The 115,343-nt window shown below is 63.7% G+C and carries 88 protein-coding genes and 1 pseudogene (1 of these 89 cut by a window edge); 36 read left to right on the top strand and 53 right to left on the bottom strand.

What is annotated here, in order from left to right:
• From C4K39_RS13770 to C4K39_RS13730, 9 genes are all read right to left on the bottom strand, one after another.
• Window positions 1–6,957: the 5' portion of a non-ribosomal peptide synthetase gene (locus tag C4K39_RS13770; protein ID WP_124346691.1), read on the bottom strand. It extends 5,919 nt beyond the left edge of the window; 6,957 of the gene's 12,876 nt are visible here — the first part of the coding sequence; its start codon is at window positions 6,955–6,957; its stop codon lies off the left edge, out of view.
• A 2-nt stretch (window positions 6,958–6,959) separates the two neighbouring features.
• Complete coding sequence (locus C4K39_RS13765) at window positions 6,960–9,263, bottom strand: condensation domain-containing protein (protein WP_124346690.1); 2,304 nt, start codon at window positions 9,261–9,263, stop codon at window positions 6,960–6,962.
• Entirely contained in the window at window positions 9,260–10,792 is a 1,533-nt protein-coding gene (locus C4K39_RS13760) for an HAL/PAL/TAL family ammonia-lyase (protein WP_124346689.1), read from the bottom strand. The genes C4K39_RS13765 and C4K39_RS13760 overlap by 4 nt, the downstream gene beginning before the upstream one ends.
• Window positions 10,792–15,891, bottom strand: a complete 5,100-nt coding sequence (locus tag C4K39_RS13755) for an AMP-binding protein (RefSeq protein ID WP_124346688.1) — start codon at window positions 15,889–15,891, stop codon at window positions 10,792–10,794. Before C4K39_RS13755 ends, C4K39_RS13760 begins: the two co-directional genes overlap by 1 nt.
• Before the next feature lie 221 nt (window positions 15,892–16,112).
• Window positions 16,113–17,039 carry a pentapeptide repeat-containing protein gene (locus tag C4K39_RS13750; protein WP_124346687.1) on the bottom strand — a complete coding sequence of 309 codons (927 nt, stop codon included), beginning with the start codon at window positions 17,037–17,039 and terminating at the stop codon, window positions 16,113–16,115.
• 715 nt (window positions 17,040–17,754) lie between these two features.
• Complete coding sequence (locus tag C4K39_RS13745) at window positions 17,755–18,660, bottom strand: pentapeptide repeat-containing protein (protein WP_124346686.1); 906 nt, start codon at window positions 18,658–18,660, stop codon at window positions 17,755–17,757.
• A 258-nt stretch (window positions 18,661–18,918) separates the two neighbouring features.
• Complete coding sequence (asnB, locus tag C4K39_RS13740; RefSeq protein WP_124346685.1) at window positions 18,919–20,781, bottom strand: asparagine synthase (glutamine-hydrolyzing); 1,863 nt, start codon at window positions 20,779–20,781, stop codon at window positions 18,919–18,921.
• Window positions 20,782–20,814: 33 nt separating this feature from the next.
• A complete protein-coding gene (locus C4K39_RS13735; protein WP_124346684.1) occupies window positions 20,815–22,311 on the bottom strand; it encodes a condensation domain-containing protein in 1,497 nt (498 codons plus the stop codon).
• Entirely contained in the window at window positions 22,308–26,807 is a 4,500-nt protein-coding gene (locus C4K39_RS13730; protein ID WP_124346683.1) for a non-ribosomal peptide synthetase, read from the bottom strand. Before C4K39_RS13730 ends, C4K39_RS13735 begins: the two co-directional genes overlap by 4 nt.
• Window positions 26,808–27,180: 373 nt before the next feature.
• On the opposite strand from C4K39_RS13730, the gene C4K39_RS13725 reads away from it, so the two are divergent.
• The 3 genes from C4K39_RS13725 to C4K39_RS13715 are packed head-to-tail and all read left to right on the top strand — an operon-like array spanning window position 27,181 to window position 33,532.
• Window positions 27,181–29,364: a penicillin acylase family protein gene (locus C4K39_RS13725; RefSeq protein ID WP_164487282.1), complete on the top strand. Its 2,184-nt coding sequence runs from the start codon at window positions 27,181–27,183 to the stop codon at window positions 29,362–29,364.
• Window positions 29,365–29,372: 8 nt separating this feature from the next.
• Window positions 29,373–31,202 (top strand): non-ribosomal peptide synthetase, encoded by a 1,830-nt coding sequence (locus C4K39_RS13720; RefSeq protein WP_124346681.1) that lies wholly within the window; start codon window positions 29,373–29,375, stop codon window positions 31,200–31,202.
• The gene (locus C4K39_RS13715) at window positions 31,199–33,532 is read left to right on the top strand and encodes a 7-cyano-7-deazaguanine synthase (protein WP_124346680.1); all 2,334 of its coding nucleotides are present in this window, start codon (window positions 31,199–31,201) and stop codon (window positions 33,530–33,532) included. The genes C4K39_RS13720 and C4K39_RS13715 overlap by 4 nt, the downstream gene beginning before the upstream one ends.
• On the opposite strand, the gene C4K39_RS13710 is transcribed toward C4K39_RS13715, so the two are convergent.
• A complete protein-coding gene (locus C4K39_RS13710; protein WP_124346679.1) occupies window positions 33,529–34,479 on the bottom strand; it encodes a pentapeptide repeat-containing protein in 951 nt (316 codons plus the stop codon). The two genes, C4K39_RS13715 and C4K39_RS13710, sit on opposite strands and share 4 nt — an antisense overlap.
• A 69-nt stretch (window positions 34,480–34,548) precedes the next feature.
• On the opposite strand from C4K39_RS13710, the gene C4K39_RS13705 reads away from it, so the two are divergent.
• Window positions 34,549–36,339: an ABC transporter ATP-binding protein gene (locus C4K39_RS13705; RefSeq protein WP_124346678.1), complete on the top strand. Its 1,791-nt coding sequence runs from the start codon at window positions 34,549–34,551 to the stop codon at window positions 36,337–36,339.
• A gap of 83 nt (window positions 36,340–36,422) precedes the next feature.
• Here the strand turns inward: C4K39_RS13705 and C4K39_RS13700 are convergent, their stop codons facing one another.
• The 3 genes from C4K39_RS13700 to C4K39_RS13690 form a co-directional block, all read right to left on the bottom strand.
• Window positions 36,423–37,058, bottom strand: coding sequence for an MBL fold metallo-hydrolase (locus C4K39_RS13700; protein ID WP_124346677.1), 636 nt, complete (start codon window positions 37,056–37,058; stop codon window positions 36,423–36,425).
• A 286-nt stretch (window positions 37,059–37,344) separates the two neighbouring features.
• Window positions 37,345–37,791, bottom strand: coding sequence for a ribonuclease HI (gene rnhA / locus C4K39_RS13695; RefSeq protein ID WP_124346676.1), 447 nt, complete (start codon window positions 37,789–37,791; stop codon window positions 37,345–37,347).
• A 106-nt stretch (window positions 37,792–37,897) separates the two neighbouring features.
• Window positions 37,898–38,656, bottom strand: coding sequence for a class I SAM-dependent methyltransferase (locus C4K39_RS13690; RefSeq protein ID WP_068589008.1), 759 nt, complete (start codon window positions 38,654–38,656; stop codon window positions 37,898–37,900).
• A 65-nt stretch (window positions 38,657–38,721) separates the two neighbouring features.
• Between C4K39_RS13690 and gloB the strand changes: the two genes are divergently transcribed.
• The 8 genes from gloB to C4K39_RS13650 all read left to right on the top strand — a co-directional run bounded on the left by gloB (window position 38,722) and on the right by C4K39_RS13650 (window position 49,159).
• The gene (gene gloB / locus C4K39_RS13685; protein WP_124346675.1) at window positions 38,722–39,489 is read left to right on the top strand and encodes a hydroxyacylglutathione hydrolase; all 768 of its coding nucleotides are present in this window, start codon (window positions 38,722–38,724) and stop codon (window positions 39,487–39,489) included.
• Between the two features lie 99 nt (window positions 39,490–39,588).
• The gene (locus tag C4K39_RS13680) at window positions 39,589–41,016 is read left to right on the top strand and encodes a LysM peptidoglycan-binding domain-containing protein (RefSeq protein WP_124346674.1); all 1,428 of its coding nucleotides are present in this window, start codon (window positions 39,589–39,591) and stop codon (window positions 41,014–41,016) included.
• A 213-nt stretch (window positions 41,017–41,229) separates the two neighbouring features.
• Entirely contained in the window at window positions 41,230–43,059 is a 1,830-nt protein-coding gene (locus tag C4K39_RS13675) for an extracellular solute-binding protein (protein WP_124346673.1), read from the top strand.
• The gene (locus C4K39_RS13670; protein WP_124346672.1) at window positions 43,056–44,906 is read left to right on the top strand and encodes an extracellular solute-binding protein; all 1,851 of its coding nucleotides are present in this window, start codon (window positions 43,056–43,058) and stop codon (window positions 44,904–44,906) included. The genes C4K39_RS13675 and C4K39_RS13670 overlap by 4 nt, the downstream gene beginning before the upstream one ends.
• Before the next feature lies 1 nt (window position 44,907).
• On the top strand, window positions 44,908–45,981 hold the full coding sequence (locus C4K39_RS13665; protein WP_124346671.1) for a microcin C ABC transporter permease YejB: 1,074 nt from the start codon (window positions 44,908–44,910) through the stop codon (window positions 45,979–45,981).
• A gap of 1 nt (window position 45,982) precedes the next feature.
• Window positions 45,983–47,002, top strand: a complete 1,020-nt coding sequence (locus tag C4K39_RS13660) for an ABC transporter permease (RefSeq protein WP_124346670.1) — start codon at window positions 45,983–45,985, stop codon at window positions 47,000–47,002.
• 1 nt (window position 47,003) lies between these two features.
• Complete coding sequence (locus C4K39_RS13655) at window positions 47,004–48,614, top strand: ABC transporter ATP-binding protein (RefSeq protein WP_124346669.1); 1,611 nt, start codon at window positions 47,004–47,006, stop codon at window positions 48,612–48,614.
• Window positions 48,615–48,670: 56 nt separating this feature from the next.
• Complete coding sequence (locus C4K39_RS13650) at window positions 48,671–49,159, top strand: XAC2610-related protein (protein ID WP_124346668.1); 489 nt, start codon at window positions 48,671–48,673, stop codon at window positions 49,157–49,159.
• On the opposite strand, the gene C4K39_RS13645 is transcribed toward C4K39_RS13650, so the two are convergent.
• Window positions 49,150–50,124: a sensor domain-containing diguanylate cyclase gene (locus C4K39_RS13645; protein WP_068586755.1), complete on the bottom strand. Its 975-nt coding sequence runs from the start codon at window positions 50,122–50,124 to the stop codon at window positions 49,150–49,152. The genes C4K39_RS13650 and C4K39_RS13645 overlap by 10 nt on opposite strands.
• A 90-nt stretch (window positions 50,125–50,214) precedes the next feature.
• Window positions 50,215–52,290, bottom strand: coding sequence for an EAL domain-containing protein (locus C4K39_RS13640; RefSeq protein ID WP_124346667.1), 2,076 nt, complete (start codon window positions 52,288–52,290; stop codon window positions 50,215–50,217).
• Between the two features lie 216 nt (window positions 52,291–52,506).
• Here C4K39_RS13640 and C4K39_RS13635 point away from each other — a divergent pair, with 216 nt between their 5' ends.
• Window positions 52,507–53,010 carry a VOC family protein gene (locus C4K39_RS13635; RefSeq protein WP_068586751.1) on the top strand — a complete coding sequence of 168 codons (504 nt, stop codon included), beginning with the start codon at window positions 52,507–52,509 and terminating at the stop codon, window positions 53,008–53,010.
• A gap of 47 nt (window positions 53,011–53,057) precedes the next feature.
• Complete coding sequence (locus tag C4K39_RS13630; protein WP_068586748.1) at window positions 53,058–53,894, top strand: AraC family transcriptional regulator; 837 nt, start codon at window positions 53,058–53,060, stop codon at window positions 53,892–53,894.
• On the opposite strand, the gene C4K39_RS13625 is transcribed toward C4K39_RS13630, so the two are convergent.
• The 3 genes and pseudogenes from C4K39_RS13625 to C4K39_RS32230 form a co-directional block, all read right to left on the bottom strand.
• Window positions 53,887–54,471: a LysE family translocator gene (locus C4K39_RS13625; RefSeq protein ID WP_068586745.1), complete on the bottom strand. Its 585-nt coding sequence runs from the start codon at window positions 54,469–54,471 to the stop codon at window positions 53,887–53,889. The two genes, C4K39_RS13630 and C4K39_RS13625, sit on opposite strands and share 8 nt — an antisense overlap.
• A 93-nt stretch (window positions 54,472–54,564) precedes the next feature.
• Window positions 54,565–55,713 (bottom strand): methyl-accepting chemotaxis protein, encoded by a 1,149-nt coding sequence (locus C4K39_RS13620; protein WP_437179385.1) that lies wholly within the window; start codon window positions 55,711–55,713, stop codon window positions 54,565–54,567.
• A 96-nt stretch (window positions 55,714–55,809) separates the two neighbouring features.
• Window positions 55,810–56,112 (bottom strand): annotated as a pseudogene (locus C4K39_RS32230) (PAS domain-containing protein); the annotation flags it as partial.
• A gap of 617 nt (window positions 56,113–56,729) precedes the next feature.
• Between C4K39_RS32230 and dapA the strand changes: the two are divergent.
• Entirely contained in the window at window positions 56,730–57,590 is an 861-nt protein-coding gene (gene dapA, locus C4K39_RS13615) for a 4-hydroxy-tetrahydrodipicolinate synthase (RefSeq protein WP_124346665.1), read from the top strand.
• A 45-nt stretch (window positions 57,591–57,635) separates the two neighbouring features.
• Here the strand turns inward: dapA and C4K39_RS13610 are convergent, their stop codons facing one another.
• The 7 genes from C4K39_RS13610 to C4K39_RS13580 all read right to left on the bottom strand — a co-directional run bounded on the left by C4K39_RS13610 (window position 57,636) and on the right by C4K39_RS13580 (window position 65,176).
• The gene (locus C4K39_RS13610) at window positions 57,636–58,292 is read right to left on the bottom strand and encodes a ribonuclease T2 family protein (protein WP_068586737.1); all 657 of its coding nucleotides are present in this window, start codon (window positions 58,290–58,292) and stop codon (window positions 57,636–57,638) included.
• A 375-nt stretch (window positions 58,293–58,667) separates the two neighbouring features.
• A complete protein-coding gene (locus C4K39_RS13605; RefSeq protein WP_124346664.1) occupies window positions 58,668–61,238 on the bottom strand; it encodes a bifunctional diguanylate cyclase/phosphodiesterase in 2,571 nt (856 codons plus the stop codon).
• Window positions 61,239–61,458: 220 nt separating this feature from the next.
• Window positions 61,459–62,415, bottom strand: a complete 957-nt coding sequence (gene nudK, locus C4K39_RS13600) for a GDP-mannose pyrophosphatase NudK (protein WP_124346663.1) — start codon at window positions 62,413–62,415, stop codon at window positions 61,459–61,461.
• A complete protein-coding gene (locus C4K39_RS13595) occupies window positions 62,412–63,398 on the bottom strand; it encodes an SMI1/KNR4 family protein (RefSeq protein ID WP_068586728.1) in 987 nt (328 codons plus the stop codon). Before C4K39_RS13595 ends, nudK begins: the two co-directional genes overlap by 4 nt.
• 67 nt (window positions 63,399–63,465) lie before the next feature.
• The gene (locus tag C4K39_RS13590; RefSeq protein ID WP_164485051.1) at window positions 63,466–63,777 is read right to left on the bottom strand and encodes an AzlD domain-containing protein; all 312 of its coding nucleotides are present in this window, start codon (window positions 63,775–63,777) and stop codon (window positions 63,466–63,468) included.
• Window positions 63,777–64,475 carry an AzlC family ABC transporter permease gene (locus C4K39_RS13585; RefSeq protein WP_022644076.1) on the bottom strand — a complete coding sequence of 233 codons (699 nt, stop codon included), beginning with the start codon at window positions 64,473–64,475 and terminating at the stop codon, window positions 63,777–63,779. The genes C4K39_RS13590 and C4K39_RS13585 overlap by 1 nt, the downstream gene beginning before the upstream one ends.
• Window positions 64,476–64,558: 83 nt before the next feature.
• Window positions 64,559–65,176 carry a TetR/AcrR family transcriptional regulator gene (locus C4K39_RS13580; protein WP_124346662.1) on the bottom strand — a complete coding sequence of 206 codons (618 nt, stop codon included), beginning with the start codon at window positions 65,174–65,176 and terminating at the stop codon, window positions 64,559–64,561.
• A gap of 308 nt (window positions 65,177–65,484) precedes the next feature.
• Here C4K39_RS13580 and C4K39_RS13575 point away from each other — a divergent pair, with 308 nt between their 5' ends.
• The gene (locus C4K39_RS13575; RefSeq protein WP_068586723.1) at window positions 65,485–65,925 is read left to right on the top strand and encodes a hotdog fold domain-containing protein; all 441 of its coding nucleotides are present in this window, start codon (window positions 65,485–65,487) and stop codon (window positions 65,923–65,925) included.
• 58 nt (window positions 65,926–65,983) lie between these two features.
• Here C4K39_RS13575 and fabV read toward each other — a convergent pair whose 3' ends face one another.
• Both fabV and C4K39_RS13565 read right to left on the bottom strand, forming a co-directional pair.
• Window positions 65,984–67,180 (bottom strand): enoyl-ACP reductase FabV, encoded by a 1,197-nt coding sequence (fabV, locus tag C4K39_RS13570; protein ID WP_124346661.1) that lies wholly within the window; start codon window positions 67,178–67,180, stop codon window positions 65,984–65,986.
• A gap of 210 nt (window positions 67,181–67,390) precedes the next feature.
• Complete coding sequence (locus tag C4K39_RS13565) at window positions 67,391–68,422, bottom strand: lysozyme inhibitor LprI family protein (protein ID WP_124346660.1); 1,032 nt, start codon at window positions 68,420–68,422, stop codon at window positions 67,391–67,393.
• 186 nt (window positions 68,423–68,608) lie between these two features.
• Between C4K39_RS13565 and C4K39_RS13560 the strand changes: the two genes are divergently transcribed.
• The 3 genes from C4K39_RS13560 to C4K39_RS13550 are packed head-to-tail and all read left to right on the top strand — an operon-like array spanning window position 68,609 to window position 70,239.
• Complete coding sequence (locus C4K39_RS13560) at window positions 68,609–69,346, top strand: substrate-binding periplasmic protein (protein WP_178083962.1); 738 nt, start codon at window positions 68,609–68,611, stop codon at window positions 69,344–69,346.
• 7 nt (window positions 69,347–69,353) lie between these two features.
• Window positions 69,354–69,947, top strand: coding sequence for a hypothetical protein (locus tag C4K39_RS13555; protein WP_068586717.1), 594 nt, complete (start codon window positions 69,354–69,356; stop codon window positions 69,945–69,947).
• 22 nt (window positions 69,948–69,969) lie between these two features.
• Window positions 69,970–70,239 carry a zinc ribbon-containing protein gene (locus C4K39_RS13550; RefSeq protein ID WP_022644069.1) on the top strand — a complete coding sequence of 90 codons (270 nt, stop codon included), beginning with the start codon at window positions 69,970–69,972 and terminating at the stop codon, window positions 70,237–70,239.
• Window positions 70,240–70,253: 14 nt separating this feature from the next.
• On the opposite strand, the gene otnI is transcribed toward C4K39_RS13550, so the two are convergent.
• Window positions 70,254–71,036 (bottom strand): 2-oxo-tetronate isomerase, encoded by a 783-nt coding sequence (gene otnI / locus C4K39_RS13545; RefSeq protein WP_068586712.1) that lies wholly within the window; start codon window positions 71,034–71,036, stop codon window positions 70,254–70,256.
• Between the two features lie 348 nt (window positions 71,037–71,384).
• On the opposite strand from otnI, the gene C4K39_RS13540 reads away from it, so the two are divergent.
• The 7 genes from C4K39_RS13540 to C4K39_RS13510 all read left to right on the top strand — a co-directional run bounded on the left by C4K39_RS13540 (window position 71,385) and on the right by C4K39_RS13510 (window position 78,685).
• Window positions 71,385–71,735 carry a hypothetical protein gene (locus C4K39_RS13540; protein ID WP_068586709.1) on the top strand — a complete coding sequence of 117 codons (351 nt, stop codon included), beginning with the start codon at window positions 71,385–71,387 and terminating at the stop codon, window positions 71,733–71,735.
• Between the two features lie 411 nt (window positions 71,736–72,146).
• Window positions 72,147–72,431, top strand: coding sequence for a hypothetical protein (locus C4K39_RS13535; protein ID WP_031321607.1), 285 nt, complete (start codon window positions 72,147–72,149; stop codon window positions 72,429–72,431).
• Window positions 72,432–72,721: 290 nt separating this feature from the next.
• Complete coding sequence (mgtA, locus tag C4K39_RS13530; protein ID WP_124346659.1) at window positions 72,722–75,433, top strand: magnesium-translocating P-type ATPase; 2,712 nt, start codon at window positions 72,722–72,724, stop codon at window positions 75,431–75,433.
• Between the two features lie 125 nt (window positions 75,434–75,558).
• Complete coding sequence (locus tag C4K39_RS13525) at window positions 75,559–75,759, top strand: hypothetical protein (RefSeq protein ID WP_068586701.1); 201 nt, start codon at window positions 75,559–75,561, stop codon at window positions 75,757–75,759.
• A gap of 27 nt (window positions 75,760–75,786) precedes the next feature.
• A complete protein-coding gene (locus tag C4K39_RS13520) occupies window positions 75,787–77,496 on the top strand; it encodes a Na/Pi cotransporter family protein (RefSeq protein ID WP_068586698.1) in 1,710 nt (569 codons plus the stop codon).
• Window positions 77,484–77,831 (top strand): DUF2493 domain-containing protein, encoded by a 348-nt coding sequence (locus tag C4K39_RS13515; RefSeq protein ID WP_022644062.1) that lies wholly within the window; start codon window positions 77,484–77,486, stop codon window positions 77,829–77,831. The genes C4K39_RS13520 and C4K39_RS13515 overlap by 13 nt, the downstream gene beginning before the upstream one ends.
• Before the next feature lie 68 nt (window positions 77,832–77,899).
• Window positions 77,900–78,685, top strand: a complete 786-nt coding sequence (locus C4K39_RS13510; protein ID WP_124346658.1) for a PA4824 family protein — start codon at window positions 77,900–77,902, stop codon at window positions 78,683–78,685.
• Between the two features lie 150 nt (window positions 78,686–78,835).
• Here the strand turns inward: C4K39_RS13510 and C4K39_RS13505 are convergent, their stop codons facing one another.
• Window positions 78,836–79,540 carry an NAD(P)H-dependent oxidoreductase gene (locus C4K39_RS13505; protein WP_068586689.1) on the bottom strand — a complete coding sequence of 235 codons (705 nt, stop codon included), beginning with the start codon at window positions 79,538–79,540 and terminating at the stop codon, window positions 78,836–78,838.
• 131 nt (window positions 79,541–79,671) lie between these two features.
• Between C4K39_RS13505 and C4K39_RS13500 the strand changes: the two genes are divergently transcribed.
• Window positions 79,672–80,109 (top strand): RrF2 family transcriptional regulator, encoded by a 438-nt coding sequence (locus C4K39_RS13500; protein WP_022644059.1) that lies wholly within the window; start codon window positions 79,672–79,674, stop codon window positions 80,107–80,109.
• A 118-nt stretch (window positions 80,110–80,227) separates the two neighbouring features.
• Here C4K39_RS13500 and C4K39_RS13495 read toward each other — a convergent pair whose 3' ends face one another.
• From C4K39_RS13495 to C4K39_RS13440, 12 genes are all read right to left on the bottom strand, one after another.
• Complete coding sequence (locus tag C4K39_RS13495; RefSeq protein ID WP_068595681.1) at window positions 80,228–81,403, bottom strand: pyridoxal phosphate-dependent aminotransferase; 1,176 nt, start codon at window positions 81,401–81,403, stop codon at window positions 80,228–80,230.
• A gap of 28 nt (window positions 81,404–81,431) precedes the next feature.
• Window positions 81,432–83,042 (bottom strand): 5-guanidino-2-oxopentanoate decarboxylase, encoded by a 1,611-nt coding sequence (locus C4K39_RS13490; RefSeq protein ID WP_068587061.1) that lies wholly within the window; start codon window positions 83,040–83,042, stop codon window positions 81,432–81,434.
• Window positions 83,043–83,052: 10 nt separating this feature from the next.
• On the bottom strand, window positions 83,053–85,152 hold the full coding sequence (locus tag C4K39_RS13485) for an acetate--CoA ligase family protein (RefSeq protein ID WP_124346657.1): 2,100 nt from the start codon (window positions 85,150–85,152) through the stop codon (window positions 83,053–83,055).
• 21 nt (window positions 85,153–85,173) lie between these two features.
• On the bottom strand, window positions 85,174–86,334 hold the full coding sequence (locus C4K39_RS13480; protein ID WP_022644056.1) for an acyl-CoA dehydrogenase family protein: 1,161 nt from the start codon (window positions 86,332–86,334) through the stop codon (window positions 85,174–85,176).
• A gap of 52 nt (window positions 86,335–86,386) precedes the next feature.
• Complete coding sequence (locus C4K39_RS13475; protein ID WP_124346656.1) at window positions 86,387–87,178, bottom strand: enoyl-CoA hydratase/isomerase family protein; 792 nt, start codon at window positions 87,176–87,178, stop codon at window positions 86,387–86,389.
• 330 nt (window positions 87,179–87,508) lie between these two features.
• Window positions 87,509–88,849: an amino acid permease gene (locus C4K39_RS13470; RefSeq protein ID WP_164485052.1), complete on the bottom strand. Its 1,341-nt coding sequence runs from the start codon at window positions 88,847–88,849 to the stop codon at window positions 87,509–87,511.
• Window positions 88,850–89,123: 274 nt separating this feature from the next.
• Window positions 89,124–91,394 carry an ATP-binding protein gene (locus C4K39_RS13465; RefSeq protein WP_124346655.1) on the bottom strand — a complete coding sequence of 757 codons (2,271 nt, stop codon included), beginning with the start codon at window positions 91,392–91,394 and terminating at the stop codon, window positions 89,124–89,126.
• Window positions 91,391–92,176, bottom strand: coding sequence for a substrate-binding periplasmic protein (locus C4K39_RS13460; RefSeq protein WP_068587069.1), 786 nt, complete (start codon window positions 92,174–92,176; stop codon window positions 91,391–91,393). The genes C4K39_RS13465 and C4K39_RS13460 overlap by 4 nt, the downstream gene beginning before the upstream one ends.
• A 1-nt stretch (window position 92,177) precedes the next feature.
• Window positions 92,178–92,894, bottom strand: a complete 717-nt coding sequence (locus tag C4K39_RS13455) for a response regulator (RefSeq protein ID WP_022644050.1) — start codon at window positions 92,892–92,894, stop codon at window positions 92,178–92,180.
• An 83-nt stretch (window positions 92,895–92,977) separates the two neighbouring features.
• The gene (locus tag C4K39_RS13450; RefSeq protein ID WP_022644049.1) at window positions 92,978–93,616 is read right to left on the bottom strand and encodes a TetR family transcriptional regulator C-terminal domain-containing protein; all 639 of its coding nucleotides are present in this window, start codon (window positions 93,614–93,616) and stop codon (window positions 92,978–92,980) included.
• A 284-nt stretch (window positions 93,617–93,900) separates the two neighbouring features.
• Complete coding sequence (locus tag C4K39_RS13445; protein WP_124346654.1) at window positions 93,901–94,695, bottom strand: class II aldolase/adducin family protein; 795 nt, start codon at window positions 94,693–94,695, stop codon at window positions 93,901–93,903.
• A 73-nt stretch (window positions 94,696–94,768) separates the two neighbouring features.
• Complete coding sequence (locus tag C4K39_RS13440; protein ID WP_053130509.1) at window positions 94,769–95,824, bottom strand: ABC transporter substrate-binding protein; 1,056 nt, start codon at window positions 95,822–95,824, stop codon at window positions 94,769–94,771.
• 214 nt (window positions 95,825–96,038) lie between these two features.
• Here C4K39_RS13440 and C4K39_RS13435 point away from each other — a divergent pair, with 214 nt between their 5' ends.
• A complete protein-coding gene (locus C4K39_RS13435) occupies window positions 96,039–97,991 on the top strand; it encodes an oxidoreductase (RefSeq protein WP_124346653.1) in 1,953 nt (650 codons plus the stop codon).
• 73 nt (window positions 97,992–98,064) lie between these two features.
• On the top strand, window positions 98,065–98,691 hold the full coding sequence (locus C4K39_RS13430; RefSeq protein WP_068583919.1) for a helix-turn-helix domain-containing protein: 627 nt from the start codon (window positions 98,065–98,067) through the stop codon (window positions 98,689–98,691).
• A 232-nt stretch (window positions 98,692–98,923) separates the two neighbouring features.
• Here C4K39_RS13430 and C4K39_RS13425 read toward each other — a convergent pair whose 3' ends face one another.
• The 5 genes from C4K39_RS13425 to C4K39_RS13405 all read right to left on the bottom strand — a co-directional run bounded on the left by C4K39_RS13425 (window position 98,924) and on the right by C4K39_RS13405 (window position 103,991).
• Window positions 98,924–100,003: an alpha/beta hydrolase family protein gene (locus C4K39_RS13425; RefSeq protein ID WP_124346652.1), complete on the bottom strand. Its 1,080-nt coding sequence runs from the start codon at window positions 100,001–100,003 to the stop codon at window positions 98,924–98,926.
• A complete protein-coding gene (mhpA, locus tag C4K39_RS13420) occupies window positions 100,000–101,661 on the bottom strand; it encodes a bifunctional 3-(3-hydroxy-phenyl)propionate/3-hydroxycinnamic acid hydroxylase MhpA (protein ID WP_124346651.1) in 1,662 nt (553 codons plus the stop codon). Before mhpA ends, C4K39_RS13425 begins: the two co-directional genes overlap by 4 nt.
• A 61-nt stretch (window positions 101,662–101,722) precedes the next feature.
• On the bottom strand, window positions 101,723–102,787 hold the full coding sequence (locus C4K39_RS13415) for a maleylacetate reductase (protein WP_124346650.1): 1,065 nt from the start codon (window positions 102,785–102,787) through the stop codon (window positions 101,723–101,725).
• Between the two features lie 14 nt (window positions 102,788–102,801).
• Window positions 102,802–103,104 (bottom strand): Dabb family protein, encoded by a 303-nt coding sequence (locus tag C4K39_RS13410; protein WP_217884178.1) that lies wholly within the window; start codon window positions 103,102–103,104, stop codon window positions 102,802–102,804.
• The gene (locus C4K39_RS13405; protein WP_124346649.1) at window positions 103,101–103,991 is read right to left on the bottom strand and encodes an intradiol ring-cleavage dioxygenase; all 891 of its coding nucleotides are present in this window, start codon (window positions 103,989–103,991) and stop codon (window positions 103,101–103,103) included. Before C4K39_RS13405 ends, C4K39_RS13410 begins: the two co-directional genes overlap by 4 nt.
• A gap of 119 nt (window positions 103,992–104,110) precedes the next feature.
• Here C4K39_RS13405 and C4K39_RS13400 point away from each other — a divergent pair, with 119 nt between their 5' ends.
• The gene (locus tag C4K39_RS13400; protein ID WP_124346648.1) at window positions 104,111–105,025 is read left to right on the top strand and encodes a LysR family transcriptional regulator; all 915 of its coding nucleotides are present in this window, start codon (window positions 104,111–104,113) and stop codon (window positions 105,023–105,025) included.
• Between the two features lie 339 nt (window positions 105,026–105,364).
• On the opposite strand, the gene C4K39_RS13395 is transcribed toward C4K39_RS13400, so the two are convergent.
• The 4 genes from C4K39_RS13395 to C4K39_RS13380 form a co-directional block, all read right to left on the bottom strand.
• Window positions 105,365–106,540, bottom strand: coding sequence for a JmjC domain-containing protein (locus C4K39_RS13395; RefSeq protein WP_124346647.1), 1,176 nt, complete (start codon window positions 106,538–106,540; stop codon window positions 105,365–105,367).
• Window positions 106,541–106,559: 19 nt separating this feature from the next.
• Window positions 106,560–106,763, bottom strand: a complete 204-nt coding sequence (locus tag C4K39_RS13390) for a hypothetical protein (RefSeq protein ID WP_124346646.1) — start codon at window positions 106,761–106,763, stop codon at window positions 106,560–106,562.
• Between the two features lie 14 nt (window positions 106,764–106,777).
• Window positions 106,778–108,247 (bottom strand): radical SAM/SPASM domain-containing protein, encoded by a 1,470-nt coding sequence (locus tag C4K39_RS13385; RefSeq protein WP_124346645.1) that lies wholly within the window; start codon window positions 108,245–108,247, stop codon window positions 106,778–106,780.
• Window positions 108,248–108,741: 494 nt separating this feature from the next.
• Window positions 108,742–109,035, bottom strand: coding sequence for a DUF3077 domain-containing protein (locus C4K39_RS13380; protein WP_124346644.1), 294 nt, complete (start codon window positions 109,033–109,035; stop codon window positions 108,742–108,744).
• A gap of 289 nt (window positions 109,036–109,324) precedes the next feature.
• Between C4K39_RS13380 and C4K39_RS13375 the strand changes: the two genes are divergently transcribed.
• Window positions 109,325–109,993 (top strand): phytanoyl-CoA dioxygenase family protein, encoded by a 669-nt coding sequence (locus C4K39_RS13375; protein ID WP_124346643.1) that lies wholly within the window; start codon window positions 109,325–109,327, stop codon window positions 109,991–109,993.
• A gap of 218 nt (window positions 109,994–110,211) precedes the next feature.
• On the opposite strand, the gene C4K39_RS13370 is transcribed toward C4K39_RS13375, so the two are convergent.
• Window positions 110,212–110,475 carry a hypothetical protein gene (locus C4K39_RS13370; protein ID WP_124346642.1) on the bottom strand — a complete coding sequence of 88 codons (264 nt, stop codon included), beginning with the start codon at window positions 110,473–110,475 and terminating at the stop codon, window positions 110,212–110,214.
• A gap of 20 nt (window positions 110,476–110,495) precedes the next feature.
• Window positions 110,496–111,452: a helix-turn-helix transcriptional regulator gene (locus C4K39_RS13365; protein WP_053130521.1), complete on the bottom strand. Its 957-nt coding sequence runs from the start codon at window positions 111,450–111,452 to the stop codon at window positions 110,496–110,498.
• A gap of 180 nt (window positions 111,453–111,632) precedes the next feature.
• Between C4K39_RS13365 and C4K39_RS13360 the strand changes: the two genes are divergently transcribed.
• The 5 genes from C4K39_RS13360 to C4K39_RS13340 all read left to right on the top strand — a co-directional run bounded on the left by C4K39_RS13360 (window position 111,633) and on the right by C4K39_RS13340 (window position 114,725).
• Entirely contained in the window at window positions 111,633–112,070 is a 438-nt protein-coding gene (locus tag C4K39_RS13360) for a hypothetical protein (protein WP_124346641.1), read from the top strand.
• A gap of 66 nt (window positions 112,071–112,136) precedes the next feature.
• Window positions 112,137–112,781, top strand: a complete 645-nt coding sequence (locus C4K39_RS13355) for a hypothetical protein (RefSeq protein WP_053130527.1) — start codon at window positions 112,137–112,139, stop codon at window positions 112,779–112,781.
• Window positions 112,759–113,427, top strand: coding sequence for a hypothetical protein (locus tag C4K39_RS13350; protein ID WP_178083961.1), 669 nt, complete (start codon window positions 112,759–112,761; stop codon window positions 113,425–113,427). The genes C4K39_RS13355 and C4K39_RS13350 overlap by 23 nt, the downstream gene beginning before the upstream one ends.
• Window positions 113,428–113,733: 306 nt before the next feature.
• Window positions 113,734–114,048: a DUF2388 domain-containing protein gene (locus C4K39_RS13345; RefSeq protein ID WP_124346639.1), complete on the top strand. Its 315-nt coding sequence runs from the start codon at window positions 113,734–113,736 to the stop codon at window positions 114,046–114,048.
• An 11-nt stretch (window positions 114,049–114,059) separates the two neighbouring features.
• Window positions 114,060–114,725 (top strand): TIGR02466 family protein, encoded by a 666-nt coding sequence (locus C4K39_RS13340; RefSeq protein ID WP_124346638.1) that lies wholly within the window; start codon window positions 114,060–114,062, stop codon window positions 114,723–114,725.
• A gap of 46 nt (window positions 114,726–114,771) precedes the next feature.
• Here C4K39_RS13340 and C4K39_RS13335 read toward each other — a convergent pair whose 3' ends face one another.
• Entirely contained in the window at window positions 114,772–115,221 is a 450-nt protein-coding gene (locus tag C4K39_RS13335; protein ID WP_124346637.1) for a hypothetical protein, read from the bottom strand.
• Window positions 115,222–115,343 lie beyond the last annotated feature (122 nt).

Raw genomic sequence — 115,343 nt, 5'->3', positions numbered from 1 at the left:
CCAGATCCGCGCAATGCGCTGTGCATGGGTGTCGGCAATCGCCGTCGCGTGCGCCACAAACGGCTCCTGCGGCGCTCGTTCCTGCGCGCGCGCACCGCAGGCCAGGGCGATCAGGGCAGCACTGTCGAGCTTGCCATTGGGATTTCTCGGCAACGCGCCGATCCCCAGGGCCAAGGGTTGCATGCTGCTGGTCAGGGTTTGTTGCAGGTGCGCGCGGATCTTCGCGACATCGACATCGCCCCCCGGATACACCGTCGCCAGGGCAGCAATCGCACCGCTGTCGTCGATAGCACAAGCCGCATCGGCCACCCCCTGGACGGAACGAATCTGTTCCTCGATCTCTGCCAACTCGATCCGCTGTCCACCCACTTTGACCTGGCGGTCCTGGCGTCCAAGAAACTCCAGTTGTCCGTTCTCGTCCCAGCGTCCCAGATCGCCCGTGCGATAGAGCCGTATGGGAGCCTCCCCTTCGTGCAGCGATAGCCGGCAAAAGGCCGAACCGGTCTGAGCTTCGCGCCGCCAGTAGCCTTCAGCCAGTCCCTGGCCACCGATGCAGATTTCCCCTGGTTGCCCTTCGACAGCCGGCCGGCCGTTGGCGTCCAGCAGGTAAATGGCGCCATTGCCTAACGCCGTACCAATACGCACCGCGCCTGGCACTAGCTGCCAGGCCGACGACCAGATGGTGGTTTCGGTAGGTCCATAGACATTGAAAACCCGGCCGCGCGCAGCTTGCAGCAAGTCATCGGCGACATGCTGGGGCAGCGCTTCGCCGCCTACCAGCAACGTGTCCAGGCTGGCGATGGCGGCACGGCTGCGCGTGTCGCTAAGCAACTCGCGCAGGATCGTGGGCGTGCATTGCAGGTGGGTCACGCCATGACGAGCGCAGAGCCCGGCCACCGACAGGTCCGCCCAGGCCGGTGCCGGTGGCTGCAGCTCGCGACGTACCTGGTCAAGCCGCTCCAGGCCGTGCAGGACTTGCGCGTCAGCGATGCCGAAATCGATGAGGCAGGCGAATTCGTTGACACCTATCTGCACCAGCTCCCGCGCACGCTCGACGCAGTCCTGCACACTGCCGATCAGGCTGGCGCTGTGCATGTAGCGCTCAAGGCCACGGTCCACCAGATAATCCAGGTCTTCCTCGCGAGCGGAGTCGACCATCGGGCCGAAGACCGAGCGGGCCAGGTCCACCGACGACATCAGGTAGCGCTTGAGTGGTCCGCGGGCCACTTGCTCCGCTTCATCCCGGGTTGCCGCGACAAAGCTATGCAGCATCAGGCTGACCGTACCCGAGCCTGCCGCGGCCTGGCGATAACGCTGGATATTGTCACGCAACGCGCCAGTGTCCTGGGCCAGCAAGTGAGTCAGCACTCCCGCCCCCATATGCCCGGCCGCCTCGAAGGTCTGCGCGGCACTTGAGGCCGATAGCCACAGGGGAATCGTCCCCCGCACAGGCAGCGGAAAGGTCGAGACCGTCTGCTCGCCGGCACCACGATCCAGCGTCAGCGCTTGCCCACGCCACAAGGCACGCAAGGTATCGACGGCCGCCACGGTTCGTTCGCGACGCTGGGCAAAGCTCTGCGGCCCTCCATGGGCCAATAGAAAGTCGTTCTGGTCCCAACCCGAGGCAATGGCGATACCGGCGCGCCCGTTGGACAGCACATCGACCATTGCCCAGTCCTCCGCTACCCGCAAAGGATCGTGCAACGGCAGTACCAGGGAACCGGCCCGGATCTGCAAGTGCTCGGTGGCCACCGCCAGGGCCGCGCCACTGACAGCGGGATTGGGGAACGGGCCGCCAAAAGGATGGAAATGCCGCTCCGGCGTCCAGATGGCATGGAAACCGAGCCGATCGGCCCGGCGAGCGGCCTCCAGCATCAACCCATAAGCCTGGGGTCCGGGCTGGCTGGCAAAGAAGAACAGGCTGAACTGCACCGCAGGCAAACTGGGCGGCTGGGTGCAAGCAAGCAGGGCCTGGGCGCCTTCATGAATCACGATGCTCGCGGCTGCGGTCAGGGGATAGAGCAGTTCCAGCAGGGAAATGTCGAAACCGGCCGACGTCAGCGACAACCAGGTACTGCCCTGGATCGACCCCAGGCGCTGGGTCATGGCATCAAACAGGCTTGCCAGGGCCTTGTGGGACACCAGGACACCTTTGGGACTGCCAGTCGAACCCGAGGTATACAGCAGATAGGCCGGATCGTCCGGAGCTGGACCCGGTAGCGCCTGCGTCGGCATGGCCGTAGGCGCCAGCAACTCATCTAGGGTCAGATGCGGCCAACCCGGCACGGCCGCCGGGTCGTCGGTGATGATCAAGCCCGGCTGCGCATCCCGCAAAATGGCCTGGTGCCGCCCCGCTGGGTGTGCCGGGTCCAATGGCACATAGATCGCCCCCGCTTCCAGGGTACCCAGGAGCGCTGCGATATAGCGTTCCGACCGAGGCGCGAGTACCGCGACCCGGCCGCCTGACCCTACCTGCTGGCGAATACGCGCACGGGCCCACGCCGCCCGTTTTCCCAGCTCCGCATAATCGAGCACCTGCTCGCCACAGATCACGGCCTTGCTGGTGGGCACGCGGGCGATCACTTGGCGGATGCTCTCGATCACCGTCTGCATGGCAGGTGCCGGCTGGTCGCTGGCAGCGGTAGCCTCGCCCTGCCAAGGCACATCGGGAGCCGTCTGGGCAGTCTCGGTCAAGTCCGCCAATGCCGCGGCATACAGGGCAGCCATTCGCTCGCGCTCAGGCTCGGACAAGGCATCGCCCTTGGTCGCCAAGGTCAGCTTGATGCTGTCGTCAAAGGGATCGACCGAGAAGTTGGCCACCCACTTGAAGCTGGAAGCCTCATGCGCTCGCAGGGCCTGCAGCTTGACCCCCAGACTCTCCAGGTCCGAGGCAATGTGGTAATGGGTGAAGTAGAACAAGGTGTCGGACAACCGGTGCCCGGCGTTGAGCTCCTGAATCCGGGCCAGTGGCAACCGACGGTGTGGCATCACCTCGCCTTCGGCCTGCAACGCCAACCGTCCGAGCTCTAACCAGGAAGCGCGGCCCACTTGGGCCTTGATCGGCACGCTGTTGATGAACAGGCCGACGAGCTTTTCACCATCGGCCTGCTCGGGGCGTCCCGTCATGACCATGGATGTCAGGCAATCGGCCTGGCCACTGAACTGGCTGAGAACCTTCAGATGCACGGCGAACAACAGGCTCTTGAGCGGCAGCGAATGAGCCGCACTGATGGCCCGCAAGCGCTGCGCCTGATCGGCGCCGATAGCGACCGCATGCACCTGCACCGCGCTGGCGCCACCGGGAACGCGCGTCGAGGAGCCCAGCACGCCTGACGGCGCATCCTCCAGGTAGCGCTGCCAGAACGCCCTGGTCTCGGCACTGGCGAGCGCTTGTTGCTCAAGCACCATGTAGTCGGCATAACGCGTCACCGGAGCTGCCGGCAGGGGCTCTTGCTCCAGCAACGCGCGATACAGCCCGAACAGTTCCATCAACAGGCTGACATCACTCCAGCCATCGATGACAGCATGATGAAAACTCATCGTCAGTTGCACGGTGTCGCGGTCCAGGCACTGCACCCGCAGGCGCATCAGCGGCAGTTCGTCGATCTCGAAGGCACGCTCCTTCTCTTCATTGAAGGCTCGATCGATCAGGACCTGCCGGGCCTCTTCGTCATGGCGGCTCAGGTCCTCGATGACCAGGATGTCCGCACCCTGTCGATGGACCAGTTGCAGCGGTTCGCTGTAGCCGGTAAACGCAAAGGTGGTGCGCAGGGCTTCATGCCGCGCCACCAGCAAGCGCGCGGCCTCGCGCAAGGTGTCAAGCTGAGGGGAAAACGCCAGCCGATAGCTGAAGACATCGAGATAGACCGCGTTGTCTCGCTCCAGCTCGTAGTGGAAGATCATTGCCGCCTGCAACTGGCTGATCGGGTAGGCGTCGACAACCGTGGCGGGCAACGCCTGGCGATCGCAGGCCTGCAACAGCGCAAAGGGCTCGACTCCCGCAACGCTGTCGCTGGCGATCCCGACCACTGCGGCCAAGGCGCGGATCGAACGCAGTTCGAATACTTGGGCGACACTCAATGACAGGCCTTCACGGGCAGCCAGGCCGACAATGGAAATCGAACGGATGGAGTCCAGGCCATTGTCGAACAGATCATCGGTCACGCCGATCCGCACGCCACCGAGCACCTGCATGACAATGTCCAGCAGCCTCTGCTCCAGGGGCGAGGCAGCAGGTTCAAGGGAGCAAGGCAGTGGCGACGCCGGCTGTTGGCTCGCCTTCAAGGCCAGGGCCTGTCGATCGATCTTGCCATTGCCGGTCAGTGGCAAGGAGGCCAGCACGGCCATGCGTGCCGGCACCAGCGCCGCTGGCAGCAGGTTCCGGGCATGTTCACGCAAGGCCTGCAGTTCAAGCGTGCCCTCGTCCTCGACGCTGACGAACGCCGTGAGCGACTCGACACCCTCGGCACTACAGGACTTGACTACCGCCGCGGACTTGACGCCCGGCGCCAACTCCAGGCAGCGCTCGATCTCTCCCGGCTCGATGCGCATGCCATTGAGCTTGAACTGGTCATCCAGGCGCCCGAGATAATCCAGGGTACCGTCAGAGCGCATCCGGCCACGATCACCTGTGCGGTACAAACGCCCAGGGTCCCCTGGGATGGCAACAAAGTGCTGCGCACTCTCCTGCGCCCTCCCGCGATAACCAAGTCCCACACCTCGCCCGGCGATACAGATTTCACCGATGGCCCCCACCGGCAATGCCCGGCACTGTCGATCGCGCACACTCATCTGTACGTTATCGATGGCGCCGCCGATAGGTGCCGGCGCACCGTCCGGCCAGGGCCCGTCGATCAGCGCCCAGGCACAGCCGACCACCGTCTCGGTCGGTCCATATTCATTGAACACCCGGGCTGGCTGGGAGCCTCGGAGCCAGGGCTCGATCACCGGGTAAGGCAGCGCTTCGCCGCCGACCACCAGGACCCGGGTGGCGCCCGACAGCACTTCGGGCGGCAACAGCGTATTGAGCAAACGCAAGTAGGACGGCGTGGCCTTGAGCAGCGTGATGTCCCCTCGACGCAATTGCGCGCACACCTGCTCGACTTCCGCGCCCGCACCATGGCCCTGCGAGCCTTCGTCCACCAGCAACAAGCGCTGGCCCACGATCAGCGGCCCCAGCAATGCCGTCAGGGTCAGATCGAAGGTGACCGGCGACTGCACCAGGGCGCCGCGACCTTCTGCCAGGGCGTACTGCCGGGCAGCGTATTGCAGGTAGTTCGATAGGCCACCGTGGGTCAGCTCCACCGGTTTGGGCAAGCCGCTGGAACCGGAAGTGTGCAGGATATAGGCGATGTCCTGCGGATCGACCGCCTCCGCCGTGGCAAGCCACGGCTGATCGCCAACCTGCCGGATATCGAGCCATTCACAGCACAGGTCGCAGGCCAAGGCCTCGACCGAGCCCACTGCCATTGCCGCTCCAGCGCCCGCCAGCAAGGCCTGCAAACGCGAGGTGGGCAGCGAAGGCGCTATCGGCATGAAGACGGCGGCACATTTGAGGACCCCAAGGATCGCCGCGACGCAATCGACGCTGCGGGGCAGCACCACGCCCACGACATCCCCGCGCTGCACGCCCCTGTGCTTCAGATCATGGGCGATGCACCTGGCATAGTGATCGAGCTGCTGATAGGTGAGCATTCGCTCGCCACCCACCGACTCGATGGCGATAGCTGAAGGCTGCCGTGCAACCTGCTCCTCGAACAGGCTGAGGAACGGTCGTTGCCAGCCCGGTACATCAGGACCGGTCGAGATCGCAGCCAACGCATCCACGGCGCTCAGAGGCAAGTCCTCGAGCGGGCAATCGGAAGAGTGCCGCAGGCTCTGCAAGGCACAATGGAACGCCTGCTGCAACGCTTGTGCGGTCGCGCCATCCACCACTTGGGGGTCGTGGTAAAGCTGGACCTGCAACCGGTCGCCCAGGCGATGACAGGTCAATCCCACGGGAACGGCACCGGCCATCCAGTCAATGCCCTTCACGCTCAGCGGCCCCATCGTCGCCTGGGGTGTGTCGATCCAGACCAGGCCAGCATCCGCCGGCCGGGCCGGCGCATCGAAGTCCAGCGGTTGGGCCAGGGCCGGTTCTTCACCCAGGGCCGTCATCAGCTGCGCCACGGACATCGTCGGTTCCACGCCGATGTTTACTGGCACCGCGATACGGTAGGCGCCGACACCCGCCTGATCCCCCACGATCGACCTGATGGAGCGGGAGAAGTCCAACGCCGGTGCACCAGCGACACGAAACCGCAAGAGCACCGACAGAAACGCCGCCACGCACTCCAGAGGGCCAAGGCCCACTCCATCCTGGACCTGCGTGCGAGGGGCCGGGGCCTGGGCGGCCCCCATCCAGGCACTGGTCTCGGGCGCCGGATACACCGCAGGCCGGCACTGGGTCTCCAACCAACCGGCGACCTCGCTGAAGTCCAGTCGGGAAGCAGGCGCCAAGCCTTGCAGTTCGCCAGCCAGTTCCTCACAGAGCAACAGCCAGCTTTCCGGATCGACCAGGACGGCCCTGTGGCGCCAGGCCAACAAGGTCGGCCCATCGGCGCAAGGCACCAGCAACGCATCGCCCAGCCAGTCGGCCGTGACCTGGGGCATTTGCATCAAGCCCGCTTGCAGCGCCTGCGCCGCGGCCTCGGGGTCGCCCGCCTGGGGTAGAGTCCGGATCAAGGGTGTCGCCGCGTCGTCCCGTTCCAGAACGGGCTGGCGCCGGGTCGCCGGGACCCGCAAGCGGCTGCGCAGGGCCTCATGGCGCTGCCAGACAGTGCCGAGGGCGAGCTGCAGTTGCTCAAGCCCGATGCTGGCATCGACGGCCAGTCGGCAGACACCCACGCGGGTGCCGGCGACACTTTCACCCATCCACTCAACGACCTGATGAGGAGCTGCAGCGGTATGCTCATGCATCTTTAAAACTCCTTGGGCAATGATTCGTGTCGCTGCTCTTGTGTCATCGCCACGAGTATTCGACGTGGTGCGGTAAAGGGCTCTCGCCCATGAGCAGTCAAGCGGTTGTCCACCATCAACACATCCCCCTGCTGCCACTCAAAGGAGAACGAGGCCTCGCGGTAGGCACTGCGGATCTGCTGTATCCATTGGCTCGGAATCGGCTCGCCATTGCCGAGGCAGGTCTGGACCGCCTGCAACTGCGCGACATCCAGGCCGGCCGCCACCTCGCCCAAGGCCTCGGACAACGCTGCCGGGTGAAACAGGGCGGCGTGATTGAACCAGACCTCCTCACCGGTATCGGGGTGGACGACGGTGGCGGGCACCACCCAGTCCGCCACCAGCTCATCCGCCCCGCCTGGCGAGAAGCGGTAACCCAGCGGCTCGTAGCGCCGGTAAAGGGTATCGAGGTTTTCCACCGCGAAAGCCTGCTGCCAGCTCAGGCCCAGCCCGGGCCGGAAGCGTCGGCGGTACATCACGCCATGCTGTCGAAAAGCAGCGCGGATCGACTCGGGCAAACACTCCAGCACCCTCCGGCAGTCGGCCAGGGGCGTACGCCCACCCTCGTGCGGCGGGGTGTGGCAGAAAAAGAACAAGCGCGCCGGCCAGCTGGTGGCATAGGCATTCTCATTGTGGAAAAAAATCCATTGGTCCGACGGGTACTCGGTGGAGGTATAGACCCCCGCTGCCACTTCGGTCCTGGGCGTGGATCGTTGCAGGTAGGGCAACGGCTCGCCGCCCAGCTGTTGCACCACCTCGGCGAACATTTCGCTGTCCGCCAGGTTGAAGCCACGAAACAGCACGGCTCCATCACGCACCAGATGCGCTTCAAGCACCTGGCGCTGACTGTCTGCCCAGCGTCCCAGATGCACATCCCGGGATCGGCACTGCACCCGTGTCGGCTCGGGCGCAGCCTGGGCAGGCATGATGCTGACCAGATCAGCGGCGATATCGACCCGGCGCCGGCTAGGAACGAACGCCGGAGCCCCGCCTTTTGGCCGCCCCGGCTCCAGAGGCGCATCGGGGGAAAAAAGCAGCGCATCCAGCCGGGAACGGAAACACTCGGCCAAGGCCTGCGCCGTCAGCTGGCTGCGACTGGGATCGATGATCACGCTCCCCCTGAGCCCCTCGCCTTGCTCCCACAACTCAAGCAGGACCGGAAACTTCGGCTCAAGCCCCGGAATACCCGTCACTTCGACCTCCAGTCCCTCCAGTTGCAAGGGCTGGCGCGGCATGTTGTGGAGCACGAATTTGCCTTCGAACAGTTGTCCGCCCGGTTGCCGGCTGGCCTCCACAATCGACGGGTACGGCAGATGGGCATGGGCCAATGCGTCGAGCCCCAGGCGGTGGGCCTGCTGTATTGCACCGGCACCGGTCAAGCCCTGTCCGGCCCGCCAGCGCAGCGGGATCTGGTTGACGAACATGCCGATGACCGGCTCATAGGCTGGATCGGTTCGTCCACCGAAATCGGTTGCCAGCACCAGGTCATCGCGCCCCAGCAGGCTGGCCATCGAGGTGGCGAAGGCACTGAAGCCCAGCGCGAACGGCGAGACTTTCCGGGCTCGCGCGGCCGCCAGCAAGGCGCGTGTGGTGGCGCCGTCCAAGTGCAGGTCCTGGCTCGATGCCGTGCAGCCGCTCTGGCTGGCGATCTGTCGGCTATGCGCCAGATGCTGCTCCCAGAAGCGCTGTGCCTGCCCCCAGGCCGGCGTACCTGCCCGAGCTCTTTCAGCCCGGGCGTGACTGATGGGCGAAGCGTCCAGCCCGGGCAGGCAGGCGGCAGCGCCCGCGGCGTAGAAGCCGGCCAGGTCGCGCTCGAACACACCCAGCGACCAGCCGTCGACGATCAGGTGATGAGCCACTACCACCAGTACATGGTGATCCACCGCCAACCGCGCCAGGTGCAGGCGAAACAACGGTGCCGCGGACAAATCGAATGGCCATTGCTGCTGGCGTTGCATCCACTGGGACAATTGCTCGATGGCAACCTGCTCCACCGGCAACTCGACTGCGACTTCGGCCAGCACTTCCTGTTCCAGGCCCTGGGCACCGACGACGAAACGCGTACGCAAGCCGGGGTGGCGTCGTACCAATAACGCCAATGCCTGCTGCAGGCGCACGGTGTCCAATCGGCCACGCAGGTCCAAGGCCAGCGCTTCCTGATAGGCACTGCCGGCACGACCAAGCGATTGCGTGACCCAAAGCCCCTCCTGGACTCGGCTGGCCGGGCCCCGGTTCTCGACGACCGGTGCCCCACAGGTATCGTTCATTGGTCCTGTATCTCGGCCAACTGCCGGGCAATCACCGGCGATTCATGGCACAACGCCTGGGCACGGCCGATCAGGTCCGCCATGAGCTGGTCTTCGCGCACAAAGGGAATCTCCTCACGGACTGCGGCATGAACCTTTCGCCCGCGCTCGGACAACTGCAAGCCCGGATTCATGTCGATGGCCTGGCAGGCCGTCAGCAGCTCGATGGCCAGGATGGTTTCGCAATTGTCGAGCACGGTCTCAAGCTTGTAGGCCGAGGTTCCCCCCATGCTCACGTGGTCCTCCTGCAAATGGCAGGTCGGTACCGTGTCGACCGAGGCCGGATTGGACAGCACCTTGTTTTCATTGAGTAAGGCGGCGCTGGTGTACTGCGCGATCATGAACCCGGAGTTCAAGCCCGGCTTGGCCACCAGGAATCCTGGCAGGCCATTCTGGCCGGAAAGCAACTGGTAGGTACGGCGCTCGGAGATGTTCGACAGGTCGCTGATGCCGATCGCCGCGAAATCCAGGGCGAATGCGGTGGACTGACCGTGCAGGTTGCCGCAGGTGAGAATCTGGCGAGTGTCTGGAAAGACCAATGGATTATCGGACACGCTGTTGCACTCGTTGCCGATGATGTTTTCCAGATAGCCGACCACCTGGCGCGCCGCCCCATGCACTTGTGGCGCACAGCGGAAGGAGTACGGGTCCTCCATCGCCGGATTGCAATGGGGCAGGTCCGCATGGTTGCTGCCCTGGGTCAGCAGCCGCAGGTGCCGTGCCACCTGGGAGCGCTCCGGGTGCAGGCAGGTCTGGTGGATCTGCGGATCGACAAAGCTGCGCGCCGCGCTGAAGCCCATCATGCTCATGGCCGCGCACAGATCCGCCAGGGCCACCAGGCGCTTGGCGCGAACCGTGGCCAATGCGCCCAGTGCATTGAGGTACTGGACACCATTGGTCAGGCACAGGCCATCCTTGGGCTGCAAGGTCAACGGAGCCAGGCCCAGTTCCTGCAGGACCTGTGCCGAGGGGCGTAGCACCCCTCGATGCCAGACCTCGCCCAGGCCGATCAGGGGCAAGAACAGATGAGCCAGGGGCGCCAGGTCGCCACTGGCTCCCACCGTGCCTTTCTTGGCAATGGCGCCTACGACACCGTGGTTCCACAAATCGACGATGCGCGTGACCGTCGACAGGCTGACACCGCTGTTTCCGGAGCGAAACGTCAATAACTTGATCAAAGTGACCAGGCGACTGATCTCCTCCGTCACCGGTGCGCCTACTCCACAGGCATGAGACTTGAGCAGGTTGTGTTGCAGGGTGGACAGGTCGGCCGGATCGATATGGGTCGTGCATAACGAACCGAAACCGGTATTGATCCCATAGTGCAAGGCATCGGAACCGGCTATCTCCAGGACAAAGCGATGGGCTCGGTCGATGTTATCGACCACGCCTGGGTCCAGTCTCAGGCTACAACCACTACGGGCGGCAGCCACCAGGTCCTCAGGGCTGAAAAAACGGGCATCGATGATGATCGGGATTGCAGCTGACATCAGTGGACCTCAACGCAAGGGGTGGGTGTTAGTTGGCTATGGACAAGGCTGGCCAGGGCGGCAACCGTTGGTTCAGCAAGAAACTGCGCCAGCCCGATGGCAATGCCCGTCCGGGTCTTGAGGAGGTTGAGCAATTGCATGGCATGGATCGAATGCCCGCCGGCAGCGAAAAAATCGCTGTTCGCCGCTGGAACACCTTCGTGGGGCAATACCTCTTGCCACAGCAAGGCAATGGCCTGCTGCAGGCGTAGCAACTCGGGCAACGGCGCGGCCGGGGCGCACGCCAGGTCCACGGTCGGCAGCGCCAGGGCGGCCACTGCCCGCCGGTCAAGCTTGCCGTTACGGGTGCGTGGCAGCTCGGCAACGGTCACGATCAATGAGGGCACGGCCGTCAACGGCAGGCGTTCGAGCGCGAAGCGCCGCAACGCCTGCGGTGTCACGGCGTCCTGCACCTCGACATGGGCAATCAGTTGCGGGCCTGCCTCCAACGGGCGCAGGCTGGCGATGGCCGCATGGACACCGGGATAAAGGCACAGGACGCTCTCCACTTCCTCCAACTCGATACGCACACCGTTCAACTTGACCTGGTTGTCCCGACGCCCGATGACTTCAAGCAGCCCATCGGTGTTCCAGCGGCCCATATCCCCGGTCCGATACAACCCACGGCCATCCGTCGATTGCGAGGCCAGCAAGACGAAGCCGCCCTCTTGCGCCGCGCCGTCATAACCATCGCTCATGTCGGCCGTACGCAAGTAGATTTCGCCCAGGCTCCCGATAGGCACAGGCAGCCCATCCGCATCGCGGATCTCGACCGTGCGCCCGCAAATCGGCTGCCCCACCGGAATCCGCACGCGCTCAAGATCGGCCAAGGTCACTCGATGCCAACAGGCCGCCACGGTTTCCGTCGGGCCATAGAGGTTGATCAGTTGCAAATCCGTGCCCCCACGACGCAGCAACTCGGTCGCCAGGGAGGCTGGTAACGGCTCGCCAACCGTGGCCAGCACCTGTAGTCGGCGTGGCCATATGGCGCTGCAACGCAGGGCCTCGGCGAGCAGGCTCGGAGTGATCTGCAGACTGGTCACCGCAGTCTCATCGAGCCATTGCAGCAGCCGGTCCGGAGCCAGGTCGGCGGTCCGGTCCGGCAGCACCAGCGATGCGCCATGGCACAACCCGCCAAAGATTTCGCATAAGGCTACGTCGAACCCTGGCGCGGCGATCTGTGCCACCCGGGCACCGGGCCCCATGCCAAGCGCGCTGACCTGCCACTGCAGATAGTGGCTGAAGGCCTGATGCGATTGCCTGACTCCCTTGGGCTGCCCGCTGGAGCCCGAGGTAAAGACCAGGTAGGCGCTGTCCCGAGGCGCTGCCTTGGGCAACAGTCGCGGCGTGGTGACGAGCGTCGCAGACACCTGGCACCCCAGGCGGGCGTCCTTCGCAACGGGCAACCACAGCGCCTCGTCGGCCAGGCTTTCGAGCAGCAAGTCGCTGCCACTGGTTGCCAGCAGGGCCTCTTGGCGCTTGCTGGGCAGGCGGGCATCGAGCGGCATGATGGCGGCTCCCGTTTTCAGCCCCGCCAGGAGCCCTACCAGCCAGGGAATGGGATCGCCACTGCGCACCGCGACCAGGGTCGGACTCCACTGCTGCAGAATCTGTCGGGCCAGTCGGTCGCTACGCTCTTCGAGCTGCCGGTAGGTCAAGGTTTGCTGCGCGCTCTGGATCGCCACTGAATCAGGACGGGCCAGCGCCCATGCGCTGATCAGCGCCGGCAACGTAGCCGGGGCATGATCGAGCCGGGGCGTGGTTTGCCAGCCGCGCTCGGCAGCCTGGTCGACCAGCGCCTGCAACGATTGCTCCGGCCCCTGCGCCGCCGCGCAGATCATCCGCTCCAGCCTCAAGCCGATCTGGCGCGCTGTCGCGTTGCTGAAGGCGCTGGCGTCGACCCGCACCACCCCCTCCACGCCATTGGCTGTTTCACAACTGACAATCTCGATCGGTTGTTCAAGGGCCTCTGGGCCCAGCCCGCTGGAACTGAGCGTGAGATCACCGACCACTACCTGGCTGCGCTCATCGCGCAAGATCAGCCGCTGCCATTGATCCGGCACCTGTGACACCGCGGCCACATGCACCGCTGCGACCTCGAACAAAGGGGCGGTATCGGAACGCACCTGACGCAATTGACTGCCAATCTGTTCCAGGGACGCACTGGCGTGGACAAAGCAGCGCCCCAGCTTGAAACCGATGTGGCGGGCGGCCTTGACGAAGGACTGGTCGGCTGCGAGCTCGGCCCGAACCGGCGCCACCCGGGTGCCATAGCCCGGCCGTTCGCCAAGGTCATCGTTGATGGGCACACCGATAACCCGGTCCCAGTGGCCACTCAGGCGCCCCAGCACGGCGAACACGCACGTCAGCAGCGTCACGAAGGGCGTCTGCCCGCTGGCTTGCAGTAAACGCTCGAACGCCGCGTGGTCCAGGGAGAAAGGTATGCAATGGGGTGGCTGTGGCCGGTCGCTCCTGAAATCCTTCGGCAATACCGTGGGCTGGAACGATGCCAGCTCGGTGCGCCAGTACCCCAGGTCGGCTTCGCTTGCAGCACGCGGTGCCAATGGCTGCGACCTGGGTTTGCCCGAGGCCGGCAACAGCAGATACCGGGCGATCCAGAGCATGCTCCAGAAATCGACCGCAGCGTGATGCACCTGCACCAGCAAGGTCTCGCCCGGGTCATCCTTGGAGCTGGCCCGTACCAGGCGCAAAGGGCCTTTGGCCAGTTCGAAAGGCTCGCTACAGCATGAACGCAACAGCGCGAAACGAGCCTGCACGGGGCTGTCCAGCCGAGCGACCGCAGCAGGCGAATGCGCCTGGGCAAACACCACCTCGGGCCCAGTGGCGGTCGTCAAGACCCGCATCCCCAGCGCTGGCAAGCGGTTAGGCAAATCCGCCGCCCGTGCGACCAGCCGATCGATGGCTGACACCGTCCCCGTCACCGCCAGTGCCAGGCTGTAGGCTCCATCGCCCCGCTCTACCCGGCGTTGCAAAATCGAGCGTTGCCCGGCCCGCAACGTCGGTTCGGGCACGGAGCTGGGTAAACGCGATGGCGGCATTGCCGACTGGTCACGCAACCAGCGTCCCAGTTCGGCCAGGGTCCAGCCGTCATACAAAATGGCCAGCGGAACATGAATGGCCGTGATGTGCGAGATCCGCGCAAACAGCTCGGTAGCGGCCAGTGAATTCAAGCCCAGCGCCAACAGCGAGGTCTCCACCGCGGGGGCCTGCGGCAGATTGGCTGCCAAGGCCGCTACCTGCGCCAGGGCTGCACCGATCGCAACGGCTGTGCCTCGTGCGCCGAGCGTTCCGGCCAAGCAGGCCAGGGCTGCATCCAAGCCATCGCCCAGCGTCGGTGAAAGCCATACGCCCCGGACCTTATAGTCATTTGCCAAGAGCTTGCGCCGGGCTTCGGCACGCTGGATCTTGCCGCTGGTGGTCATGCTGATCTGAGCCCTGGCCACCCAGACTATCGCCGCCAACGGGTGTTCGCAGGCTCGAGCGATCGCCTGGGCCAGCTCGATCGTCGAGCGTGCTGGCGCCAGCGTGGGCAACTCGACCAGCAACACCAGTTGTTCGCTATCCCATGATTCGCAGGAGCGCAGCCCCAGCGCCTGGTCGAACTGTTCGCCGGTCAGGGCCAGCGCCACCATGCGCGCCTCGCTTAGCAGCGGGTCGGCACCACGCGCGGTCTCCTCGATGTCATCCGGATAGATGTTACGCCCAGCGACAATCAGCAGGTCATTGAGCCGGCCCGTGACATAGAGCTCATTCCCGAGGAAGAAGCCCAGGTCTGCGGTACGCAGGTAATCAGTTGACGAGTCCCCGGCCAGGCGCACCCCGAACCTACCGTCTGCACGCCCCCAGTAGCGACTCGCAACGTGTTCGCCCGCCACCCAGATCTCACCGATACGCCCCTCGGGCAGCGGGTTCAGGCTGTTGGGATCGACGATGCGTATATCGGCCCCGGGCGCCACCGTACCACTGCTGACCAGGACCCTGGCCGGTTGTCCGGCCAGCGCCAGTTGCGCGTGCCCGGTGGCCAACGCCTGGGGACACAGACTTGTGCCCACCGCGGGTGAACGCTGGCGGTGCCCGGCACTGAGCAAAGTGGTTTCCGCAAGGCCATAGCAGGGTAGCCAGGCGGCCGGGTCGAAACGGCAGGCTTGCATGGCCGCGGCAAAACGCTCCAGTGTCGCCGCCTTCACCGGTTCTGCCCCGTTATAGGCCACGCGCCAACTGGACAGGTCGATCCCATGCAGCCGATGCGGATCGTCGATAGAGGCACATATCCGATAGGCGAAGTCCGGGGCGCCGCTGGTGTGGGCCCGATAATCCGAGATCATCCTCAACCACCGCTCAGGACACTCCTGAAAGGCCTCGGTGGGCATCAGTACCGCCTCGGCCCCGATCAACAACGGGTGCAGAGCCGCGCCCACCAGCCCCATGTCATGGAACAGCGGCAACCAGCTGGCGAACCGGGTGTGGCTGTCGTGGGAAAAGACCGTCGCGATCATCCGTGAGTTGGCAGCCAGTTGCCCATGCGTCACCACCACCCCTTTGGGAGCGCTGGTGGAACCTGAGGTGTATTGGATAAAACAGGTGTCTTGCGCATCGGCGGCAAAGGGTGCGATGGACTCCCCGAAGACCTCATCCACTGCAATCAGTCGTGTTGCAGGGACGCTATCGCAGAAACGGGCCAAGGCAGGTGTCTCGCTGCCAAGCACCAGGGCAAAGGGCTGGCAGTCGGCCAGGACATGCTCCAGGCGCCCGCGCCGCCGGCCATTGAGCGGCACGGGTACGGCCACGGCGCCAGCATGCACGATGGCCAGGAAGCCACGGATGAATTGCGCGGGGCTGTTGCAACCCAGGACGATCGGCTGGCCCGGCAGTACGCCCCGGGCCCGCAGCCCACCGGCCATCCCGGCAACCTGGCGGGCCAGCTCCCCATAGGTAGGGCTATCGACCTCTGTACCTTGTGTATCCAAAAAGCGAAACGCCACCTGGTCGGGCTTCGAATCAGCGTGACAAGCCAGGACCTGCGCGAGACTGATGGGCAATGTTCGCTCCTTGAACTGTCGAATTCCGTATTACCTATCCAAGGCGGTCGCCGCGACGGCCGGCAACGTGATCCGCATCAGGCACGGGCCTCGGCAAAGCCCCTTTCAGACGCGGTGCATCACACCCTTGGATCACTGCTTGCTGCTACGGCTCACTCCAGGTGTCGCCCAGCTTCATCCGAAGCCGGGCGACACCCAGGCGTTAAACCGACAAGCGCCTATCAGGCGTTGCCACCGCCACCGCCACCACCCTTACCGGCCACAACAACGTGATTGAAGATGCCCATCACGCTTGCAGCATCACCCTCGATCACCCCCAGGGTCAGATGCCGGGCCAGCGCCTCATCGAGCTGAGCCTCTTTCACCCCCGTACCGGCAAATGTCGCACCGCTCCATTGCACGCCACGCAGATCGGCTCCATCCAGGCAAGCCTCGGTGAGCATGGCATCACGCAGGTCGGCACCACACAGATCAGCACCACGCAAGTTGGCAAAACGCAGGTCGGCCCCTCGCAGGTCCGCCCCACGCAAATCGGCACCGATCAGCACCGCCTGACCCAGGTAGGCCTGGCTCAGATTGGCACTGCGCAGGGTCGCCCCTTCCAGGTTGGTGCGGCACAGATTGGCGTCCACCAGCCAAGCGTGGCTCAGGTCCGAGCCCGCCAGCGAGGCATCGGAAAAATCAGCCCCGCAAAGCTCTGCATGAGTCAGCTCACTGCCTGCGATCGAGGACCGACGGAAGGACGCCTGGCGTGCACTCACACTGGCCATCAGCGCGGCATTGAGCCGGACATCCTCAAGGACTGCACCGCCGAGCAGAGCGCCCGACAGCGTCGCACCTTCGCAGTTGCTGCCACGCAGTACGGCTTTCGACAGGTCGGCCCCGGTGAGGTCGGCCTTGGCGAAAACACTCTGCTCGAAACGCCCTTGCGACAGGTTGGCCTGCGCCAGGTTGCTGCCGCTCAGATCACTGGAACGCAGACGCAGACGGCTAAGATCCGCCGCGCTGAAATCCTGTCCCGATAGATCATGCCCTTCACTCTGGCGAGCCGCCTGCTGACGCAGGCAAGCGGCACGATAAGCAACGGGGGAGCTTGAAGTTTCCGAGGTACTCTTCTCTTGCACTTGTATGACTGATTTCAAAGGCATAGTTGTCTCTCCTCAATGGTTTGAGACTGCGTTGAAACAAAAGTTATATACAGAGCAAGCCTGGTCCAAGTAATTCTGTACAAAATTCACTGCAGGACATGAGGCCAAATACAGCGTGCGGGACGTCTCGCCTGCTAGGGTGTAGTCGAGGGTCCCAATTCTGTCAAATGCCTTAAACGTGAATTTTTTGCGACGTTAAAAAAAACCAGCTGAAAACAAAAACATCCTTATTTCAATGGCCTGGCTGGCATCTCAAGCAAAAACACAACCTTTGCCAGCCATGCCATTTGGGAATGAATACGGTAACTCGAAGAAATTCGACTCAAGCAAACGTGCCCTGGCAAAAGTACCAGGGTGTTGATCGGATATTGAAAAATTAGATATCAGGAATATTAATAACCCGTACTTCATGCCAGGCCTATTACAACTACTCCAAACACTTCACAGAGACAGGAAGTGTGTATGAAATTCAACGTTCAAGCGCCGGACAAATCAACTCGATTAACACCGGACAGATCTTACAAGCGCTAATTGAACCAAAGAATACAGAATACTTTCTTATATCAGTGCCCACCGAAACAGTCGGCAACCTGCACTCAAGGACTGCAGGGTTGAAGCTTGCGTTCGATGAAGAGCATCGCCAGGTGGGTGAACGGCCCACCTGGCGAGCAGGTATCAACGCATCATCGAGCGGCGGCAAGCGCCCTTGGCTGCCCTACACCGACCCTTTACTGGCCATTACCGAGTCGTTGTAGATCCCCATCACACCGGCCGACTGACGGCCCTGGATGCCCGTCTCCAGGTGAGAAGCCAAAGCGCCATCGAGCTGGGCCTCTTTTACAGAGGCGCCGGCGAATGTCGCACCCGCCCACTGCGCGCCCCGCAGATCGGCGCCCTCAAGGCAGGCCTCGGTGAGCATGGCCTCACGCAGATCCGCATCGCGCAGATCGGCACCACGCAAATTGGCAAAGCGCAGGTCGGCGCCTCGCAAGTCGGCGCCTGACAAATTGATATCGATCATCACCGCCTGGCCCAGGTAGGCCTGGCGCAGATCAGCGCCATGCAGGTCGGAAGATTCAAGATTGGTGCGGCAGAGATTGCCATTGACCAGGGAAACATGACTCAGGTCGGCCTTGCCCAGCGAAGCATCCGAAAGATCGGCGCCACCCAGGTCGGCGTGCGACCACTGGCTAGCGTCCGCCGAGCAGCGGCGCAGGCAGGCCTGCCGAGCGCTTGCCCGAAGCATACGGGCACCGCTGAGTCGAGCATCTTCAAGGACCGCGCCATCGAGCTTGGCACCCACTAGCGAAGCCCCGGCCAGACTGCAACCACGTAGCACGGCTCGGGAAAGATCGGCGGCATCGAGGTCGGCGTTGACGAACGCGCTCAACTCGAAACGCCCTTCGGACAAATCGGCCGCTGTCAGCTTGCAGCCGGTCAGATCACTGGAACGCAACCGCAGCCGGGAAAGATCCGCAGCGCTGAAATCCTGCCCGCCAAGCTCATGTCCGGCACCGTGCCGGGCAACCCGTTGCCGCAGGCATGCCGCACGGTGAGCGACGGGAGGGTGAAGCACTGCCGAGGTATTCTCTTGCGTTTGAACAATCGACTTCAAAGGCATGGACGTCTCTCCTTGACCGGCTGATTCCAGACCGACCTCAAGCAAAAAAGAAGTTCGGGCTTCGAGCCTCGGGTATCAGGTGACACCAGAAACCCTACAAGAAATATATGGAAATATTCTTGCGTTGTATTTTTTTAGACACAGTCCTCGGGCCTGTCAAATTAGAGAACGTAAATTATTGTCATCTGGCTAAAGGCCACTTAGCCAGCGCTGCGCCCTTCGCGCCTGCCCTGCTGCGAGATGCCCGGCGACAGAAACCTAAAGCCCTTTGATGGAAAATTTCTCCAGCAAAATGGAAAAGCTCAGTGCAAACAGCAAGATGTCGTCGTCAGCATGGGGGTTGGCGCCGGCCGAGCTGTTTTCGTGCCGTCGCAATTCAGCGCTGATGGCCTTGGCATCGAAAAAACCCTCCCGGGCGACACGCTCCGGAGCCAGCATGTCGTGAATCCACTCTCTGTTCTGCGCCAGCAGGAAACTTGAACCCGGAGCCCGGAACCCGAACTTTTCACGCTGGATGATGGCCTTGGGCACCCTGGCGATGGCGGCTTGCTTGAGCAGGTATTTCTCGTCCATGCCATTGAGCTTCAGATGAGGCGGCACGCGGCGCAGGAATTCCACCACCTCGGGGTCCAGGAACGGAAAGCGCCCTTCGATCGAGGACACCATGTTCATGCGATCGCCATGGTCGCCCAGCAGATGGTCGGCGAGCCGCAGCTTCAGATCCAGGTAGGATCGCTGATCGATCGGATGGCGCCCCTGCACCTTGGCGACGTCGATCACCGGCCGCGACAGGCTGTCTTCGGCTAGCAACAGGTGCTCCACATCCGCTGACAGAAAGCGCCGGCGAAACGCCCGGTAATCGCCATAATGCCGCTCATAACGCACGTTGGCGTTGCCCCACAGTTGCTCCCGGGCAAAGGCCTCCTCCTGGCTCAACGCCTCGCTGCCGCGTTGGCGACTGAACGCGTCGAAACGGTACCCCGGATACCCCGCCAGCAGTTCGTCCGCGCCCTCCCCACCCAGCACCACAGGCACCCCATGGGCCCTCGCAGCGGCCGCCATGGCCATGGTGCAGGTGTTGTAGGTCTCCGTCACCGGGCATTCGCTGTGCCAGACCATGTCAGGCAGGACTTTCGCGATGCGTTCCTGTTCGAAAGCGATTTCAATGTGCCGACTGCCCAACTGACGAGCCATCAACAGTTGATAGACCCGTTCATTGATTGCGCGGTTTTCGGGAAAGACCACCGAGAACGTGGTCAGTGGGTAATCAGGAGCCACGGCCTTCACCGAGGCGGCCACAAAAGAGGAGTCCAGCCCCCCACTCAGATACAGCCCCACAGGTACATCTGCACGCAGTCGCCGCGCGACGGCGGCATCGAACACGCCCAAAAACTGCTCGATGACTTCCCGCTCATCAGCGACCTGCAGCTGCGCACCCTGCACGGGATAATCCATGTCCCAAAAGACGTCCTCGGTGATCTGCCCGCCCTCGACCAGCAAGCGGTGCCCCGCTGGCAGGCTGCACACGCCCTTGAACATGGTTCGTGGACTCACCAGCCCGGGAAAACACAGCACCTGGTCAAGACCGATGGGGTCGATCGCCCGATAGGCGGCAGGGTGCTGCAAGATCGCCTTGATTTCCGAAGCGAACACCAGGGTGTTGCCGAAGACGGCATAGTGCAGTGGGGTAATGCCCATCTGATCGCGAAACAGCCACAAGCGTCCGCTACGTCGATCCAGGAGCGCCAGGGAGAATTGACCGTTGAGATGGTCGGTCAGGTCCGCACCGTATTCCTCATACAGGTGCAGGATCACTTCCATGTCCCCGTTGCTGCGAAATACATGTCCCCGGGCCCGCAGTTGCTCCCGTAATTCGACATAGTTGTAGATCTCGCCGTTACCCACCAGGGCCAGGCTGCGATCCTCGTTGTACAGCGGCTGCTCACTGCCAGTCGGATCGATGATCGACAGACGCCGCATGCCAATGGCCCACCCTTTCTCCACCAGCATCCCCTGCGCATCGGGTCCACGATGAACCAGGGTCTGCAGCATTGCCTCCAGCACCTTGGGATCAGCGCTTCCCTGCCCGGATAAATCCATGAATCCAGCGATTCCACACATCAGGCGATAACCCCCAAAGCGAATGACTGCAACCTAGAACTCAGCGTCCAGATCATCATTGAATGTCGTGACGACCGGCTCGGCTTCCATCGCCAGTTCAGAAACGAGTTGATCGGGATCGGCGATGATCGAGACGAGCAGGCGCTGGTAGTGATCGGCCAGGCGCTTGCAGGTACGTGCGTCGAACAGGTCGCGGCGGTAGCCGAGCCAACCGGTGATCCCCTCGGGCGACTCATAGAACTCGATGAGCATGTCGAACTTGACCGACAGGCTGCCAGCCGCGAACGGCTCGATGACCAGGCCCGGCAGGTGGAGGGGCGGCTTTTGGGTGTTCTGCAGGATGAACATCACCTGGAACAGCGGGCTACGGGCGGCATCCCGATCGGGGCGCAGGGTTTCAACCAGTTTCTCGAAGGGCATCTCATCATGGTTGAAAGCCCCCAGAGCCGATTCACGAACGGCATGGGCGACCTCACGAAAGCTCATTTGCGGCTGCACCGCCGATGTGATCAGCAGCGTGTTGGCGAAAAACCCGATCAGGTCCTCGGTCTCCGCACGTACCCTGCCGGCCGTGGGCGAACCCACCGTGATGCTGCTTTGCAATGATTGCCGGTGCATGACCACGCAAAATGCCGCCAGCAACATCATGTACAAGGTCACCGAGCACTCCCTGGCACATGCATTGATGCCATCGGCCAGGGCTCGGTCAAAGAGCATGTACTCGAAGCCGCCCTGCTCGGTGGTGGATGGGCTCGGCAACCGGTCGAACGGCAGTACCAGATCCTCTACCAGCTTCAGTCGCGGCTGCCAGTAGGCCATTTGCCGTGCCATGGCCGGACCGTCCAGGCGGTCTATCTGCCACTCGACAAAGTCTCCGAACCCCACCTCCAGTGGCGGCAAGTCGGGTTGCTTGTCCAGCATCCTCGCCGCCACGCAGGCCGAGAAGTCGCGGGCGAAGACCCCCATGGACCAACCATCGCTGACGATGTGGTGCATGTTGATCAGCAGGAAATGGTGATCCGCGGCCAGCCTCACCAAACTCAGGCGGACCACCGGGCCATGGTGCAAGTCGAAGGGCCGGTCGGAGATCTCGAACAGCAGCTCACGGGCCCTGGCCTCCAGGGCATCGCTGTCGGGCTCCGAGAGCTCGATCAGCTCGATCGTGCAATCGTTATTTTCCCTGACGACCTGCACCGGCCCTTGCGCAGTGTTGTGGAAGGTCACCCGCAGGCTCTCGTGCCGGGCGACCACGTCCTTGAATGCCTGTTGAAACACCTCGAGATTCAACGGCCCATGCAAGCGCACGCATTCAGGCATGTTGTACATGGTACTGGCGGGGTTCAACTGATAGATGTACCAGAGACGCCGCTGGGAAAATGACAGGCTGAATCGTTCATTGTTCTTGCGCCGTGGAATTTTCACTCGCTGGGCCTTGAGACGCTCGCCCACGGCCTCGAGGAAAAGCTGTCTTTGTGCAGGGCTCAGGGCCCGTAATTTGTCTTGCAGCAACTCTTGGCGATCCATGCTCATGGCGTCTCCGCGGCAAAGGCCCGGCGCATGGATTCCGCCTCGCCAGGTTCCAACAGGCTGATATCCCCTACCTGGGCCAGGGGGTTGTCGGCGATCTGCAGCAGCGTTCGCTCCAGGCGCGCGGCGAACTCCCCCATCCGGCCCGCCTCGAAGCGCTCGCTGTCGTACACCAGGCGCACGCCATAACCGTGATCGGAGGCAAAGATCTCGACCAGCAGGTCGAACTCGGACACACCGCTGTCGACCGCGACAGGCCGGGCCGGCAGCCCGCCAAAGGTAGTGGCGCCGCCCATCATGTTCTGCATGACGATCAGGATGTTGAACAGCGGATTGCGCCCACGCTCTGCGACCATGTCCAGTTCCCTGACCATCTCGTCCAGAGGCGCGCTGGCATGGATCGAGGCCTCGAGCAATGTTGCTTGCAGTCGGCGCATCAGGCCTTCCAGAGGCTCGCCTTCATCTATCTGCAAGCGAACGGGCAAGGCACGGGCGAACAGGCCCACGACGCGTTCCATTTCCGGCTGGGTGCGCCCCGCGTCCATGACGCCAAGACAGATGTCATCCCCTACCCCGTAACGTTGCAGAACGATGTAGAAACCCGCCAGCAAGGCAACGAAAGGGGTCATTGCCCGGGCCGCCGCCACCCGCTCCAGGTGGCCTCGCAGGCTCGCATCGAGCTCAAGGCGCAAGTGCCCGCCGCGAAACCCCGGGCTCGCCTGGCAATGACGGTCCGCGCTCAGGCGGGTCGGGCGAAGCTGGCGCAATTGCCCGAGCCAGTAGTCCAGGTCGGCGCGCCGCTGAGGCGTACCCGCTTGTTCGATCTCATCGGCGACATAATCCAGGAAATCCAGCCTAGCTTGAGGCTGGGGCACGACCTCGGTGCCGGACTCCAGAGCGCTGTAGAGCGCACTCAAGTCCTCCACCAGGATGCCAAGCGACCACTCATCCACCAGCAAGTGATGAACGACCAGGGCACAAACCGAACTCAAGGCCGACTCGCGCAGCAGGACGAAACGCAGCGGCGGCCCCTGGTCCAGGGCCAGGGGCTCTCGTGCCAGTTGCGCCAGGGCCGGTTCGATCTCTGCCACCGCCCAGGTCTCCAGCTCACGCTGAGGGCCAGGCAGGACCCGCTGCTGCGGTGCCCCGGCAGACTCGCGAAAGAGGGTGCGCAGGGCACCATGCTGCTGTTGCAGGAGATCGACCGCGCGGCTGAGCAACTGCACATCCAGCGGTCCATCTATCTGCAACGCGCACGTCAGCTGGAACGCTCGCCGGGCCTTATCGGCGTGACTGATGAACCAGAGCTGGCGCTGGGACGAGGAAAGCCCGCGCCACACCGTGCGGTCGACCACCGAGGGGGCCGGTCGCAGGCCTCCGGCATGCTCGCTGACAAGCTGCTCGACCCTGGCGGCATAAGCCCTGAGGGTCGGCGCACGGAACAACTCCACCAAGGCAATCGAGGTACCAAACTGCCGATTGAGCAAGGAAGTGACCGCCACGACTTTCAGGGAATGCCCACCCAAAGCGAAAAAGTCATCGTCCTGGGCGACGCCACGCACCCCCAGCACCTTGTTCCAGGTGGCCTCGACCACTTCGCTGAGCGCCGAGCGGTGAGGACGCCCGCTCGACGCCCGCGCACCGTGAACGGGGCTCGGCAGCAGCTTGCGCTCGACCTTGCCGGCCGGCGAAAGCGGCAGGCGGTCCATCACCACGATATGCGCCGGAGCCGTTCCAGGTGGCAGAACACCTGCCGCCACGGCGCGTATAGCCTCCTGTTCAACCGGGCTGGAACACACCACGTAGCCGACCAGGTCATGGCCACCCTCGCCGTCCGGCCAGAGTTTCGCGGCAGCGGCGAGCACCGCCGGGTGCCGGTACAGGGCCGCTTCAATCTCCGCCAGTTCCATGCGGATGCCACGCAGCTTGAACTGGCCGTCGCTGCGTCCCAGGTAACGCAAGTGCCCCTGTGCGGTGACCTGCACCGTATCCCCGGTGTTGTACATCAACTCGCCCGTTCCGGCGGCAAAGGGATCGGCCACAAAAGCCGCCTCGGTAGCCGCCTGGCGCCGGTGATAACCCAGGGCCAACCCTCGTCCGGCGAGAAACAGCCGGCCTCGCCCTCCCAGCGGAACATGCCGGCCGCGGGTATCCAGGACATAAGCGCGCATGTTATTGACCGGCGTTCCCAAGTAGATCTCCGGGTCCTGGGCCCCGATCCGCTGGACCAGGGCCCAGATGGTGGTTTCCGTCGGCCCATAGACATTCCACAGCTGGGCGACACGAGCGAGCAGCAACTGCGCCAGGCTGCGATCCAGTGCCTCGCCTCCGCACCAGGCACGCAGATGCTCGGCCCCTGCCCAGCCAGCCTGGAGCAACAGCCGCCACAGGGCCGGAGTGGCCTGCATCACGGTCGGTTCCGTGCGGGCGATCAGCTGTGCCAGTCGTTGCGGATCTCGCCCCACCTCGCTCGGTGCAAGCAACAACAATGCCCCACTCCACAACGGCCCAAGGACTTCCAGCAGGGAGATATCGAACGACAGGGTCGTCAGGGCGAGAAAGCGGTCCCGGGCAGTCAGTCCCGGTACCTGGGTGAAACTGATCAGCAGGTTTTCCAGGGCCTCGACCGGAACCACGACGCCCTTGGGTTGCCCGGTGGACCCGGAGGTATACATCAGGTAAGCCGCGCGCTCATCGAGCAGTACGCTGCTGACCGCCAGGGCCGGTGCAGCGATCAACCGGCCCCATGCATCGAGTTCCAGGCGCTGCGCCTCACAGTCCGGCAAGCGGTCATCAGCGGGGCCAATGATCAATCCGGCGCCACTGTCCGCCAGCAGGTAATGCTTGCGCTCCAGTGGCAGGCAACGATCGATCGCCAAGAACGGGCATCCGACCTCAAGCAGCGCTAACAACGCAACCACCTGGCTAGCATCGCGTTCCAGGTGCGTGGCCACCAGATGGCCCGGTTTCAGGCCCAGTACCCGCAACTGGTCGGCCAACGCCCTGCTGCTGCGTACCAATTGATCGGCTTGCAGGCCGGCATCGGTCCCCCAGTGCAGGGCCATCGACGCTCCGCGTGCGGCCAATCGCTCCAGCAACTGCGCACCCAGGCTGCGGGGCCCCAGGACCTGCGGCGGGCCTTCCCAACAAACCGCTGCCTGCGACTCCAGCAGTTCGCCGATCGGGCGCTGCGCATGGATCGCCAGGGCCAGTGCATAGGCCTCCATTCTCTCCAGCAGCGCGGCTACCGTACCCTCCTCGACCTGAGCGGCGTTGTAGGCTATTTCCAGCTTCAGGCACGAGTGGGGAGCCACCATCAGGCTGATGGGATAGCTGGTGCGCCAGAATGCCCGGCGATCCTGCACGCTGATGCCGTGTGCGCCACCTTCCTGCAGCGGCGGCAGGTTCTCGAACACCACAACGGTCTCGAACAGGGCCTCGCCCGCAGACAGGCCGGCTATGTCGTGGATTTCGGTCAAAGGCAACCGCCCGTTATCCCAGGCCAGGGTGGAAGAGGCCTGGACTTGCTGGAGGAACCGGTCGGCGGTGGTGTCCGGATCGCAGGGCAACCGGACAGGCACGGTGTTGACCATCAGCCCGACCATGTTGTCGACCCCTTGCAGATCGGCCGAACGGTCAGCGACGACCCACCCGAACGTCACATCCTCGCACAGGCTGAAGTCGCGCAATGTCAAGGCCCAGGCCCCCTGGATCAACGTCGCCAGGGTCAGGCGACGCGCTGCGACGGCCTCGCTCAATCGCCGGGTATCCGCCTCTGACAGCAGGCGCTGGAGCCGACGTGGCTGGCGTTCGACGGCTAACGCCTGGGGCTGCAGGAACGGAGGGCTGGAGAGCGGCGCCGGCTCGGCAAAGACCGTCCTCCAGAACTCCCGCGCCTGCTGGGTGTTGCGCTTCTGGACCCAACCTACATAAGCCTTGAACGGTTTGGCGGGCACGGGTTTGCCAGTGAGATAGGCATCCATGACCCAGCCCAGGAGAATGGTGGCCGACCAGGCATCGAGAATCAGATGGTGGTAGGTCCAGACGAAACGCAGTCCACCGTTCCCGAGCAAGAACACCGCCATCCTGTGCAAGGGAGGACGTGAAAGGTTGAAACGGCTGGCCCGATCGCGTTCAAGATAGGCCTCGAACACGCACTCCTGTTCCGCGTGCTCCTGATGGCTGCAGTCGACCACCGTCCATTGCAATGCGACATCGCGCGTCACGATCTGCATGGGCGGAGAGACATTACGCCACGCAAAGGCCGTTTTCAGCACATCGACACCCGCCACAACCCGCTCCCAGGCCTCGCGCCAGCGCTGGGCGTCGACACCATCCAAGCGACAGGACACCTGCACCAGGTAATCACACTCGGCACCGTCCTGAAGCGAGTGAAACAGCAGGCCCTCCTGCAAGAAGGTCAGCGGATAGATGTCTGCCGCTTGCACTTTCGCCGACGAAGACTGGGGATTAACCGTGGGGTTGAGCTGGTCGGACATTGCTTTCACTGCTCCTTGTGGTCCGGGTGCATCGTCCAAAGAGCTAGGCGGCCGTTGAACGTCTTTCCACACAACCCAGGCAATAACGGTCAGAACACAGTTACCAAGCAGGAAAAGTAGTCCAGTTTTAAAAAAAGAAAATTTTTATCCGTCCGTCCCCCACTACTGCCGGTGGCAAAGGCGTCACTTGAACCTCGAACCGCAAAGCCTCCCTCCCTCGTTGGCGCGATTGAAAATCATGTACTAGCATCGTTCAACTCCCGCAGCCAGGCCTCGGGCCTGGCTTGAAGCGCCCCTGTCATGCGCTCAGGTCGCGATGGGCCGGCGGGTCATGGATGGATCTGGCAATGAGTGTCACAGGGAGGTGCGATTGATGGGTCCATTCAACAGCCTGCTCGCCGCAGTTTGCCTGCTCCTGTTATTTTCCCCCTTCGCACATGCCAGCCCTGCCCAAGACCCGATCCCGATCACCTGGGACATCTGGGGCGTTCCCCATATAGAAGCCCGCACCGAGGAGCAACTGGCCTATGCCGTGGGCTGGGCGCAAATGCGCGCCAACGCCAATACAGTGCTCAGCCTCATGGCCCGCGCACGTGGGCGCCTGGCCGAAACCCCCGGAACACTGGGCGTCGAAAAGGCCCTGGCGCAAGACATCTGGGTACGGCAGATGGGGGTCGCACAAACCGCCAGCCTTTGGCTGACACAACAGCGGGACACAGAACGCGCGGTCCTGGAGTCTTTTGCCAGGGGCATCAACGATTTTGCAGCCAATCATCCTGAGCAAATCGACGCACCGTTACGCAGCGTGCTGCCGATCCGGGCCGTTGACGTCCTGGCACGCCTGGCCCATGTGCTGTTATACGAATTTGCCACCTCCCCGGGCATGATCGCTGCCGATACCCAGGCATGGGCCAGTGGTGCTGTACCGGCTGTGGCCGAGGTGCAGAACCGCGGTTCCAACGCCATAGCCATTGCGCCAGGCAAATCCGCCGGGAAGGCCCTGTTGTTGAGCAACCCGCACCTGCCCTGGTCCGAACTGGTGCGCTGGTTCGAATACGAATCCATCACCCCTGACAATCGCTTCTACGGGGTGAGTTTTCTTGGCCTGCCCATGCATGTGATAGGTTTCAGCCAGGCGCTGGGCTGGACCCACACCGTCAACCCCATGCACAGCTACTACCTCTATGAACTCGCGCTGCAAGGCGATGGCTACCTGCTCGATGGCAAGCGCACCGCCTTCTCGACCCGCGTCGAAACCGTGCGCGTACGCCTGCCCTCCGGGCAGTTCGAAGAAAAACGCATAGAGGTCCGCGACAGCCTTTTCGGCCCGGTGATCGCCCGGGACAAGCAACGCGCGCTGGCACTCTGGGTAACTGGGAAAGACGCTGCACATACCGTGTCCCAGTACCGAGAGATGGCACGCGCGCAGAACCTCGACGAGTTCAACCAATCGCTGGCGCAGCAGCAGATTGCGGTCTTTTCCATCATCTATGCCGATCGCAATGGGCAGATCGCCTATTACTTCGGTGGCCGCAACCCTTCTGCCCAGTACCCGATCCCCAGGGCATCGCTCTTGCTGGATGGGCGAAAAAGCAACCAGCTGTGGACCGCAGTCCTGCCCCTGGACAAGCTGCCGCAGATCACCACCCCCCAAAGCGGATGGCTGCAGAACGCCAACGACCCACCCTGGACGGCCACCCTGCCCAATACCCTGGTTCCAAGCCATTACCCGAAGGGGTTGGTCAACAGCCAGTTCGTCAACCTGCGGGCACAACGCATCATCGAGTACCTCAAGCCTGCACGATCGACTGACTTCAACGCCTTGGTGAACCTCAAGCTCGATACCGGCTCCGAGCTGGCCACACGCACCCTCGATGACCTGATTGCAGCAGGACGGCGTTCCACGGACTCCGAGAGCCAGGTAGGCGCGCAGATCCTCGCTCGCTGGGACCGCGCGATGAATGCCGGCAGCCGTGGCGCGCCGCTGTTTCAGCAATGGGTGAAAATGATGCCGGGCGATGACAGCATATTTACCGTGCCCTTCAATCCTCAGGACCCTCTGGCCGGCCCTCGCGGCCTGGCCGAACCGGCAAAAGCCGCAGCGACACTCGCCGATGCCGTCCGCCAGCTGCGCAAGACCGGGGCCTCCCCGGACATTGCCTGGGGCGAACTCTACAAGTTACCTGGCGCTCGACTGCGACCCGGCAACGGCGGGCCCGATCCGCTGGGACTGATCCGGGCCACCTATTTCGACGACTCCCCTTCCCCCCTCGAACACATTGCCAACGGTGGCGATGGCTTCACCGCCATCGTGCAATTCGATACCCCGCCCCATGCCCGAGGGCTGCTGGCTTATGGCAACTTCACCGAGCCCTCGCCGCAAGGAGTGCGCAACCAGATGCAACTCTATGCCGACAAGCATCTGCGAACGCTATTGCAACTGCCGCTGTCACGCGACGACATCACGCTCAGCGAAAGACTCCCATACTCGCCAGCCCGCCTAGTGCGTGGCGCGGACCTCACGAATCCCCCTGTGCCGACCACGACTGAGAGGTAACCTCGCTCATGACGATCAACGCTGCGAAAATCTTTTCCGCACTTGCCAAACAGCATCCTGAGCGCGTTGCCCTGTCGAGCGTGACAAGCGACCTGAGCTATGGCGCCCTGGATCAATGGTCCGATAGCCTGGCAGTGGAGTTGCGAGACCGCCTGGGCCCGGCGAGCGGTACCGTGGTCATCCTGTCCTCGGAGCCCGCGCAGGTGATCGCGGCACTCATAGCGACGATGAAAGAGACCCTGGTCTTCGTCCCCCTGGACCCACAGACACAACCGGCCCGGCTCTACACGGCCATCGACAACGCAGACCCCCTCGCCATTATGTGCGACGCCGCTGGCGCGGCCCTTATCCAGCAGTTGGGTATCCACGAGTCCGTCGCGCTCATCGACATCGGGGTTCCTCGTAGCGCCGATACCCCGCGCCAGGACACGCTCGAGGAGGACCCCGAGGGCCCCTGCTACATCTACTTCACCTCCGGCTCCACCGGTGAACCCAAAGGCATCCTGGGGCGCTTGAAAAGCATCGCGCACTTTGCCAGATGGGAAGCCCGGGCATTCGACCTGGATGCATCCGTGCGCTGCACCCAGTTCACCACGCCCGCGTTCGATGCCTTCTTGCGTGACATCTTCACGCCGTTGAACATCGGCGGAACGGTCTGCCTGCCACCGGACCGCAACCTGATGGCCGACGCAGAGCGACTGATCAACTGGCTGGACAGCGCCGCAGTGACGCTGGTGCATACCACTCCTGCGATCTTGCGCATCCTGCTCAATGCCTTGCAGAACCGTGCGTGGCGCCCTGAGACACTGAAGCGGATCTGTGTCGCAGGCGACGTATTGCTGCCTATCGATGTCAAGCGGTTCTTCGACGCCTTCGGTACTGAGGTCGAGCTGATCAATTTCTATGGCCCATCCGAAACCACGATGATCAAGCTGTTTCATCGTGTTGAACGCAAAGACGCAGAGCGGGCCAGTGTTCCGGTGGGCAAGCCGATCGACGGTTGCCGGGTGCTGGTCCTCGACAGCCGGCAAAAACCCTGTGGGGTCGGCATGATCGGCGAGATCTACATTCGCACGCCGTTCAAGAGCCTGGGTTACTACCAGCGACCCGACCTGACATCGGAAGTCTTCGTCAGCAACCCGGTGAGCGGCGATGCCGACGACCTGGTCTATCGCACCGGGGACCTGGGACGGATGCTCGACGATGGCGAACTCGAATTCATTGGCCGTCGCGACCGGCAGATCAAGATCAATGGGGTTCGCGTCGAACTGGGAGAAATCGAGAACGCCTTCCGCCAGCACTCCAGCGTCAGGGACGTTGCCATCGTCGAGCGCAAGCTGAACGAGGGCGGCAACGAACTCATCGCCTATCTGGTCACCAGCCCGGAGGTACCCGAAGCCGAGCTGCGCCGCTTCCTGAGCGAGCGCTTGCCGATCGCGATGATCGCCAGGCACTTCAGTTTTCTTCCGGTACTGCCGCGCACCGTGACCGGCAAGATCAACTACAGCGCCTTGCCCGAGATCACTGCACAGGTCATGGACAGCGCCCAATACGTAGCGCCACAGACCCCGGTTGAAGTCACGCTGGCGTCGATCTGGCGCGAGCTGATGCAGATCGATACGCCAAGCGCCACCGCCAACTTCTTTTCCGTGGGTGGGCACTCGCTTCTCGCCATGCAAGTGCTGTCGCGGGTAGAGGCCGCCTTCGCCATCAACATTGCACTACGCGACTTCCTCGACGACCCGACCATCAAGGGCCTGGCCGCCAGGATCGAAGCCGACATCCTCACGGCGACGGCCGACGATGACGAACTGTTGCAACTGTTGGAGCAACTATGAAAGGTCCAGCCCAAGATCCGGCGCAACAGGCGCTCAGCCAGGCCGAGCTGAATACTCTGGAACAGCTTGTCCTGTCCTGCGGATTGGTGAGCGACGTGGCGATGGCCCACTCGCCGCGCTCCGTGACCGCCAGTCGTTGCAGCCGTTGCGCCATCTCGACGCAAGTCACGGGAATCCGCCTGGACCATGAGGGTGTCTGTAGCGAGTGCCGTCGTTACGACCGCTATAAAGAGCGCCTGGACCTGTACTTCAGCGACCGTGCCACGCTACAGGGGATCGTCGACGCCAATCGCCCGCACAAGCGTTCCGATATCGACTGCATGCTGCTGTTCAGTGGCGGCAAGGACTCGACTTATGTTCTCCACCAGCTGGTGGACATGCAGCTCAAGGTGATGACCTACACCTTCGACAACGGCTTCATCTCGCGCCAGGCGTTCGACAATATCGCCCGCATTACCAGCGACCTGAACATCGAGCATGTCACCGGCACTCATGCGCAGATGCGCGAAGTGTTCCGCGAAAGCCTGCAACGCCATAGCACCGTCTGCAAAGGCTGCTTCAAGGCGCTTCTGGATCACAGCCTGGTGCTGGCCGACCAGCGTGGCATCAACCTCATCTTCACCGGGATGTCCCGTGGCCAGATCGTCGAGGAGCGCCTCAGGTTCTTCCATGACCGGAATATCTTCGACCCGCAAGTCATCGACGCCAAGCTCGCCGAGGGTCGCAAGATCTACCACCAGGTCGAACGCTATGCCGGTCTCGACGGCAGGGCCTTCTATGACGACTCGATTTTCCAACGAACCCAGCTGATCGACTTCTATCGCTACAGCGATGCGCAAAAAAAGGACATCTACGATTACCTGAGGAACAGCCAGGCTGGATGGCAAGAGCCGACGGATACCGGGTTCTGCTCATCCAACTGCTTGATAAATGATGTCGGGGTTGCCGTCCACGGGCTGGAAAAAGGCTTCTCGAACTACGAGATACCCACTGCCTGGGAAGTGCGCCTTGGCCACCTGGACCGAGAGAGCGCGATAGCCGAGCTGGCCGGCGTCTCCGATGATGAACGGGTCACGAAGATCCTGAAGTCCATCGACTACCTGCCGACCCCGGCGCAGGACGCCCCCGCCGAGGTCGAGGTGTTCGCCGTACTGAACAAGGGCGCCAGCATGGCGGACCTGGATCGCGCCGTCAGGGCCCGGTGGCCACGCCAGGATGTGCAACCCAAGCTGATCAGGGTTGCCCTCATCCAGCGTGACGACCAAGGCAGGCCCATTGCCGAGGCGCTGGCGCCACAGATGCTCCCCATCGAGATACTCCCGACCAAGCGTCAATGCGAACTCTCCCCAGCCCAACGGCAGTTGCTGCAAACCGCGGGCGACCCGCGTGAAGGCTGGCTGACACGAGTGATCTGCAGCCGCGAACCCCTGGATCAGAACCTGTTTCGCAGGGCACTGTTCCAAGTGTTGACACTGCATCCCTCGCTGCGCCTGCAGTTAAGTCGAACCGACACCGGCATCGAGGGCCATGTCGCGCCCATCCCCAGCAACCTGCCGTTGATCTGGGCCGACCTGTCGAGCAAATCCCGGGAACAACGCCAAGCGCTGCAGGCCCGGTTGCCAGAGGCCTTGCTGTCGAAGGTAGGCGACGGGCTCGATCAGCCATTGCTGCTGTTCGCCGTAGCCTCCCCCAACGCCCAGGGACACAGCACGATCGCCATCGCCATGCAGCGCCTGGTCATGGATGAAGCCTCCTGGTCGATCCTGCTCCATCACCTGGAATGGTTCTATCGCCTGATCGCCACCGATACCCAGCCCAGGTTGCCAATGCCACGCTCCACCGATTTGCCCGAACCCGAGTTGCCCCCATGGGCAGGTCTCGGGGCAGGATCCGCTGCGCGGCCCACCCGGCAACTACTGCACGTCGACGAGAGCGATGGCCTGGCCCTGGCCCAGGCGATAGCCAAGGCCCTGGCCCCCAGTCCCGTCAGCCTCTTGCGCTCACTGCGCCAGGGCGACGATCAACGCATCGGCCACGTGACTGGCCAGGAGCAGCGTTGGCGAGGCGACGACCCGCAGGTGGTCATCGTGCTCGAAGAGCAAGTGCTCGGCACCGACACATTGTTCCAGGAGCAACGCCAGATGTCCGGCCTGGCCATCGCGGGCGACAGGAGCTGGTTGTCGATCCGCCGCACGAGCAGTGGCTTGCACCTGTGCTGGAGCATGGACGATAGCCATCCGCAGGATGTCTTGCTCAATGATGTCATCCAGGCTCTATGCTCCCCGGAACCTGAGTCCCGGGGAGACATTGAACAGGCTATGAGGGGCTAGATGAGTCTCAGGGCGAGGGTTTTCGAGCTGCCAGCCTGCAACTGGTCCACGGCATCGAGGCCCGACGCGAGCTTGAACGAGTCATCGAGTTTGGCACCGGAGAAATTGGCTCCGGCCACCTGGGTTTTTTCAAGGCTGGCACCCAGCAGGTCTGCACCTTGCAGGTTGGCGCCAATCAGTTGCGCGCCATCGAGCTTGGCACCGGCAAGGTTGCAGCCCTGCAGGTTGGCGTTGCTCAGGTTGACCCCGGACAGGTCGGCACCCGACAAATCAGCGTGGCCAAGGAAGGCGTTGCTCAGGTCGGCGCCGGCCAGGACCACTTCGGTGAACCGGGTCTTCTCGAAGTTCGCACCCACCGCCTTGATGCTGGACAGGTTGACGCCATGGAATAGCGAGTTGGTGAAAATGCCGTCCGAGAAATCGGCTCCCGAGAAATCCGTCGAGTCGAATCGCGATTCACGAGCCACGGCCCCTACCAGGGTCGAGGAACGGAAAGAACCACCGGCGACCTTCGAAGTGAACAGGCTGGCCTTGCTCAGATTCAGCCTGTCGCCCTTGCACCCTGACAACAGGGTGTTGGTGATGGTCGCGCCGCTCAGGTCGGCATCAGACAGGTCGCTTTCGTTCAGTCCGGTGTCGACAAAACTTGAGCTGGTGAACACCCCTTTCGCCAGGTTCGCCTTCGTCAGGTTGGCCGAGTCAAAGAAGCAGCCGTCCCAGCGAGCAGCACTCAGGGAGGCGCCGGACAAGTCACTCTTTTTCAAGTTGGAATACGACACTCGGGTGCCGGACAGATCAAGACCCGCTAGTTTGACACCTCCAAGTTCGAATCGGAGTTGCCCAGAGCTGCTCTTACTGCGCAGTTCGCCTGCAATATCAGCGACTGCTCCCAGATTAGAAACCAACGACTGCTGCAAGTTTTTCGGATCAGGAAAGTTGTTGTTCATGGTTATCCCTACCTATGAGTGTCAAGTTTTTTCCAACTAATACTTTTTACGCCCAAGGAGTAATAGCATATGACCTCTTACCCGCCACTCGCGCGCACACCGCTCGTCTACTTACGGCAGATGCTGAGTGAAAGCGGGGCATTGCGCATTGGCTTGATGGCTGCATTCACAGCCTTGGGTACCCTGCTGGAGAGTTCCACTCCCTTGGCGTTCGAGCACGTGATCAATGGCCTGGCGGGAACCGACGAAGCCGCACGCGCCACTGCCATTCAATGGTTCATCGGGCTGATCGCCTTGAGTGGCGGGGCCATGGTGTTCTTCAGGCTCTATCAATGGGTCGACATCAGGGCGAGCGCAGACCTGCGCGCGCACGTCCAGAAACGACAAATCGCCTATTTGCTGAATCGCTCTCCCGCCTCGCTGCAACAGCGTCAGAGCGGTGCCTTGGTGGAGGCGATAAAACGCTCAAGTTACAACTGCGTTACATTGATTCAGCTGCTGACTTTCGATGTCGTCAACATGTTAGTGGTGATACTTAATCTCAGCCTGATCCTTTATATAGCCGATAGCACTTATGCCTTGATGATTGCAGCCTGGCTTGTTATCTACATGCTCGGCACGACCTTCTTTGCCTTTCATTGTTTAAATCTGGGCCGCCAGCAATTCATCGCTTCGGGCCACTCCGCGGGACAGATTGGCGATGTATTGAGAAACTTTGAAACCGTGTTCTCCTATGGCGCGATTAGCCGTGAAAACGCTTTCCTGGCGACCGGGCTGGACGAGGAGCGGCACAGGACCCGCCTGCTACGGCGCTACGTCCTGCTGATGCGCATATTCTCCAGCGTCGCGGTCTTCAGCCTGTTCGCCGGAATGACCGCCCTGGCACTTGGCGATGTGCTGAGCGGCGAACGCAACGTGGGAGCCTTCGCCCTGGTCTTCACCGCCACCAACATACTGGTGATGACCGTTTTCGACCTGTCACGCAACTTGATCACCTTCTACGAAAACCTGGGGTCGCTCGACGGTGCGCTCGAGTTCATTCTCCAGGACGATCTGGCACCTGCCTCCCTGGTCGGGAACAGCGCACCGCCCCCCCAATACCCGCCGGTATCCGGCCGGATCGAGTTGAGCAAGGTCTGCTTCAACTATCCCGGAGAGCCACCCTTGTTCGAGAACCTGGACCTGGTCATCGATAAAGGGCAGAGAATTGGCCTGGTCGGTCCTTCCGGGGCAGGCAAGACCACCCTGATTCGCTTGATACTCGGCCAACTGTCTCCCAACAGCGGCAAGATCTTGATCGATGGTGTCGAGTTGGGCGCGCTTGATCGACAAGCCCTCAGTGAAAAATTCGCGGTGGTCAGCCAACACGTCGGCCTATTCAATCGCAGCGTGCGGGACAACATTACCTACGGGGCGCCAGAAGCCGATGACGAAGCCGTGCTGCGCGCGGCCCGAATGGCATCGGCAGACACCTTCATCGCGCGTCGGGCCCTGGGGCTCGATACGCCGGCCGGGGAAAACGGCGACGAGTTTTCCGGAGGCGAACGCCAGCGCCTGAGCCTGGCCCGCGCCCTGTTGAGACCTGGCAATCCGGTGCTGATCCTGGACGAGGCCACCAGTGCCCTGGACACCGCGTCGGAACAGGATATCCAGGCCGCCATCGCCAATGCCATGAGCAACCGTACCGTCATCGCGATCGCTCATCGGATCTCCACCGTCAGCGACATGGATCGGATCATCTACCTGGCAGGAGGCCGTATCGTGGAACAGGGAAGCCATGCCGAGCTGCTGGCCGACCAGGGCTGCTATGCGGACATCTGGAGCAGGCAGAGCCGATACTCCATGCGTATCGACGCCTGAAACACGGCGGGGGCCAAGGCCGGCTAATGGCGGCCTTGGCCACGGGCCCGGAGGGCCCGGACACAATCAACAGGTCGATTGCATCAGCCTTTGAGCAAGCTACTGATGGCTTGATCCAGCAGGGCATTCCTGTCTGCCGCACCTACTTTCCTGCACGGATTGCCCGTACAGGCAAAGGAGTTCGAGACGATATGGTCGAACGCGATGTCCTTGAGCAAGCGCAGTGATTCTGCGAGCTTTTTCCGGCTCGGCGGCGAAACCCAGTACTGCCACCCCTGGTCCACCGGCACCAGGGTGTCGCCGATGAACAGGATTTTCTGTCCTTCATTACTCCAGAGATAGGCAAACGCGCCCTGGGTATGACCTGGTAAAGGAATGATCTGAAGGTCTTCAGTCAATGACTGGGCCGTGAACGGCAACGGGTTGCCAATCTCGAACCCCTTGGCCTGCAGGACCTTGGCCTCCACACGGCTACAGGTCAGCGGCACATTGAAATGCCTGGCCAGCACGACCGTGTCGGCGCTGACATGGTGCCGGTCACCTAACAGGATGGCCGAGACGCCCCCTTGTTTTTCGATCTCGGAAAAAAAACCGCTGATATCGGCCTTGGTGGCAAACAGCAGATTGCCTGTTGGCCGCCTGGCCAGGAAGGTAAAGGGGGTCGGCTTGGCGACGGCTTCATGCCTGAGCAAATAAAGGTTTGGCAGTACCTGCTTCATTCCATTTCTCGAACCGTTGCAGTCCTCGGGGCACAGCCATCGCAACGATGGATTGGAACGGGCGCGATGGCGGCGAGCTGCATTGTGTATAGCAGGCCTTGGCATGCTGTCAATGCAGCTGCGCCCTATGGGGCAGGGCTCGGATCAACGCAGAAAAAACCTGCAAACAGGGTCGTCAGCAGAGCAAGAAAGGCAAGGCCTGATACGCCACAACCAGGCCAGCGGCGCCTTGACGCCGCAAGGCAAGGCCCCCTGGAGCCGCTTTGCCCGGCACAAAGGATCACATCTACTTTTGGCTTCGAACGTCATCCACGCCACGGTTGGCCAACTGATCGGCACGTTCATTGCCATGATGCCCCGTGTGGCCACGCACCCACTTCCAGGTGACGTTATGCCGGCTCACCTGTTCATCGAGCTGTTGCCACAGGTCGGCGTTCTTCACCGGCTCCTTGGCGGCGGTCTTCCAGCCGCGCTTCTTCCAGTTGACCATCCACTCGGTGATGCCCTTCATCACGTATTGCGAGTCGGTGATCAGTTGCACGTCGCACTGACGCTTGAGCTCCTGCAACCCTCGGATTGCCGCCATGAGTTCCATGCGGTTGTTGGTGGTGTTGGCTTCGCCACCCCAGAGTTCCTTCTCGACGCCCTTGCACACCAGCAGCGCGCCCCAGCCACCCGGGCCAGGATTGCCCTTGCAGGCACCGTCGGTAAAGATTTCTACGCTATCGCTCATCCACGCCTTCCATCAAAAATTGCCATTGGCCCGCCGGCGACCACCGACGGCACCCAGGCCGGGTGAGCCCGGCCCATCTATATAAAGAGAGGTTTGCTACAGGTGCTCAAGGTTCAACATTGCGACGATTGACCTTGGCCAGGGGCATTGGCACCAGCTTGCCCATCGGCTCGCGGCGCACTTGGCGCACGGGGCGCAAGCCCACCGCGATCTTGCGCGCCACCAGCAGGTAGAAGCCGCCTCCGGACAGTTGCCAACGCCCTGCCCTGCGTTCCCAGCCCGCCAGCCGCGCCTGCCATGCAGGCGAAGCAAGCGGCGGACGATAGCACCCGAAGCGGCGTTTCTCCAGCGCGAAGCCCAGCAGGTTGAGCCAGTCGCCAACCCGCGAAGGCGCGATGCAACGGGCCCGGCGCAAGCCGTCATGGGCGAACGCCCGGCGCAGGCCCCAGGTGCTCCAGGGGTTGATGCCAATAATCAGCAGGTGGCCACCCGGACGTACGCTGCTGGCCGCCTCGCGCAACAGGCCATGGGGCGACAGGGAGAAATCCAGGCCATGCTGCAGCACCACCACGTCGGCGGCATGCTCGCTCAGGGGCCAGGCCTGTTCCTCGCAGACGATCTCGACCCCGGGCAACGGAGCCCCCAGGCGAACGTTGCGCTGGACTTGGGGCGCCGTCGGCGGAGGCTGGGCCGACGGCCCGTAGTGCACCAGGTAGCCGCCGAAAAAGCGCCCCAGTTCCTCCTCGAGCATGCGCCGCTCTTCGTCCAGCAGGAATTGCCCAAGGGGCCCGGACAGCCAGTCCCGGGCGGCACCGATCAGGGCCAGCCAGTCAGGATCTGCCTGAGCGAAGGCTTTATCGGTCATTGCATTCTCCAACACGCCAGGAAGTTCTAAGATGCGCCATTGTTTTCCGCTTGGCGAATCCGAAGATGATACAGATCAGTGCCCTGCCCGCCTTCACCGACAACTACATCTGGTTGTTACAAGATCATCGCAACCACTGCTGCGCCGTCGTCGACCCGGGCGATGCATCGCCCGTACTGGCTTGGCTGGAGCAACACCCCGGGTGGCGCCTGAGCGACATCCTGATCACCCACCATCATCACGATCACGTCGGTGGCGTCGAACGCTTGAAACAGCATAGCGGTGCCACGGTCCACGGCCCCGCACGGGAAAAGATCCCCGCTCGCGACAATGCCCTGGACGACAACGACCAGCTCCAGATCCTGGGCTGGGACTTCACCGTGCTCGCCGTGCCCGGCCATACCCTGGGGCATATCGCCTACTACCATCGCGGCCTGCTGTTCTGTGGCGACACCCTGTTCGCCGCCGGTTGCGGCCGGCTGTTCGAAGGCACCCCCGAACAAATGCACCATTCCCTGAGCCGCCTGGCGGCCCTGCCGGACGACACCCTGGTCTACTGCACCCACGAATACACCCTGGGCAACCTGCGCTTCGCCCAGGCGGTGGAGCCGGATAACCCGGACATCGCCCAGCGCCTGGAGAAGGTGGTGCAAATGCGTGAGCAAGGCGTCATGACCCTGCCATCGACCCTGGCCCTGGAGAAGCTGACCAACCCATTCCTGCGTACGGGTGAAACATCTGTTAAACAAAAAGCAGACGAACGGAACGGCCAGGATAACCCGTCCCAGAGTGCGGTCTTTGCGGCGTTGAGAGCCTGGAAAGATAAATTCTAAGAGGCCCCGGCATTGGCATAGAAATTCTGAATGGTTGACCGCACTCCGGGTGCTTTCTAGAATCGCCCGACATTTTTGCCCGGAACTTACTTCCAGCCAATGTCGTCATTTATTCGTTACTCCATCAGTTCAGACGCATTGACGCGCTTGGCCCAGGCCATCGCGGTAGCTGTGTCAGCGACTCTTGCGGGCTGCCAAAGCACCGGCCATGTCCCGCAGAGCGACGCGACACACACTCCGAATCTCAACGCCCGCATCAAGCAAAAACCCATCTGGCTCGGCAAACAGCCCAGCCCGCAAGTACCCCAGGACGTCTGGGAGCGCATGCGCCAGGGCTTCCAGTTGCAAGAAGGCTTGGGCGTCAACCCGCGTATCGAACAACAACGCCTCTGGTTCGCCAGCAACCCCTCCTTCCTGGAGAACGCCGGCGAGCGCGGCAGCCTTTATATCCACTACATCGTCGAGCGCCTCGAAGAACGCAACATGCCGCTGGAGCTGGCTCTATTGCCAGTGATCGAAAGCGCCTACAACCCACTGGCCTATTCCCGGGCCGATGCCGTGGGTCTGTGGCAATTCGTCCCGGCCACAGGTCGTTCGTTCAACCTGCGCCAGACCCGCTTCTACGATGGTCGGCGCGACATCACCGCCTCGACCACCGCGGCCATGGACTACCTGACCCGCCTGCACGACATGTTCAACGGCGACTGGCTACTGGCCCTGGCGGCCTACAACGCCGGTGAAGGCACCGTGAGCCGGGCCATCGAGCGCAACGAGAAGCTTGGCCTGCCCACCGACTACTGGAACCTGCCACTGCCATCGGAAACCCAGGCCTACGTACCCAAGCTACTGGCCCTGTCCCAGGTGGTCATGACCCCCGAGGCCTATGGCGTCAACCTCAATCCCATCGCCAACGAACCCTACTTCCAGGTGGTGGAGATCAACCAGCGCATGGACCTGTCCAAGGTCGCGGCGGTGGCCAACATCGACGAGGACGAGCTGTTCCAGCTCAACCCGGCGTTCAAGCAGCGCATGACCGTCGATGGCCCGCAGCATCTCCTGGTGCCCACCTCCAAGGCACAGCTGCTGACCACCAGCCTGTCGACCATGCGTCCCGAAGAGCTGATCAGCAAACGCTCGCTCAAGTCGGTCTTCGCCAGCGATGAAGGCCGCGACTCGTTGCGCAAGCGTGCCTACCGGGTCAAGCGCGGCGACAACCTGGCGTCGATCGCCAAGGCCAACCGGGTCAGCGTCCAGGAACTGCAACGCTGGAACAAGCTCAACGGCAAGAATCTCAAGGTCGGCCAGACCCTGGTCATGCAGGACACCCGCAAGGCCGTCGGCAAGAAGACCGCCGTGGCCAGCGTCGAGAAAAAGAAATCGACCCAGTACAAGGTCAAGCAAGGCGACTCGCTGTACATGGTGGCCAAGCGCTTCAACGTCGAGATGCAACACTTGAAGCGCTGGAACCCCCGCGCCGGCCAGGCCCTGAAGCCAGGCCAGGTGCTCACCGTCTACCTGTCTCACTGAGCGACAGGCCCGACACCCGACACCAGCAGTCAAGCCCTGCGACACTGACTGCCCGACACGTTGCGACGCCCCGATCCAGGGGCGTCCAACGCTCACCGGAGACAGGCTCCGGCATCCGGCAGGCCCCCGCCAGAACAAGCTTTTTCCAACCGATACAAGCTGTTACTGTACCGAGCACAAAGCCCAAGCCGTCTGGATCGGATCTCTGACTCGATGCGTCCCCTGCTTCTGCTCTTCATCAGCCTGGCCTTGAGCTTTCCCGCAAGCGCGACGATCACTGAAAGTCATGGTTATGCGCAATTCGGCACGCTCAAGTATCCGTCCAGGTTCACCCACTTCGACTGGGTCAATCCCGCTGCGCCCAAAGGCGGCACCCTGCGGGTCATGGCCTTTGGCACTTTCGACACCCTCAATCCCTACACCTTCAAGGGCACCAGCCCTGTAGCCACGCCGAACTTCCTGCAGTACGGAGTCAACGAGCTCAACGAGCCCCTGATGGTGGGCACGGGCCTCTATGCTCCCTCCGGCGACGAGCCCACCTCCAGCTACGGCCTGATCGCCCGCTCGGTGGAGTACAGCGAAGACCGCAGCTGGGTGGTGTTCAACCTGCGGCCCGAGGCCCGCTTCCACGACGGCATGCCGATCACCGCCCGGGACGTGGCGTTCTCCTACCGCCTGCTGCTCAAGGAAGGCCATCCGCAATACCGCACCAACCTGCAGGAAGTGCAGCGGGTCGACATCCTCGGCCCACAGCGCATCCGCTTCGTGTTCAAGCGCGCCGGCAACCCGCTGCTGATCCTACGCCTGGGGGAAATGCCGGTACTGCCCCAGCATTACTGGAAGGACCGCGACTTCAAGGCCACCACCTTCACCCCGCCCCTGGGCAGCGGCCCCTATCGCATCACCCAGGTGCAGCCCGGGCGGCAGCTGGTGTTCGAGCGGGTCAAGGATTACTGGGGCAAGGACCTTGCGGTCAACCGCGGGTTCGCCAACTTCGATCGGGTCGAGGTGGAGTTCTACCGCGACAGCGACGTGGCGTTCGAGGCCTTCAAGGCCGGTGAATTCGATATCTACATCGAACACCAGGCCAAGAACTGGGCCAGTGGCTACGACTTCCCGGCGGTACGCCGTGGCGAGGTGATCAAGGCCCAGGTAGCGCACCAGATCCCCACCCAGACCCAGGGCCTGTTCATGAACACCCGGCGCGCGACCTTCGCCGATGTGCGGGTACGTGAAGCCCTGGGCATGATGTTCGACTTCCAGTGGACCAACCGCACGCTGTTCAGCGGCGCCTACCAGCGCGCCCTGAGCTACTACCCCAACAGCGAGTTCTCCGCCACGGGCATCCCCCAGGGCCGCGAATGGCTGCTGCTTTCACCCTATCGAGAGCAGTTGCCAGCCAGCCTCTTCACCCAGCCCTTCAGCTTGCCGAGCACCGACGGCCGCGGCATCCCGCGCCAGACCCTGCGCCGGGCCCTGGGGCTGCTGGGCGAGGCGGGCTGGAAGCTCAACGGCCAGCGCCTGCAGAACAGTGCCGGGCAACCGCTGCGGTTCGAGCTGATGCTGGTCAATCCCAACCTGGAACGCATCCTCCAGCCCTACGTGGAGAACCTGGCCAGCATCGGCATCGACGCGCGCCTGCGCACCGTCGATCGCGCGCAATACAAGCAGCGCCTGGACCAGTTCGACTACGACATGATCCTCATGACCCTCAACCAGACCCTGAGCCCGGGCCTGGAGCAATGGCAGTACTTCCACTCAAGCCAGGTCGCGGTCAAGGGCAGCAAGAACTATGCAGGCATCAACAACCCCATCGTCGACCACCTGCTGGAGCAGCTCCTGGCGGCCCAGAGCCGTGACGACCAGCTGGCCGCCGGCCGGGCCCTGGATCGGGTGCTACTGTGGCAGCACTACATGATTCCCAACTGGTACCTCAACTATCACCGCCTGGCCTACCGTAACCGGTTCGCCTTCGTCACCACGCCGCCCTATACCCTGGGGCTGAGTGCCTGGTGGCTGAAGCCTATGGAGAAAGCGCAATGAAACCTTCTCGCGCGCTGCGGCAATTGTGCCTCGTGTTCATGGGTGGCCTTGCCTGCTGGGCAAATGCGGCACCGCAGCATGGCCTGACGCTGTATGACGAACAGCCCAAGTACCCGGCAGACTTCCAGCACTTCGACTATGTCAACCCTAACGCCCCCAAGGGCGGAACCTTCCGAGAAGCCGCCTCGGGCAGTTTCGACAGCCTCAACCCCTTTCTCATCAAGGGTGTACCGGCCAACAACCTCAGCCTGATCTACGACACCCTGGCCCGTGAAAGCCTGGACGAGCCCGTCGCGGAATACGGACTGATCGCCGAAAAGATCGAGAAGGCCCCGGATAACAGTTGGGTGCGCTTCTACCTGCGTGAGCAGGCCCACTTCCACGACGGTCATCCCATTCGCGCCGAGGACGTCGCCTTCAGTTTTCGCACCCTGATGAAAGACGGCTCGCCCAAGTACCGCACCTACTACTCCGACGTGGCGGACGTGATCGTCGAGAGCCCCTTGCGAGTCCGCTTCCAGTTCAAGCACACCAGCAACCGTGAATTACCCTTCATTCTGGGCCAGTTGCCGGTGCTGCCCATGCATTGGTGGGCCACGCGCGATTTCTCAAAAGGCAATCTGGAAGTGCCCCTGGGCAGCGGCCCGTACAAGATTCTCGACGTCAAGCCCGGACGCTCGATCCGTTATGAACGGGTCAAGGACTACTGGGGCGCCGATTTGCCGATCAACCGCGGGTTCTACAATTTCGACTATATGGTTTCCGACTACTACCGGGACAACAGCGTAGCCCTGGAAGCCCTCAAGGCCGGACAGCTTGATTACTGGCTGGAGATCAGCGCAAAGAACTGGGCATCCGCCTACAACATCCCAGCCGTGGCCCAAGGGCGACTGATCAAGGAGCAGATTGCCAACGGCAACCCCACCGGCATGCAGGGTTTCATCTTCAACCTGCGCAAGCCGATGTTCCAGGACATCCGCGTACGCCAGGCCATCAGCCTGTTGCTCGACTTCGAATGGACCAACAAGCAGTTGTTCAACAGTGCCTACACGCGTACGCGCAGTTACTTCGAGAACTCGGAAATGGCCGCCACCGGCCTGCCCGGTCCAGAGGAGCTGCGCATCCTCGAACCCTTTCGCGGCGCACTCCCAGCACAGGTCTTCGAGCAGTCGTTCCAGCCTCCCGTCACCGATGCCAGTGGCATGATCCGCGCGCAACAGCGCCAGGCCTACCAACTGCTGCAAGAGGCCGGCTGGCGCATCGTCGATGACAAGATGGTCGACCCCCAAGGCAACCCTCTGTCCATCGAGTTCCTCTTGGCCCAAAGTGAATTTGAACGCATTCTGCTGCCGTTCAAGCGCAACCTCGCGGACCTGGGCATTGACCTGGTGATTCGCCGGGTCGACGTCTCCCAGTACATCAACCGCCTGCGCTCGCGGGACTTCGACATGCTCGTTGGCAGTTTCCCGCAGTCCATTTCTCCCGGTAATGAACAACGCGAGTACTGGATGTCCTCCAGCGCCGACAACCCTGGCAGTCGCAACCTGATCGGGCTGAAAGACCCGATCATCGACGACCTGGTGGAAGGCCTGATCAACGCCGACTCCCGAGCCAGCCTGGTGGCCCATGCCAAGGCCCTGGACCGGGTCCTGCAATGGGGCTACTACGTGATCCCCAACTGGCACATCAAGACCTGGCGCGTGGCCTACTGGGACCACGTGAGCCATCCACAGGTCGCGCCCAAGTACGACATCGGCGTCAGCACCTGGTGGATCAAGCCCGATGCCAAGCCCGCCGTGGAACCGGCACCAGACCACCAGGCGGCCGCGGCCGAAGCGGTGCAATAAGATGCTGGCCTATATCGTTCGCCGCCTGCTGCTGATCATCCCGACCCTGCTGGGCATCCTCCTGATCAACTTCATGATCATCCAGGCCGCCCCCGGCGGGCCGGTGGAACAGATGATCGCCAAGCTCGAAGGCTTCGACGGCGCCACCAGCCGCATCGCCGGCGGTGGCGCCGAGGTCTCGGTGGCCGGTTCCAGCTACCGCGGCGCCCAGGGCCTGGACCCGGCGCTGATCAAGGAAATCGAGCACATGTACGGCTTCGACAAGTCGGCGCCGGAACGCCTGTGGATCATGATCAAGAACTACGCCACCCTGGACTTCGGCGAGAGTTTCTTCCGCGATGCCAAGGTGGTGGACCTGATAAAGGAAAAGATGCCGGTCTCGATCTCCCTCGGGTTGTGGAGCACCCTGATCATGTACCTGGTGTCGATCCCCCTGGGGATCGCCAAGGCCACCCGCCACGGCAGCCATTTCGACGTCTGGACCAGCTCGGCGATCATCATCGGCTACGCAATCCCGGCGTTCCTGTTCGCCATCCTGCTGATCGTGGTGTTCGCCGGCGGCAGCTACCTCAACTGGTTCCCCCTGCGCGGCCTGACCTCCAGCGACTTCGAGCAACTGAGCCTGGGGCGCAAGGTCCTCGACTACTTCTGGCACCTGGCGCTGCCGGTCACGGCCCTGGTGATCGGCCACTTCGCCACCATGACCCTGCTGACCAAGAACAGCTTCCTCGACGAGATCAACAAGCAATACGTGATCACCGCCAAGGCCAAGGGCCTGACCCAGCGCCGGGTGCTCTACGGCCATGTGTTCCGCAACGCCATGCTGCTGGTGATCGCCGGCTTCCCGTCGGCCTTCATCGGCATTTTCTTCACCGGGTCCTTGCTGGTGGAAGTGATCTTCTCCCTGGACGGCCTGGGCCTGATGAGCTTCGAGGCCGCGATCAACCGCGACTACCCGGTGGTGTTCGGCACCCTGTTCATCTTCACCCTGCTGGGCCTGGTGGTGAAACTGATCGGTGACCTGACCTACACCCTGGTCGACCCACGCATCGACTTCGACAGCCGGGAGCATTGAGATGAACCTGTCCCCCCTCAATCGCCGGCGCTTCGAGCGCTTCAAGGCCAACAAGCGTGGCTGGTGGTCGCTGTGGCTGTTCCTGGTGCTGTTCGTCCTGAGCCTGGGCGCCGAGTTGATCGCCAACGACAAGCCCCTGGTGGTGCACTACGACGATGGCTGGTATTTCCCGGCGCTCAAGCGCTACCCGGAAACCACCTTCGGCGGCGAATTTCCCCTGGAAGCCAACTACAAGAGCCCGTACATCCGCGAACTGCTGGCCCAGAAGGATGCCGGGGTGCTCTGGGCGCCGATCCCCTTCAGCTACCAGAGCATCAACTACGACCTGCGGGTGCCAGCTCCGGCGCCGCCCTCCAGCGACAACCTGCTGGGCACCGACGATCAGGGCCGCGACGTCCTGGCGCGGATCATCTATGGCTTCCGGGTGTCGGTGCTGTTCGCCCTGACCCTGACCATCCTCAGCTCGATCATCGGCGTCACCGCCGGCGCCCTCCAGGGCTTCTACGGTGGCTGGGTGGACCTGGCCGGGCAGCGCTTCCTGGAAATGTGGTCCGGGCTGCCGGTGCTTTACCTGCTGATCATCCTCGCCAGCTTCGTGCAGCCCAACTTCTGGTGGCTGCTGGGTATCATGCTGCTGTTCTCCTGGATGAGCCTGGTGGACGTGGTGCGCGCCGAGTTCCTGCGCGGGCGCAACCTGGAATACGTGCGCGCGGCCCGGGCCCTGGGGATGCAGAACGGCGCCATCATGTTCCGCCACATCCTGCCCAACGCCATGGTCTCGACCATGACCTTCATGCCGTTCATCCTCACCGGCGCCATCGGCACCCTCACCGCCCTGGACTTCCTCGGCTTCGGCCTGCCTCCCGGCGCGCCGTCCCTGGGCGAGCTGGTGGCCCAGGGCAAATCCAACCTGCAGGCGCCCTGGCTGGGCATGAGTGCCTTCGCCGTGCTGGCCCTGATGCTGAGCCTGCTGGTGTTCATCGGCGAATCCGCCCGCGATGCCTTCGACCCGAGGAAATGACATGACCCAGGACAACCTGATCGAAGTGCGCGAGCTGGCCGTCGAATTCGTCGCCGGCGAGCAGCGCCAGCGGGTGGTCGAAGGCATCAGCTTCGACATCAAGCGTGGCGAGACCCTGGCCCTGGTGGGTGAAAGCGGTTCGGGCAAGTCGGTCACTGCCCACTCCATCCTGCGCCTGCTGCCCTACCCCCTGGCCCAGCACCCGTCGGGCAGCATCAACTACTCCGGGCACGATCTGCTGACCCTGAAGGAAAAGAGCATCCGGCACATTCGTGGCAACCGCATCGCCATGATCTTCCAGGAGCCCATGACCTCGCTGAACCCGCTGCACAACATCGAGAAGCAGATCAACGAGGTGCTGGCGATCCACAAGGGCCTGACCGGCAAGGTCGCCACCCAGCGCACCCTGGAACTGCTGGAACTGGTGGGCATCCCCGAGCCACGCAAGCGCCTCAAGGCCCTGCCCCACGAGCTGTCCGGCGGCCAGCGCCAACGGGTGATGATCGCCATGGCCCTGGCCTGCGAGCCGGAACTGCTGATCGCCGACGAACCCACCACTGCGCTGGACGTCACCGTGCAGTTGAAGATCCTGCAGTTGCTCAAGGAACTGCAGGCGCGCCTGGGCATGGCCCTGCTGCTGATCAGCCACGACCTCAACCTGGTGCGGCGCATCGCCCACCGGGTCTGCGTCATGCAAAAGGGCCGGATCGTCGAACAGGCGCCGTGCGAAGAGCTGTTCCGGGCCCCACAGCATCCCTATACCCGGGAACTGCTAGCCGCCGAGCCCAGTGGCCTGCCGGTCGCCAGCCAGATCGGCGCACCACTGCTGGAAGTCAATGACCTCAAGGTCTGGTTCCCGATCAAGAAGGGCCTGCTGCGCCGCACCGTGGACCACGTCAAGGCGGTGGATGGCATCCACTTCAGCCTGCCCCAGGGCCAGACCCTGGGCATCGTCGGCGAGAGCGGTTCGGGCAAGTCGACCCTGGGCCTGGCGATCCTGCGCCTGATCGCCAGCAAAGGCGCCATTCGCTTCGAGGACCAGCAGCTGGAGCGCCTCTCGCAGCAACAGGTGCGGCCACTGCGCCGGGAAATGCAGGTGGTGTTCCAGGACCCCTTCGGCAGCCTCAGCCCGCGCATGAGCGTGAGCCAGATCGTTGGCGAGGGCTTGCGCATCCACAGGATCGGCACCCTGCAGGAGCAAGAACAGGCGATCATCGAGGCACTCCAGGAAGTGGGCCTGGACCCGCAGACCCGCCACCGCTACCCCCATGAGTTTTCCGGCGGCCAACGCCAGCGCATCGCCATCGCCCGGGCGTTGGTGCTCAAGCCCCGGCTGATCCTCCTGGACGAACCGACCTCGGCCCTGGATCGCACCGTCCAGCGCCAAGTGGTGGAGCTGCTGCGCAGGCTGCAAGGCAAGTACAACCTGACCTACCTGTTCATCAGCCATGACCTGGCGGTGGTCAAGGCCCTGAGCCACCAACTGATGGTGATCAAGCACGGCCAGGTGGTGGAACAAGGAGACGCCAGGGCCATCTTCGACGCCCCACAACACCCTTACACCCGGCAGTTGCTGGAAGCCGCGTTCCTAGTACCGGCAAACGCCGGATAACCCCTGACAGGAGACCGGTGACGAGGCCCTGCCTCATCACCGGGAATGCCAAATCCATGCATGACAAACAATGGGCCATGATGGCCCTGAGCGGTCTTTTCGCAATGAGCGTCCAGGCCCAACCGACGACTTTCCAGCCGGACAAGCACAGCACCGTCACGCTTGCCCTGCATGGCCAGCAGGTCAGCCTGGAAATACAACGCAACGGTCACACCCAATCCAGAGAACTGCTGGTGCAGGCCGAGAAGCCGCTGCACATCGAGCTCGACGATTTCAACTTCGATGGGGCCGGCGACTTCGCCATCTGGCATGTCGATGATGGGATGGGTACTTACACGATCCACCGGGTGTTCATCTACAACCCGACGCAGGGCGAGTTCGTCGAGCGCTTTCCCAGCTGCGGTGATGAATTCCTCAACCTCAAGGTCAACAAGCCCGGGAAACTCCTGGTCAGTACCTACTATCAGGGCAACATCCCAAGACGCTGCCTGACGCGGCTGAACCAGGCTCCGGGGCCTGAGCCATTGTCTGCCGATCAGTCTTGACGCTGGCGCTTGCTGGCCTGCTTTTGCAGGTACATGGCCTTGTCGGCATCGGCCAACAGCGCCTCCACGTCCGGATGGCGCTCGGCGTTGTATTCGATCTGGCCGACGCTGAAGCGAATGTCGTAGCCACGCTTCAACGTAGCGTTGCGTTCATCGAGGATCTCGCGCAATCGGGCCATGATGTTCGAGGTTTCTACATGATCGGCGGCGGTCAACAACGCCACGAACTCGTCGCCGCCCAAGCGCCCGATCACATCGCTCTCGCGAAAGGCAATACGCAGCACGTCGGCGAAGGTCTTCAATGCCCCGTCGCCCTCGGCATGGCCATAGGTGTCGTTGATCTGCTTGAAATCATTGAGATCGAAGAACAGCAGCGTCGCCGGTTTCTCCAGGCGCTTGCAGACGCCCAGCGCGTGCCGGGCCAGGGCCTCGAACCCACGGCGGTTGGACAGCAGGGTCAGCTCATCCATGCTGGCCATCTGCACGGCCGCCAGCTCCTGCTCGGCCATGCGTGCCAGATCCCGCAGCAGCGCCCGCTCCTCGTCATCCAGGTCCCGGGGCTTGACGTCGATCAGGCACAAGGTGCCCAGCTTGCTGCCATTGCCCACCGTCAGTGGGCAACCGGCGTAGAAGCGGATCCCGGGGTCGCCCACCACCAATGGGTTGTCATGGAAACGCACGTCCTGTTCGGCATCGCAAACCGTGAGGATCTGGTCGCCAAGAATCGCGTGCCCGCAAAACGAGATATCCCGTGGCGTCTCGCTGGCATCCAGGCCCATGCAGGATTTGAACCACTGGCGATCGCCATCCACCAGGCTGACCAGGGCGATGGGTACGTTGAACAGGCGCTTGGCCAGGCGGGTCAGGCGGTCGAACCGCTCCTCCGGCGGGGTATCGAGGACATTGAGCGCCCGCAGGGTCTGGATTCGCAGGGCCTCATTGTTCGGTTTGCTTGGGTACAACATCGCTGACTCCATTCGCGGCTAAGACGGCAAGCGTAGTCCAAAATGGCCAATGCCTGGGCCAGAGCTGTCGCCAGGCGATAAAGCGCCCGCTCAAGCACCGCGGTCCTGGGCCCGCTGCCTGACGAATTCAGGGAGCTGGCGGGCAGGCAGCGACTTGCTGTAGTACCAGCCCTGGATCACCAGCTCCGCACTCGATTGCAGGAACGCCAGTTGCTCGCCCGTCTCCACACCTTCCACCACCACCTTGAGGTCCAGGGTCTCGCAAAAACGCAGCAGGCCATTGAGTACCAGGGCACCCTTGGGATCGGATTGGGCAAGAACGAAACTGCGATCGATCTTGATCCCATCCACCGGGAACTGGTGCAAATAGCTCAAGGCGGAAAAACCGGTACCGAAGTCATCGATGTAGATCCGCGCCCCCAGCGCATGCAGTTGCCCGATCCAGCGCTGGGTCAGCAACGCATCGCCCACCAGGGCATCCTCGGTGATCTCCACCGACACCTGGCCACCGGCTCGGGCAAGGATATCCAGCAAGCGCCGGCCGTGCTCCACCGACGCCAGGGTGGCACTGGAGATATTGATGGTGATCGGCAGCTCGAAGCCCTCGCGACGCCAGGCCTGATACTGGCGTACCGCCTGGGAGGCGACCCAGAAATCCACCTCGGGCATCAACCTGGCCTGCCCCAGCCACTGCAGCAATTCCCAGGGCGAGCGCACCTGGCCGTCGCGGTCCCGGGCGCGGATCAACGCCTCGCACCCGGTGCAACGGCCACTGCCCTTGGCCACCTGGGGCTGGTACTCCAGGTGGAAGTCGTACTCGCTCAACTGCTGGATTCGCGCCAGCTGCAAGGACTGCCGGGCCGCTTGCTGATAGGAGGCCACCATCGGGTCCAGCTCGAACAGGCGGCCCCGTTCTTCCAGGCCATGAAAGGTGGTGTCGAAGGTCTTCAGGTAGACCTGCTCGGCGCCCTCGCCCTGGTACTGGATACTGCGGATGTAGGGGATATAGATCAGCGTACCGATCCCCAGCAGCACCAGTTGCAACAACACCGCGCCCCAATCGCCCTGGGTACTGAGGTAGGCATTGAGCAATACCGGCGAGGTAAAGGGCACCTCCACCAGTGCCGGGCGCACCCACCCCTGCTGGACCACCAGCAACGCCAGGCTGACGTTGGCCATGGGCACCAGCATAAACGGCACCAGCAACCTCGGGTTGAGGATGATCGGCAGGCCGAACAACAGCAGCTCATTGATGTTGAACAGCGACAACCCCAGGCTGGCCAGGGCCAGCAGGCGCATCGAGCGGTTGCGGGAAAACCCCAGGATCGCCAGGACCAACGCCAGGGAACCGCCAGAGCCACCGATGAAGGCAAAACAACCCAGCAAGCCACTGTTGAGTACGTAACGCACAGGACGCCCAACCGCCTGGTCCAGCGCATTGAGCGACACCGCCTGGTCCATCACGTCCATGAATGGCTGCATGGCGTGGCTGCCGTGGATCCCGAAGAACCACAGCAACGAATTGCTGGCCGTCAGCAGTATCCCACTCAGGTAGGGACTGCCCAGCTCATCGAGGTCCAGCGGCCGCTGGACATAGGCGAACTCCTGGACCTGCAGCAACAGTTGCAGCACCAGCACCAGCAACAGCGAAGTGACGATCCCCGGCAGCACCATGTTGATGGTGCTCTGCAGGTTGTACCCCACCAGGTCCTCGGCGATCAGCCGGGTCCAGCGCCGACGGTGCAGCCAGCCGATGATCGGAACATTGACCAGTGGCGAGGCAATGGCGATGAACAGCACGAACGTCGCCGCCGCCAGCGGGTAGTCGCGCAACACGTAGGTGGCGATCACCACATGGGACAGGCAGAGAAAGGCCACGGGAAGCTGCGGCAGGCGATGCTGGATCGCCAGCATGTAACCGATGGAAGCCGCGACCAGCAAGGGAATGATCGAGCTGATGCGGTCGTGCAGCCCCGTCAGCAGCTCCACCACCGCCCTCGGCGCTCCCAGGGCCTGGACACACTGGGCGAGGATCAGCAGCACGGCCGAAACCAGCAGGCATGGCAATAGCCAAAGCAGGCCTTCACGGATCGAACGCAGGGATTCGGCACCCGCCAGGAGCGCCAGACGGTGGGTGAAAAACAGCTTGAATCGCGGCTGGCGCATCAGCTTCTCCCCCCTTGCAGTCACTGCCTGCCTGATACCAGCAGGCATTTCAGGTAGCGCTTCACCCCAGTGCTGCGGCGTTCTACGGCCACTCGAGGCTGATAGCGAAGATACCATTGAAGAAACCCATGTCAGCAAGCATTCAATCGCCCGTACCCGGCCAGGGCTTGGCTACGCTTGTTCAAGGGGGGTAGCAGTCGACAGAGGGTCGCCAGCATGCAACGCATCCAAACCATCACCCCGTGCCTGTGGTTCGACCACCAGGCCCAGGAGGCTGCGCAGTTCTACTGCTCGATCTTCGAGCGCTCGCGCATCACCCACGTCAGCCACTACGGCAAGGCCGGCTTCGAGTTCCATGGCCGCCCCGAGGGATCGGTGATGAGCGTGGTGTTCGAGCTCGACGGCCAGGCCTTCACCGCGCTCAACGGCGGCCCGGCATTCACCTTCAACGAAGCCATTTCCTTGCAGGTGCATTGCCGCAGCCAGGCCGAGCTGGACCACTACTGGAATGCCCTGGGCTTTGGCGGGCCGCCCGAGGCCCAGCGCTGCGGTTGGCTCAAGGACCGCTTCGGCCTGTCCTGGCAGATCGTGCCGCAGGCCCTGGCGCAGATGATGTGCGACCCCGATCCGAGCCGTTCGCAACGGGTGATGCAGGCCCTGCTGGGCATGAGGAAACTGGATATCCAGCGCCTGCAGCGGGCGTTCGATGGCAAATCCTGAGCCATCCCCTCTACAATCGCCGGCACCCTGGACAATGGACAGCCCTGATGAAGAGCGCCCTGCACACTGACATCGCCCCGCGCTTCTGGCGCGACCCAGCCCTGCCCTTCATCGAGGCCCGGTCCATCGCCGATGGACACAAGGTCTGCTACAACCGCCATGCCCATGAGCAGTTCTCCATCGGTTGCATCACCGCGGGCCAGAGCACCTACCTCAGTGAAGGCGAACAGTGGCGGGTCGGCGCCGGCACCGTGGTGTTGATGAACCCCGGCGTGGTGCATGCCTGCAACCCCATCGACGACCAGCCCTGGTCTTATCGCATGCTCTACGTCGACACCCCCTGGCTGACCGCCTTGCAGCATGAGCTGGGCTTCGATGCGGCGTCGGGCTTTCGTCCTTTCAGCGCCACCCACAGCGACGATCCGCAATTGTTTGCCGAGCTCCAGACGCTGTACCAGGTCCTGGTGGACGAACGCGGCGATACCCTGCACAAGCACAGCTGCGCGGTGGCGTTCTTCAGCGACCTGCACCAGCGCCTGAACCCGGCCGACAGCCTTCCCCGGGACAGCAACGAAAAGCTCGAACGGGCTGCCCGTTACATCCGCCAGCACTGCACCGAGCCCCTGGTCCTGGAAGATATCTGCCAGGCCGCCCAACTCTCGGCCTCCTACCTGACCCGCGCCTTTGGCCAGCGGTTCGGCATGCCGCCCCATGCCTACCTGGTCAACCAGCGGGTGCAGTTCGCCCAGGCCCGCCTGCGCAGCGGCGCATCGATCGCCGAGGTGGCCCTGGAGGCCGGCTTTGCCGACCAGGCGCACTTTCAGCGGGCGTTCAAGCAGCACTTGGCCGCGACACCCGGGCAGTACCAGCAAGGCCTCAGGTAAACAGGTACGCCGCGCTGACCGCCAGCAGCGCGGCCATGCTGCGATTGAACAGGCGCATGCCCGCAGGATTGTCCAGGTAGTGGCGCAGGAAACTGCCGGCATAGGCCCAGCAGGCAATCGACAGGTAGCAGATAACCAGATACACCGCGGCGAACAGCCAGACCAGGCGCGTATCGCCGTCGGCGGCAAACGCCCCGATGCCGGCCACGCAGGCCAGCCAAGCCTTGGGATTGAGCCACTGCATCAGGGCGCCGTACCAGGCCGAAGGTGCACGGACCTGGCCGTCGGCAGTCACTCGACCATCATCCCGGACCAGCTTCCAGGCCATGTACAGCAGGAACGCCACGCCAAACAGGCGGATGCCCTGGGTCAGCACCGGCCACTGGCGCAACAGTTCGTTCAACCCCAGGCCCGTCAGTACCAGCAGCAAGGTAAAGCCCAGGGTCGCGCCAGCGACGTGGCTCAGGCTGGCCTTGAAACCGAAACGGGCCCCGCTGCCCAGGGCCAGGATATTCACCGGCCCCGGGGTAATGGATGCGGCCAGGGCAAAGGCCGCCATGGAAAACACTACGCTCATCTCTCGCCTCTCTTGTCCGGGTCGAATCGACCGCCCACAGATTACGAAGCGAGCAACATCACGTATTGAAGAAAACAACCCTTGAATCGTCGTTCAGCTATTGAAACGCGTGACCAGGGCATTGAGCTCATGGGCCGTGGACTCAAGGTCGCCGCCGATGCTGCAGGAGTGCACGGCGATATCGGCGTTCTGGTCCGAGACCCTGGCGATATTGGTGATCTGCCCGGAAATTTCCTCGGCCACATGGGCCTGCTGTTCGGAGGCCGCTGCCATCTGCTGGCTCATCTGCTGGATGCGCTCCATCGCCGAGTTGATCCCGTCCAGTGCCTGTTCGGTGCTGATCACCTGGGCCACTCCGGAACGCGCCTCGACACTGCCCTGGCGCGCTACTTCCACTGCCTGGCTGGCCACCTCCTGCAAGGTGGCGATGATCTGCTGGATGCTCTGGGTCGACTCCCGGGTCTTGGATGCCAGGGCCCTTACCTCATCGGCCACCACGGCGAAGCCACGACCCTGCTCCCCGGCGCGGGCGGCCTCGATGGCAGCATTGAGCGCCAGCAGGTTGGTCTGCTCGGCGATGGAATGAATCATGTTCGCCGCCAGCTGGATGGACTGGGTTTCATCGGCCAGGCCCTGGACCGACTGGCTGACCGTGTCCACGGTATCGGCCAGCTTCTCGATCATGGCCCGGGTCCGCCGGGCTTCCTCGGAACCGACATGGGTCAGCTCATTGACCTGGTCGGCCGCCGAAGCGGTGTCCTGCACATGCACCGAGACCTGGGCGATGGAGGCCGCCATCTGGTTCATCGCCGTGGCCGCCATGTCCGCTTCGTCGCGCTGCTTGCCCAGGGCCGATTCCGCCTGGCGCGACAGGCTCTGGCTGCTGGAGGCCAGCGCCGCGGCCTGGTTGGCGTAGTCGCCCAGGCGACTGAGGGCGGTGCGGATCTTGGCCGCTTCGCTGATCAGGATCATCTGCAAGCGCGCCACCGGGCCACGCTCGTCGGTATAGGTACGGGCGATCAGTTCACTATCGAAGCTGCCCAGGGACACCGCGCTGATGCGTGCCAGCAGCCGTCGGGTGTGATACGCACCATAGGCCTGCACGGCGAACAGCCCGGCCACGGCAGCGGCCAATCCGGTCCAGGGCCCACCCAGCCAGCTGGACAGGGCAATGGCTGCCAGGGCCAACAGCGGCGGCAGCAGGATCTCGCCGGCCACCAGCAGCCGCTGGCTCCAGGGCATGGCCATGTCGGCGCCGCGCATGCGCTGGTAGAGGGCCGCGGCGCGCTCGACCTGCTCGCGCTCGGGCTTGACCCGCACCGACTCGTAGCCGGTGACCACGCCAGCGCTGAAGATCGGCGTGACATAGGCATTGACCCAGTAATGGTCGCCGTTCTGGCAGCGGTTCTTGACGATGCCCATCCAACTCTTGCCATCCTTGAGATAGGACCACATATGGGCGAATACGGCCGGGGGCATGTCCGGGTGGCGCACGATATTGTGCGGGCTGCCGATCAGTTGCTCGCGGGAAAAGCCGCTGACCGCCACGAACTCGTCGTTGCAGTACGTAAGCTTGCCGTGGGTGTCGGTAGCGGAAATAAGGCGCTGCTCGGCAGGAAAGACCCGCTCGCGCTGGGTCACTGGGAGATTGTTTTTCACCGGAAAAACCTCGCAGGAAGTCTGATGATTGTCCGTCGTGATCAAACAGCAACTTGCGCATCCTGCGATGACCCGAAGACTGCTCCTGCACCCCGGCAAGACTTCCCCGGCAGTCGGCGCCGGTGCAGTCGAGTTTAGATACAGCCTTGGTGAGTGCGACTAATTTTTTGCCAAGGGCAAGAAGGCACACCGGACAATCTCGCGTCTTCTTGATCTGGATCAATACGTAGCCTGGCAAGCGAAATCCTGTCTGAGAAAGGTTCCCGACACCAACGGCGCCAGGCGCTCCAGGCCCTAAAAAAGCCCCGATCTGAGGATTGACAAAGCCCCGGCCGGCTCTTAAAACTGAGCGCCTGAATTTGCGAGCCGCCAGCCATCATGTCCCAAGCCACCCTCCACGATCCGCGCGCTATTGGCCTGGTTGCCAAGGCTCCGGCGTGGGTGGCCTGCAATCGCAAATCGAAGAAACAGTCGCTCATGTGACCGGGGCGCTGTGTCCCGTCAGATGAGCTGACAGGACCTCGCCTCGGATACCCCCCGCTGACCGCCCTTCTACTCTTCTGACGACGACCCGACGGTCAAGCATCAGGAGAATCTGCATGTCATCGTTTCAAGGTATCTGGGTCCCCATCGTCACGCCCTTTCACAATGGCGCCATCGATTTCGTCGCCCTGCGCCGCCTCGCGTCCCACCTGCTGGAAAGCGCAGTGGCCGGGCTGGTGGTTTGCGGCACCACCGGCGAAGCCGCCGCGCTGGACAAGGACGAACAACTGGCCGTACTCGACGAGGTGCTGCAACTGGCGCCTGCGACCCGAGTGATCATGGGCCTGGCGGGCAACAACCTGCAGGAGCTGCTGGCCATGCAGCAGCGGGTGCTGGAGCGGCCGATTGCCGCCCTGCTGGTGCCCGCGCCCTATTACATTCGGCCCTCCCAGGCCGCCCTGGAGCAGTTTTTCCAGCGCCTGGCCGATGCCTCCAGGGTGCCGTTGATCGTCTACGACATCCCCTACCGCACCGGCGTGACCCTGAACCAGGACACCCTGCTCAACATCGTCCGTCACCCACGGATCGCAGCGGTCAAGGATTGCGCAGGTAACCTGGAGAAGACCCTGGCCCTGCTGGCCAGTGGCGAGGTGCAGGTGTTGTGCGGCGAAGACCTGCAACTGTTCAGCGCCCTGTGCCTGGGCGCCAGCGGCGCCATTGCCGCCTCGGCGCATATCCGCCCCGAGCTGTTCGTGCAATTGCACCGGCAAGTCATGGACCAGCGACTGGAGGCCGCCAGGACCACCTTCATGCAATTGGCGCCACTGATCCAGGGCTTGTTCAGCGAACCCAACCCGGCCCCGGTCAAGGCGCTGCTGGCTCGCCAGGGCTTGATCGAGCCCCATCTGCGGGCACCGATGGAGGATTGCAGCGCCCCTACTGTCGAGCGCCTGGGGCACCTGCTCGCCGCCCTGTAGCCAGGAGCCGGCTCCCTTGGGCGGGAGCCGGCAGGCCAGCCCGGCTCAGCGGATCGGCGGAATGCGGATCTGCCCGGAACGGCACTGGGTCTTCACACCCTTGCCACAGTCGGCGAACTCCAGGTCCTTGTTCAGGCAGACCCGTACTTCGGACAGTTCAGGCCCGCTGCACAGTACCGCGACACCATTGGCGGTGATCCCAGGGTTGCTCTGGCGCAACTGCTGGGCGATTTCTGCAGCTTCGTAGTAGCGCACGCTGGTCGAGGGTTGCAGGGTTTCGGGGATCTGCACCTTGGCCAGGGCCTTGTCCGCCGCGTCCAGGTAGCCCATGGCTCCCAGGCCGCTACAGGTGCCGTGCTTGCTCCACTCATGCTTGAGCAGCTTCTCGGTGGGGAACAGGGTCAGGCCCTTGGCACGTTCTTGCTGGTTCAACTGAGTCAGCGGTGGGCACGACTCCGGCCAGCCGCCACGGGCGTACTGCGGCCACAGGCCATGCAGGACAAAACCGTAGCCCTTGCCCGAGCACTGTTCATTATCCGGGTGCATCAGGCAGAACGTTGGCGACCAGGACAGGCTCAACAGGTAGTAGTCGAAAGTCCCGGCCACCGAATCGCGCTGCTGCTTGGGCGAGCGTGCGTCGCTGATGCCCACCATCCCCAGGGTCAGCGTCAGCGCCGCCATCAGGGCAAAAAACTTTCTCATCGTGACCTCTCCTTGAAAAAACAGACGTGTCCCTGCCCGGATTGCAGGACGGTGCCGATCAAACATAGCGGATTCTTATTGGCACGCAGGCGTTGCAGGAACATGACAGGTGCGCCGCAGCGTCCCCGGATCGCCGGCCAGCGCCGGCGCGCCAAGATACCAGCCAGATCCTCCGAACGCATGGCTGTAACGCCACGGATACCCGTGCGCAACCACGGCGAATTGCACGCCTCACCCACACCTATTTCACCCGTCCAGCCTTCAAGCCGACACCACCTGGGCTGGTGATCTGGAAAATGCCCGAGCGCGATCTACAGACGCCAGATCGACAGGCGCTTGGAGCTGTCATGACCAGGTTCAGGGGGGCAAGGGGGTTCAGGGGGTCGGATCGGCGTTGGCCGGCAACTCGGCGAGCAGCGTCGACAAACCCTCCGCCGCCAGCGGCCCGGCCAGGAACGGCCCCTGCACTTCATCACAGCGGACCTGACGCAATATCTCGAACTGCTCGGCGCTTGCCACGCCTTCGGCAATGACCCGCAACGACAGCGCATGCCCCAGGTCGATGACCGCCTGGACGATGGAGCGGCCGGCCGGGTTGTCGACCAACGCGGAAACGAAGCTGCGATCGACCTTCAAGCCGTCCAGGGGCAGGTTCTGCAGGTGCTGCAACGCCCAGTGACCACTGCCGAAGTCGTCCATCAGCAGGTTCACGCCCAGGGCCTTGAGCCCACGCATGACCTCCAGCACCTGGCGGCGATCGTCCAGCAGCAGCTTGTCGGTCATCTCAAGCTCCAGGCGCTCGGGCGCCAGGCCGCTGTGTTCGAGCACAGCCTTGATCCGCGGCACCAGCTTGGCCCGCTGGAATTCCGAGGCCGAGACCTTGACCGCGATCCGCAGCGGTTCGGGCCACGCCTGCGCCGTCTTGCAGGCGGCATGCAGCACCCAGTTGCTCAGCGGCAGGATCAGCCCGCTGTCCTCGGCGATCGGCACGAACACCTCTGGCCCCAGCAGCCCGTGCTGCGGGTGCTGCCAGCGCACCTGGGCCTCGGCCCCCACCAGTTGCCGCCCGACCAGCCGGTAGCGCGGCTGGAACTGCAACAGCAACTGGTCTTGCTCGATGGCCTGGCGCAAGTCCTGTTCCAGGCGCCGGCGCTCGACGATCCGGGCATTCATCTGCGAGGCATAGAAGCGCCAGGTGCTGCGACCTGCGGCCTTGGCCTCGTAAAGGGCGATATCGGCCAGGCGCAGCAGCTCATCGGCCTGCAGCGCATCCGCCGGGGCCCGGGCGATGCCGATGCTGGCGCTGATGAAGACCTCGTGGCCGGCCACGTAGAACGGCGCCTCGATCTGCTCGATCACTCGCCGGCACAAGCCCTCGATCTCCACCTGGGCCACATGCCCGGGCACCACCAGCACGAATTCGTCGCCACCGACCCGGGCCACCAGGTCCTCACTGCGCAAGCAGCGACACAGGCGCCGGGACACCTCGTGCAGCACCTGGTCGCCGGCCCCGTGGCCCAGCAGGTCGTTCACCGGCTTGAAGCGGTCCAGGTCGACGCTGAGCATCAGCAGTGGCTCGCGCAGCGGCGGCGAAAGCAACAGCTTGCCCTCCAGGAACTCCTGCATGCGCGTGCGGTTGGCCAGCCCGGTCAGGGTGTCGTGCTGCGACAGGTACTCGACCCGCCGCCGGGCCATGACCTCCTCGGTGATGTCGCTGGCGGTGCCGCGGTAGCCGCCGCCCGGCATGGCCCGCAGGGACAGGCGGCAAATCCGCGACTGCCGGCTGCCATCCAGGTAGGTGCACTGCAACACCTCCCGGGAGCGACGCTCCGGTTGCGCCAGCCATGGGGACAACCCGCCTTGCTCGCTGCTGAGCAAATCATCCAGGGACTGGCCCAGGGTCGCCTCCCGAGAGAGCCCGGTAACCGCCTGGAAACGCTCGGACAAGTAGGTGAAACGCAAATGCGCGTCGACTTCCCAGATCCAGTCGGACGCGGCCTCGGCGACGTCGCGAAAGCGAGCTTCGCTGGCCGCCAACGCCGCACGCCCGGCTTGCAGTGCATGCATCTGCTGGTCCATGACCCGGGCCGCCAGCGCTGCCCGGCGCAACAGGACGGCAGCCATCGCCCCCACCAGCAGCCCGGCCAGCAAGAGCAGGGGCATCACCAGCACCAGCAGTTGGTGGCCGGGCTGCGAAGGTTGCCACTGCAAGGCGCCGGCGCCATCGGGCAAGACCAGTTGCGGCAGGCCCGAAGCTGGCGTGCCACCGGCCACTTGCAGTCGCTCGATATCCAGGCCCTTGCCCAGCGCCAGCAAGCGCGGCGGGTCCAGACGGGCCACGAAGATCACCACCGATTGTGGCCCGGCATCGGCGCGCACCTCGGGATCGTTACCCGGGCTCAGCACATCGGCGGCCACCAGGGCCGGGGTGCCGCCAATGGACACGTAGCGACTGACCGGATTGCCCGCAGGCGTCAGGCGGGTCTGCTCCACCAGCGTCGCGAGTTGCTGGCCCAGCCAGGTCCGTGCGTCCACCGCAGCCAGTTGGCCAGCCACCAGGGCATAGGAGGTGGCGCCGTGGGCATCGATCACAAACACGGCATCGAAGCCTAGATCGCGGTACAGGGTCGGACCGAAGTTCTGCCGAGTGAACGCCCAGTCGATATCGACCTTCAGGTGCAGGTTCTGGTAGGCGTCGCCCCACAGGGCATAGTCCTTGAGCGTGGTACGGGTGCTGCTGGCGAGGGTTTGCAGGGCCTTGTCGATATCCAGTCGGTTGTGCTGCTCGGCGCTGTGGTTCTGTTCGAGGGCGATGTACACCAGCAACATCGCGGTAAACAGGAACAGCGCCAGCAATAATCCGCAGCAACCGAACAAGGTGACCCGGGTCAGCGCCTGGTTGGAGGGGCTGGACCCTTGGGGCAGAACAGGACCGTGGTTTTCCATAGTGCTCCAGGTGCCATGGCGATCAATCGACCGGCGCGTCCCTGCGGTTCACACGCGGCTTTCGACGAAGCTCCCGCTTGCCTATAGACGATAGACAGTATTTTCCCGCCAGGCGTTGGCAACGCACCACGCCGATGACATGACCCGACGGCAGAAATGCCAGCGGTACCCGGTCTCGACCCGGGTACGCACCGGCTTGGTGGCCTGACGGCCGCGGCACTCAGGCCGGGGATGGGATGGCCAGTACCGGCAGTTGTTCCACCCCGTGATAGATGGCCAGGCCCTGGCGTCGGGCCTGCTCGAGCATGGCGTCGCAGCCGGCCGATGGCCCGCCAATCCGCAACACCGCATCGCAGCGCTGCAACAGGCGCTCGGCATAGGCATGGAACTGCGCTTCGTAGACTTCATCGCCCACTGCCGTGGAGCCGGCCAGGCGCGTCATGGGCAGGGCCACCCACTCCCCCAGCAGCGGAAAATGCCCGGCGGCCAGCACCTGCGCCGCACACTGCTCCATGGCCTCGACGTTGCGCGCCAGCTGCGTCGGGTCATCACCGGTGCCGGAACGGTAAGGACCGGCCACCAGCACCATCAGGCTGCGGGGCTTGAGCACATGCAACTGCAAGTACTGCAGGAGCATGATGGTCTTGCCGTCGGCGATTTCCCCGCTGTGGATCATGCCCAGGGCCTGGTCGATGTCCAGTTCCAGGACCTCGATGTCCTCGCCTTCGTGCTCCAGGCCGCCGCCGTCGTCGATCCGGTCATCGGCCTGGTAGCGGGCGATGAAGAAATGCACGCGCTCGGTTACCGAGCCGGGGCTCATGAAGGCGTCGAAGACCTTCTGCACCTCGCCGACCCGGTAGCCGGTTTCTTCCTCGGCTTCCTGGCGGATGCGCACCTCGGGGCTGGCGTTGTCCAGCAGCCCGGCGGCGGTCTCTATCAGGTAGCCGTCATGATCATTGACATAGGCCGGCATGCGGAACTGCCGGGTCAGCAGCACCGTGCGCCGCTCCAGGTTGTACAGCAAGATGGTGGCGCCGTTGCCGCGGTCATAGACCTCGCGGGTCTGGGCCTGCCAGCTGCCGTCGCGGCGACGCAGCTCGAAGCTGTATTTCTTCAGCACATACCAGTTGTCGGAGAGGGTCTGCTCGCCGGTGATGCGGATCGAGGCCTCGCTCATGGTTGCTCCTGGAGATCAAGGGGGGTGGCGGGAAAGCCAGCCAGCTGCGCGAGCAGGTGCTGGCGGTATTCGGCGCTGAAGGCAAAACCACCACCGACCTGGAGCAACTGGCCGCCGGCCATCCGTGCCCGCCACCAGTCGTTGATGAAGTCAGGGGCGTAGCCACCGCTACCGAAGCCCTTGGCGAAGGCGATCATCTCGCGGTAGTCCTGCAGGTACTGCTGCTTGCCGATGACCCCGTGGCGTTCCTGGTACAGCCAGAACTGCAGGTCATACAGCAGTTGCGACAGCGGGTCGGCATGCAGGGCGAAGTAGCGCTTGTCCTGGACGATGCCCAGGGCGATGTGGCGGATGCGCAGGCCCAGGTCCGGCACCTGGGCGAAGTGTTCCAGCAGCTCGGCCAGCATCGGCGAGAACTCGGCATTGGCCACCTTGTCCAGGTCATCCAGGTAGTCCTGCTCGGAGGTGTCGTAGACCTCCCAGGACACCAGGCCACGGACGAAGGTCTCGAAGTCAGGGGCCAGGACGGTCACCTCGTAGTCGCCCTCCTGGTCCACGTGCACCACTCGCGGCTCACCTTGCGGCCCGCACTCGCTGTAGTCCAGGGCCACCATGTCGTGCCCGGCGGACGGGCAGTCGCAGATGTAGATCCCCAGGTCCGGATAGCCCCAGTCCTCGATCATGAAACGGCTGCCGGAGGGTCCGCCCAGACTGTCGCCACCCTCGCGGGAGATGGCCAGGAACGAGTCGATAGCACAATGATCCTCGGCCCAGGAGGTGCCCTGCTCCACCGGGAAACAGGTGAGCTCGGGCCGCCCGCCATTGCGCAGGCGCATGAAGGCCACATAGGAATCGGGGAAGCGGTAACCCAGTTCCTCTTGCAGTTCGGCGATCAGCTGGTCGCTGGGAGGTGGCAGGCGCTTGGCGGGATCATCCTGGCCCCAGAACTGGTCCAGGTCGATATCATGGGGAAATTCGCTCATCCAGTGCTTCCGTTGCGGTGGGTGGGCCGCCTGGGCCCAAAGGTGCCCAGGCTACCGCAATCGGCCGCTACAGCCACCAGCGCAAGAGAAAAAAGAAGCCCATGCTCAACAGCATGCTGAGCAAGGTGTTGCGGGTGTAGATCACCAGCACGATGGCCACCAGGGAGCTGAGCAGATAGGGGTTGTCCAGCCGCAGGTTCAACTGGTGCTCGGGCATGAACACGATCGGCCCGCAGATCGCAGTGAGCATGCCCGGCACGGCGAAACCGAGGAACTGCCGCGCATTGCTGCTCAAGCGCAGCGGCAGGCGCGGTTCGAGGAACACGTAGCGGTTGAGGAAGACCAGCAGGCCCATGCCGAAAATCACTGCCCAGACCATCATGCGCGCCCCCGATACAGCTTGTTGCAGACAAAACCCGCGGTCATGCCCGCCAGGCCCGAGATCACCAGGGCCGAGCCCCACTGCCAGTAGCTCAACAGCACCGAGCAGAACAACGACACCGCGACGCAGACCACGGTCGGCACATTGCGCACCAGGGGGGTGATCAAGGCGATGAAGGTGGCGGCGATGGAGAAGTCCAGCCCCAGGTGTTCAAGCCCCGGAATGCTCTTGCCGAGCACGATGCCCAGCAGGGTGAACAGGTTCCAGGCCACGTAGAAGGTCAGGCCCACGCCCAGGGCATACCAGCGGTCGAACTGCTGCTTGTCGTGGGCGCTGGTGAGGGCGAACAGCTCGTCGGTGAGCAGAAAGCCCAGGCCCAGGCGCCAGCGCCCCGGCAACGGCGCGATCACCGACCGCATGCTCATGCCATACAGCAGGTGCTGGGAGGTGAGCAGCAAGGTGGTCAGCAGGATCGAGAAGATCCCCGCCCCGCCCTTTAGCATGCCGATGGCCACCAGCTGCGCGGCACCGGCGAACACGATGCCCGACAGGCCCTGGGCCTGCAACGGCGAGAGATTGGCCTCGATGGCCATGGAACCGGCCAGCAAGCCCCAGGGCGCGGTGGCCAGGGACAAGGGCACGATGGCGATGGCGCCGCGGATGAAGGCGGCGCGCGGTAGAAGAACGCTGGACATGGAACCCCGCACGCAAATGATGGACCCGGACTGTGCCAGCTACTGCCGGTCCTGGCTTGAACAATCTTGCGCACTTGCGCCTGCTACAGGCCGGCGAGGGAGCGCCAGGCCGCAGCGGCCAAGTGCTCGCGGTACTCGCGGGGACGCCCCTGGACCCGCCCGGACAACCAGGCCCGGCAATAGCTCTCGGCCTGGCCGATGATCAACGACGGTAGCAGTTCGGCCGGGATGGCCGGCAAAGCGTCCGACGCCGAACGCGCCTTGAGCCACTCCAGCAAGCTGCGGTTGCGCGTGCGGTTGCGCTCGGCCAACTCCTCACTGAAGGGCCCACGGGTCACGGCAAAGCGTGCATGGAACTGGAACCGCGCCCACTCCGGCTGGGCGTCGACCCAATCCACATAGCTGTGCACCAGGGCCTGGACGCCCTGCTCCAGGGTCTGCGCCTGGGCCAGGTAGCTGTCGCGCAATTGCGCCTGGTCGTCCAGGGCGGTGAAGAACAGCGCGGCGACCAGGCCTTCCTTGTGAGTGAAGTGGTGATAGATGGCGCCGACGCTGGTCTCGCATTCGGCACGAATCATCTCGATGGTGGTGGCCTCCAGGCCCAGCCGGTTAAAGCAGCCCAGGGCCTGCTGGAGGATGGTGCGCTTGAGTTCGGCGCGACGGCCCGGGTAGCAGCGTTCCAGCAGATCGGTATCCGGCATGGGGGATCTGGCTCCTTGCAGGGTCAATGGATGGGGCAGGCACGAGCCTAACAGGCCGTTTGAAAACTACCTGCGTTGCCCTCGCTGCGTTAAAAACAAGCTGGTGCGCCAGCCCGGTCAAAATGCTCATTTACCACTCGTAAACTGCGCTTTTCGCCTGTTTTTGCCTTGCGCTGACTGCCTCGCCTACGTTGTTCAACGGCCTGCCAAGGCTCATAGCTTGACAGGTTTTCTTTTTACCGAATATTGTTCTTTTACAGAATATTATTCTGTAAAACCTGTTCCCCCTACCACAGCGAGGCATTTCCATGAGCCAGGTTCTGAGCATGTTCAACGCCGCCGGGGCGGAAAAATTCACCCAGATGGCCTGCCAGATGGCGCCCTACTTCTCCAGCATCACGCCCTTGATCGATGAGTTACAGGCCGGCCACTGCCAGGTGCGGGTGCCGTTTCGCCGGGAAATCACCAACCACCTGGGTACGGTGCACGCCATCGCCCTGTGCAATGCCGCCGAACTGGCGGCCGGGGTCATGACCGATGTGTCGATTCCCGCCGGTGCGCGGTGGATTCCCAAGGGCATGACCGTGGCCTACCTGGCCAAGGCCAAGGGCGATATCCGGGCAGTGGCCGACGGCAGCGCGGTGGACTGGTCCAGCGCCGGGGACAAGGTGGTGGCGGTGACGGCCTTCGATGGCCAGGAGCAAGCGGTGTTCACCGCGCAGATCACCATGAACGTGAAGCTGGCCTGAGCCATGAACGACAACGCCCCTCACGATGGAGGGGCGTTGGGTCACGCGGGCAGTGCGGTTACAGCTGGACCAGCTTGTCGATCTTCACGTCCGGATCGACATCGGCTTCGTAGTCGACACCGTCGATCTCGAAACCGAACAGGCGCAGGAACTCCTGCTTGTAGCCGGCGAAGTCGGTCAGCTGGTACAGGTTCTCGCTGGTGACTTCGTCCCACAGCTGCTTCACGCGGTCCTGGACCTCAGGTTGCAGCTCCTTGTAGTCGGCGCGCAGGCGGCCTTCTTCGTCGATGATCGGGTTCGGGTTGTACAGGCTGTCCTTGTACAGGCCGTAGACCTGCTCGATGCAACCTTCGTGGCTGCCCTGCTCCTTCATCACCTTGAACAGCAGCGACAGGTACAGCGGCATGATCGGGATTGCCGAGCTGGCCTGGGTCACCACGGCCTTGAGCACCGATACCCGGGCATCGCCGCCCAGGTCCGAGAGTTCCTTGCGAATGCCGATGACCTTCTGGTCCAGGTCCTTCTTGGCTTCGCCGATGGAGCCGTTCCAGTAGATGTCGTGGGTCAGCTTCTCGCCCAGGTAGGTGAAGGCGGTGGTCTTGGCGCCTTCGGCCAGGACGCCGGCCTCGTGCAGGGCATCGATCCACATCTGCCAGTCTTCGCCACCCATGACCGCCACGGTGCCGTCGATCTCTTCCTGGGTCGCAGGTTGCAGGGTGGTTTCCTTGACGATTTCCTTGTCGGTGTCGACGCCGCGCAGGGTCACGGACTTGCCCAGGGGCTTGAGGGTCGAGCTCAGCACTTCACCGGTCTTGGGGTGGGTGCGGCGCGGGGCGGCCAGGCTGTAGACCACCAGGTCGATCTTGCCCAGGTCGCGCTTGATGGTCTCGATGGTTTCGGCCTTGACCGCATCGGAGAAGGCGTCGCCGTTGATGCTCTTGGCGTACAGGCCCTTTTCTTCGGCGAACTTGTGGAACGCCGCGCTGTTGTACCAGCCGGCGGTGCCCAGCTTGCCGTCGACGCTGCCGCGCTCGAAGAACACGCCCAGGGTATTGGCGCCACAGCCGAAGGCTGCAGTGATCCGCGCAGCCAGGCCATAGCCGGTGGAAGCGCCGAGGACCAGTACGTTCTTCGGCCCTGCGTCGATGGCGCCCTGCTGGGTGACGTAATCGATCTGTTGCTTGACGTTGGCCTCACAGCCGACCGGGTGGGTCGTCACACAGATAAAGCCGCGAACGCGGGGTTTGATGACCATACAGATTCTCCCAATTTCAAATGTGCCAGGCGCCGATGACGGCGGCGGCAGTGTCACTTGCACAAGTCGTAGACGCTCTCGCGGGCTTCGCGTCACCAACCGCTGGAATTTGTCCGCCAGGACCGGGTGTCCCCGCCTGCCAGGGGCGAGACTCTAGCAGTTGCGCGAACAGGCTTCAGCATCCCGACGCGTAAATTCCAGGGCGCCGGGTCAGGGCATCATGTCCAGCGCCAGGCGCTTGCCCTTGGTGCGCTCTTCGTACCACGCCTGCACCACGTCCGGCAGGCTGTGCTTCCACTCCGGCACGTTGCTGTAGTAGCGCACCCGCACCTCGTCCGCAGGCCCCTGCACCACCAGCATGGCGGTCCACAGCTGGCCCTGCGGCCCACGCAGGAAGATCGCGGCATTGGTATTCGCCACCCCGCGCAGCCACATCTGGGTGACCTGGGCGTCTGGCAGCTCGGCCGAATGCTGTTCGATGAACACCGAGCCGCTGTCGAGCAGGGTCTGGTAGTCAGCGCCCAGCAGTAGGCGGGCCTGGCGATCTTCCTCCTCGGTATGCACCAGCGCCGTGCCCAGCAGGTCGTAGTGCAGCTTCAGTTCACCCTTGGAGGCCACGTAGCGGCCGCTGTAGTTCACCCCGCTGCCCGCCCCGCAGGCATAGGACTCGCCTTCCTGGTCCACCTCCAGCAGGCCATCGCGGGCGCGAAAAACCAGGCTGCAACCCTCCACCGCATAGTGCGCCTCCTTGCCCTGGATCCGCGCCTCGCCCTGCAAGGCCCCGGAGTTGGCGCCGCCCATGCCGGAGATCTCGAAATCCAGGCGGTCCTGGGCCAGGCGGCGGATAAACAGCTCACCGGCAAAGTACGGGCTGGTGGACACCCGCTGCCAGGTGCCCTGCCAGGCGAACGGCACATTCACAAAAGGCAGCTCCAGCAGGCGACTCTGGTAGGTGCCGCGCAGGCAGGCCAGGTTGGCCTGGCAGCCATCGCGCTCCTGGAGCCACTGGCGTTGGGCCCGGCGCAGGGCCTTGGGCTCCCTGGACTGGGCCAGGGCCGTAGTCCAGGCACTGGCCAGTCGGCTATCCAGTTGCAAGGTATAGGGATCGGCGCAAATCGCCTTTTCGCTGGCGGTGGCGGCCTTGGCGCAAGCCAGGCCCGCGGCCAGGGCGGTCGGGGCACAGGCCAGGGCCAGGCACAACAGCCCTGCGGCCCGCAGGGAGGTGAACGAGGATCGGGGCATTGGTTAGCGTCCATGGTGCAAATGGCGCGCAGCATACTCCTGGGGCACGAGCGCTGGCGACGCTGGCGTGCTGGCTTGTCCCCGGCGCCCCGGCAGATGGCGCGAGAGCTGGAAATACCTGGGATTTTCTGCGACAGCCCGCATCCTCGCGTACTAAGCTCTGCTCTTTTGTGCTCAAGGTGTGCGATGAACTGGGTGCTGGGAGCCATGCTGTCCCTGTTGAGCCTTGCGGCCAGCGCAGAGCCGCTGCGCATGCTGACCGACAACCACCCACCGCTGCACTTCCAGCAGGGCGAGCACATGGCGGGTTTCGGCGTCGATGTGGTGCAGGCCCTGGCGCAACGCAGCGGCGACTCCGTGCAGATCCAGCAACGGCCAATGCTGCGGGCCCTGCGCGATGCCAGCGAGGAAGCCGATACCGCGGTGTTCACCATCCTGCGCACCGCCGAGCGCGAAACCCGCTACCAGTGGGTCGGGCCTTTGATGCAGACCGAGACCGCGCTCTACAGTCGCAGCAGCGACACCACGCCAGTGGCCGACCTGCAGCAGACCCAAGGCCAGATCGCCGTACCGCGCAAATGGCTGGTCTACAGCTTCCTCCGGCAACAGGGCCTGGCCAACCTGTGGGGCGTGGACAGCCCGGAAATCATGATGCGCCTGCTGCAGGTCGGCCGCGTGCAGTACGTGGTCGCCGACACCATGAGCGTCGGCACCTTCGCCGCCGAGCAAGGCATGGGGCTGGAACAGCTGCGCTACCAGATCCCGCTGATGCACCAGGATGCCTATATCGCCTTCTCGCCCAAGGTCGACCCGGCCCAGGTCGCCCGCTGGCAGCAGGCCCTGGAGGCGATGGAGCGCGATGGCAGCTTGCAACGGCTCAAGCAGCGCTGGAAGATCGACCGCCCACGCACATCGACCGATTGAACCGAGCATGACCGGCCTCTATCAGTACCACCCCATGCCCCACCAACTGGCACTGGCCTGCCCCCAATGCGCAGGCCAGGCCGACTTCGAATTCCTGGTGGCGGTGAGCATCGAGCGCAAGGCCGACGTGCCCTGGTTCCAGGCCCATCCGTTGCTGGAATACTGGCGCCCCCAGGACAGCTGCGGCCACTACCGCCACTACGCCCTGTACTATCCCGGCCTGCATGGCGACCCGTTGCAAAGCCTGGGACAGCTGCCCGAGGGCTATCGCGCCGAGCAATGGCGACAACCGCGCCACGGCTACCGCCAGCACAGCCTGGACCATGGCTCGGTCAGTTGCCCGCACTGCGATTACCAGGCCAGGCATGCACTGAACTGGCCAACCGAGGCTTATTACGGCGTGCCATACAGGGGCCAGTTGCTGTGGGCCTACCACCGGGAGTCGGCCCTGGCCCTGCACGATTACCTGCTGTCCACCCGGCGCGATCCGGGGGGTTATCCCTGGCAGCACTTCTTGCGACACATCCCTTCGCCGTTCAAGAGCCGCAAGGCCCGGGAACCGCTGACCCGCCTGCTCAAGCGGCTGCTGAACCGCGCCTGAGTACCCTGCCAAGGAACCATCGATGCCCACCTTCACCCCTGCCCGCGCCCTTCACCGCCTGAACTGCACCGGCTGCGGCTGGACACTGGCGATCCTCGGGCAGCACGAACAACCCCTGCAAAAGTGCCCCTGGTGCGGCTGCAACGAATTCAGCGCAGAACAGCCCGCCCGCAGCGGCGCCGGGCAAGTGCTGGAGTGCCCGCGCCACGGCCCGGTGGTGGTGCAGGTCCTGGACGCGAACATCCACAGCGATGACTTCCTGGACAACCTGTACTGCCCCTTCTGCCCCTAGCCAGGGCCAATGCATCAACGCGCCTGCCAGTCCCGCAGCCATTGCAGGCCGGCGCTGGTGTCGCCCCGGGGCCGGTACTCGCAACCGACCCAGCCGGCATAACCCAGCTCATCCAGCCACTGGAACAGGTAGGGGTAATGCAACTCGCCCTGGTCCGGTTCATGGCGCTCCGGCACCCCGGCGACCTGGATATGGCCGATGCCCGCCAGGTCGCGGCGCAACTTGGTGGCCACGTCACCCTCGACGATCTGGCAGTGGTAGCAGTCGAACTGCACCTTGAGATTGTCGGCCCCTACTTCGCGGCAGATGGCCTGGGCCTGGTCCTGGCGGGTGAGGAAAAACCCCGGCATGTCCCGGGTGTTGATCGGCTCCACCAATACCGTGATGCCCGCCTCGGCGGCCCGGGCGCAGGCATGGGCCAGGTTCTCCAGGTAGACCCCATGGTGCCGGGCCCGCTCGCCTTCGTCGGCCAGCAGCCCGGCCATCACATGGATGCGTGCATTACCCAGCACCGCGGCGTACTCCAGGGCCCGGGCGAACCCTGCGCGAAACTCCTGCTCGCGCCCGGGCAGCGAGGCCGTGCCGCGCTCCCCTGCCGCCCAGTCCCCCGGTGGTGCGTTGAACAGCACTTGCTGCAGGCCGTGGTCGTCCAGGCGCTGCCTGAGCTCCTCGGCGCGATGCTCATAGGGAAACAGGTATTCCACGGCGGCAAAGCCATCGGCGGCGGCTGCGGCGAAGCGATCGAGAAAGGCGTGTTGCGGATAGAGCATGCTGAGGTTGGCGGCGAAGCGAGGCATGGCGACTCCAGGGACCCGAGAGCGGACGACAATCAGTGGCGCAGGGTAATACAACCGTCATGGATCGCCACAAGGTAATGGCCGGACACTGGCTCTTCATACCGCTCGTCCCCTTCTGCCATCGCTGGCCGCACCGCTGGTCGGAAGCCCCAGGGCACTGGTCGGCTGGCTGCTACAAACATTCACAGCCCTGACTTGGATCAGCATCGCCAGCGGAGCTCTGGCCGAGGCTGGATGCACGAGGGCTGCTGACTGGTGGTAGTGCCCTTCATCGCAACTCCGTTGACGCTCCCGGTGACGGCGAGCTCAATGGCCTGTCTGGTTATGCTTGGATAAGGATGATTCAACATGGCAAAGATCGAGGTTTTATCGGGTGATTTCCTGCAAGGCACCGGTGAATACCGGCACGGTACCTTCAGGCTCAAGACCGTGCTCAACAGTGCCGGGGTCGACGTCAAGGCATCGGCGTTCAAGTCCCTGGAAATCGCCAGCGAAAGCCCTGTGACCAACCGCGACGCACTGGGCTACGGCCTGGCCGGCGCCATGCTGTTGGGCCCGGTGGGGGCGCTGGCCGGCTACCTGATCGCGGGCACGGAAAACGAGGTGACCTTCATCGGCACCTTCAAGGATGGCCGGCAATTGATGGCCGCCACTGACAGTGCCACCTACAAGGATATTTCCCAGCACCTGCTCAATTGAGGTCCTGGCAACTTCGTAACTATTGAGTGCCCATGATGTTATTCGATCATGGGCACTTTTTATTTACCGACCAACTTACACAAGCAACTTTACAAGTTAGTTATCCCCTGCCTGAACCTCAGCTGAAAAAAACATCATCGATCATTGATTTCCGAGCAATTTGAACTTGACTCATCCCAGCACCCTGAGTAAATTGCGCGGGCCGGTCAAACCGGCCTTTTTTCCAACTCACCAAAGAAGCCAATGGACACAGTATCTAGACGCTGTCTGGTCGCGGCCCTCGGGCACCGCCAGGCACTTAACCCTGAACAAGACGGGACTCGACTCCACGGTCGGGTGAGCTGCGCTAGAGCTTGACGCTCCAACGTAACTTGCCTCCTCCGGAGCCAGTCCGGTCGCGAGGCAACTGTTATGACCTTCACTTCCTCTGTAATGCCCGGTGTCCGCGCCTTTGCCGCGACCATGCGGGTCAAGCTGCGCCCTGAGCCCAAGGCCCAGGCCCGCTCGCCTTTCTCTCGCACCACAGCTGCCTGCGCCACGCACCTGCGGGCCAACTGGCGTGTCTGCCCCACCAGCGGCCAACTGCAACAACGCTGGAGCTTCGACGACAGCCAGGACCCGCAGAGTCGGGGCGCGGCCTGGCTCTTCACCCAGGCCGCCTTGATCCTTGGCCTGTATCTCGGGGCTCGCACCTAAGTTCCAGGCGACAATAACTTTCGTTATTCAAAGACGAATTCCTTATATAGGAACTTGTCGGCACCCTATCGCCTTAAAGTTAATAAACATGCCGGAGAAAGTTATGGAAGAGGCCAGTAGTAGGTTCGCTGTCCATGCAACTTCATTGTGTGGGCAGCGAACGTTAAATCCTGAAAGACGCCCAGATCAAAATCGATCGCCAACCTGCGGTTCGACATACTTTCGCTCGCCTTTGATTAGTTGAGTGGCTCGTGTGTCGCGCCGTCAGCAAGCGGCAGGAGCACACACCCATGACTGTAAAAATCGCAACTTCCCGCAACCACAACGCCACCGGCGACCAGCACAAGCTGTCGATGCGCGCCGCCCGTGAAGCCCAGAACGGCCTGGCCGTGACCCTGGCCAATGTCAAGTCCAGTACCGCAGGTCTCACCGAACTGGACGCCGAAGGCCGCCTGCAACGGGACGGCCACAACGAGGTCGCCCACGACCGTCCGCCGCACGCCCTGGTGCAACTGCTGCAAGCCTTCAACAACCCCTTCATCTATGTGCTGATGACCCTGACCGGTATCAGTTTCTTCACCGACTTCTGGCTGCCGCTGCAGGCCGGCGAAGAAACCGATCTCACCGGGGTCATCATCGTCCTGGTGATGGTCCTGGCCAGCGGCCTGATGCGCTTCTGGCAGGAGCACCGCTCGGCCAAGGCCGCCGAGGCCCTCAAGGCCATGGTCCGCACCACCGCCGCGGTCCTGCGGCGCGAGCAGATGGGCATGCAGGCCCGGGTACGCGAAGTACCGATGCGCGAACTGGTGGTGGGCGACATCATCCAGCTCTCGGCAGGTGACATGATCCCTGCCGATATCCGCCTGATCGAATCCCGCGACCTGTTCATCAGCCAGGCGGTGCTCACCGGCGAAGCCTTGCCGGTGGAGAAGTACGACACCCTGGGCGCTGTCCAGGAGAAATCCGCCAAGGCCCAGGCCGCCGACCAGCAAGACCTGCTGGATTTGCCCAACATCTGCTTCATGGGCACCAACGTGGTCAGCGGCACCGCCACCGCCGTGGTGGTGGCCACCGGCGCGCGTACCTACTTCGGCTCCCTGGCCCGTTCCATCGTCGGCTCGCGCTCGCAAACCGCCTTCGACCGCGGGGTCAACAGCGTCAGCTGGCTGCTGATCCGCTTCATGCTGGTGATGGTGCCGGTGGTGCTTCTGATCAACGGCTTCACCAAGGGCGACTGGGCCGATGCCTTCATGTTCGCCCTGGCGGTGGCCGTCGGCCTGACCCCGGAAATGCTGCCGATGATCGTCAGCGCCAACCTGGCCAAGGGCGCTGCGGCCATGGCCAAGCGCAAGGTGGTGGTCAAGCGCCTCAACGCGATCCAGAACTTCGGTGCCATGGACGTACTCTGCACCGACAAGACCGGCACCCTGACCCAGGACCGGATCATCCTCGAGCACCACGTGGGCATCGACGGCCAACGCTGCGACCAGGTACTGCAACTGGCCTGGCTCAACAGCTACCACCAAAGCGGCATGAAGAACCTGATGGACCGCGCGGTGGTGGCCTTCGCCGAGGAGAACCCGCGCTTCACCCCGCCCGCCGCCTGGCGCAAGATCGATGAGTTGCCGTTCGACTTCGTGCGCCGGCGCCTGTCGGTGATCCTCGCTGACGCCCATGGCCAGCACCTCCTGGTGTGCAAGGGCGCGGTGGAGGAAATGCTCGAGACCGCCACCCGGGTGCGCCAGGACGGCATCACCGTGGCGCTGGACGCCGAGCGCCGGGCACAACTGCTGACCCTGGCCGAAAGCTACAACCGCGACGGCTTTCGCGTGTTGCTGGTGGGCACCCGGGAGCTGCCCAAAGGCCAGACCCGCAGCCAGTACAGCGCCAGCGATGAGCGCGAACTGGTGATCGAAGGCTGCCTGACCTTCCTCGATCCGCCCAAGGAAACCGCCGGCCCGGCCATCGCCGCCCTGCGCGACAACGGCGTAGCGGTCAAGGTACTGACCGGCGATAACCCCATCGTCACCGCCAAGATCTGCCGCGAGGTCGGCCTGGAAGCCGGCGAGCCACTGCTGGGCCGCGACATCGAGCACATGGACGATGAAGTCCTGGGCCGGCTGGTGGAAGAACGCACGGTGTTCGCCAAGCTGACCCCACTGCAGAAGTCGCGGGTGCTCAAGGCCCTGCAGGCCAACGGCCACACCGTGGGCTTCCTCGGCGACGGGATCAACGACGCCCCGGCCCTGCGCGATGCCGACGTCGGCATCTCGGTGGACAGCGGCACCGACATCGCCAAGGAATCGGCGGACATCATCCTCCTGGAAAAGAGCCTGATGGTGCTCGAGGAAGGGGTGATCAAGGGCCGCGAGACCTTCGGCAACATCATGAAGTACCTGAACATGACTGCCAGCTCCAACTTCGGCAACGTGTTCTCGGTACTGGTAGCCAGTGCCTTCATCCCGTTCCTGCCGATGCTGGCGATCCACCTGCTGCTGCAGAACCTGATGTACGACTTCTCCCAGCTGGCCCTGCCCTGGGACAAGATGGACAAGGAGTACCTGGCCAAGCCGCGCAAGTGGGACGCCAACAACATCGGGCGCTTCATGATCTGGATCGGGCCGACCTCGTCGATCTTCGACATCACCACCTTCGCCCTGATGTGGTACGTGTTCGCCGCCAACAGCGTGGAGATGGCGGCGCTGTTCCAGTCCGGCTGGTTCATCGAGGGGCTGCTGTCCCAGACCCTGGTGGTGCACATGCTGCGCACCCGCAAGATCCCGTTCATCCAGAGCACCGCGGCCTTGCCGGTGATGCTGGCTACTGGACTGGTGATGGCGCTGGGGATCTACGTGCCCTTCTCGCCCCTGGGCAGCATGGTCGGCCTGGTGCCGCTGCCGTGGGAGTACTTCCCTTGGCTGGTGGGCACCCTGCTCAGCTACTGCGTGGTCGCCCAGACCATGAAGACCCTGTACATCCGCCGCTTCAAGCAGTGGTTCTAAGGGCCTGAAACGTGGCGCGGCCGCCCGGTGGCGGTCGCTTGCGATCATCCAGACCACTGCTGCCACCGTCGGCGCGGCCCGCGCCGTGCCGACGCCGACAGCGCTCGCCCCAAAGGAGCGTCGCCATGTACCTCAAGCCTTTTTCTTCGTTGCAACGCGGCCTCAAGGCCTTGCTGGTCTGCGCCTTGTGCGCCTGTGCCCGGCTGCTCGCCCGCCTGGGTTGCCGTCTCTATGTGCGGGGCCTGTTGAGCGCCGTGGAAATGCGTTTCGTGCTGGATTTGAGCGCCGCCCTCAACCGCGCCTCGCTGCGCCTGGCGATCGCCTGAACCCGCACCCGTCCCGGGAGAACCCTCATGTCGGGAACCACCCTTCTGATCAACCTGGCCGGCGCCATCGCCCTCTTGCTGTGGGGCTCGCAGATGATCTGCAACTCGCTGCTGCGCGGCTTCGGCAGCCCGCTGCGTCACTGGCTCGGGCAACACCTGAACAACCGCTGGCTGGCGCTGCTGTGCGGCGTCGGCATCACCGGGGTGCTGCAAAGCAGTACCGCAGTGAGCCTGATGGCCAGCTCCTTCACCGCCGCCGGCACCCTGGGCCTGGCCCCGGCGCTGGCGGTGATGCTGGGGGCCAACATCGGCTCGACCCTGGTGGTCCAACTGCTGAGCCTGGATCTCTCGCTTGCCGCCCCGGTGGCGTTGCTGGCGGGTTTCTTGTGCCTGCGCCTGCGCGATGACTCGCGCTTTGAAAGCATCGGCGCCGCGCTGATCGGCCTGGGCCTGATGCTCCTGGCCCTGGGCACGCTCGGCGCCACCCTGGGTGCGGTGGAACACACCCCGATGTTGCGCCTGGTGATGCAAAGCCTGGACGGCGACCTGCTGCTGGCGCTGCTGGTGGCGGTCGTGCTGACCTGGATGTGCCACTCCAGCGTGGCGGTGGTGCTGCTGGTCGCCTCGCTGGCCGGCACCGGGCTGCTGTCGCCGGCCACCAGCATGGCCCTGGTGCTGGGGGTCAATCTCGGCGGCAGCCTGCCCTCGCTGCTGGGCGCCAGCGGCAACGTCGCCCGGCGCCTGCCCCTGGGTAACCTGTTGGTACGCCTGGCCGGGGTGGCGCTGGTCTTGCCGTGGATCGGCGCGCTGGCCCAGCTCGAAGGCGTGCGCCAGCTGCCCGGGGCGCTGCTGGTGGTCTACCTGCACAGCGTCTTCAGCCTGGTGCTGGGGCTGCTGTTCATCGGCTTCACCGAGCCCATGGGCAAGCTGCTGACCCGCTTGCTGCCGGCCCCGCCGCCAGTGACCGACCCGGGCATGCCGCTGTACCTGGACGAGGCCGGGCTGGAAGTGGCCAATATCGGCCTGGCCAATGCCGCCCGCGAGGCCCTGCGCATGGCCGACATGCTCTCGGGCATGCTCGACCGGGTCCTGCAACTGCTGCGCACCTCACAGGTGGCCAACGCCGAGCAGATCCGCCAGATCGACCAGTCCCTGGACCTGCTCAGCGCGGCGATCCGCGCGTATCTGGCGGACATCGGCAAGGAAGGCATCAGCGACCAGGACGCCGACCGCTCCCAGGAAATCCTGCTGCTGGTGATCAACCTGGAACACGCCGGCGACATCCTCAGCAGCAGCCTGGCGCAGCTGGCGGTACGACGCCTGCGCCGCAGCGAGCCGTTCTCCGCCTTCGAGCTGGGGACCCTGGTGCCGCTGCACCAGGAACTGCTGGCCAGCCTTAGCCTCGCGGTCACGGTGTTCCTGCGCGAAGACCTGGCCACCGCCCATCAACTGGTGGCACGCAAGGAGAACGTTCGCCGCCTGGAAGCCGCCGCCGGCCGCGAGCACTTTCGCCAACTGCGCGAAGACCGCAGCGCCTGGGCCGAGTCCGGGGACATTTTCCAGCGCCTGCTGCGCGACTACCGGCGGGTCCACCACCACATCGCCGCCCTGGCCTACCCAGTGCTGGAGCGGGCCGGCGAGCGTGACATCGAGCACGGCTATCTCGGCGAGCCACTGGCCGAGCCCCTGCCCGGCCAATCGCACGACACCCGGGAGGACAGCCGATGCGCGTCCTGATCTGCGCCGGTCGCCACTACACCGACAGCCGCCGCTGCCGCCAAGTGCTGGAGGCCTTCCAGCGCCTGCACCCGGTACGGGTGGTAATCCATGGCGGCAGCCAGTTCCTCGGAGCGCAGATCGAGGACTGGGCCCGGGAGATCGGCGCCGACCTCGTCCGCTACCCGCCCAACTGGCAGTTGCACGGCAAGCACGCCGAGCGCCTGCGCAACCGCTTCATGCTGGCCGACAGCCGCCCCGACATCGTCCTCGCCCTGCCCGGTGGCGACGACACCGAGGAACTGCTGGCCCAAGCCCGGACCCAGGGCATCCAGACCCTGGGCCTGGGTGAGTGATCACCCGCCACTTCATGACTCCAACCCCGGGCGCCGCCAACCCGGCGCCCACAGCCGTGAGATTCGCCATGACCCAGCATCGTCCGCATCGCTCCTCCCGCTCCCGCGCCTGGGGCCAACCGCTGCCCGTCGCCAAAAGCCGTATGCTCAAGCGCAACCTGCTGTTCCTGGCCATCACCGCCGGCGCCACCGCGACCCTGGCCCTGTGCTCCAAGGCCCAGGCCGCCGGTGGCGCCTACGTGGTGGACAACGGCGGGATCAACGCCCCCGGCGAATGCAATGTCGACCTCTGGTACCAGGCCGATCGCCGCCAAGGCTCGAACCACAACAGCGTGCTGGTGCCGGCCTGCACCTTCAGCCAACTGCCTGGGGTGCAATTGGGCGCCACGCTGCAACGCCAGGAAACCGATGAGCACGGCGAAACCCAGCTCAGCCCCCAGGTCAAGCTGGCCTTGCTGGACCGCGACGACCTGGGCCTGCAACTGGCGCTCGCCGGTTCCGCCCACTGGGCACTGAACCGCAGCCACAGCTTCGACGGCGGCGACCTCAGCCTGCCGCTGACCTTCAGCCCCAGCGACGCGCTGCACCTGAACCTCAGTACCGGCTGGAGCCACGCCTATGACGACGGCCAGCAGCACCATCGCTGGACCTGGGGCACGGGGGTGGAATACGAGCTGCTGCCCAGCCTGACCCTGATCGCCGAACGCTACGGCCAGCGCGGCGGCGAACAAGCCTGGCAAGCCGGCCCGCGCCTGCACATCGGCCACGCCCTGGACCTGGACCTAATCCTGGGCCAGCACCTGACGGACCAGCGCGACCGCTGGCTGACCACCGGTGTCACCCTGCGCTTCTGAGCCGATCCCCCACGGCAGCGGCTACACCTCCTGTAGCCGCTGCTGAGCCTGCGAAGCTGCGCCAAGGCCCGCAGGGCCTTCCAGCAATCGCCAACCCCGTGGCCGCTAGGCGCCCATGCGCAGCCTGCGGCGGCGGCTACACGAAGCCCATCACGCCGGTAACGGGTACAGGGCGTCGTCGAACTGTTCCAGGCGCGGGAACACCAGCGGTTGCTCCTCATCGATGCGCTCCAGGCGTTGGCGGTACTGGGCCAGGAACCCCTCGCGCGCGTCCTGGCTGATATAGGGCACGTGCCAGGCCACGAACGGCTCCAGCACCTGGCAACCGACATAGGCCAGGGTGCCGCGCAAGAGCGGGCGCAACATGTCCTCCAGCGGACCGTGGATCGCCCCCTGGCCGAACATGTGCTCGCGCCCGCCCAGGGTCAGGCTCAGCAGGGCCTTCTTGCCCACCAGGCCGCCCTGGTCGTAGAAACGCTTGCCGCCGTAGCACACCCCGGACACCAGCACCCGGTCGATCCAGCCCTTGAGCATGGCCGGCACCGAGAACCAGTACACCGGGAAATTGAGGATCAGCAGATCGGCCCACAGCAATTTGTCCAGCTCGCCCTGGATGTCGGCGGCGATCCCGCCGTTCTTCACCCCCACCCGCTGCTCCAGGGCATAGACCAGGTACTCGGGGTTGTCGCGCCGGGCAAAGTCGGCGGCGCTGGCCACCGGGTTCCAGTCCATGGCGTACAGGTCGCTGACCTGCACCTGGTGCCCCTGGGCCTCCAAGGTGCTGCGAGCCTGGTCGCGCAGCGCAGCGGTGAAGGATTGCGGCTCGGGGTGAGCATGGACGATCAGCACATTCATGGCGGTTCCTCGGGGTTTATTTATAACTGTTACCGTAACAAATACTTTATTTTCCACACAATCGCTTTCACCGCGTCGTTGAACGGCCAGCGCTGGCATACTGGCGCCTTCCCAGGGACTTGCAGACACCCATGAGCCAGTCGACCCGCCTGATCACCGCTTCCTACATCCTGTCCTTCGTGGCCGCCAACGCGCCGCAGAAGCTGCGCACCGAGACCATCGCCAAATGGGTCAAGATCCACCCGGCGCGGGTGCGCAACCTGGTGTCGCAGATGGTCAAGGCCGATATCCTCGCCTCCTGCCGTGGCCCCAAGGGCGGCCTGACCCTGGCCCGCCCAGCGGCGCAGATCACCCTGCAGGACGTCTACGACGCGGTGCAGGAAAGCTCGCTGATCGCCGAGAAGATCGACAACCCCTTCTCTGGCATGGAAGAGCACTGCAAGGTGTTCGACGTCTTCACCCGGCTGTTCAGCCTGCTGGAGCGCAACATGCGCCAGGACCTGGCCAACATCACCGCCGATCAGCTGTTCGTGGCCTTCGACCCGCCCCTGGAAACCGACCGCGCTTAACCCCCCAACACCTTCCAACATTCCCAAACCCTGCGGCAGCGGCTACACGAAACCGGTAGCCGCTGCTGAGCCTGCGATGCTGCGCCAAGGCCCACAGGGCCTTCCGACGATCCTCCGCCTAGGCGAGGCAATCGCTGGCGCAGCGGGCGATGCGCCGGCAGGCTTCGCGCAGGGCCTCGGGCTCCAGCACCAGGCCCAGGCGGATATGCCCGGCGGCGCTGGGACCGAAGGCTTCACCGGCCAATACCGACACCCCCTGCTCGTCCAGCAGCCGTTCGCTGAAGGCCTGGGCACTCAGGCCCGTGGCGCGGATGTCGACCATCACGAACATGCCGCCATCGGGCTTCAGCGGCCGGGCACCCGGGCAGTCGGCCAGGCAATCGCAGACCAGGTCGCGCCGCTGGCGGTAGGCCTCGGTCATCGCCGCCAACTGCGGCAAGGGTTGCTCCAGGGCGACGATGGCGGCGTCCTGGATGAACTCCGGCGAGCCATAGAGCATGCACAGCGCCAGGTTCTCCAGGTGCGCGGCCAGGGGCGCCGGGGCCACCACCCAGCCCAGGCGCCAGCCGGTCATGGCATGGGACTTGGACAAGCTGTTGAGGGTCGCGGTGCGCTCGGCCATGCCCGGCAGGCTGGCCGGGCTGACGTGCTCGCCCTCGTACAGCAGTTCGCTGTAGACCTCGTCGCAGATCAGCCACAGGTCATGCTCGATGCACAGCGCCGCCAACGCCTCCCAGGTGGCCCGGGGAATGCTCGCCCCCGTGGGGTTGTGCGGGCTGTTGAGCACCAGTGCCCGGGTCTTGCCGGTGATGCGCGCGGCCACGTCCTCTGGACGCACCTGGAAGCGCTCCTCGGCGCGTACCGGCAACGGCACCACCTGGGCATTGCAGGCGCCGAACACCGCCTCGTAGGTGACGTACATCGGCTCGGCGACGATCACCTCGTCCCCCGGGTCCAGCAGGCATTGGGCGACGCTGTACAGCGCGCACTGGGCACCGGCCAGCACCACCACCTCATCGGCCTGCACCACCTGCCCGCTGCGCGACTGGTGACGGCGGGCAATGGCCTCGCGCAGGGCACGCTTGCCGCGCACGTCGGCGTAATGGGTATGGCCGTCGCGCAGGCTGTCGATGGCCGCCTGGACGATGGGCTGCGGGGTGTCGAAATCCGGGTCGCCCACCGACAGCAGCCACACCGGCTCGCCCCGCTCGCGCTTGGCCAGGGCCCGGTAGTGGATGTCCCAGGCGGCGGCGCCATCGCCGGCGATACGTTGGGTCAGCTTGGAAAAACGCATGGCGAAACTCCTGGCAAAAAAATGTAGATCAGGCCTGGGCGCAGGCGTGCTTGAGCTCGATCAGCGTCACCCCGGGCTGGGCGAACCCACGGCGCAGCGCCTGTTGCAGCTCGTCGAGGCTGGCCGGCTGGCTCACCGGGCAACCGAAGGCCCGGGCCAGGGCGATGAAGTCCGGGTTACGCGGCAAGACCCCGATGGGCTCGATGTCCAGGGCCTGCATGTCATCGCGGATCTGGCCCAGGGCGTCGTTGTTCCACAACAGCACCACCAGCGGGCTGTCCAGTTCCTCCACCGCCGTGGCCAGCTCCTGCACGGTGTAGAGAAAACCACCGTCGCCCACCAGCACCAGGCCCGGGCGACCGGGCGCGCCGAGCTTGGCGCCGATGGCCGCCGGCAGGCCGTAGCCCAGGGTGCCGTAGCCGGTGGGGTGCAACCAGCTGCGCGGCCCCTGGCTGGGGTACAGGTAGTTGCCGCTGTAGGCCAGCTGGGTCATGTCGCTGCTGATGAAGCCGCGTTCGGGCAGCTCGGCCGCCACCCGCTGGAGAATCTGCTGGTGAATGCGCTGCAAGGGGCCCTGCCCCTCGTCCACCGTACGGCGTAACCGGGCCACCGCCGCCACCGCCCAGCTGGAGTCCGCCGGCGGCTGCTCCAGGTCCTCGAGCAAGGCCTCCAGGGTCTGCCGGGCATCGCCGTGCAAGGCCACGGCGCAGGGGTAGAAGTCATTGAACTTGCGCGGGTCGAGGTCCAGCCGCACGAGCTGGCCGTTGAGCGGCAGGCGCTCGCGCCAGTAGTCGGTGTCGGCCATCTCGGTGCCCACCGCCAGCACCACATCGGCCTGGCTGATCAACTGCCAGCCGGGCTCCACGCACAGGGTCGCACCGGCATTGAGCGGCGCCCGGTCCGCCAGCAGGCCCTTGCCGGCCACGCTGCTGAAGCACACCGCGCCCAGCCGGGTCGCCAGTTCCTGCAAGGCTGCGCCGGCGTGCAAAGCCCCTCCGCCGGCGATGATCATCGGCCGCTTGGCCAGGCGCAACAGGTCCGCCGCCTGGTGCACATCCGCCGCTGCGGCGGGACCACGGGCCGGGCGCCGCCGCACTTCGCCAGTCCAGTCCCGGGCCACCGGGGCCGCCAGCACATCCAACGGCACCGAGAGATGCACCGGCCGCGGGCGCTCGCTGTCGAATACGGCGAAGGCCCGGGCCAGCAGCTCGGGCAGGTCCTCGGGGCTCAGGGCCAGGGCCGAAAACGCGGTGATCGGCGCGGTAATGGCGCGCTGGTCCTGGGTTTCGTGCAGCGAGCCCCAGCCCTTGCCGAGGCTGGCGCTGTGGTTGACGCTGGAAATCACCAACAGCGGGATCGAATCGGCATAGGCCTGGCCAATGGGCGTGGCGACGTTGGTCACCCCCGGGCCGCTGATGACGAAGCACACCCCGGGCTTGCCGCTGACCCGGGCATAACCGTCGGCCATGAACCCGGCGCCCTGTTCGTGGCGCGTCAGCACATGGCGGATGCCGCTGCCGGGCAGGCCGCGATACAACTCCAGGGTGTGCACCCCGGGAATGCCGAATACCGTGTCGACGCCATAGCCGGCCAGCAGCCGCACCAGGGCCTGGCCACCGGTCAAGGTCTGTTCGTGCATGTCTCTCTCCTCATACCCGGCCAAGGCGAATCAACGCATCGACCGCGACGGTGCCGCGGGCACCGACCAACAATGGGTTCACATCCAGTTCCAGCAGGGTCGCCGCGTGTTCGCAGGCGTAGTCGGCCACCGCACCGATGGCCGCTACCAGCGCGTCCAGGTCGGCCGCCGGGCGTCCGCGAAAGCCTTGCAGCAAGGCAGCGCTGCGCAGTTGCAGCACAGCCTGGCGGATTGCCGCCGGATGAGTCGGCAGCAACAGGCTGCGACTGTCCTTGAGCAGCTCCACCAGCACTCCGCCGGCGCCGATCACCAGGGCCAGGCCGAAATGCTCTTCGCGCTTGATGCCGACGATCAGCTCGGCCAGGGGCGGCGCGGCCATGGGCTCCAGCAGCACCTGGTCGAAGGCCACCCCCGGGGCATGCTCGGCGATCCGAGCGCGCATCTGCCGCAGCGCCGCGCCTAGCGCCTCGGGGTCCTTGAGGTTCAGAGCCACCGCGCCGGCTTCGGTCTTGTGCGGCAGCTCGACGCTGACCGCCTTGAGCACCAGCGGATAACCCACCGCCGCCGCAGCGCTCAGCGCCTTCTCGGGGGTACTCAGCAGGCCCTCAGGAATGCGTAGGCCAAATTCGCGCAGGGCCTGTTTGGATTGCCATTCATCCAGCAGTTGGCCCGTCCCCTCCAGGGCCTCGGGACACAGCGGCACCAGGGCCGCCTCGCCCAGTTCCAGCAAGGCCTGGCGCCGGCCCTGGTAGGCGGTGATCCGGCCCCAGGCCGCCAGACCGTCCTCGACCCCCTGCAAGGCCGGGATGCCCAGGGCATGCAGGCGCTCCCGGGCCGCCGCCGGCAGCAATTCGGGGAAGGCCGAGGTGACGAAACCGCGCTTGCCATGGCGTTGCAACGCGGCGCAGAACAGCTCCAGCAGCAGGTCGCATTCCTTGCGCTCGCCGGTGAACTCGGCCGGGTAATCCAGCACCAGCATGGCGCTGTCGGCTGCGCTGCCCAGCACGGTATCGAGCATCTGCTGCAAGGCCTGGGCATCGCCCCAGATCGCGGTGGTGAAATCCAGCGGATTGACCAGGTTGGCGTACCCCGGCAACACCTGGGCCAGCGCCTGGCATTGCTCGCTCGCCAGCTTGGGCAACTCCAGGCCATTGCGCTCGGCGTAGTCGGCGATCAACCCGGCATCGCCCCCGGAACAAGCCAGGGCCATCAACTGCGGGCCCGCGGGCAACTGGCCGCAGGACGCGGCCTTCAAGGTCTCGACAAAACTCACCGGGCCGCTGACGCGGATCACCCCCAGGCGCTGGAACAAGGCGTCGTACAGCGCATCGGAGCCGGACAGCGAACTGGTATGGCTCAGGGCCAACTCGGCGCCGATCTGCGACACCCCGGTCTTCAGGGCGATGATTGGAATGCCCTTTTCCAGGGCCTTGTACGCGGCCCGGGCAAACCCGGGCACGTTCTTCAGGCCTTCCAGGTGCAGGCCGATGGCGGTGACTCGGGGTTCGTCCAGCAGCACGTCCATCAGTTCGGCGATGCCCAGTTGCGCCTGGTTGCCCACCGAGGCCATATAGGCCACCGGCAACGAACGGTCGCTCATGGACAGGTTGTAGGCGAAGTTGCCGCTCTGGGTCAGCACCGCCACACCCCGCTCGACCTGCTGGCCGCCGTGGGCCACCGGCCACAGGGCGGCGCCGTGCAGGTAATCCAGCAGGCCGTAGCAGTTGGGCCCGAGCAGGGCCATGTCGCCGGCGGCCTGCAGCAATCGCTGTTGCAGGGCCTGGCCCTCGGCGCCGGTCTCGGCGAACCCCGAGGCGTAGCAGATCGTCCCGCCCGCGCCCTTGGCCGCCAGCTGGGCGACGCAGTCCAGGGTCAGCTCGCGGTGGGTGGCGACGAACACCGCATCCGGGCCGCAAGGCAGTTGGTCGATACTGGCCACGCAGGGCACGCCGTCGATCTGCGCGTGCTGCGGGTTGACCAGCCACAGGTCGCCGGCAAAACCGCCCTCGGCGCAGCGCTTGAGGGCCCGGGCCATGCTGCGGCCGCCGACGAAGGCCAGGTGCCGGGGCGCCAGCAAGCGCTTGAGGTTGTCACGTAGGGTCTGGGACATGACGCAGGTTCTCCAGGCGGTTCAGCGCAGCAACGGCCGCAGCAGTTCACGGGAAATGATGTGCCGCTGGATCTCCGAGGTGCCCTCCCAGATCCGCTCGATCCGCGCGTTGCGCCAGATGCGCTCCACCGGGCCTTCGTCCATCAGGCCCATGCCGCCGTAGATCTGCACCGCCTCGTCGGCCACCTTGCCCAGCACTTCGCTGGCGAACAGCTTGGCCATGCCGGCCTCGCCGTCGGTCATGCTGCCCTGGTCCATCTTCCAGGCGGTGTGCAGGGTCAAGAGCTCGGCGGCGCGGATCTGCGTGGCCATGTCCGCCAGCTTGAACGACACCCCCTGGTAGCTGCCGATGGCCTGGCCGAACTGCTTGCGATCCGCCGCCCATTGCAGGGAGGCATCCAGCGCCCGCTGCGCCTGGCCCACGCAGTTGGCCGCGACCATCACCCGCCCGGCGGTGAGCCAGGCGTTGGCCACCTCCCAGCCCTTGCCCACCTCCCCCAGTACCTGGTGGGCCGGCACCCGGCAGTCGTCGAAGAACATCTCGAAGGTGTGGTAGCCACGGTTGCTCACGCACTTGGGGCCACGGCGAATGGTCAGGCCCGGGGTGTCGCGGTCCACCAGGAACGCGGTCACGGCATTGCGCTGGCGGCCGTTGTGCTCGTAGGTGCCGGTGACGGCGAAGACGATGGCGAAATCCGCATGCCCGGCGTGGCTGATGAAGTGCTTGGCGCCATTGATCACGAAGTCGCCGCCCTCGCGCACGGCGCGGGTCTTGATCGCATTGGCATCGGAGCCGGCACCGGGTTCGGTGAGGGCAAAGCAATCGATCTTCTTGCCCTGCACGCAAGGCAGCAGGTAGTCGCCTATCTGCGAGCCGGTGCAGGCCATGAGGATCTTCGACGGCCGGGCGACGAACACATGCAGGGCCCAGGAACACTTGGCCAGCTCGCGCTCGATCAGCGCCTGGGACAGGTAATCGAGACCACCGCCACCGACCTCCTCGGGCATGTTGAAGGCATAGAAACCAGCAGCGATGGCCTTGTTGCGAATCTCTGCGGCCAGTTCGGCCGGGACCTCGTCGGCGCGGTCCACCGCTTCTTCGTGGGGCAGCAACTCCTTGCTGACAAAACTGCGGACTGCATCGACCAACATTTCTTGTTCTTGGCTGAGTTGGAAGTTCATGGCGCTACCTGTGGCGGGTTGACGGTGCGAAATAAGTGGATTGGGTCGCGGCTCAGCGACCGATAAAGCGTGGCGGGCGTTTTTCCGTCGCCGCGCGCAGGGCCTCAGCGCCGTCGGCACTGCGCCCGCACAGCAAGCCGGCGGCCAGTTCGGCGGCCAGTTGCGCGGGCAGGTCGCGCTCGGCGCTTTCGCGCAGCAGGCGCTTGGTCTGGGCGAAGGCGAAAGTCGGGCCGTTGGCCAGGCGGCCGGCCAGTTCGCCGACGGTGGCGTGCAGTTGCTCGTCGGCGCAGACCTCGCCCACCAGCCCGGCGGCCAGGGCACGTTCGGCGCTCCAGAGCTCATCGAGGAACAGCAGGCGCTTGGCCTGCTCGCTGCCGATCAACCTTGGCAGGTGCCAGCTGGCACCGGCATCCGGCGAATAGGCCATGCCGGTGTAGCCGGCCTTGAACCGCGCCGACTGCCCCGCAACCCGCAGGTCGCAGCACAGCGCCAGGTCCATGCCGGCGCCCACGGCCGTACCGTTGATGGCGGCGATGGTGGGTTTGTCCAGGCTGTGCAGGCAGCTCATCAGGGCGTGGGCGGTTTCGGTCCAGCCGTAGCTTTCCAGGGCGCCCCGGGCTTCGGCTTCGGCCCATTCGGCCAGGTCGGCGCCGGCGCAAAAACTGCGGCCGCTGCCGCCCAGCACCACCACCCGCACCGCCGGGTCGTCCTGGCAGCGCTCGAGCAAGCCGTGCAATTGGCGCAAGCCGGGAATGTCCAGGGCATTGCGCTGGTCCGGGCGGTTGAGGGTGATCCAGGCGATACCCGCCTCGATCTGGCAAAGCAGCGACGATGAAGTGCTCATGGGCGTCCTCGAATGATTGTATTTGGCATGAGGGAGGTCAGTTGCGGACCATGCTAAACGACTGTTCAACAAGACGGCAATTGCTCGAGCGGTACACCGGCCAGGGCCGGATTACCTATCCATCCTGTTGTTTTTATTGAATAAATAGTGATTCGAACGATTTGTGGCCGAGCGGCTGTTACAACTTCGAACAAGCCACTACAACCCGGTAAAGATGCAGACCTTGCGGCCGCTGCGCCCCCGTACGCAGCCTGCGGCAGCGGCTACAAAACCCTGTAGCCGCTGTCGAGCGGAGCGAGGCTGCGCCAAGGCCCGCAGGGCCTTCGGCTATCAGGTGGCGGCGGCCAATGGCTGGGCCTGGCGCTTGCGGTTCACCAGGTAGTAGGCGCCGTAGCACAGGGCGATGAAACCGAAGCCCCAGTACAAGGATGGGCGCTGGGTTTCATCCAGGGCCAGGAACACGAACAGCGAACTGCACAGGACGATGCACAGCAGCGGCACCAGGGGGAACCACGGCGCACGGTACTTGAGCTGCTCCAACTGCCCGCCCTCACGCAGGAACTGGCGACGGAAGCGGTACTGGGCCAGGGCGATGACGATCCAGGTCACGGTGCCGGCCATGCCGCTCACCGCCATCAGCACCATGAACAGGGTGTCGGCGGCGATGAAGCTGGTCATCAGCGAAATCAGCGCGAAGCACAGGGTGATCGCCAGGGCCCGCAGCGGCACGCCCTGCTTGCTCAGGGGCGACAGCGCCTTGGGTGCCATGCCGCTCTTGGACATGGCCCAGAGGATGCGGGTCGAGGCGTACAGCCCGGAGTTGCCCACCGAGAGAATCGCCGTGAGGATCACGAAGTTCATCAGGTCCGCGGCATAGGGAATGCCCACCATGTCGAACACCTGGACGAACGGGCTTTCCACCAATCCGGCCTGCTGCCAGGGAATGATCGCCGCCAGCACCATCACCGCCAGCACGTAGAAGATCAGCACCCGGAACACCACGTTGCGCACCGCCCGTGGAATGCTCTTTTCCGGCTGGTCGGTCTCCCCCGCTGCCACGCCCATGATCTCGCAGCCCTGGAAGGCATAGACCACGGTCATCATCACCGCGAACACCGCCGGCAGGCCGTTGGGAAACAGCGAATCGCCGGTGAGGTTGTCGAACATCGGCGCCGGGGCGCCACCGGGCAGGTCGATGACGCCGAAGATCACCAGCACCCCGACCACGATGAAGCTGAGGATCGCCAGCACCTTGATCCCGGCGAACCAGTACTCGGCCTCGCCGAAAGCGCGGGTGGCCAGGGCGTTGATGCCGAACAGCAAGGCGACGAAGAAGGCCGACCAGTACCAGATCGGCACCCCGGGGAACCAACGCTGCATGAGCATGCCCGCCGCGGTGAACTCCAGGCCCACGGTGGTGGCCCAGCTCATCCAGTAGACCCAGCCGATCATGAAGCCGGTGGCCGGGCCGATGTACTTCGTGGCGTGGGCCTGGAACGAGCCGGACACCGGCATCTGCACCGACAGCTCACCCAGGCAGACCATCACCAGGTACATCAGGAAGCCCGCCACCAGGTAGGACAGGATCGCCCCCCAGGGACCGCCCTGGTTGATGGTGACCCCGGAGCCCATGAACAGCCCGGTGCCGATCACTCCTCCCAGGGACAACATGAAGATGTGCCGGCTCTTCAAGGCCCGGGTCAGTTGGATGCCTTTGCGTTCAGTAGTGGTCGTCACGGCGCACCTCAGCAGTCGGTGAGGCGCAGGGCGCGCTGGGAAGGGGTACGACGGGATGGGGCAGCAGCTTGCAGGCGGTTCATTATTATTATCTCCAATAAGCTTCGAAGGCCGCGGCGGGCGCGGCTCGACCGATTATTGGAAAGCCATGTAAGTTCGCGTTGAAGCAAAAGATCGAAGATGTAAAAAGTCGTAAGGTTTTTGTACGTCAGGCCGCCAGCAGTTGTTCCAGGGCCCTGCGCGCCCGCTGCCAGGCCTGCTGCAGGTGTGGTACCTGGGCGGCCATTGCCGCGACGCCGGACTGCCCCGCCGCATCCTCCAGCGCCCGCAGCACCCGGGCCAGTTCGCAAAAGCCCAGGGAATCGGCACTGCCGGCCAGGCGGTGAGCCAGGTGCTGCACCTGGGTACTGTCGGCCGCCGCCAGGGCGTCATCGAGCAACGGCCGTTGCTGGTCCAGGGTGCTCGCCAGGACCTTGAACAGCCCCTGCAACTTCTGCTCCCCCAGCAGGCTGCGGTGGGTGTCCAGCAGTTCCTGGTCGAGCACGCCCTCGGCGCTCCGGGCTGGCGCCGCCAATTCCTCGCTGGCCTGCTCCGCGGTGGCCAGGACCTGGCGCAGGCTGTCCATCTGCAAGGGCTTGCCGAGGATGCCCTGCATCCCCGCCTCCAGGTAACTGCGCACCAGCGCCGGCTGGACGCTGGCGGTCAGGGCGAAGATCCGCGCCTGGCGATTGGGCCCCGGGCGCCGGCGCAGTTCGCGACACAGCTCGATGCCACTGATACCCGGCAGTTGCACGTCCAGCAGCAACAAATCGAAGCCCTGGCGCTGGCACAGCTCCAGCGCCGCCTCGCCGTCCTCCACCAGCCACACCTGGTGGCCGTCGCGCTCCAACAAGCCCTGGGCCACCTCGCGATTGAGCGCCACATCCTCCACCACCAGGATCTTCAGCCCCAGCACCGGTGCCGCGACCGGCGATGGCGCCGGTAGCCCCAGGCCGACCCCCAGGGCCAGCTCGAACCAGAAACGACTGCCCTGCCCCAGCTCGCTGTCCACGCCGATGTGCCCGTCCAGTTGCTGCACCAGGTGCTTGCAGATCGCCAGGCCCAGGCCGGTGCCGCCATAGCGCCGGCTCACCGCGTCGCTGGCCTGGACGAAGCGCTCGAAGATCTTGTCGCGCATCGAGGCCGCGATACCGATGCCGTTATCGGCCACCGAGCAGCGCAGCCGTTGCCGTTGTGGTCCGTCCTCCAGCACCTGGACCTCGACCCGCACCCAGCCGCCTTCGGTAAAGCGGATGGCGTTGGCCAGCAGGTTGCTCAGCACCTGGCGCAGGTACTGCTCGGCGCCGTGCTGCCCCGGGGCCAAGCGCGGGTCGACATGCACCTGCAACTGCGTGCCGTGCTCCCGGGCCCGGGGTTCGAGCAGTGTGCTGACCTCCTCCAGCAACTGGCGCAGGGAAAAATCCCGGGCCTCAGGGCGGCTTTGCCCCTCCTCCAGGCGGGCGAAGGACAACACCTCGTCGAGGATCGTCAGCAAGCCCTCGCCGGCCTTGTGCAGGGCCTGCAAACGCTGGCGGTCCTGGTGCGCAAGCGGCGCGCCGCGCAACAGTTCAGCCATGCCGAGGATGCCGTTCAACGGCGTGCGCAGTTCGTGGCTCATGGTGGCCAAAAAGCGCGACTTGGCCAGGTTGGCCGCCTCGGCCTCATCCTTGGCGTGCATCAGGCTGGCGGTGCGGCGCTGGACCATTTTCTGCAATTCGTCGCGCTTGTCCTGCAGGGCCTGGCGGTCCTGCTCGCGGCGCTGGATGTCATCGAGAATCGCCCGGCGCATGTCGTCCAGGGCCCCGGCCACGGTGTCGATCTCATCGCCGCCCGGGTGCTGGCGCTTGTCCAGGTGCAACGGCTGCTGCAAGTCGCCGCCGGCCACGCGGCGGGCGAATTCGGCCATGACTTGCAAGTGCCGGGTGACCAGGCGATAGAACAGCCCGGACAGCGCCACCGCCAGGCCGCAGAGAAACACGCTCATCCACAGCAGGCTGGCCAGCCCGGTGGTGTACAGGCGCCGGTACACCGCCCCCAGGTCAGTGCTGACCTGCAACTCCCCCAGCTCGCGACGCGGCCCGGACGGCGGCTGGTAGCTCAGGGCGAAGCGCTCCACCCGCAAAGGCCCGATCAGCTCGGCACTGCCCTGTTGCAGGTCGAAATCACTGCTGAGCAGGTGCACCCGGGCCACATCGGAAAAGTCCACCAGGCCCTGCAACTGCACCGTCAGCTGTTCCTGGTTGAGGTCCCACAGGTTGCGCTCCAGGCTGCCCAGGTAACCGGCGCGGATCAGCTCCATGCGGCTGTCGATGTCGCGCATTTCGCGGCGGTATTCGAAGTACAGCTGCACGGCGCTGGCCAGCACGGTGAAGCACAGGCTGAACAGCAGGATGAACAGCAACAGGCGCCGCAGCAGGCCGCCGGGCCGTGGGCCGATCATGGCGCCGCACCGGCTTGGGCCTTGAGCATGGCGCGGTAGTCGGCCTGGCTCTGGTCCAGCCAGCGCTGTACCGCGCCGCTGTCGACCTGGCGCTGCAACTGCGCGTCGATCTCGTCCATGCGCGCCGCCAAGGGCGACTGGCGCGACACCGCCAGGCGCAGGTAGTCGACGCTGATCGCCTGGGGCAAGGCGACGATGTCCTGGGCGCCCGGCAGGCGCTCGATGAACAACTGCCCGGTACGCCGCTCGTGGGGGATGAAATCGATGCGCTGGCGGATCAGCTTGCCGAAGTTCTGCACGCTGCTGGACACCCACTCGATGTTGCCGTGCTGCACCACCTCACGGTCGAAATCCTGGCCGTAGCTCTCGCCGAACAGCAGGCCGCCACGATAGGCGGTGAGGTCTTGCAACTGCTGGAAGCGCGGCAAATGACGGCGGTTGACGAACAGCGCCACCTCCTCGCGCAGCACCGGCACCCGGGAGAACCGCAACCCCTGCTGGCGCTGTCCGGTGCGGTAGGCCAGCACCACGTCCACGCGGCCGGCGGCGGCATCCAGCAGGCAGCGCTTCCAGTTGCCCAGCACCACCACCTGCACCTGGTATCCCAAGTCCCCCAGCACCTGGCGCACCAGGCTCGGGGCCAGGCCGCGCACCTGGCTGCCGTCGCTCCAGGAGATCGGCGGGTACACCGGGTAGTCGCAATATTTCAGGGTCGGCCTGGGCTCGGCCAGCGCCGCGCCGGCCAGCAGCATCAGCCCCAAGGCCCAGGCGCGGCGCAGCACCTCAGGCGGCCACGCTGGCAGTGAACAGATAGCCGGCACCGTGGATGGTGATGATCAGCTCCGGCTCGGCCGGGTCGTCATGCAGCTTGCGCCGCAAGCGCCCCACCAGTACGTCGATGGAGCGGTCGCTGGGCACCCACTCGCGGTTGCGGATCTGGTCCATCAACTGGTCGCGGCTGAGGGTGTGGCCACTGTTGCGCAGGAACACGCTGAGCAGCTGGTATTCGCCGTGGGTCAGCAAGGTCTCGCCGCCCCGGGCGTCGATCAGCCGGCGGCGGTCGGTGTCCAGGGCCCAGTCGGCGAACTGCTTGACCGGGCTGGGATGGCTGGCCGGCGCTGGTGGCTGGCGGGCATGGCGCACGCGGCGGACCAGGTTCTTGGCCCGGGACACCAGCTCGCGGGGGTTGAGGGGCTTGATCACGTAGTCGTCGGCGCCGCATTCCAGGCCGACGATGCGGTCGATGTCGTCGTTGCGCCCGGTGATCAGGATGATCCCCACCTCCGAGCGCACTCGCAGCTCGCGGGTCAGGGTCAGGCCGTCCTTGCCGGGCAGGCGGATATCGAGCATCAACAGATCGACCGTGTGCTGGTCGAGGAAGCTCTCGGCCTGTTCCGCCGTGGCGGCGCAATGCACGTCGTAGCCTTCCTGGGACAGATAGGCCTGGAGCAGTTCGCGAATCAACGGATCGTCGTCGACGATCAATACCCGAGGAGTCATCGCCTGTGTTCCTGATTATTTTTATTAGAGGTGTCGCCTTGTGCGCAGCAGCCTAGCCATTACTGAACAACCGATCAACAGCCCTATGTCGGCTGGCGAAAGCCCCGCCCCTGGCTGGCCAGCACGCCCTCGACCCAGGCTTCGCAGATCTGCACGCCTTGCTGCGGGCTGAAGGTCCCGGGGTTGAGCCCGGACTCCAGCCACAGGCCGTCGAGCAAGGCGCTGAGGCTGATGGCCGCCAGGTCCGCGTCGAAGTCGGCCCAGGCCTGGTCCCCGGCCAGGCTGGCCAGGAGTCCGGCCAGTTCGTTGCGGTATTCGGCGTAGGAATGGTCGTGGGCCTGGTTGATCGCTTCGGCGGTCTTCACCGCGCCCCAGAACGCCAACCAGGCGTCCAGCAGTTGCGGGTCCAGCAGTTCGGCGCAGAACGAGGCCCGGAAGAACGCCGACAAACGCTCCCGGGGCGCCGGCGCGGCCTGGTCCATGGCTTCGCGCAGCAGGTTCATGACCCGCCCGGTGATCGAGCGATAGGCCTCGGCCACCAACTCGTCCTTGCCGGAATAGTGATGGCTGATCAGCCCCACCGAGACCCCGGCCTCGGCGCTGATCTTGCGGATCGACGCGCCCTGGAAACCGTGGAGCTTGAGGCAGGTCAGGGTCGCCTCGATCAGCTCGGCCTTGCGCAACCCGGGTTCCAGGCGGGAAAAGCGCGCTTCCTGGTTCATGGGGCATGACTCCTTGGCAATGACGGGAAATGACAGTTGAACGACTGTACAACAAGCCTTTGTGAACTGGCCAGATTCCCAGCGGTGCCGGGACAGTGTTGGCCGATCGATCGCTGAAGGCCCTGCGGGCCTTGGCGCAGCCTCGCTGCGCTCTACAGCGACTACAGGGCTTCGTGTAGCCGCTGGCGCAGGTTGCGCACGGCTCGGCACGAGCCGCCAATCGTTATCCACGGTTTGCCTGCCGCGCTGCGGTGCTTGGTGTTACGGGCGCTGGGGTGGTGGCGTCAGTCGCGGTAGCCGGGGGCGATGCGCTCGAGCAGGCGCAGCAGCGCGGCCCAGGCCAGTTGCATGGCGTCCGGGTCGCTCAGTTCGCCCTCCTGCAACGGCCGGCCCGGGTCGTTGAACTGGCGCTCGGTGTGGGCGCAGACCGCGTCCGGTGGCAGCACGATCTCCCCCGCCGCCTGGGCCGCCAGCTGGATCTCGCAGGCCTTCTCCAGGTAATACATGCGCAAGAATGCCTGGCTGACGGTTTCGCCCACGGTGAGCAGGCCGTGGTTGCGCAGCATCAGCACGCTCTTGTCGCCCAGGTCAGCCACCAGCCGCTGTTGCTCGGCCAGGTCCAGGGCCACGCCTTCGTAGTCGTGGTAGGCCACCCGGCCATAGAACTCCATGGAGATCTGGTTCACCGGCAGCAAGCCACACTTGAGCGCCGCCACCGCACAACCGGCCTTGGTATGGGTGTGCAGCACACACTGGGCATCGTCGCGAGCGCCATGGATGGCGCTGTGGATCACGAACCCCGCCGGGTTCACCGGATACGGCGAAGGTTCCACGGCCTGGCCATCGAGGTCGATCTTCACCAGGTTGGAGGCGGTGATTTCCTCGAACATCAGTCCGTAGGGGTTGATCAGGAAGTGATGCTCGGGCCCGGGCAGGCGCACCGAGATATGGGTGAAGATCAAATCGGTCATGCGAAAGTGCGCGATCAGGCGGTAGCAAGCCGCCAGCTCTTCGCGCAGGCGCTGCTCGGTGACGCTGCGCTCGGTCAGGGCGTGGGGGCTGGGCACGATCTTGTTCATTATTGGAGTCCTCCAGGCTGTTGGGCTGGCAAACGATAGGGCCGCACGTCCGCCGACGTCCAGCCCGTTGGGGTTACTTGCTGGCCCAGGCGTTGAAGCGCTCTTCCAGCTCCTCGCCATGATCGACCCAGAACTCCACGTTCATCGCCAGGGCGCCCTTGAGGTTCTGTTCCGAGGTCGGCACCCACTGCGCCAGCGCCGGGTCGAGCCGGGCCGCGGCCAGGGTGTTGGTGGGGCCGTAGGGAATGGCGCGCACATAGTCGACCTGGGCCTCGGGGCGGTTGGCGTAGGCAATGAAGCGCTTGGCCTGGGCCACGTGCCTGGAGCCCTTGATGATCGCCCAGTAATCCATGCCATACAGGCTGCCGGGCCAGACCACGGCCAGGGGCGCGCCGTCCTGGGCGGCCGCGGCGATGCGGCCGCTGTAGGTCGAGGTCATCACCACATCGCCGGCGCTGAGCCACTGCGCCGGCTGCGCCCCGGCCTCCCACCACTGGATGTACGGCTTGAGCTGGCTGAGCTTGGCGAAGGCCCGATCCACCCCCTCGGGCGTGGCCAGGACCTTGTACACGTCCTCGACCTTGACCCCATCGGCCAGCAACGCGAACTCCAGGTTGTACACCGCGCGCTTGCGCAGGCCGCGCTTGCCGGGGAACTGCTTGACGTCCCAGAAATCGGCCCAGGAGGCCGGGGCCCTGGCCAGCTTGTTGCGGTCGTAGGCGATGGCCACGCTCCACACCAGCACAGCCGAGCCACAGGGCTGGGCGGCATCGGCGATCAGCTCGTCGGCGTGGCCCAGGGCCTTCCAGTCCAGGGGTTCGTACATGCCTTCGTCGCAGCCGCGCATCAGGTCCGGACCTTCGATCTGCACCACGTCCCAATCGACGTTGCCGGTGTCGACCATGACCTTGATCCGCGCCATCTCGCCGTTGTACTCGCTCTGGATCAGCTTGCTGCCATCGGCCTTGGCAAAGGGTTGGAACAACGCCACATCCTGGGCTTTCTGGCCGGCTCCGCCGTACCCCACCACGACCATGTCGGGGGCTGCCCGGGCACTGTCCAGGCCCAATGTCAGGGCGAGGCTCAGGGCCAGGAACGAACAACCATGCTTGCGGGTGAGCGCTTTCATCGGTGATTCCTCGTGACGGTGCCCTGCCGGACAACTCCGGCACGGCCCTTTTTTATTGTTGTGAGGGGCGCCCCGCAGGCTGGGGCGCCAATCGAAGCTACTGCAAGGATCAGTAAAAAAACAAGTTGATTTTTTACTACCGGTAAATTTTTATAGGAAAACAATAACAACGCCAAGGCATCACCCTGCCCTTGGCCAGCCTGGAGCCCGCGCCATGACCACCGCCTTCCCGCACCTCTTCGCGCCGTTGCAGATCCGTGGCAAGCACCTGAAGAACCGCATCATGTCCAGCGGCCACGACACCTCGATGCCCACCGACAACCTGGTCAACGAGCAGTTGATCGCCTACCACCGGGCCCGGGCCGAAGGCGGGGTTGGGCTGATCGTGTTGCAGGTGGCCGGGGTCCACGACAGTGCGCGCTACACCAGCCATGTGCTGATGGCCACCGACGATGCCTGCATCGACGGCTACCGGCGCCTGGCCGAGACCTGCCATGCCCACGGCACGCTGGTGCTGTCCCAGGTGTTTCATCCGGGGCGCGAGATCATGGAGTCCGCCGACGGCCTGCTGGCGGTGGCCTATGCCCCCTCGGGCGTGCCCAACGAGCGCTTCCGGGTCATGCCCCGGGCCCTGGACCAGGAGATGATCGACGCGATCATCCAGGGTTACGCCGACGCTGCCCGGCGCCTGCACCAGGCCGGCCTGGATGGCGTGGAGCTGGTGGCCAGCCACGGCTACCTGCCAGCGCAATTCCTCAACCCGCGGGTCAACCACCGCAGCGACGGCTACAACGGCGAGCTGGAGCAGCGCCTGCGCTTTATCCGCGAGGTGCTGGCGGCCATGCGCGCCAGCACCGCCGACGACTTCATCATCGGCCTGCGCATCAGCGCCGACGAACGCGACCCCGAGGGCCTGACCGAGGACGAGTCCCTGGCCGCCGCCCAACAACTGCAAGACCAGCTGGACTACCTGCATATCGTCGCCGGCACCTCGGCCTCCCTCGGCGGCGCCGTGCACATCGTCCCGCCCATGGCGGTTGAAGCGGCTTACCTGGCCCGCGAAGCCGGGACCTTCAAGGCCGCGCTGCAGATCCCGCTGTTCGTCACCGGGCGCATCAACCAACCCCAGGAAGCCGAGGCCATTCTCGCCAAAGGCCAGGCCGACGTGTGCGGCATGACCCGGGCGCTGATCTGCGACCCGCAAATGCCCAACAAGAGCGACAGCGGCCGGGTCGATGACGTGCGCGCCTGCATCGCCTGCAACCAGGCGTGCATCGGCCACTTCCACAAGGGCCTGCCGATCTCTTGCATCCAGCACCCGGAAACCGGCCGCGAACTGCTGTACGCCCAGGCTCGGCCGGCCCAACAGCGCAAGCGCATCCTGGTGGTGGGCGGTGGCCCGGCGGGCATGAAGGCCGCCGCCGTCGCCGCCCAGCGCGGCCACCAGGTGACCCTCTACGAAGCCGGCTCCCAGCTCGGTGGCCAGGTGCTGCTGGCGCAACTGCTGCCCCGGCGCAGCGAATTCGGCGGCGCCAGCACCAACCTGCAACGGGAAATGCAACTGGCCGGGGTCGAGGTGGTGCGCAACACCCGGGTCGATCGCGCCCTGGTGGAGCGCGAACAGCCCGACCACGTGATCATCGCCACCGGCGCCCGCCCCTACTGGCCCCATTTCGAGCGCGCCGGCGAGCTGCAAGTGGTGGACGCCTGGCAAGTGCTGCGCGACGAGGTCCAGCTCGGGCGCTCGGTGGTGGTGGCCGACTGGCGCTGCGACTGGATCGGCCCGGGCATCGCCGAGCGCCTGCTGCGCGCCGGGCACCAGGTGCAACTGGCGGTCAACGGCACTCACTGCGGCGAAAGCCTGCCGCTGTACGTGCGCGACCAACTGGCCGGGGAACTACACAAGCTGGGGCTGCCGATCATCCCCTACGCCCGCCTCTACGGCTGCGACGACAACACCGTGTACCTGCAGCACACCGCCAGCGGCGAGCCGATGCTGCTGGAAAACGTCGACAGCCTGGTGCTGTGCCAGGGCCACCAGCCGGTGGACGACCTGGGTGAGCAACTCAAGGGCCTGGTGGCCTTCCAGCGCATCGGCGACTGCCTGGCCCCGCGCACCGTCGAAGAAGCCATCCATGAAGGCTTGAAAGTCGCCTGGGCGCTTTGAGGCTGCTTTATACTCCAGGGCTTTTGCAGGACGGGTGCTCGGACGCGCCCGCCTTCCAAGCCTGGAGCCCGCCATGACCCAAAGCAGCAAGACGCCGCCCGCGAGCCACCTGCCCGAGCCCGGCGGCGACCACCAGGCCCCCGGCGGCCCGCAGTTCCTTGGCACGCGCATCCGCGGCCTGCGCAAACGCCGCGGCCTGACCCTGAGCGAACTGGCCCAGCAGAGCGAACTCACCGCCGGCTACATCAGCCAGCTGGAACGCAACCTCGCCTACCCCTCCATCCCCGCCCTGTTCAACATCGCCCGCAGCCTGGGCGTGACCATCCAGTGGTTCTTCGCCAGCGAAACCCAGACGGCCCCCGAAGACCAGGGCTACGTGGTGCGCAAGAAACAGCGGCTGCAGGTGAACTACGAAAACGGCATCGTCGACCAACTGCTGACCCCGCAACCGACCCAGCAACTGGAATTCTTGCACTCACGCTTTCCCCCGGGCACCTACAGCAAGGAGAGCTACAGCCATGAGGGCGAGGAAGCCGGGTATGTGCTGTCGGGGAGCTTCGAGCTGTGGGTGGGCGAGCGCTATTTCCAGCTGAGCGAGGGGGACAGCTTCAGGTTCTCCAGCCAGGAGCCGCATAAGTATGGGAACCCTGGGGAGGAGGATGCGGTGGTGTTGTGGGTGATTACGCCGCCGACGTTTTGAGGGGGGATCATCGCAGGGCACGGCGAGTTTAAGAGCGGCAGATCACTCCACAATCGCCAGGGCGGCCAGAACCGCACCTGGGGTTTTCATCTTGATGCTGTGCAGCCTGGCAGCTCTGCGTGTTGTCGCTGGAGAACCCCGGGGCCTCCCCTCTCCCTGCGGGAACGCGCCCTGTGCCTGGAGGGCGAGATCAGAGCGCACTGGCACTGCCTGTAATCTAATCGCCGTTAGCTCACCCGTTGGGCTCGACACCAAGGCGCTGGGCAAACCAGTCCGCCACGAAGGCGGTGCGCTCGCACGCATGGTTATACAGCGTGTGCTCGCCATCCTCCCAGACGCGCAATGTGGTATCGGCGCTATCCGCCGCATCCAGGAAAGGCTGGAAATCCTGCGGCTTCACCAAAGGATCGGCTCCACCATGCAGCACCAGCAGTGGACAAGCGATGCGATGGCGCTCCGGATGCAAGCTCATGCGCTTGAAGTTCTCGCCAATGGCCGCCTCATCGTCGGTGCCCAGCATGGCACCGGCCTGCTCGACAAAAGTACGAAAAGGCAACAACACCGGGGCTGCCAGGCCGCCGTTGACGCAGCAAGCACGGATCCGCGCATCGGCCGCCGCCGTGCGGGCAGCCCATAACCCGCCCACGCTGTTGCCCCAGATGCCGGGGGCGCCGAGGGTAGTGTCGCTCGTGATGAAGTCGATGAACCGGCTGTACGCCGCCTCCATATCCACATCGACGAGAATGCCCTGGCTGATGCGTGTCTCACCCTGGCCGGGCCCCTCGGCCAGCAAGGTGGCCAGACCGCGCCGGGCGAGTGCGCGGGCGATGGGCAGATAAGCCATGCCCCAGCCGCTTTGCCCGCCGAACACCAGCACCGTGCCTCGCGCCGGCACAACCTGCGGCCGCACCAGCCAACCGACCAGTTGGCCTTGGGCAAACGGCAGCTCGACACGAGCCATACGACCTTCGGACCATTCGCACAACTGCCGTGTCGCAGCCACCAACTGGCCATAGAGGGCTCGCTTGCGAGGGTTGTCGTGATTGAAGGCCATCTGCGCAAACAGCAAGTCGGCCAGAGCGGCGGCCTGCGCTTGGGTCGCGGTCACGTGGCAGCCGGCATCGGCCGCCTGCGCTGCGCGCTTCAGCTGAGATTGCGCCAGTGCTTCAGCCACCAGGTCCCATTCCTCCCCGGCACTGGTGCGGTGGAACAAGGCTTGGGCATCGGCGAAATCCATGCCGCAATCCAGCAGCCGGGTCATGGGCATTGCGCGCTGGAAGGCCAGCGTGGCGGAAGAGAGGGTCTGTGTCATGCGGTTTGCTCCGTGGGCTGGTCTGTTCGAGTGCCGTTACGGCCCCTTTCCTCAAGCCAATGCAGTTTCAAACGCAAGTCATCGACCAGGGGCGCCAGCGCCTCCAGGCGCGAAACTGAGCCGAAGATGGCGAAATCCGGGCGGGCGATATAGGCCTGGATACCCTGCGCCGCCATGAAGCCGGACATCTCCCCATCCAGCTCGATGACAGCGCCAGGTACCTGCTCGTCCTGGCCCAGCACCACGATCCGGCAGCCGAGCTGGGTCAAGAAAGCTTGCTGGCCGGAGCCCAGGAATGGCCTCGGGTCTTGTTGTGCCACCAGCAAGAAGCCATGGCCGACCACATCGTCCAGCCGGCCCTCGATACCAGCGCATCGCACTCGCGACTGTGGCCCCGGCAGGCCGGAGGAAGGCAGCAAGCCGCCATCGGCCTCGCGGTGTATCACACCGTGTTCCAACCTTGGAAACGCCGGCATCGGTGGCATGCTGCCGCTGCGGAAGGCTTCGTCACGTGCAGCGGCTTTCTTGGGATCATCCTCGTTGGTCACCTGGCCGAGGAACAGCGACATCTCCATGATTCCCTGGGCATGCGGGCGGCGCTCCGCTTCGTAGCTATCCAGCAGTGCAGCCGAGGCACGGCCACTGAGCACCAGGTCCAGCTTCCAGGCCAGATTGATACCGTCGCGCATGCCGGAGCAGGCCCCCTGCCCCATATAGGGCATCATGGCGTGGGCAGCATCCCCGCCCAGCAGCACACGGCCTTTGCGCCAACGTTCGGCCATGCGGGTCTGGAAGGTGTAGACCACATTGCGCAGGAACTTGAAATCCTTCGGGCCAACGCCGTACTTCTCCTCCAGCCAGCGCCACCCTCGTGCCGGGTCTTCCCAATCCTCGATGTTCTCCCCCTCCAGCAGGCGCACTTCGAAGCGTGTTCGGTTGTCGCCGATGGGCATGTACATGTGGCCGCGGGCCGGGTCACAAAAAATGGTCAGCAGCTTGAAGCGCGCGGCCGCCTCCGACAGGTTCTCCGAGTCCAGGTTCAACCAACGGTGCTTGTGGCCATAGTCGTTGCGCTCGATATCCGAAGCCGTGCGCACAAAGCTGTTGGCGCCGTCGGCGCCCAGCAGGTAGCGAGCCGTCAGCTGACGCGGCGCTTCGGCAATCTGGGCAGTGTTCTTGCTGCTGTCGGTGGGTTGAATGGTGCAGACCACACGATCTGCGCTTTGCTCCAGGGCGACAGCTTCCCAGCCACGAAACAGATGGACATTGGCCAAGGTGGCAACGCGACCATGGATCGCATCCTCGATATCGGGCTGGTAGATGGAGTTGTGTGCCATGTAGCCGCACTGCTTGCCCTTCCAGTGCAACTCCAACAGCAATTCGCCCTCGGCATTGACGTAGTGGTAGGTATGCAGCGGCAGCGAGTCACGCATGGCCTGGTCGACATCGCCACACGCCTGGACGATACGCGCCACTTCGCCATCGATATGGGTCAGTCGCGGTAGCCCGTACATGCTGGGCCAGCGCTCCACCACGACCACCTTGTAGCCGGCCTGGCCTAGCAGCGAAGCGGCCACCAGGCCGGTGGGGCCGTAGCCGATCACAGCCACGTCGTAGTGAGCATCTACAGCCGGTGTGGAGTTTTGTTGTTGTGACATTATTTTTCTCCTTTAACTGGGCGCTGGCGCAACAGGTCACGCCAGACAGGTACAACCGGAATCAGGCCGGCCTGACACCGTCGAAAGCGGCTTGCAGGACAGCGCGGACCGCTGCCCGGTCCACCGGGCGGGGATTCCAGTACGGCCGCTGCGTGGCGATATCCGCAGCGCGCTCGAGATCGCCTTCGGTCATACCCAGTTCCCGCAACGACGTTGGTGCGCCGTTGGCGTGGGCCAGATCCCAGGCACCGGCCGCCGCACTGTCCGGTGTCCCCAGCGCCCGCGCCATACTGCGCATGGCGTCTTCAGCGAAGGGCGCGTTGAAGCCCAACACATAAGGCAGCACCACGGTGTGGGTGTGAGCGTGTGGAAGGTTGAAGCTGCCACCGAGCGTGTGACACAACTTGTGGTGCAACGCCATGCCCCCGTGGGCCAGCACGGTGCCGCACAGCCAGGCGCCATAAAGCGCCGAGCTTCGAGCGTCGACATCCAGGGGGTTGGCGCGAATACCCGGCAGCCCAGCCGCCAATGCCCGAATGCCTTCTTGCGCCATCAGGCGGGTCACCGGGTTGCCGTTGGCGGCGTAGAGCCCCTCCGCCGCATGGGCGATGGCGTTGATGCCACTGGTAATGGACATGTCCACCGGCAGCGTGAGCGTGAGTTGCGGATCGTAGATCACGGTCCTGGGCAGCACCCTTGCATCGGTGCCGGTGCGCTTTTCACCGTCTTGGGTGATGCCATAGATGGGGGTCATCTCGCTACCGGCATAGGTGGTCGGCACCGCCAGAATCGGTAGCCCGCTGTCCAGTGCGATGGCCTTGCCCAGGCCGATCGTGGAGCCACCGCCAAGGGCGATGGCACAGTCAGCATCGCGCTCGCGGGCCACTTCGCGAGCCTCGCGGGCCGTCTCGATGGGCACGTGCATCACTGCACGATCGAAGACTCCTGCCGAGCGCGCGCCCAGGCGCTGGGCTATGGCCTGCGCGCCCGCACGCTGCTCCGGGGTGGACAGCACCAGCGCGCGCCGGGCGCCCAGCGTGTCCAGTTCGGCCTCAAGCTGGCCAAGGGCGCCGGCACCGAACACCACACGGCTTGGAAGTGCCTGATAGACAAATGATTGCGACATGACGACTCCAAATTTCAATAACGCAGGTAATCAACCTGATGGCGAGTGGTACGCAACGCACCCAATTCCTGGCGTACACGCAGATGTTCGGGGTGCGTGGCATAGCCATCCAATGCTTGCTGGGACTCGAAGTCAGCCACCAGCACCACGTCGCAGGCGTAGTCCACGGCACTGTGATCGACACCGACCTCGATCTGGCATAAGCCAGGTATACGGCCTCGCAGCCCCTCGAAGGCGCACTTGACCTGCTCGCGGGCCAGCCTCTGCTCTTCACTGGATTCGCCAGCAAGGCGCCACATCACGATGTGTCGAATCACGCTCGATCCTCCTGCGCGGCGGCAGTGTTGAGCACGAAGTCGTACTGCAAGGTGTAGAACGGCACGGGTGAGCGCTTGCCATCTGGCGCCGGGCCCGCCTCATGGCGAACCCAATCGGCCACTAGCGTCGAGCGCACACCGAATACGGCATCCGAATCCAGATAGGTGCATCCATCACGAAAGACATGGGTAATCAGCCGCTCGTAGCCAGGCGCCACGATCATGAAATGCAGGTGGGCGGGTCGCCAAGGATGGCGCCCCAGGGCCTCCAGCATGCGGCCAACCGGCCCATCGTGCGGAATGGGATAAGGCACCGCCAGGATGGAACGGAAATGAAAGCGTCCTTCGCCATCCGTGCACAGACGAGCCCTTGCGCGGTGCTCATGCTCACCGCAAGCCGTTGGTAATTGCACGTCGTAGTGGCCATCCTCGTCCGATTGCCACACATCTATCAACGCACCGGCCACGGGTTGGCCATCCAGCCCGCGCACCTGGCCGCTCACGTAGCAAGGTTCGCCACAGGCGCCGTTAGCGATATCCGCCCCCAGTGACAGTTCGGGCGCGCCCTCGACGAAGAATGGACCGAACACCGTGGACTCGGTACAGGCTGGAGGCTTGGCGTTGTTCTGCGCCGTCACCAGGGTGGACAGCCCCAGGGTGTCCGACAGCAGGATGAACTCCTGGCGTTTGTCATCGGTGATGTGGCCCACCGCTGTCAGAAAGCCAATCGCCTGTTCCCACTCCGCTTCGGTCAGCGCCACCTCGCGGGCGAAAGAATGCAGGTGCTGCACCAAGCTGGTCATGATGGTCAGCAGCCGCGGATTGTTGCAGTCGACCATCGCCGCAATCACCGCCTGGGTGATGGTGTCTTCATTGATGTTACGCACGTTGTTATCTCCTGGCGCAGCCTTGTTGTGTGCCATGGAGCCATGCTGATGCACTAGAAATGGAAGAAAAATGCTTAAAATAGAAATCTTATTTCCACCTACTGGAAAAATAGGTCGATATGGATCGCTGGACGCAGATCGAACTCTTCGTGCAAGTCGCGGAACTGGGAAACCTGTCCAGGGCTGCTGAAAAGGTAGGGCTATCCAACGCCGCAGCCAGCCGCTACTTGAGTGGCCTGGAAGAGCGACTGGGAGCTCGGCTGGTGGAGCGCACCACCCGCAGGATGTGGCTGACCGAGGCTGGGCGCAGCTACCACCAGTGCTGCAGCGCCTTGCTGGCCGAGATGGCCGAAGCCGACGCCGCAGTCAATTCGGCAGCCACCAGTCCAAGCGGTGTGCTACGGGTCACGAGCTCCGTCTCGTTTGCCATGAACCACCTCGCGCCCGCCTTGCCGGAGTTCAGGCGGCGCTTCCCCAAGCTTGCCGTGCAGATCACGACCGCCAACCGCTATCCCGGCTTTATCGAAGCGGGTATCGACGTGGCCATACGAACCCGGGAGTACGAAGGAGATTCGGGTATTACCGTGCGCCGCCTGGCGCAGATGCGCCGTGTGCTAGCCGCTTCACCGGCCTACCTCGCAGCCCAGGGCCGCCCGAAGGAGCCAGCAGAGCTGGCCCATCACCAGATGCTGGTCTACAACTTGGCCAACGACCCTTATGTGCTGCATTTCAAAGGCCGCCAGCAAGCCTGTGCAGTCGGGATCACCCCGGTGCTCGACGCCAATGAAGGCCAGGTGATACGGGCGGCGGCGCTAGCCGGGTTGGGTATCCTGATCCAGCCCCAGTACATCATTCACGATGACATCGTCGCCGGCCGGCTGATCCCGGTGCTGTCAGAGTGGGAACTGCCACCGTTGACGATCAATATCGCGTATCAGAGCCGCCGCCTACAGCCGGCCAAAGTAAAGGTTTTCACCGAGTTCCTGATCGAACGCTTCACGAAGCTCGGGCTGGAAAGAAAATGGGCCTCTTGAGCCACCGCGCACGAACCGTACCTTTAGCGACCGTTCGTGGACAGCAGTTGCTGGGCATAAGCTAATTGGCTGTTGGGTGCGGGATGGAGGGCTGCTTTGGCTCGGAAGCGATTGGGTGCTAAGTGATCGCTATTGACTCACAGCGGTCATTAGTGAATGGCAGCAATCGGCCAAGAGCGGGCTTTTGACTCGGCCCGCTTTTGCCCCTTAGCAGCTATTCGTCAAGACCAGTACACAAAGACGGTAATAGCGACGCGCATGAACAAATGATTGTCCGACTCAAGCGCGATCTCCAAATGACTCAAGGTAGCGTCAATGAGCATTCGAGGAAAAAGTCTTTTACTCTAAGACGGGTGTTGCGAGTCCGATTTCAATCAACTGATGAAGGAAGCGGGTTTTTGAGTCATCTGTTCTACCTCCGAGCGATATATTTTTAGGCGAGATCACGTGTCCCTCGAGAATACGTTTCACCGTCTCGGCAGCGTCGGCACCAAGCCTAATTGTAGAGCCTGGTAATCTGACATTAATAGTGTCGGAAAGTGGTAAAATCTCAAGTTCTGCAATCACACTTTTAGCAAGTCGTACGCTTATATTTGGATGATTTATTGATAAAGTCCATGGAGGCACCTCGGGGAGCGAGTGTAAGTTAGCGAGCCAACGTCTACCTAAGCGTTGCCTCAGCTCACTTGCATTGCTGGGGCTAATTCCTAGAATGGGCGGCTGTGAGGTTTCTGTCAGTCGACTATCAATATCGCTACGTGACTTAATTTCCTCTGCGAAAAAGTCCGACCACGTAGCCGGAACGATGCTAAGTGTCAAATGCAGTGAATTTTCATTTGTTGTATATGCGACGTGTGGTTTGCCACGGGGAAGATACAAGACATCTCCCTGATGGAGCTCAAAAGTATTTCGGATCTGCCCCAATTGGTCTGGAGGCACCTGATCGCCTTCCATACCCGCACGGATTTTGGGGCGTTGGTCGAAGGTGTTCCATATTTTTTTACCTGCAAGCTGTAATATCAGCACATCGTGGCCATCGTAGTGAGGCTCAAACCCACGAGAGAAAGGTGGCGTGAGAAAAAGGTTTGCACCCACCTCCTTTCGAAGGAGAATCCCAGCACCATGCAATTCACTCTCTATAAACCGAGCTAGGCGTGCAACTCCGATATGACTATTCTGCAGGTGCGTCAACAGTAAAGTTTTTCCTGAACGATAGGCTGCATGCACCTCATCAAGCGCAACTCTTCCATCGGAACGAACTAATGATGTTCCAGATGAAGGCGAGGCATGCCCGTCGACAACACCGAGTCGTGCCCCTGCTGACTCGAGTGAAAAATAAAGACTATCAAGAGAGCTTAGGCTAGGAAGCACCTCGAGATAGTCTACTGCACCACTTAGATTAAAGCATTGATTGGTAGCCCAAATATCTTCTAAAAACTTCTGGACTGTGCAGCCCAGAAGTTTGGATATTATTGTGGTTTGCATTGGGCTAGATAATAGCAATTTTTCGCCCACAATAAACCTCCATTCAAAGCTAGCAAGTTGGGCCGCCAGGATTATTGTAGCAACCTATCGCCTGAATCATCTGTTGTTTTTGGTCTCGAATTTTCTCAACTTCCACATCGCCTACTACTATCTCAATTCCGTCGGCGGTATCTCGGACTTCCACGCCTCCCTTGTTCTGCATCTTACTTCCGTCAATTTTAACGGATGATGGGCCTTTCTGCTTGTTTGCCACGATACTTTCTCCCTTCAAGTAAAGGTACGCTTGAGTGCCACTAATTTGCGGAGTTTTTCCTCTGCATCGCAATAGGTTACGCGAAGGTTATTCGTTCGCTTAGCATTTTCAACACGACATGTACCACCACAAAGATGCCGAATATCACAGGACTTACAGCCTACACTCTCATCAACACTATATTCAGTCTGAACTTTCTTAAGAGTGTTGAGCACCTGCCCCATTGTGTCTTGGCCTAAATTGGCAATTGCGCCGCTAAGCAAGTGACAAGGATGTATCTCTCCGTTTGGAGCTACAACAATCTGTTCAGCATAGCCACAACCAGAAGTGCTACGTACGATTCGAGCTGCGTCATTTGGGTAAATTGACGCCATCATGGAGTCAATAATTGGGCGCGTCTTATTTATATCGAGTTCATCTTTGAGCTCTTCACCGCGCCCATGCGTCATAACGCCATAATTAATCTTGAAAGTAACTGGTAGGTTTTCCCACCTTGCCACAAGGGTAAGGTAGTTTCGCTGAATGTCATCCCAATTGTCTTTCATCGCAACTGTAGAAACTCGCACAGGCACTCCCAGTTCCGCCAACAAATCAATCGCTCTCACCGCTTTATCGAAGCTTCCAGACCCGCGAATGGGATCGTTCGACGATGGGTTTGCGCCATCAATACTGACCTGTACTTCATCAACACTTTCGCAGATTGCATCTTTAAACTTTGGAACCAATATCCCATTAGTAAACAGCGTTACATGGAGTCCTAACTGCTTACTATGCCGCAAAAGCTGATCACATCCGGAGTATGCGAGGGCCTCACCCCCAGTGAAGAGCACTCGTTCACCACCCAGTTGTGCAAATTCGGACAGTATCTCGATCCACCTTTGCGGCGGCAGCTCTCCATTTGTCTCAACGTTTGGGCCAGAATCTGCGTAACAATGTACGCACGAGAGGTTGCAGCGCTCAGTCAGATGAATCCGCAGAAACCGTTTTGCGTCAACGATAGTTTTATCTACATGCCCCCGTATGCCACGAATAAAACCTGCAACTGCGAGTAAGCCAATAAGGGAGTTTAGGCCGTAGGTGTCAGATATGCTGGATGGCGACGCCCCTTGGCACAAGTTTGACATCATCTCATCTTGACAGTCACTAAGAACTACGAGTCGACCATTTTCAATATCGATCCAAAGATGGCTGCCATCAATTTTCCTGCGAGAAAATGGCCCTTGCAATGGAATTGCGGTTGTTTTTGAAATCCTATAGAGGTTGTCAAGGGACTCAGCAGGTGGGGCCTCTAATACCTTTGGCACTGGTTCAACTATAGAAAAGTTGGTCGCGTCATCCAACGCTTTTTTGCCTATAACAATCGAAGAAGAAAGATCACCGTCCAAGGGTACTCTAAACACATTCATTAGTGCGAAGCCTTGGCTTATTCTAGGCTCCTCAATCAAAATGTGCGGGATCAATTTTATGGAGATTTGATGATCCATACGCCCCCATAGAACAATATTAATTTTGACTAGTGCATATCAATATGCTGAGAATTTTCTGATCACGCGTACAGTCTTGAACTTTATTTATAGATCTTGTTTTTATATCTGTTATATTTTTTTGGAATTGCACATATTCGATACGGAAATTTTCTGTTTTAATCGGACTTTTGTTAAGGCACTGACCAAAGAAATTATTTTTTACGAGACTTACAGGGTAAATAGCCGCTCATCGCTCTTTCGCTTAGGCATCTCGTGCAATGCCTAATTAAGAATAACTTTAATTACACTTAGCTTTATGGAATTATCAAAAGTGAACTGGCATGACGAATTAAATCGCTCTGTCTACAAGGGTATGTCCGATTGGCCACTTTTGGCCATTAGCAGACCTCGCCCAACGGCTGCTATGGGTCGATAGAAGCCCTTCATCCCCTCAAACGCCGCTTATCAACCACCAACAAGCGGCGTTTCCATCAACTCCCTACCATGCGGCATTAACTCAGAATCACGCCCTCACTTTCTCCATTCCCCAACCCCAAACACACATCATCAATCACCGCCTTCCCCATCTCCGCCAAAAAATGCGAAGCCCAGGCATAACGCTCGCCCTGCTCTTCCATGGCGGCATCCAGTGCGAGTTTCTTGGCGTAGTACAGCAATGTCGAGGCCTGCTCCAGTGCCTGTTGCAGAGGCACTCCGGCGTTGACACGGAACAGGCTGTGGTCGGTTTCGGGGCAGTTGCCGAAGGTGACAAAACCTTGGGTCTGGATCGGCTTGTTTGAGTTCATTGGGCACCTCCGATCATGGGCTGGCGGAGGTTGCGCTTGAGCGCTGGGAAGATAAACGAATGACAGAATAAATCGGGCAGATGACCGGCAAACATGATTGAAACTCCTGATCAACAATGTGCCTGTATCTGATCGGGTTCTCAGGCCCGGTCGCTGATTTTGCAGCGACCGCAGCAGGCTAGGCGCTCTGCTCAGGGTCCGGCAACCGCTAAACCTTAGCGGGTTATGTCACATGGATTGGCGAGCCGTTATGCTCTGCCCCTGCCCGGATAAGGACATCTGCCCCCTCATGATCGACCGCGAACAACTCCATCAAAACGGCTACCAGTTGCTACGCCAGGCGGTACCCGCTGGCTGGCTGGATGAGCTGCGGGCCACGTTCGAGGCGGGGGTGATTGCGCCGCAGCAATGGCCGGTGCCTCGGGGCCACGATTGGCGTCATGCGCTGGTGGATCTGGATGCGCGGGTGCAGGCGGTCTGTCGGTTGCCGGCGGTGCTGGCGGTGGCCGGCGAGTTGATTGGGGAAGGTTTTTTTCTGGCTCAGGTGGAGGGCCGCGAGCCGTTGCCGGGGGGCGGTCATCAGGTGCTGCATCGGGATCTGTCGGAGCAGCGCCTCGGGGATCGGGCCATTGCCCTGGTCTATCTCGATGACTATGGACCGGCCAATGGCGCGACGCGCATCGTGCCCGGCAGTCACCGCCCGGGGGAGCCTTTGGCGCCCTTTGATTTCAGCGATGAGTCCCATGCGGTGCAGCTCTCGGGCGCTGCGGGAGACATTCTGTTGTTCGATGCCGATCTGGTGCATGGGGCCAGCCTGAACCCCAGCGGCGCGCGCCGCCGCAGCTTGCTGATCAGCTATTGCGCCCAGGGATTGTATGAGGCCCATCTGCAAACGCTGGGCCTGCGCTTTGTGCGCATGGATACCAGCGAGCGCTTCGAGCCTGCGGACTTTGTCTGAGTGGGCTCGGGCGCCAGGGGTGCGTCAGCCAAAGTGTGGCGTTCACTCAGTTGGCAAGGCGGCTGGCCAAGTCTTGTAGGGCCTGTGCTGCGCTCAGCTCCACCGGGGCGTTATGCACAGTGCTGGCCTTGAACGGAATCGGGCTGCACTGCTCGCCCCACAGCACACCTCGCCCTCGCTGTACTTGAACTAATCCGTTGCGCGGTCAACCGCCCCCCTCACTCTCCGCGCCCATGGGCCACGGCCAGTGCCAACAAGCGGGTGAAGTTGGCAATGGCGAAATACAGGTCATCCTGGGTGTCGCCATCCCACTCCTCCACCGCTTCGCGCTGGGCGGTCAACGTGGCGATGCGCGCCTCGATCTCGACGATTTCCGCCTCGCCACACTGCCGGGCGATGGCCTCCCAGGCGGCCTGGGGGATGTTCTGCTGCACAGAGAGGCCAGCCTTGGCCTCAGCGATCAGCGCAGTCAATTTGCTCATGGTTCGTCATCCTCAAGAGGCTAGGGCTTGCCGCGTTCCGCCCCTGGCGGGTGGCCGAAGTGGGCTTTATAGGCGTGGTTGAAGTTGGCGGGATTGGCATAGCCCAGGCGATAGGCAATCTGCGCCACTTGCCATTTGCCCTGGCGCAACAGGGTGCGGGCCAGTTCCATGCGCTGCTGGCGCAGGTACTGCAGCATCGACTGGCCGAAGACCTGGGCGAAGGCCCGGCGCAGGGTGGTTTCCCCCACGCCCAGTTGCTGGGCCAGGGCCTGGCTGCCGGGCGGCTCGATCAGCTGGGCGTCGAGCAGGCGCCGGGCTTCGTGGGCCAGGTCCAGGCGGCCGCGCACCGTCGGTGGTGGCCCGGGGCGCTGGCCTTGCAGGTGCGCCGCCAGCTCCACCAGCACCGCCAGGCTCAGGCTCTCCTGGTGCAGGCGCTCCAGGGCGCCCTGGTACGGCGACTGGTATAGCCGTCGCAGCAGGTTGCCCAGGGCCTGGCAGCGCTGGAATTCGCTGAAGCACATGCCGTCGTCCAGCAGGCCGAGCAAGGGTTGCAGGCTGGAGTCTTCCTCGGCCAGTTCGCGCAGGTAATGCCCGGCGATACGCAGCCCGGAGAGGCAGGCGTGGCTGCCGGCGGGCAGTTGGTCCACCGCTTCCATGGTCTCGCTCAGACCCAGGGCGTGGGGCGCACCGGGGGTGTAGTGGTTGAGCTGGCCATCGACCCGGTGCCGCCACTGGCCGTCGAGCACCTGGACGATGCACAGGCTGTCGGGCAGCACCTTGTGGATGCGCAGCGGCTCGGGAAATTGCAGGTTGCAGTCGAAGTACTGCACATGGGCGCGCACGGTGCGGGCGCGGTAGTGGCCGATGGCGCTGCCCATCACTCGGCGGGCAGTGGGATCGAAGACCCCGGCACGGGCCAGGGCGCCGGGCCGGTCGAAGCGAAATTGGGTGTCGAGATAGGGGTTCCAGCATTCCATCGGTAAAGCGTGTCCATGACTGCCTGGCGTGCGGTGGCCAATGGTAACCCACTCACACTTTGTCCATCGCCACTTGTGAGCGACGGCATTTTTAGTGTGCGCGACGGTCATAGTGCTTGGCAGCGCGGCCAGCGCCGACTTCAATAGCTGCCCCTTTTCAATTTCTCAGGAGCGTGAAGGATGCACTTGTATAGCCGATGGACGGCCGCATGGGCCATGGCGTTGGCCCTGGTGGCCGGGATGGCCGGGATGGCTCAGGCCGAGGAACGCCCGCAGGTGGCGGACAAGATGGTGGCCTACAACGGCCCGCACGGGGTGAAGGTCTGGACCCTGCGCATCGGCGAGCGCAGCGCCAACCAGGCGCTGGTGCAGGTGGAAGACGCCGACCACGACTGGAACATGCGCATCCAGAAGATGAACGTGGAACAGACCTCCCGCGACACGCGCTATTTCACCCAGGTCGACGGCCAGAAGTTCGTGGTGCTGGTGCTCCAGGAAGGCTATGGCGAGCTGCACCTGCCGGGCCAGGCCAAGCCGCTGAAGGTGGGTTATGACGACAACCTGTCCAGCTATGGCAATGCCCAGGCCTTCCTCAACGACTACCTCAAGGCGCAATGACCCTCACGCGGGCGAGCGCCCCCGCGCCGCCCGTGCTTGTTCCCTCCCCTGATCCAAGGCTCCCCCATGACCGATGCCCAACACCCCGATTCCGCCCTCCCGCCCATGGCCGAGCATCCCCAGGCCGCCCAGCGCCAGCGAGTGATCGCCGAGCTGCAACAGGTGATCGAGCGCGTGCCCGAGCAGAGCGAGTTCACCAACACCCGCCGCTACCAGGTGTTCGGCCCGTTGCTGACCCTCGCGTCCCTCGGCGCCCTGGCCCTGGGCCTGCACCAGGGCAAGACCGGCCTGCTGCTCTGCGGCCTGTTCCTGACCCTGCTGTTCGCCGTGGTCAGCTGGCAGCACCGCAACGCCGGCCAGCAGGTCTTCATGCGCCTGACCCGGCGCCAGTTGTTCGCCGAGCCGTTGAGCGCGCCGGTCAACCTCACCGACGTGGTGGACATCCAGGTCAAGGACGAGCTGTTGCAAACCCTGCAACAACTGACCCTGCGCGCCGACGCCCCGCTGCCCAGCCATCGCCCGGTGCGCCAGCTGTTCGGCAACCAGGCTGTGGCCCTGCGCGACCCGCAACCGCAGATCCGCATCCACTCCGCCGGCCTGATGCGCGCCGGGCAAAAACTCAGCGTCGATGACATCTCGGCCCTGCTGGACGCCTACTGCCAGGCCGCCAACGCCCAGCAGCAACTGGATGAGCTGCAAGGCCGTGGATAACGCCGGCAAGGAAGCGCTGCTGGAACAACTGCAAGTGGCCGCCGACGGCCCCCAGGGCCAGTGCGAGATTCATGAGCGCTGCCTGGGCCAGGCGGCCCTGCTGGCCCTGCTCTCGGTGCTGTTGCTGGCCATCGGCGGCTGGTTGGCCAGCCTGCCCACGGCCTGGCAGTTGCACTCGGCCCAGCTGTTGTTCTGGGGGCCTGGCGCGCTGCTGCTCGGCGCCGGGCTCGCCGGCCTGATGGGTGCCGAGGCCCTGCGCCGGCGCCACGGCCAGCGGGTGCTGGCACTGAGCGCCGACAGCCTGCAATTCGCCAACGCCGCCGAACCCACGTCCTGGACCTGTTTCGATGCCTTCGAACTGGAGCAGCGCTACCTGAGCCTGGCCGTGGTGTTCTCAGTGAGCGCCGGCCAGCGCGCGCCAGAGCTGTCCCCGGCCGGCTTCAAGGCCCTGGCCGCGCCCAACGCCCGGAGCGTGGCGGCGGGCATGCGGGTCCGCCTGTGGCTGTGCAATCCCATGCTCAACGGCCAACGCCTGGGCTTCGAAGACCTGACCGACCTGCTCTACGCCTACCTGGAGGCGGCCCAGGCCCGCCGCACCCTGGGCCAGCTGTTCCCTGAGGTGCAGCGCTTGGGCGCCAGGCCATAGCCCCTACCCCGACTGAAACCGCTACCGCACCCCGCCGCTGCTCTACCAGCAGAGGCGGCGGTGAACGCTCAGCCAACAGCGCTGAAAATAGGCGATCCGGCACTTAATTCGCCGCGCCGCTGCGGCGGTTTCCGATAACCAATTCCTGGCTGTTGAGGGCAACTTGAAAGTTGCCTGCAAAGTTCAAAAAAGACCCGCCCATCGCACTTTTTAACAATCTTTAGCAAAAGCCCTGAGGTTGCCGAAGGTTACCCGTTGGTAGGGTTCACCCCCGAATTTAACCCCAACTTAACCTTCGTAGATCCAATGAAACGGCCAAACTTTCCCCGCCTGTTATGTGTTGTTTGCGGCCTGATGAGCATGCATGCCCACGCCACCAGTTTCGTCATGACCACCGATATTTCGGTCAGTCTCACCATGAGTGCGTCCAAAGGCACTAGCGGCTCGTTCAAGGACGACAAGATCGTGCTGGCGGCCAAGGATGACGCAGCGGCATTCGTTGCCAGTGACGGCGATATTCGCGGGGTCCGCATTGAAGCGGCATTCGCCAGGATTCGCCAAGTAACGGGGGACTCGCAGCTCTCGGACCTGCAACTAGCCAGAGCCATCCTGGCGCTTTAAATGGAATTTACATGCCTCTTGCCAACACCCTCGTGGACCCGCAACTGATCAATATCCGCCATCTGTTCGCCACGCCGGTAGCGAGCCTGCGCCACCCCGATGCCCAAGCGCTGAATGTGCAACTCAAGGCCCTGATCGACAGCCGCATGGCCCAGGACCTGTGTGGCGCGCAGCACAGCAACGACGGCGGCTGGCAATCGCCGAGCGATTTCAACCTCTGGGGAGGCACGGCTTGCGAATCCCTGGTGCAATTCGCCAAGGACTTCGCCAGCCAACTCACTGCGGTGCACAGCGAACAATACGGCCTGGTCGAACCCAACTTCGAGTGGAAGATCAACGCCTGGGTCAACGTCAATCAAGCCGGCCATGCCAATGCGCTGCATGGGCACCCCGGGGCATTCTGGTCCGGGGTCTATTGGGTCGATACCGGCGGGCGCGAAGAGCAACTGCAGGTGGGAGGCGATATCGAATTCATCGACCCCAGGGGCATGATCGCCTCGACTTACAACCCGGCACTGCGCATGCGCATCAAGGACTGTTTGGCTGCGGGCTTTGGCATCACCCAAGTTCCGGAAAGTGGCACCTTCCTGATGTTTCCCTCATGGCTTTTGCATTCGGTGCAACGCTATTCAGGCAACCGGCCAAGAATATCCATCGCTTTCAACTTCGGTGTTTGAAACAACGTGCGATTTAACCGAGTTGATCGGCAGGCAGATGCAACTTTCAGGCAGTAGGTCGCGCGATATTCAAACGATAAAAAGCCTCGTCCAGCGTCCGCAAAAGACTCGCCGGCGCTGCCGCAAAAAGCTCCCGTAGCGCTTCGGTAACACGGTCATCGCGTTGCCCGCAGGCCGCAAGTGCCTCGACTGCGGCGCGAGGCACCAGGGTGGCGCGGGTCGCGTCGCACAAAATCGCCCACCGCCCTGTCGGGTACCACACCGCAGCAAACACCGCTGTTCCACGCTCCTCGTGCTGGCGGGCATTGGGGTTGCCGCCCACGTCCTGCAAGAGCCTCGGCAGCGCGTGGGGGCTGCTGACGAAAGCATGCTCCAGGCTGGCGAACTTGTGCGCCGCCAGGGTGTGACGGCGCCAGGCACAACATACATGGGCGGCGCCGAACTCCAGTGATTCGCCGGGTATTTCACGGACCTGGGTCCAGGATAAAGCGGTCATTGGCGGCTCCTTGCGTGGTATCCAGCACCCTGCATTGCTCCTGCCAGAAGCCTAGCTGGTTTCGATCAGGCCCAGCTAACCCCAGAGCGAGTAATGGCAACCATCAGCATCATGCAAGTGAT

Origin of the sequence: Pseudomonas sessilinigenes, assembly GCF_003850565.1 — a bacterium.
Taxonomy (GTDB): domain Bacteria; phylum Pseudomonadota; class Gammaproteobacteria; order Pseudomonadales; family Pseudomonadaceae; genus Aquipseudomonas; species Aquipseudomonas sessilinigenes.
This window is presented reverse-complemented; position numbering and strand designations above follow the sequence as displayed.

Bases quoted from the DNA above. Each gene is read 5' to 3' on its own strand.
- C4K39_RS13765 (WP_124346690.1), bottom strand. From the start codon at position 9,263: ATGAACGATACCTGTGGGGCACCGGTCGTCGAGAACCGGGGCCCGGCC.
- C4K39_RS13760 (WP_124346689.1), bottom strand. From the start codon at position 10,792: ATGTCAGCTGCAATCCCGATCATCATCGATGCCCGTTTTTTCAGCCCT.
- C4K39_RS13750 (WP_124346687.1), bottom strand. From the start codon at position 17,039: ATGCCTTTGAAATCAGTCATACAAGTGCAAGAGAAGAGTACCTCGGAA.
- C4K39_RS13745 (WP_124346686.1), bottom strand. From the start codon at position 18,660: ATGCCTTTGAAGTCGATTGTTCAAACGCAAGAGAATACCTCGGCAGTG.
- asnB (WP_124346685.1), bottom strand. From the start codon at position 20,781: ATGTGTGGAATCGCTGGATTCATGGATTTATCCGGGCAGGGAAGCGCT.
- C4K39_RS13735 (WP_124346684.1), bottom strand. From the start codon at position 22,311: ATGAGCATGGATCGCCAAGAGTTGCTGCAAGACAAATTACGGGCCCTG.
- C4K39_RS13730 (WP_124346683.1), bottom strand. From the start codon at position 26,807: ATGTCCGACCAGCTCAACCCCACGGTTAATCCCCAGTCTTCGTCGGCG.
- C4K39_RS13725 (WP_164487282.1), top strand. From the start codon at position 27,181: ATGGGTCCATTCAACAGCCTGCTCGCCGCAGTTTGCCTGCTCCTGTTA.
- C4K39_RS13720 (WP_124346681.1), top strand. From the start codon at position 29,373: ATGACGATCAACGCTGCGAAAATCTTTTCCGCACTTGCCAAACAGCAT.
- C4K39_RS13715 (WP_124346680.1), top strand. From the start codon at position 31,199: ATGAAAGGTCCAGCCCAAGATCCGGCGCAACAGGCGCTCAGCCAGGCC.
- C4K39_RS13710 (WP_124346679.1), bottom strand. From the start codon at position 34,479: ATGAACAACAACTTTCCTGATCCGAAAAACTTGCAGCAGTCGTTGGTT.
- C4K39_RS13705 (WP_124346678.1), top strand. From the start codon at position 34,549: ATGACCTCTTACCCGCCACTCGCGCGCACACCGCTCGTCTACTTACGG.
- C4K39_RS13700 (WP_124346677.1), bottom strand. From the start codon at position 37,058: ATGAAGCAGGTACTGCCAAACCTTTATTTGCTCAGGCATGAAGCCGTC.
- rnhA (WP_124346676.1), bottom strand. From the start codon at position 37,791: ATGAGCGATAGCGTAGAAATCTTTACCGACGGTGCCTGCAAGGGCAAT.
- C4K39_RS13690 (WP_068589008.1), bottom strand. From the start codon at position 38,656: ATGACCGATAAAGCCTTCGCTCAGGCAGATCCTGACTGGCTGGCCCTG.
- gloB (WP_124346675.1), top strand. From the start codon at position 38,722: ATGATACAGATCAGTGCCCTGCCCGCCTTCACCGACAACTACATCTGG.
- C4K39_RS13680 (WP_124346674.1), top strand. From the start codon at position 39,589: ATGTCGTCATTTATTCGTTACTCCATCAGTTCAGACGCATTGACGCGC.
- C4K39_RS13675 (WP_124346673.1), top strand. From the start codon at position 41,230: ATGCGTCCCCTGCTTCTGCTCTTCATCAGCCTGGCCTTGAGCTTTCCC.
- C4K39_RS13670 (WP_124346672.1), top strand. From the start codon at position 43,056: ATGAAACCTTCTCGCGCGCTGCGGCAATTGTGCCTCGTGTTCATGGGT.
- C4K39_RS13665 (WP_124346671.1), top strand. From the start codon at position 44,908: ATGCTGGCCTATATCGTTCGCCGCCTGCTGCTGATCATCCCGACCCTG.
- C4K39_RS13660 (WP_124346670.1), top strand. From the start codon at position 45,983: ATGAACCTGTCCCCCCTCAATCGCCGGCGCTTCGAGCGCTTCAAGGCC.
- C4K39_RS13655 (WP_124346669.1), top strand. From the start codon at position 47,004: ATGACCCAGGACAACCTGATCGAAGTGCGCGAGCTGGCCGTCGAATTC.
- C4K39_RS13650 (WP_124346668.1), top strand. From the start codon at position 48,671: ATGCATGACAAACAATGGGCCATGATGGCCCTGAGCGGTCTTTTCGCA.
- C4K39_RS13645 (WP_068586755.1), bottom strand. From the start codon at position 50,124: ATGTTGTACCCAAGCAAACCGAACAATGAGGCCCTGCGAATCCAGACC.
- C4K39_RS13640 (WP_124346667.1), bottom strand. From the start codon at position 52,290: ATGCGCCAGCCGCGATTCAAGCTGTTTTTCACCCACCGTCTGGCGCTC.
- C4K39_RS13635 (WP_068586751.1), top strand. From the start codon at position 52,507: ATGCAACGCATCCAAACCATCACCCCGTGCCTGTGGTTCGACCACCAG.
- C4K39_RS13630 (WP_068586748.1), top strand. From the start codon at position 53,058: ATGAAGAGCGCCCTGCACACTGACATCGCCCCGCGCTTCTGGCGCGAC.
- C4K39_RS13625 (WP_068586745.1), bottom strand. From the start codon at position 54,471: ATGAGCGTAGTGTTTTCCATGGCGGCCTTTGCCCTGGCCGCATCCATT.
- C4K39_RS13620 (WP_437179385.1), bottom strand. From the start codon at position 55,713: ATGCCCTGGAGCCAGCGGCTGCTGGTGGCCGGCGAGATCCTGCTGCCG.
- dapA (WP_124346665.1), top strand. From the start codon at position 56,730: ATGTCATCGTTTCAAGGTATCTGGGTCCCCATCGTCACGCCCTTTCAC.
- C4K39_RS13610 (WP_068586737.1), bottom strand. From the start codon at position 58,292: ATGAGAAAGTTTTTTGCCCTGATGGCGGCGCTGACGCTGACCCTGGGG.
- C4K39_RS13605 (WP_124346664.1), bottom strand. From the start codon at position 61,238: ATGGAAAACCACGGTCCTGTTCTGCCCCAAGGGTCCAGCCCCTCCAAC.
- nudK (WP_124346663.1), bottom strand. From the start codon at position 62,415: ATGAGCGAGGCCTCGATCCGCATCACCGGCGAGCAGACCCTCTCCGAC.
- C4K39_RS13595 (WP_068586728.1), bottom strand. From the start codon at position 63,398: ATGAGCGAATTTCCCCATGATATCGACCTGGACCAGTTCTGGGGCCAG.
- C4K39_RS13590 (WP_164485051.1), bottom strand. From the start codon at position 63,777: ATGGTCTGGGCAGTGATTTTCGGCATGGGCCTGCTGGTCTTCCTCAAC.
- C4K39_RS13585 (WP_022644076.1), bottom strand. From the start codon at position 64,475: ATGTCCAGCGTTCTTCTACCGCGCGCCGCCTTCATCCGCGGCGCCATC.
- C4K39_RS13580 (WP_124346662.1), bottom strand. From the start codon at position 65,176: ATGCCGGATACCGATCTGCTGGAACGCTGCTACCCGGGCCGTCGCGCC.
- C4K39_RS13575 (WP_068586723.1), top strand. From the start codon at position 65,485: ATGAGCCAGGTTCTGAGCATGTTCAACGCCGCCGGGGCGGAAAAATTC.
- fabV (WP_124346661.1), bottom strand. From the start codon at position 67,180: ATGGTCATCAAACCCCGCGTTCGCGGCTTTATCTGTGTGACGACCCAC.
- C4K39_RS13565 (WP_124346660.1), bottom strand. From the start codon at position 68,422: ATGCCCCGATCCTCGTTCACCTCCCTGCGGGCCGCAGGGCTGTTGTGC.
- C4K39_RS13560 (WP_178083962.1), top strand. From the start codon at position 68,609: ATGAACTGGGTGCTGGGAGCCATGCTGTCCCTGTTGAGCCTTGCGGCC.
- C4K39_RS13555 (WP_068586717.1), top strand. From the start codon at position 69,354: ATGACCGGCCTCTATCAGTACCACCCCATGCCCCACCAACTGGCACTG.
- C4K39_RS13550 (WP_022644069.1), top strand. From the start codon at position 69,970: ATGCCCACCTTCACCCCTGCCCGCGCCCTTCACCGCCTGAACTGCACC.
- otnI (WP_068586712.1), bottom strand. From the start codon at position 71,036: ATGCCTCGCTTCGCCGCCAACCTCAGCATGCTCTATCCGCAACACGCC.
- C4K39_RS13540 (WP_068586709.1), top strand. From the start codon at position 71,385: ATGGCAAAGATCGAGGTTTTATCGGGTGATTTCCTGCAAGGCACCGGT.
- C4K39_RS13535 (WP_031321607.1), top strand. From the start codon at position 72,147: ATGACCTTCACTTCCTCTGTAATGCCCGGTGTCCGCGCCTTTGCCGCG.
- mgtA (WP_124346659.1), top strand. From the start codon at position 72,722: ATGACTGTAAAAATCGCAACTTCCCGCAACCACAACGCCACCGGCGAC.
- C4K39_RS13525 (WP_068586701.1), top strand. From the start codon at position 75,559: ATGTACCTCAAGCCTTTTTCTTCGTTGCAACGCGGCCTCAAGGCCTTG.
- C4K39_RS13520 (WP_068586698.1), top strand. From the start codon at position 75,787: ATGTCGGGAACCACCCTTCTGATCAACCTGGCCGGCGCCATCGCCCTC.
- C4K39_RS13515 (WP_022644062.1), top strand. From the start codon at position 77,484: ATGCGCGTCCTGATCTGCGCCGGTCGCCACTACACCGACAGCCGCCGC.
- C4K39_RS13510 (WP_124346658.1), top strand. From the start codon at position 77,900: ATGACCCAGCATCGTCCGCATCGCTCCTCCCGCTCCCGCGCCTGGGGC.
- C4K39_RS13505 (WP_068586689.1), bottom strand. From the start codon at position 79,540: ATGAATGTGCTGATCGTCCATGCTCACCCCGAGCCGCAATCCTTCACC.
- C4K39_RS13500 (WP_022644059.1), top strand. From the start codon at position 79,672: ATGAGCCAGTCGACCCGCCTGATCACCGCTTCCTACATCCTGTCCTTC.
- C4K39_RS13495 (WP_068595681.1), bottom strand. From the start codon at position 81,403: ATGCGTTTTTCCAAGCTGACCCAACGTATCGCCGGCGATGGCGCCGCC.
- C4K39_RS13490 (WP_068587061.1), bottom strand. From the start codon at position 83,042: ATGCACGAACAGACCTTGACCGGTGGCCAGGCCCTGGTGCGGCTGCTG.
- C4K39_RS13485 (WP_124346657.1), bottom strand. From the start codon at position 85,152: ATGTCCCAGACCCTACGTGACAACCTCAAGCGCTTGCTGGCGCCCCGG.
- C4K39_RS13480 (WP_022644056.1), bottom strand. From the start codon at position 86,334: ATGAACTTCCAACTCAGCCAAGAACAAGAAATGTTGGTCGATGCAGTC.
- C4K39_RS13475 (WP_124346656.1), bottom strand. From the start codon at position 87,178: ATGAGCACTTCATCGTCGCTGCTTTGCCAGATCGAGGCGGGTATCGCC.
- C4K39_RS13470 (WP_164485052.1), bottom strand. From the start codon at position 88,849: ATGTTGTCCCTGGGAGGAGTGATCGGCACCGGGCTGTTCATGGGCTCC.
- C4K39_RS13465 (WP_124346655.1), bottom strand. From the start codon at position 91,394: ATGATCGGCCCACGGCCCGGCGGCCTGCTGCGGCGCCTGTTGCTGTTC.
- C4K39_RS13455 (WP_022644050.1), bottom strand. From the start codon at position 92,894: ATGACTCCTCGGGTATTGATCGTCGACGACGATCCGTTGATTCGCGAA.
- C4K39_RS13450 (WP_022644049.1), bottom strand. From the start codon at position 93,616: ATGAACCAGGAAGCGCGCTTTTCCCGCCTGGAACCCGGGTTGCGCAAG.
- C4K39_RS13445 (WP_124346654.1), bottom strand. From the start codon at position 94,695: ATGAACAAGATCGTGCCCAGCCCCCACGCCCTGACCGAGCGCAGCGTC.
- C4K39_RS13440 (WP_053130509.1), bottom strand. From the start codon at position 95,824: ATGAAAGCGCTCACCCGCAAGCATGGTTGTTCGTTCCTGGCCCTGAGC.
- C4K39_RS13435 (WP_124346653.1), top strand. From the start codon at position 96,039: ATGACCACCGCCTTCCCGCACCTCTTCGCGCCGTTGCAGATCCGTGGC.
- C4K39_RS13430 (WP_068583919.1), top strand. From the start codon at position 98,065: ATGACCCAAAGCAGCAAGACGCCGCCCGCGAGCCACCTGCCCGAGCCC.
- C4K39_RS13425 (WP_124346652.1), bottom strand. From the start codon at position 100,003: ATGACACAGACCCTCTCTTCCGCCACGCTGGCCTTCCAGCGCGCAATG.
- mhpA (WP_124346651.1), bottom strand. From the start codon at position 101,661: ATGTCACAACAACAAAACTCCACACCGGCTGTAGATGCTCACTACGAC.
- C4K39_RS13415 (WP_124346650.1), bottom strand. From the start codon at position 102,787: ATGTCGCAATCATTTGTCTATCAGGCACTTCCAAGCCGTGTGGTGTTC.
- C4K39_RS13400 (WP_124346648.1), top strand. From the start codon at position 104,111: ATGGATCGCTGGACGCAGATCGAACTCTTCGTGCAAGTCGCGGAACTG.
- C4K39_RS13385 (WP_124346645.1), bottom strand. From the start codon at position 108,247: ATGGATCATCAAATCTCCATAAAATTGATCCCGCACATTTTGATTGAG.
- C4K39_RS13380 (WP_124346644.1), bottom strand. From the start codon at position 109,035: ATGAACTCAAACAAGCCGATCCAGACCCAAGGTTTTGTCACCTTCGGC.
- C4K39_RS13375 (WP_124346643.1), top strand. From the start codon at position 109,325: ATGATCGACCGCGAACAACTCCATCAAAACGGCTACCAGTTGCTACGC.
- C4K39_RS13370 (WP_124346642.1), bottom strand. From the start codon at position 110,475: ATGAGCAAATTGACTGCGCTGATCGCTGAGGCCAAGGCTGGCCTCTCT.
- C4K39_RS13365 (WP_053130521.1), bottom strand. From the start codon at position 111,452: ATGGAATGCTGGAACCCCTATCTCGACACCCAATTTCGCTTCGACCGG.
- C4K39_RS13360 (WP_124346641.1), top strand. From the start codon at position 111,633: ATGCACTTGTATAGCCGATGGACGGCCGCATGGGCCATGGCGTTGGCC.
- C4K39_RS13355 (WP_053130527.1), top strand. From the start codon at position 112,137: ATGACCGATGCCCAACACCCCGATTCCGCCCTCCCGCCCATGGCCGAG.
- C4K39_RS13350 (WP_178083961.1), top strand. From the start codon at position 112,759: ATGAGCTGCAAGGCCGTGGATAACGCCGGCAAGGAAGCGCTGCTGGAA.
- C4K39_RS13345 (WP_124346639.1), top strand. From the start codon at position 113,734: ATGAAACGGCCAAACTTTCCCCGCCTGTTATGTGTTGTTTGCGGCCTG.
- C4K39_RS13340 (WP_124346638.1), top strand. From the start codon at position 114,060: ATGCCTCTTGCCAACACCCTCGTGGACCCGCAACTGATCAATATCCGC.
- C4K39_RS13335 (WP_124346637.1), bottom strand. From the start codon at position 115,221: ATGACCGCTTTATCCTGGACCCAGGTCCGTGAAATACCCGGCGAATCA.